We start from the raw sequence: 115,343 nt of genomic DNA on the forward strand, positions 1-115,343 counted from the left end.
TCCTCAATCACAGACCTGAATCCTTACTTTTAGATTTAACGAACCGCGAAGACGCAAAGGGCGCGAAGGAAGAAAGGGAAGAGGAAGAAAGGTAATAATGTATTTATTGGTAAAATGCGAAAGCTAGCAAAAGCAACTATATTTATTGTCTGTTTTTTGATGGCGGCAAGTGTTGCTATTTGGGTAAACCAGTCAGCCAAATCTTTCGCTGTTACGAAAATAGATTTTATCGGCAGAGCAATATTTCCGACAGGTTCTCCGTTTCAGGGAACAGAAATTGGCGGACTTTCGGGCATTACTTATGATGCCGAGAAACAAGTTTATTATGCCATTTCTGATGACCGCAGCAGCAAGGCTCCGGCGCGGTTCTATACTCTCAAAATTAACGTGCAAGCTGGTAAACTGGAAAAAGAGCAAATTACTTTTGCTGGTGTCACTACTTTATTAGATGAAAACGGCAAAGGTTTTCCTGAATTAAGTTTAGATCCTGAAGGGATAGCTTTTACTGGCAATAGCGTGTTTGTTTCTTCTGAGGGAGATGTCGATCGCCAAATAAATCCTTTTATCAAAGAGTTCTCCCTCGATGGTAAACTCCTGAAGACGCTGGCAATTCCTGAACAGTTTTTGCCAGACTACAAAGGCAGTAAAGGCATCCGTAACAATCTCGCTTTTGAAAGTTTAACTTTAACGCCCGATCGCAAATACCTATTTACAGCTACCGAAAATGCCTTGGTTCAAGATGGCGCAGTACCTTCCCTGGAAACCGGGATCCCGTGCCGGATTTTGCGCTACGATGCGGTGAGTGGCAATCCCGAAGCATCGTTTCTCTACATCACCGAACCGCTACCCGCTGGTGCGAATCCTGTGGGAAAATTAACTAGCAACGGTTTAGTGGATTTGTTGGCGATCGACGATAACCGCTTGCTGAGTTTAGAGCGTGCTTTCTCCCTGGAAACCGGCACAACTATCAGAATTTTTGAGATTTCTCTGGAAAAGGGCGATCGTATTGAAGCACTCGAAAGCCTCAAAAGCCGTCTGGGCGAGGTTTCTCCCGCTCAAAAACGCCTGCTGCTGGATTTGGAAACGCTGAAAATTCCCCTAGACAACATTGAGGGGTTGACATTTGGCCCGGTGTTAGGCGATGGTAGCAGAGGTCTGATTTTGGTGAGCGACAACAACTTCAGTCCCCTGCAAGAGACTCAAATTTTGGGCTTCCAAATAAAAGTTCAAAAAACCTCTTGACAAAAGGTGAAGTGATAGGCATAATAGAAATTGTGCCTGAAAAAACGGCAAAACGAGGGACAGTAGTTCAATTGGTTAGAGCACCGCCCTGTCACGGCGGAAGTTGCGGGTTCGAGCCCCGTCTGTCCCGTTCTCTCGGAAGTCCAAAATAAAAAGTTGAAGATTTTTATAGATTAAAAGGGAGGGAAGTATGACCGTTACGCTCATTAACTCCTCCCCAGAAACAACCACACAACGGGTGGTATTATCTAATATCAGTTGGCAGACTTACCAAAGCTTGTTAGCAGAAGCCGGAGACAAGAGAGCCTCGCGGTTTTCCTATTTTCAAGAAGTATTAGAAATTATCATGCCATCAGATTTGCATGAAACTGTTAACTGTTTGTTGAAACAGTTTGTGACTACTTTAAGTGACGAATTAAAATTGAAACGCAAGGGATTTGGTTCGACGACTCTCAACCGTGAAGATTTAAAACAAGGTGCAGAACCAGATTCCTGTTTTTATATCCAAAATGTCGATCGCATTCGTGGCCGAAAAATTAACTTATCAATAGACCCGCCACCAGATTTAATCATCGAAGTCGATCTCACCAGTCCATCTACTAATCGCTTGACTATCTACAAAAACTTAGGAGTTCCTGAAATTTGGAGATATCTCGGAGAGACTGTACAATTTTTTCAACTTGTGAACGGAGAATATGAAAGCTGTGAATACAGTGGCGCTTTTCCGATTGTTTCTTCAGGAATAATCAATCAATTTTTGCAGATGGCCGAGACGGAGGATGATACGACTATAATTGACGCTTTGCGAGTATGGGTCAGGGAACAGTTGCGATCGCCCGAAAATGAGCAATAATATTTAACTTAATTTAACGACTTCCTTTCTTCTACGGACGATCGACTCCAAGCAGCCCTCAAAGGTGCGAGGAAATAAAGGGTCGCGCGATCTGATATGTCAAAACCAGGGCGATGGGCACGAGAATCGGAATCGCAACTAGCAGTCCCCATTTGCCAAACCTAAGTTTTTGACCGTCCGATTTTAACAGGAAAATCACAGCGGCAATTCCCATAAGTATCCAAAGACCACCGAAGCCCATGAAGACTGTATAGCCTGCATCTTGCATTTTTTTTGACCTTTAATAGTAGTCCATCTTTAATGTTAGTTGCAGTCTGTTTCGGGTGACATCTTCTGATAGACCGATCGCACTTACTAAATATGACTCATTTCGAGTTGGGTCGGCAGCGGCCTTGACTTTCGCACTCGATCCGCTGAGTTCGATCGCTCATAATTGTTGCTAAATCCGGCCTTCCCGTCAGCTTCAGCCGCCAGTCTGCCCAAATTCCGTACAGCCAATTGGCGATCGCCCCGATCGCTGGTAACTTAGTCACAGCATAAACCCAGCCCATACCTAAAATCTCGTAGGTGCGGCGAAAAACCTCTACATTTTTAACCGTCGTACCGTCGGGTAACACCGCGTGAATCCGCCCCATCGCCGTTTCGTAGTCGATTCCGCCGTGGGCCTCCGGGTTGTAGCCATCATCCGCGATATCCACAAACAACACTAAACCTCGCCCCGCGTCCTGTTTTTTTAAGAAATTAACCTCCCGCACGCACAGAGGACATTCACCGTCGTACAGCAACTCAATCTGCCAAGCAGGCGCAACAGACTCGGGTGAGGGCGCAACAGATTCGGAAAACTCAGTTTTAGCAGCAGACATAGGGAAATATATTTTAATGTCGTCGATCGCACACAAACATTTTACAAGCATCAATAGTTATCAGGTGCGCCTTGGGTACTCCTAAAGCAGTTATTTGTGCTGTGAAAAATAGTCCCAAAGGTCAATCCAGTCTTGGCCACCCGCAAGCTATTATCATCAAGATGCCCTCTCTTGCCATGCCGGAGACTTTCGCCCGATCACCCGAAAGTCGAATATCAAACAATTGGAGGCAAAGCACCTGCCAAGCACAACTGTTAATTCGGCAACAAAATATAATAAAATTTAAAGTCTTAAACATCAGCTATTCCCCCAACCAGCAAATCGCCCCCAATCTAAAAGCAAAAATCTACATGAATGTCAGAGTCCGTCTAGCCCCCAGTCCCACCGGAAACCTACACATCGGTACCGCCAGAACCGCCGTATTCAACTGGCTGTTTGCCCGCAACCAAGGTGGCAAGTTCATCCTGCGGGTAGAAGACACAGACGTAGAACGTTCTAAAAGCGAATACACCGATAACATCCTCGAAGGCCTCACCTGGCTGGGTATGGAGTGGGACGAAGGCCCGAGTTTTCAGTCACAGCGTCTGGAAATATACCGCCGAGCAGTCCAAACCCTTCTAGACAATGGACTCGCCTACCGCTGCTACACCACGTCGGAAGAACTCGACGAAATGCGGGAAGCACAAAAAGCCAACAAACAAGCCCCCCGCTACGACAACCGACACCGCAACTTGACAAGCCAACAGCGCGCAGCTTTTGAAGGCGAAGGGCGACAAGCTGTGATTCGATTTATCATCGACGACGATCGCACGATCGCTTGGAACGACATGGTGCGCGACACCGTAACCTGGAAAGGTAGCGACCTCGGCGGCGATATGGTGATTGCCCGTGCATCCAGCGGCGGCGTCATCGGCCAACCCCTCTACAACCTCGCAGTAGTTGTCGATGACATCGACATGGGCATCACCCACGTCATCCGCGGCGAAGATCACATCGGTAATACTCCGAAACAAATATTGCTTTACGAAGCTTTGGGCGCGACAATCCCAGAATTTGCCCACACGCCGCTGATTTTAAACTCCCAAGGGCAAAAGCTTTCTAAACGCGACGGCGTAACCTCGATTTCTGACTTCAAAGATATGGGCTACGTCCCCGAAGCTTTAGTTAATTACATGACTTTGCTCGGTTGGACTCCGCCGGATTCAACGCAGGAAATATTTACACTGTCGGAAGCAGCAGAATTATTTACATTCTATCGAGTCAACAAAGCTGGTGCAAAATTTGATTGGGATAAACTCAATTGGCTAAACAGTCAATACCTGCACAAAATGCCAGTGCCGCAATTGACAGATTTGCTGATACCTTATTGGTGGCAGAAAGGCGGTTATGAGTTTGACTTGGAGGCAGACCGCCCCTGGCTCGAACAAATAGCTGCTTTAATCGGCCCGAGTCTCGTTCGCTTAACCGATGCTGTGGATATGTGTAAGGTATTCTTCTCCACCACGGTGGAATACGAAGAAGAAGCACTCGCACAATTGCAGCAAACAGGGGCTGCACAGGCTTTACAAGCAGTTGTAGAAGCGATGGAAAGTCATTCGTCCCTGACATCAGCGGAAGCTCAGAAAATCACTAAAAAGCTCAGTAAAGAGAAAAATCTTAACAAAGGGCTAATTATGCGATCGCTCAGAGCAGCTCTGACAGGTGCAATGCACGGCCCCGACCTGATAGAATCTTGGGTAATCCTTCACCAGCGAGGAACGGCTAAAACCCGTTTGCTTGATGCCATTAGCAACTTGAATGGGCCTGCTGTTGGTGTCGCGGACGAAACTCCTACCCCAGAACAACCACACGCAGAAACAGTCGCCGAAAGTTCTGCTACAGAACAGTCAGCAGTGGAGGTTTCAAAAGTCGAAACACCGACTCTTGAAACAGTCGAAACCCCGGTTGTTGAACCATCAGCAGCAGAGGTTTCAGAAGTGGAAAAACTTGCGATCGAAACAGTCGAAACGCCGACTGTCGAACAAGCAGTGGAAGTTACAGCAGTCGAAATACCGACTTCAGAAACAGGCGAAGTGTCGGCTCTTGAACCAACCGACGGGGAGGTTGCAGCAGTCGAAATACCGGCTCTTGAAACAGTCGCAGCAGCAGTTGAAATACCTGCCGCCAACCAGCAAAAAACTATTGCGAGTGGAGAAATGACTTCATCAAACGAACCAGAAACAACCGTTATCATCACCGAAGTTCCTGCCGGAAATGAAGCAGACAGTTCAAGCGGTACAACAAAAGTCATAATTACCGAAGAACCGCCAAGTCAGACCCAGCAGATCAAAGAACAAATTATCTCAATTTTGTCTGAGTTTCCCGCTTACATTGGCAGCTTTTACGAGCAGTACAAAAGTCCCCTGACTGTTATCGGTGTAATTGTAGCCTCGATTGTCTCTTTGAAAGTGCTTTTGGGCGTAATAGACGAACTCAACGACATCCCCCTGCTAGCACCCACATTCGAGCTAATTGGTATCGGATACACCGGGTGGTTTATCTACCGCTATTTGCTGCGATCGTCCAATCGGCAACAATTAGGTCAAGAAATTCAAGCCTTGAAAGAACAAATTTTCGGCAAAAAATCCTAAACTTTTGCTGTAATTTGTTGAATTTATGCCCGACATTGACAACTTTAAATAAGTTGGTAGTGTCGGGTTTTTAAATGACTAATCACTAAACCCCAGCCGCAGTAAAAGCCGCCCAATAATAAGGATTAGCAAAAGGATAGGGTTTGCGGTTGCGAATTTGCTGCAAAGAAGCCTCCGCAATCAGACGAGAACTTTGAGAAAGCCGATCGAACATTTGCGAAATTTGAGGTTGAAAATCCGCCAGCAACACCTCCAATTCCTCGCTAGTCAAATCCCGCAGCCACCTTTGAGCGTCCCCCAGCGCGATCGCCACATCTCCCACCTGCAACCGAGAAAACCGTCCCAGGTTTTCATAAAACTTGCTCGTCAGCAGCAGCGTAGAAACATCGTTTACCTTCCAAAGACTGCTAACCACACTAGACGTGCCAGCATACAACAAACCCGCCGACAAACCCACAAAATCTCCTCCAGCACCGCTAACTCCGCCAGGGGCAATTTCGCAACCCGATAAAGTAACTAAAAAATATTGCCGAAAATCCAGATTAAAAATTTCCTCCAAACTCAGAGAATCATTCCTCAAAAACACGGCGGATTTCAGTGGCCAAGCCAAATTAAGTAAACTAAAACAAGCAAAGTGAGCGCATTTTTTATGCGGCAACTGCCCTATTTGCTGGCGCAAATTCCCATTATTAGCAGACATTTCTTGGGAAAAAGCCTCTTTAATTGCCGGCTTATGGCGCACAACTTCTGTACTGGCAAAATACTGGGAAATCTTGCCGATTTCAATGTTGCTGTAGAACGCATCTCTGGTGAAAGTTGGAATTGCCAAAAGCTGCTGCAAACCGGGTCTGTACCGACCAAGAGTTGCTCCGTGTGCACTTTGTCTCAACAGCAATAGCTGACAGCTAGGAGCATAGCGAATTCCTCCGGCAAATCGATCGATCAAATAAGCCGCAGGCGCTGCAACGTCGCCAAAAGACGAACTTTGAGAAAAATCGGAAAGGCTGTAGGTTTCTACATCAAAACCGCTGCGATCGCTCCACCCAGACCTAAAAATTCCCCCACCGTCCTCAAACCCGTCTCTCCCCGCCAAAGGCAAAGCGTGGAGTGGCAAAGCGTGCAAAAATCGGTGCGGCACAAAAATCAGCCGATCGCAATTCTCCGGAATCAGCGCCACCACTCGATCGATTTCCAGCATCGTAGCCAAGCGTTTGAGGCGAGCCGGGAGATGATTGATCCAGCGACCTTTTTGTTCAGAATAAGCGGTGAGGTACTCCTGGCCCCAACTTTCGGCAGCCAAAGCATTTTCCGCCGAACACAGGTGAACGGTGGGATATTGTGCACTCTTTACCACCACAAAAGCAACCAGCAACTCCCCCAAACTCGCCCACGCCACAACAGCGCAATTGTCATCAGGCAACAATTGGCGAATTTGCTCGAAAGCGATCGGTTCAACTTTGTGAGCTAGGCTGAAGAAAGGATCGTTTGCCTGCACCTCCCGCGCAATCAACCTATCAAACTGCTTCCACAATTGATTTAAGTGCATGAAGTCCGAGTTCGGCAGCAGAGAACCGCTGTTCAAACCTTGGCTATCGCCCTCAGAAATCAAGGTCGTGTTCGGCTCAGGTTCTCCCTGTTCTTGGTGCCGCTGTTCCCCCGCTATTTCCAGTCGCAGCGACTCCAACTCGCTTCGCACCGCTGCAGGAATTTCGGCTTTCGGAGTCAAGTGGCATTTAACCAGCAGTTGTACCAAATTCCGATTTTTGTGGCGTTCGGCGTATTCCAGAGCCTTAGCGTAATATTCAGGTTGGCTGGGGCCGAGTTCCAAGCAAACTTGCACCAGGCATTTATAGAGTCCAGCCCAGGTGCGGGTTAATTTGACTTTTGCGGTAGTCGTCTGATCGCCAAAATCGACTGTATCAACCCCAACTTCGCAACGCAAAAATTCCACAGTATCGACAGCAGCAGTAAAAACCCCGTAGGCGCGAAGCAAGTCGCCTCGAACTCGGTAAGCTTGACCCAAATAAAATAAAATTTCAGCCCAGCGGTGGGGATAGGTTTCGCGAGTGTAGACTTGACAGGCGCTGTGATAGCAGCCGATCGCGCTTTCCATGTGGGACAAGTCTTCGGCCTCCGTCAGTTGCGAATAAGCCCTGCCCAGATAAATTTGCAGCATTGCCCAGCGGTTGGGATATGCCTGCTTGGTGTAGACTTCGGCCGCATTTTGATAGCAGGCGATCGCGCTTTTTAGGTTGCGGTTTTTTTCCCCTTTCACGTGTTCGCAGAAAGCGCGGCCGAGGTAGGCACACAGCATTGCCCAGCGTTCGGGAGATTTTTGGCGGTTGCAAAACAGCAAAGCATTTTGATAGCAGACGATCGCCATTTCCATATTTTCGGCTTTTTCCCCTTTCACCCGCCGACTGTAGATCCTACCGAGGTAAGTTTGGATCGAAGCCCAGGCTTCGGGAAATTTGATGCGGGTGTAGACTTGTAAAGCATTTTGATAGCAGGCGATCGCCATTTCCAAATTTTCCACCGGATCGCCTTTGATGCGATCGACAAACACCCGGCCCAAATTCCTTTGAGTCGTCGCCCACTGCTGCGGAAAAGCTTCCCGAGTCCGCACCTGCAAAGCTCTCTGATAGCACGTAACCGCGTATTCGAGATTTTCAGCTCGGTTGCCCCGCAGCAACTCGCAGTAAGCATTTGCCAAATTATTTTGAGTTGTAGCCCAACGCCGGGGAAACACCTTGCGGTTGTAGACTTGCAAAGCATTTTGGTAGCAAGCGACTGCCAGTTCGAGATTTTCAGCTCGGTTGCCCCGCAGCCGCCGGCTGTAAGCACGGCCGAGATTGTTTTGAGTGCTCGCCCACTCTTCCCCGAAAGTTTCACGGGTGCGAACTCGCAGCGCGTTTTGATAGCAGGCGATCGCGTGTTCTAGATTGTCTGCCGGATCTCCCCTGAGACGCTCGCTGTAAGCGTTGCCTAGATTGTTTTGCAGCGTCGCCCACTGTTCCGGGTACTGTTCGGGCGTGCGTACTTGTAGGGCATTTTCAAAGCAAGCGATCGCCTGTTCGATATTTTGAGCCTTATCACCTTTGGGACGATCGCTATAAGCGTTGCCCAGATTGTTTTGCATCACCGCCCATTCTTGGGGAAAGTCTTTGCGGGTAAACACCTTAGCAACTGTTTCGTAACCGGCAATTTCGATTTCCAAGTTGTGGGCTTTGCTGCCGAGGGGAAACCGCCCAATTTTGTTGCTCAGATTGCCGATTAACGCTGCAATGCGCCTAGTCTCGGATTCTTTGGCAGTAGAGAACACCAAATTGGCCCAGTGGCGCAGCAGTTCTGCGAAATTCTGGTCGAGTTTGTCTAAATTGTTTCTTAGCAGCGAGTACAGGTGCTGCGAATCAGCGCCACGCGCGACTGCCTGCAATACTTCTGCTAAAAAAGCCAGATAGGCTGCCCCGGTTGAGGGCAATTTATAACTCCCTTTTGCAGATTCTAAGGGTGCGATCGCCCTTTGGAAAAATTTTGCAGCTTTCAGCAAGCTTTCTCGCGTCAGTGCCACTTCTTCCAAATAAAGCGTTTGCACGAACCCAAAGTCGATCGACTTTGGGTTCGTCCTCAAAATCAAATCTATTCCTGAGTCGCCAGGATTTTCCAGCAGCGCTTGGAGCATATTAACATCAGTTTTGCGACGCTGTTCGTCCATCGTGCATTCCGCCAAACTATTAACCATAGGAGCGCTGCTTCCGTGCAACCAAGTGAACTACCCACCGCTAAATCGTAGTACCGAATATAGTAGGGGCTTGTGTACTCATAGGCGAGTGCCTTAGCTTAGACTTTCGTCCAACATTTGGTCTTACCTCGCATCCTAAAGCCGAAATGGCTGAACCTTCTTGCGCCTTTAGTATTTTGATACCTTCTGCTTTCATATTTATCCCTGCTTTCTTCTCGCGAGCGCGATCGGTAGCACAGTGAGGACAAGTCCCTTCCCCCATATCTAATGGCATCTCGGTCATTTTATGGAAACAATTAGAACAAAGTTTGGAACTGGAAACCCCTCTATCAATCTCGACTAAGTTCCCGCCTTTGCGTTCCCACTTGTAGGCTAAGAAGTTGGTAAAACTTTCCCAAACCTCATCCGATCTTGCTTTCGCCAAATTTTGATTGCGAATCCCGTTCCAGAAATGAAAGTTTTCTACTATGAGCGCGAGGCGATCGCTGACCAACTTATAACTAAGTTTATGTAGAAAATATTGCCACAAATTCCTAAACCGCTCGCATAGCTTTGCCACAGCTTTTCTATATTTGTATTCAGAATTACTTTTCTGCTGGTTTGTAAACTTTTGCTGCTGGCGCTTCAAGTTCTTCTCCTGCTTGGCAAAATGCTTGGCATTGTCATATATAGATACTTTTTCATGATCGGGGACAATAGCAAAGTATTTCACTCCTAAATCGCCAGCAATCCTACCTTCTTTTGTTGTCTGGTTCTCAGCCTTCTTGATTTCACTCAGTATAGATGCCAGATATTTACCTGAATATTTATTACGAATAATTGAATTCGGACTTTTACCCTCACTTAATCTATATCTCTTTATTTTTGTTTTAGTTTTTCTTCTATAACTGTAAATTATATTACACACAAAATTGACGTTTTTAGGATGCTGAAATAACAGTTTTTTAGCTGGAGATGGGAACTTATAAAACCCAGCCCCTTCATCAAAAAACTTTTTGTAGGCAGCCGTTAATTTGAGCGTATTAACTTGCCCATATTGGCTGTGATACTGACATAATCCTACACTTTCATCGGATTTTTTGATAACAGGTAAAAGTTTGTTGAGACCGGAGTGGCCAATTTTTTTTCCAGTTTTTTTATATACTTCAATTGATTGATTTTGACCATAATTAGACCACCAACGCGCACCCCCAAAAGTTGAAGCTACTTGTATTTGTTGATTTTGGGTAGGATAGAAACGAACTTGGATAGCCTTGTGTAGCAATCAACATCACCTCCTTGATTCTTCTATTCTCTCACAATATACAGTTGATGAGCAAAGCATTACAAAAAAATTTTGTGACGAGGATTACATATTTTCTCTCTTGAAAGAGCTCCCCAAAATTACTTGAGGATGCAATCGTCGTCGCCCGCCCTTCCCACTATAACGGTACTCAGTTGAGTTGGAAGGGCGCGAAATAGTTAAACCACGATTCACACCCAACAGACACTCACATAGCGAAACTAGCACCTGCAATGGCTAATAGTATAATTTTGCGCGCTGCTCTCTAGTAAAATCGCAGTTCAAAACACCGTCAGTCTTTCAGGGCGGGTTTCACAGAGAGTTCTGAATTTGACAAACCCGCCCTGACAGAGTTGCAGCGGGGCGGGTTTACTTTTACCCCGATCGGACTTAGGCCAAAAAACCGGGCTTCTGGGAAACTATTGGGTTTGGTAACGAGGAATCTCGAAAGAAACCCGGTTTCTGAGGAAGAGTGTGTCCTGGACTAAGTGAGTTATCTAGGATATTGCGCGAGTTGCAGCGCTACAAATAACAAAAATCCACTCCGTAGATTTTACTGTACCGCTTGAGAGCGCAAGGCTGACTCCACTGCCAGCAGAGCTCGATCGACTTCAGCGGCAGTGACAATCAGCGGCGGGACAAATCTCAGCACTTTCGGCCCTGCAGGAACCAACAGAACTCCTGCGGCGATCGCAGATTTGACGATATCAGCGGATGTAAGTTCGACATCAGCTTGCAATTCCATCCCGACAATCAAACCCCAGCCGCGCACTTCGGCAATTAAATGCGGATATTCGGCCGCCAACTTGTTGAGCCCTGCTTTCAACTGTTCCCCGCGCTGCTGCACGTTTTCTAGAAGGTTTTCCCGTTCTAAAGTTTGGCAAACGCACAAAGCTACAGCGCAAGCAAAAGGATTGCCGCCGAAAGTGCTGGCGTGACTTCCCGGTTCAAATACATCGCAGGAAGATTTGCACAGCATAGCGCCGATCGGGATACCGCCGCCCAATCCTTTGGCAGACGTAAAGATATCCGGTTCAATGCCGAGGTTTTCGTAGCCCCAGTATTTGCCGGTGCGTCCCATCCCGACTTGCACTTCGTCGAGAATGAGCAAAATGCCTTTTTCGTCGCAAATTTCCCGAATTCGCTGGAAGTAGGCGATATCTCCGGGGCGAACTCCGCCTTCCCCTTGCAGCGCTTCCAGCATAATTGCTGCTACTTGACGTTCATCTTTGTCGAGTTGCTCGATCGCGCTTTCGATCGCACTAATATCGTTGTACGGCACGTAGTGAAATCCGGGAACCAAAGGACTAAAACCCTTCTGGTATTTAGGCTGTCCCGTTGCCGTAATTGTCGCCAAAGTCCGCCCGTGGAAACTCGCAGCGGCGGTAATGATTGTCGGATTCGAGATATTTAATTTTTCGTGGGCGTACTTGCGGGCGAGTTTAATTGCCGCTTCATTAGCTTCCGCGCCGGAGTTGCAAAAGAAGGCTCTGTCAGCGCAAGAATGGTCTACAAGCCACTTTGCCAGCTCGCCCTGTACGGGGATGTAATAAAGGTTAGAAACGTGGTGTAGGGTCTGAATTTGCTGAGTTACCGCTGCAATCATTGCCGGGTGGGCGTGTCCCAGAGTGCAGGTAGCAATACCGGCCACAAAATCGAGATATTCGCGGCCCTCGGTATCCCAAACGCGGCAGCCCAGGCCCCGTTCTAGGGCGATCGCAAAACGCCCGTAAGTCGTCATTACATAGCTGTCGAAGCTTTCAGAACTGAAGGGACTGGCTTCGGCTTGCACGTTTGGTTCTTTTAGTAAGGTTTCTGGACTCACGAATCGCTCCTTAACACATAATATGCAGACCTCGATTGTACGGTAAAAATCCAGGTTAGCGGTGCAGGCTGTTAGTTTTGTCATAAAATCGTAACAGTAACCTCAATTAATCCCTCACAAATCTACTGATGAGTTATTACATTTCTCCTAACTTTCTCGATAAAGTTGCGGTGCACGTCACTAAGAACTTTTTAAATTTACCCGGGGTAAGAGTTCCCCTAATTTTGGGAATTCACGGCCGCAAAGGAGAAGGCAAAACTTTTCAAACCGAACTGGTTTTTCGGCGAATGGGCTTTGAACCGGTGATGATATCTGGTGGGGAATTAGAAAGCCCGGATGCAGGAGATCCGGCGCGTTTAATTCGCTTGCGCTACCGGGAAGCTGCGGAGCAAATTAGGGTTCGGGGCGAGATGTGCGCCATCTTTATTAACGATTTGGATGCTGGTGCTGGCAGGTTCGATACTACTACTCAATATACTGTCAATACTCAGATGGTGAATGCCACTCTGATGAATATTGCTGACAATCCAACTAACGTGCAGTTACCGGGAAGTTATGACAGTACGCCGCTGCACCGAGTGCCGATTATTGTCACCGGAAATGATTTTTCTACGCTGTACGCGCCGCTGATTCGCGACGGGCGGATGGAAAAGTTTTATTGGGAACCCAGCCGGGATGACAAAATTGGCATTGTTGGGGGAATTTTTGAGTCTGACAAATTGTCAAAAACCGATATTGTGGCGTTAGTGGATAATTTTGCCGATCAGGCGATCGACTTTTTTAGCGCTTTGCGATCGCGCATTTATGACGAACAAATCCGCGAATTCATTCACAAAGTAGGAATCGAGCGAGTTTCCAAGCGTTTGGTAAACACTTTGGAAGCAGCGCCAGATTTCCATAACCCGGATTTCAGCCTCGCTCATTTAGTAGAAATGGGCAGTTTGATGGTGGGTCAACAAAAGCGGATTAAGGAAATGCGCTTAGTAGATGAATACAACCAATCGCGGCTGTTTAACGTTCAAGGAACCCCCAATGCCCCTGCTGCTGCGCCAACGCAAAGTGAATTAAACGACCCGTCATCCAAATATTATAAGGCTTACGTTGAGCCAAGTTCTGAAGGTGGTAACGGTCATGCGGCGCGGCTGAGTTCTGACGTATTGGAACAAGTAAAGCAGTTGTTAGCAAGAGGCTGCAAAATTGGCATGGAATATGCAGACAATCGCCGATTTAAAACTGGTTCTTGGCAAAGTTGCGCGACAATAAAAACTGAACAAGAAAAAGATGTGGTTGCATCTTTAGAAACTTGTTTGGCGGAACACGGCGGCGAATACGTGCGGCTGATTGGTATCGATCCAAAAGTCAAGCGCAGGGTAGTTGAAACAATCATTCAGCGGCCGCAGGGTTAAAGCTAAAGTAGTTAAAGTTATGAAGGACACAACACTGTTGTGTCCCTACAGGCAATATCTTTATCTCCCCGTAGACTACAGGACAGACAGAGATTATGCAAACCAGTGGCGAATTAATTCTACTTGGAAACGGTAGCCCTCACTAACTTCCTCAATCCATTCGCGTTGCAGAAGTAAATTGAGAGCATCAGATTTATTGGGAAAGTGTTGCAAAATAGTTAATCTGCTGACTGTTGCCCCTTCTCCTCGTGCTGCCAAAAACTGCAAAATAGCTAATCCTGCTGCATCTGCTTGATTGCAGGGCTTGCGATCAAATTGCTTTACGTACTTAATTTTGAGTAGTTTCATAAATATAACGATCGCTAGAAAACTATATCAAAGAAAGGATTAAATAAATTATCGAAGGACTGCATCTGTTTTAACCCTTCTTCCTGCCAGTCATCCCCCATTTCCTCATCTTCCAAACTAAATAATCGTTCTCGACAAAGGATTTGCAGCAGCAGAGGCCAGCATTTACTTTGAGTCAAAATCCACTCGACATCCTCAGCCGGAAAAGGCATGGGCGAACTGGCTATCAACTCGCGCGCTTCAGCTTCAGTCATAGCTCCGAGAGTTGTGGTATTATATCGAAAGATATTGAAAAAAGGCAAACTATGTCCGGTGCTACGCGCTAATTCGATCAGCGATACTGGAGTTGCCAAGACAAACCCTAAATTCCCATTGGTTTGGTATGTTCTCAAAGAGTGCAAACTCTCCCAAAACTCATCATCTAATTCGGGACAGCGCTGTAAACCTACACCAATTTCATCAAATAAGATGACTGTAGGCTGAAGTAAATTACTGCTAACCACATCCATAAATCCCTCTAAGTCGCAAGGGCTGGGAACTGACATTTTTAGGCATTCTAAAATGTAGCGCAGCAACCCTTCCCGACTCTGCCGTCGCGGATCTTGAAAATCTACGAAAATCCAGCGATAGTTTTCTGGAGAGGGCAACCAGTCAGATTTTTGACCGGGACGCAACTGTGCTGTTGGGGTGGTGGTAATATTTTTCAAGTATTCCAGCAAAGAAGTCTTGCCACTGCCGCTCTTGCCGATAATGACAGCATTTTGCAGGGGACGGCGTTTCAGTAAGTCGAATAGGCGTTTTAGTTCCTTCTTCCGCCCAAAAAAGTAGCGCGGATGGGTGATGGGAGTGCCAGTTACAAACGAGGAAGTTTCGCTATCTTCTGCATTTTGCAGTTGATTTTTAGGAGCCAAATCACAGTCAACCTCCTCCAGTTTTAGCCGAAGCGCCCTAAAAACAAGTTCAAGAGAGCTTTTTTCGACTCCCTGACCCCGCACTATCTTCCTGACTGTATCAGGATGTAACGTTTCGCCGTTGAGCTCAAGTTGAATTTTTTCATGGATTTTACCGACGGCGTATCTTTCGCTGGTGATACCCAACCGATCTATCTCAGCCTGAAGTTTCTGCTTTCCTGTGGGTGTCAGTATCACACCGCGATCGCGCTGCTGCGTCCGTGAATTCATAAATTGGCGAAGTTTAACGTTCGGGTGACGATATTCCCGAACTTAAGGAAGATAGTAATAGTTTATATGAACTTAAGCCAGTAAACCAAGTTTGCTCGGATCTCAGCCTCCCAAGCTGAAAAGCTAGCTGGAACTGAGATGGCAAAGTTAATTACTCAAAATCTACAAAGTTCCTGCCTATCGTCTTCAGAATCGTCCCAAAGCTGTTTCAGTAGGTGGAAGATAGACAGTGTACAGTTTAAAGAAATGAAATGCTTCTTAATAAGTCCACTTCCAACCCACCATTCCGTTCTGATGATTACCCAGAAATGGAGCGAGATGTCATTCAAGAACGTTTGCGTCAAGCTAAATTTAGTTTTAACGTGACTATTGGGTTAAAAATAGTAAACGCCTTTATGAGTATTTTAGTCATCGTACTGTTGTTTTCTGGAAAAGTCACAGAAGGCTCAGTTGCCACCGCTGGCGGATTAACATCAAAGATTGTGAGCGTTCGGTTACTCAAGTTTACAAAAGAAACGAACGACCGACTCGATCGCCTAGCCAAAGAATTCAAAGACGACGATTAAATAAAAATAGTTGAAGTAGGGTGCGCCTTCCGCACCTGACAAATTACAAATTCCACTAATACGCGGTTTACAAGTCAAAGTAGGGCGCGCATTCCGCACCCTACAAATTCAACTAACGCGCACCTGACAAATTCAAGTTAAATTCTGCAAAAATTTATCAAAGGTTGCCCGATCGGGCATAGCCACTTGAGCACCCGTTTTTGTTGCACACAGAGCGCCCGCTGCTGCGCCCCACCGCACCGCCTCTGACAAGGACAGACCGGCATCTAATGCAGCAGCCAACCCGCCGTTAAAAGCATCGCCAGCAGCCACAGTGTCGATCGCCTCCACAGCAAAAGCCGGTACAAAAAAGGTTTCATCCGCAGTAACAGCAACAGCCCCGCGATCGCCCAATTTGACAATAACATTCTTGACGCCACGCTGCTGCAAGTGTTTGGCAGCTACAATCGCTGTTTCCGTGTCATTCACCCGAAAACCGACTAACTGGCTGGCTTCCACTTCATTCGGCGTGATAATGTCAATTAGCGGATAAAGTTCCACTGGCAAATCCGCCCTAGCCGGTGCTGGATCGAGAATAACTCGCACCCCCGCTAGACGAGCAGCTTTCGCAGCTTTTTGGACAACTTCCAGGGAAATTTCTAACTGTAACAGCACAGATGTAGCTGCTGTTAACAGTTTTTGGAGACGTTCTATATCTGCTTCACCGACATTGTTATTTGCGCCCGGAATCACAATAATATTATTTTGACCTGTCTCGTCTACGGCGATAATTGCCACTCCTGAATGAGTGTTTTGGTCTATTAATACATTGTCTGTACTTAAACCATAAGATTGTAAATTTGTCAATAATTCTTCAGCAAATTTATCGTTGCCGACGCGACCGATGATGTGGGTGGAAGTGCCGAGACGGGCGGCGGCTACGGCTTGATTTGCTCCTTTGCCACCGCCGGCTGTGAAAAAATTGCTACCGATGATAGTTTCCCCTGGTTGCGGCAACCGGGGAGTTTTTGCTGCTAGGTCGATGTTGATACTTCCGAATACGATGATGGTCATAAATTATTCAATTTGGTAATTGGTAAGCTGTAGCGCATTTAATTGGTAAGCTACTTTTTACTTAAACTCTTGTGGGGCGGGCAGGATAGCCAGGGGCGATCGAGTTTCAATTTAAATGCCAAATAGCTTAATTGGTAATTGGTAATTCTCCCATTCTCCCACTTTCCCCCTCTCCCTCTCTCCCCCTCTCCCTCTCTTCCTTAAGACGTGCTAGAACAGTTATGGTCTCCACCGGTCAATTCAATGGCTGCAATTACTCTCGATCGCAATCCCTGTGTCCTGCTAGTTGAAACAGACGAAGTTCTCGCCGGACACTTGAGTCTAGACTTAAAATCCTCCGGCTATGAACCGGTAGTAGCTTCTAACACCGCCACCGGCCAAAATTTAGCCCGTGAATTGCAGCCTGCTTTGATTGTAATTGACCGGATACTTGGCGCTGAGTCGGGGCTATCACTGTGTTCTTACCTCAGAAGTATTGGCAATCGGGTGCCGGTGCTGCTACTTGTCGGTCGTGATACAGTTGACGATCGCGTAGCTTGTCTAGAAGCTGGCGCGGATGATTATTTTCTCAAACCTTACCGCACTGAGGAGTTTTTGCAGTTGGTGCGTTTGTATTTGCAGCCGGATAACACCAGCAACGAACAATTGAGGTTTGGCGATTTAGTTTTGGATTTGGCCTCTAGGCGGGCCCTGCGGAACGGACGGGCGATCGACCTGACGATGAAGGAATTTGAGCTGCTAAAGTATTTGATGGAACATCCCCGCGAGGTTTTGACTCGCGAACAAATTCTGGAAAATGTTTGGGGTTACGACTTTTTGGGCGAGTCGAATGTAATTGAGGTTTACATCCGCTATCTGCGGCTCAAAATTGAAGATGAGGGCGAAAAGCGTTTGATTCAGACGGTGCGCGGTGTTGGCTATGTGATGCGAGAAGCTTGAAGCAGTCAGTTGACAGTTGACAGTTGACTGTTGACAGTTGACTGTTGGCTAGTTCCAATCTCCAATGTCCACTGTCCAATTGCCAATTAGCAATCTAAAATCTAAAATCTAAAATCTAAAATCAATATGAATTATTTAGCTACTTTGCTCGGTATTGGAGTAAGTATATTTTTGCTGGGATGTTCGCCGACTTTACCTGTCGCCAATGCTGGTGCTACTGGTATTTTGGCGGATCGGTCTCCGACGGCGAAAACATCGGGTCAAATGCTGCCTGTTTCTGCTAGAGCTCGGATAGGCGATCGCCCCATCGAACTCGAAGTGGCGAAAACACCGGAACAACAGGCTATGGGTTTAATGTACAGAACTTCTTTGCCGGATGACAGAGGAATGCTGTTTGAGTTTAAACCGGCGCGGGGGGTCAATTTTTGGATGAAAAATTGCAAAATTTCTCTGGATATGATTTTTATCCGGGATGGGGTGGTTGAGGCGATCGAAGTTTCTGCACCTCCTTGTACTGCAGATCCTTGTCCTACCTACGGGCCCGATACAGTTGTCGATCGAGTTATTGAACTCCGGGGCGGGCGTGCTGCTGAACTCGGTGTCAAAACGGGCGATCGTATTGAAATCGAGTTTTTTCAGTAAAACTTCGGACTGTTTCAGTAAAACCTGCAGACAGACAAAATCCTCCGGTGTCCATCGCCCAGAGATCCCCCTGCCTTCGGAATACCGGCGAAAATTTAGAAACTTTACAAAAATTGATTAAATCTATTAGAATATTAATGTAAGATTCAGTACAAACACCGAAAGATTTGCTACGATGTCGATCTCAGCCAGTCAGGACTTGAGCTTGTTTCCGGAAGCTGTAGATTCTTGGTCGCAGGTATGAGACGAGTCAGCGACTCGTTACCAATCCTGAGAGACGATACTCAGCCTCAATGTGTAGCAACACGAAAAGAAATTCTCTGGAAGTTCTGGCGAGCGAGGTAAATCTACTAAACCTATCTAAAGTAATATGCTACGAGCCAAGTTAATTGGCGGTAATTGGCAAACTTAACTTCTGGTAGCAGTTTCGGGTTTGATCGAAATATCTAACTAATTTTGCCGAAGTAGATTTGCGGATTCTGCATTTCGGCAGATGAAGTTAAACTCTGAACCTGGTTTAGTAGTTTTAGGTAGCAGAATAAATTCTGATTCGCGCTGCAAAGATGCCGAGGTATTCAGTTTAAGTTCGATCGCGATCGCAAGTCGATCGGGCCGACATCAGCAAAATTGCAAAACCTTTCACTTTTTGGGAAAGGTTAGCTTGTGCGATCGCACTCAGCATTACGTTTGGCAGTTCAACCGCTAATACTGTTTTAACAGCTATCGACGGTAACAAGACAAATTTAAAACTGGCTTATTACTCATCAAAAACATCAGGTTCAAATCAGAAAATGGTGTCCTATACTTAGAGGTGAAATCACATGGCACCCGCTACATACACTCGATTAATTCGATTTTTACAAGAAGATTTGGCAATTTCTCCCGCGTCAATTGCTGTCGCCGAACGTGTCGGCGGTGACAAACAGCGGCAGCGCGATAAAGACCCTAATTCCTTGCCGATGGTTCTGTGGCAATACGGTTTAGTCACTCTCGACCAGTTGGATAAAATCTTTGATTGGTTATCCCAAGCATATTAAAAGGATTTTAGATTTTAGATATAAATAATCAAAAATCCAAAATCCTTTAATAACTTGGATTAAGATTCAGCCAAAAGTTTCGCAGCAGCGGCAACGCCGGCACCAGGAGTGTAGCCTTCATGACCCAATTCTCGCAACACCACTTCTAAAGAGGAAATTGCTGCTAGAATATCGCGATCGCACACAAAGCCCAAATGACCGATTCGGAAGATTTTACCTTTCAAATGGTCTTGTCCGTCGGCGAGAGCAATGTCAAATCTCTTTCTCATCAAAGTCCGCACTTTTTGAGCATCTACGGATGCTGGCGGCATAACCGAAGTAATTGCAGGGCTGGCGGCTTCGTCAGCAGCAAACAACGGCAAACCTAAAGCTTTTACAGCAGCGCGAGTAGTTTTCATTAAGCGTTGGTGTCGCGCGAAAACATTTTCCAACCCTTCTGTTTTCATCATCTGCAGCGATGCTTGCAGGGCGAAAAACATATTGACAGGGGGAGTAAAAGGAGTGGTATTTTTGGCAGCGTCTTTGCTATATTTACCCAAATCCAAATAATAGCGGGGCAGTTTCGCAGTTTTGTAAGCTTCCCAAGCTTTGGGACTGACTGCCACAAAACCCAAACCTGGAGGAATCATGTAAGCTTTCTGAGAACCCGAAGCAATGACATCGATTCCCCAAGCGTCCATCGGAATATTGACAGCGCCTAAGCTAGTGACAGCATCGACAATAATTAAAGCTTCACCGTGGGCTTTAACGTGGCGGTTGATGGTTTCGAGGTCGTTGAGGACGCCGGTGGAGGTTTCCGAGTGCGTGATAATGACAGCTTTGATTTGCTTCTCTGTATCTGCTTCGAGTTTTTCGCGGAAGTTTTCGGGGTCTAAAGGTTGGCCCCACTCGGCTTTAATAATCTCGGCGTTTAAACCGTAAGCTTCGGCGACTTCGGCCCAACGTTCGCCAAATTTGCCGTTAGTGCCCACTAAAACTCGATCGCCCGCACTCAGGAAATTAATTATCCCAGCTTCCATCGCGCCGGTACCAGAAACCGTTAAACTCAGCACGTCACTTTTAGTTTGGTGCAGCCATTTCAAATTTTCGGTACATTCTGCAAAAATTCCGTCAAATTCCTTGCTGCGGTGGCCCATCGGGTGTTTTGCCATCGCTAACAAGGCCGCTTCAGGTACCGGCGTCGGGCCGGGAATCATCAGCATTAATTTGTTGTCCATGATATTGTCCTAAGTTTTTCTGTGGGAGTTATATAGAATAAATCAAATACGATACGTCACGTCGCTACTCTAACTTTTTTAACTTTTAACTCCCTTGTGGTTAATTTCATTTAGAGACCAGCGGTGTTCTACCGCTATGTTCGATCGCTCGCAGCTTTGTTCTAATTGCTTTTGAATGGCAAGGGCTTTACGCAGTGTAATAATAAGTTGGTGCACTTGTTGCTGCTGCGGCGATTGTGGACTGACAGCAAACATCGTTTTGCGTTCTAACAATTGAAGTAGCAATTCATAATGAATGTACGAAGGAAGGGGGATTGGCTCCATGAAAGCTAATATACCTCAGCGAACCGATACCCCATTGCAATTGCATGAGGCATCACAGGTGAACATTAGATGCCCGATTTTTTATTTGTTTTCTAACCGTACAATAACCCCCTGCTTTGCCGATCGAATATTCGGGGCTGGGTGCGTTGGACACGCTAAATCTTGCGATCGACCCGCTTACAGAATAGATTTAATTGCTTTCTGGCAAAATATTTCTATGCAATATAGCTTTGAGTGCTATTTTTTTTTACAGTAGCGCTTGAGTCGATGCAGGCTAGAAATTCTCATTATTTACCTACTTAATCATTTTTTATCAGAATTAAGGGTGGTTTGTCAAGCGGTCTCGCCTTTCACAGGCTGGGAGGGCGATCGGCAAGGGAGGCTAAAGCTGCACCCGGATCGGGCTGTTTGACTAGGGATTCGCCGATGAGGACGGCTTGGGCGCCGGCACTGGCAACTTGAGTTAAGTCGTCGGGAGTGTGGATTCCTGACTCGCTGACGATGAGGATGCCTTTTGCTTGGATTTCGGTTTGTCGATCGGCTAATAGTTGAGTAGTAGTTTCTAGGCTGACGGAAAAGTCTGCTAGGTTGCGGTTGTTGATACCGATCAGGTTGACGCCTTCTAGGGTTAATACTCGATCGAGTTCTTCGAGAGTGTGAACTTCTATCAAAGCTGTCATGCCCAAAGTCTTGACAATTTTTACAAAGTATTGTAAGTCTTTATCTGACAGAATAGCTGCGATTAACAATACAGCATCCGCGCCGTGAATCCGGGCGAGATAGATTTGGTAGGGATAGATAATAAACTCTTTGCAAAGTAAGGGTAAATCGACTGCGGCGCGGATTTTAGCGAGGTTGTCGAAGCTGCCTTGAAAGAACTTTTCATCGGTGAGTACGGAGATGCAACTGGCGCCGTTTTGTTGGTAAGCTAGGGCGATCGCCACTGGATCGAAATCTTCGCGAATTACGCCTTTGCTGGGGGAAGCTTTTTTAACTTCGGCGATGATAGCGGGTGTGGTTTTGCCGTTTTTAAGGGCGGCAAGAAAGTCGCGGGTTGGCGGTGCAAAGGGGAGTTTTTTGTGAAGATCGGATAACGGGGTGCGATCGCGCTTTTGGGCAACTTCAGCTTCTTTTTGCCAGACGATTTCTTCGAGGATGTGCTGGGGTTCGGCGTCGGGTACGGCGATTTGGTAGCTGAGGTAGAGGACGGAGACGGATGTGCTGGGGGGACGGCGACGGATTTGAAGCATGATAGGGGGATAAAGGGCGATCGTAACAAGTTTCAACGTATTATATAATGGTTTACGATTAATCAAACAGAAACAAACCCGGATTTACATGAAAAAATTTTCCCAAAGCCTCAGCTTGTTTTTTGCTAATTTCTAGCTGACCGTTAACGATTTCAGTTACCGTCTCAACTGTGCCAATAATTTCTACTAAATCTGCTATTTCTAAACTTCTAGCATCCATCAAATGAAGAAGTCTTGAGTGGGGAGTTGAAGCATTCAGTTGATAGTGAATTTCTTCATAATCCTCAATTAGTTTGACTAAAAGTTCTAACAGAGTATCTTCTTCGGGAGTTAGATTTTTCCGAGAAAGCAATTTTTCAACTATTTCTAAAAAAGTCTCGTTTTCATCTTCCTTTTTTATAATTCGAGGTTGATATTGGGATAGCAGGCTGCTATATCTGTCGGAGTCAAAAGTAAGGGTCATTTTTCCAGTTGTCTTTGTCATATTCTGCATGAGTCAAAATGTACTTGATATAAACAATCTGCTTTTGATAGTTAAGACTTATGATTAAGCGATATTTATTTCCTTTGATATTAAAAATTGTAAAATTTCCAACTGCTTCAGCTTGAGGATAAATAGTTTGAACTTCAATAAGTTTAGTCCCGTTGGCTTGACTAGCAATCTTGTACCAATCATCGAGGGCTTCGCAGGAATCAGCATGATTTTGGCAGTAGTCTCTTAATTTTTTGCGACTGACAACGTGCATTGAGCGATCGTTCAGATGTTTGGCAGATACCTAATTCTATCAAATTTAAGTGCGAACGGCTAAAACCCCAATTTTACTAAAAGGGCGATCGGGCTTCTTTTTCTATGTTTGGGCGGGAATAGTTAGTTTTGACATACTCTTTTAGTATCGGTGCAAGAGTGAAAAATGTGCGATCGCCCTGCAGGATTTTTTCAATTAATGAACGCCGTCCCAAGGATTGCATAACTTTCAACAATGTGACCTTCACTACAGTGAGCTTCATCTGCTATTTTTGAGTATTTCTGACCTTGCAAAGTTCCCGACCGTATCACCTATTCCAAATTCTCTAAGTGTTTTTCCGGATAGACAAAAACTAGGTTATCTGTCAGCATTAAGACTTGTTGAACGTCCATTAGTTTAGGCGTCTTCATAGCTTTACCAATTATATGCGACTTTTTCTTGCTTTTTCCGACCTGACGGAATTTGTCCGGCTTTTTCTGCTGTGGTGAATTGGCTAATAATGTACCAGTGTATACTTGAGCGGACTTTATTCGACTGGACAAGACTTAGCTTTTATATTTATAATCATATTTAAGAGGCACTATTATAGCTTTCCCATAGGAAAAAAATGACTGCACAACCATTATCCCTCCCCCAAGCAAACTTAAAAATGGCTCTCTGGCAAGTAGATGCCGATTCAATGAGTAGTAGCGAGTTGTATGTCTGGTTAAATGATAGCGGCTTGCCCCACGAAGTCACTATCAGATTGCACGAGTTAGCTAGCTACACAAAAAAAGCTGGTAACAAAGTTTTGGCAGTAGGGAAAATTGTTCTGATCAAAATTATCGAGTTTGTCAAGGCACATCCTCATTTAGCTACGGGCATTGCTCTAGGAGCTGCTGTGGGGCTATTGGCAAGTTCAGTACCAATTATAGGCCCAGTGTTAGCGCCATTGGCAGCAGTGCTAGGTATAGCTGTTGGTGCGATCGCTGGACATAGACTAGATCAAGGCTACCGTCAAGTAGATGGCATAGTTGGAGTAGCACAAGACTTTATTCAAATCGCCCAATTGTTTTTTCAACTACTGATTGATGTTTTCAATGCAGTTTTTCGCAACGTTATCACTGCTTAAAAAACAAAAGCTGAAAAAATCAAGAGGCTTAATATGTCAGGAAATAAAACCGTAACTAAGGAGCAAATCCTTAAAGCGATCGAGCAACTGGAAAAAAATCCTCATGATAAGCTAGCAATTTTAGCTGATGTTGGGGTTGGTGTGGTAGGTGCTGGTGCTGCTGGCGCGGCTGTTGCGGCTTTCGGGGGTCAAGCCATATTTTTTGGGCTAATAGCGGTTGCACCCCCAGTAGGATTGGTTGTTGGCGGTGCAGCATTAGGTGCAGCAGCTCTCGTTGGAGCAAAAAGGATCTTCTTTGATGGCACTTCCAAGGAAGGGAAACAAGCAGAAATTCTCAAACAGTTAAAAAAACAGCTAAGCGAGGTTGAAGCAAAAGAAAGCGCATCTAAGCTTGAAGACAGTGACAAGACAAAATTTATCGTTTGCTTGAAAGAACCAATTGAGCTTAATCTAATTAGCCCTCAAGATGCTCAGGATTTAATGAGGGCTGTCGAAAGTGGTCAAATACCTATCACAGAGGCAATTAAGATGGTTCACGCTATAGTTGAAGCAGCTAAACCCCAGTAGTCTTTTAAATCCACGACCTGAGAATGCTAAGCATAGGCTATGTTGTTCTGGTATTTCTGATAATTGACTTAGCTGCTAAAAGAGCGATCGCCCTTCTATTCTTGAGGTGCGATCGCTCTTTTTTTGAGTATCACTAATTCTGTTTCTCCAACACCATAGGGAAATTTACCGCTTTGACAACCATTCATAAGACAAACTATAGTGAGTAGGAGAAAATCGGAGTGGGATATTTGGTATAACGAAAGAATCCCGATCGCCCTCCAATCATTTACTACAAATATGATCGTTAACGATAAGCTTAAAAACATACTAACGCAATTACGATCGCACTTCGAGCAACTGTACGGCGATCGCCTCACCCAAATGGTACTCTACGGTTCCCAAGCGCGAGGTGACGCACGCCCAGACTCTGACATTGATATTTTAGTCGTCCTCAAAGGGCAAGTAAACCCAGGCGAAGAAATTAAAAGAACCAGCCACATTCGAGCCGATTTGTCGCTCCAAAATGATGAAGTCATTAGCTGTCTGTTTATGGACGAACAGCGATTTACGCACTATAACGGGCCTTTATTACGGAACATTCGCAAAGAGGGAATGTCATTTCTCAATAAGCCTTTTACGGGCGGGCAAGATGCCCACCCCACAAAAAAACTTACTCTTTGTGGAACAGGCATCTTGCCTGTTCTGGAGAATGCTAAAAGATGCAATTGCGAGCACTTTCCTCACCTTTAACTTGCTCTACTAACGCCCTAAAACAGTATACCGAAATCCCCGACTGATTCAACAAGTCGGGGATATAAAACAAGAAAACAGCCCCTACAAATTAATGACTTGCCGCTCCAGCCGCCCGTTTAAACGCCTCATCCAACACTTCCGAAAGCGTCGGGTGAGTGTGAACTCGGAATGCTAAATTGTTAACAGAATCGCGCTGGGCGATCGCATTTGCCGCCTCCTGAATCAAATCCGAAGCGTGCAAACCGAAAATGTGAACTCCCAACAATTCCCCAGTATCTTTCCGGTAAATCACCTTAGCCATACCGTCAGTTTCACCCTCCGCAATAGCCTTAGAATTTCCCTTAAAATAACTCTTGACAGAACCGACCTCAAACCCTTCAGTTTTTCCTAACTCCTTTGCCGCAGGTTCCGTCATCCCCACATAGCTAATTTCCGGGTGAGTAAACGCCGCCGCCGGGATACTCAAATAGTCAACTTCGCGGGCACGGCCACAAATATTTTCCACCGCAGCAATTCCCTGAGCAGACGCAGAATGCGCTAACATCATCTTGCCATTAACATCGCCGATCGCCCACAAGTTTTGCACCGGTTCTCCCGCCGCCAAAACCTGCATCTTATCGTTCACTGGGATATAACCGCGCATCGTTTCCACGCCAACAGTTTCTAACCCCAAATTCTTACTGACAGGAACTCGGCCAGTTGCTACCAAACAAGCATCTACTTCCAAAACTTCGACAATTTCCTTAGTCTTGAAATCAGCTAATTCAATAATCACCGGCGAACCAGGAGTAATCTTCTTAGCCAAAACACCCACTTTTGTTTCAATATCGCGGGGTGCAATTAACACCCGTTCTGCTAACTTAGCAATATCTGGATCGAAAGTCGGCATCAACTGATCTAGAGCCTCAATCATCGTGATTTCACAGCCCAGTGCGGTGTAAATATCGGAAAACTCCAAACCGATATAACCGCTACCAATAATTGCAATCCATTTCGGCAGCGATTCCAACCTGACAGCATCGTCGCTGGTAAATACAGTTTTGCCGTCAATTTCTATCCCGGGGGGGACGAAAGGAACCGAACCGGGAGCGAGAATAATATCCTTGGCGGTAATAGTTTTCTCGCCTTTATCGGTTTCGACGGTAATTTTTTGAGCACTGGCAATTTTGCCCCAACCTTGGATGACATCCACGTTCAAACGTTTGAGGCTGTTGGTCAAGTCGCCGCGAAGTTTGCTAACAATAGTGTTAGCGTGATTTGCGATCGCCCCGCGATCGAAATCCACATTCCCCAACTGAATTCCCAAAGTCTTCAGGTGGTGGGCATTCCGCAAATCTCGCACTCGCCCCGAAGCCGCCAACAGCGCCTTCGAGGGAATGCAGCCGCGGTTGACGCAAGTCCCCCCCATGTCTCCTGCTTCGATAATTGCCACTTTCAGCCCGCAGCTAACCGCGTGTATGGCCGCGCCGTGTCCGCCCACGCCAGCGCCGATAATTGCTAAATCGTAATCAAATCCCTGAGTCACCTTAAAATCTCCTAATGCCTTTGAAATCTTAGGACTCAAGCAAAAAACACCGTCTCTCCGTTCTTTCGAGGTGGCGCGTTGCCATCGCAACCCTTGAACAGCGGTAATAGTTGCATAAGTCCTGTCTCCTTATTCTCGACTAGACTAGGGTTAATTAGACAACGAAAGAGCCGTAACTGAGATTTTTTCAGGGTCAAGGATTTTGAGCTGGGTCTGCACCAAGTCTCAAATCACTCAGTAGGCGGGTGTAGAGTTAAATATAGTTTGAAGGCTGACAATGCCCGCTGCAGGTTTTATATGGGGCAGCAAGTTCAGCCACAGGCATTCCCATCGCCCGGTTAAATTCTGTCCTCCTGCTTGTTTTAGTCGGTTTTCATGTCTAATCTCTGCACGCGCCGGGGCGGACAGAGTTTGTTGGCAAATTTTAGACCCTATGGAGTGGCTTATGACGGATGACGACGACCAGAAAGATTTACGCCGGGCCTCGGCTCAATCCTTTTTTGAGTCCCTGGATGAATTGTTCGATTCTATAGAATCGAACAGCACTCAAGCGGGACAACCTAAATCTCCACTGCCTCCGGCTAAGCCTTCGAGTCAGTCTTCGAGTCCGCCGAAGAAGACTAGACCTGCGAAAATTAATTTGTCGGATTTTGAAGATGCGATCGCCGATTTGGAACAGTTTATCCAGAGCAAACACCAGAAACGCCCGGAATCCAATCAATAGTGCGATGACACATTTTCAAGTAATGACGGTTGACGGTTGACGGTTGACGGTTGACAAGCGAAAAATTTTAGACCGAAGTTCCAGCTCCCAGATTCATCTGTGGAGTCAATTTTTAAATCTCAAATCTCAAATTTCAAATCTCAAATCGACTGGCTGTTAACGGTGCTTTCGGCTTAAGCTGCTTAGGTTGCACCTACAAAATATTCACATTTGGTTGAGGATTGCTTTACAAGAATCAAGCCACATAAATTATCTCAATTTACTATTAATAGCCTTGTTTTTAGGCTTTGACGGCTGCGGTAATTGCCTCGATCGCACTTCGATCGCGCGATCGCCGATCGCAGTCACAGGGAACTCCAATTCATCAAGATCATTGCGGAACTTGACCGGAATATCAGCACCGTTAATAATCGCTCCCAACAGCCGCGGCCCGGATTTATGCGACTCGTCATCCTCAGATTCCAGCAACTGATCCGCAGCCTCAGACAACATACTAGACAAAGTGTAACCAGGCCGCGCCACCAAAATCATACCGTCCGTGTACGGTTCCAGCGTCAGCGCGTCGTTGCACTCGCTCAATGCTGGAGAATCCACCACGACAAAATCAAAGCGGTTGCGAACATCCTCAAACAATCTCCGCATTTCGCTTGATTCTAGTACGGCGGAGGCTTGTCGCAAAAAGCCGGGACTCGGCACGACATATAGGTTTTCTACCTCTGGAACCAAAAGGACGCACTCGCTAATATTGCCGTAATAGTGCAAAGGTTCCACTGTCGCCAGAGGATCAGCAGCAATTTTCAAAGATTCAACGTTAGAAGGCGATCGCAAATCTGCTTCAATTAGCAAAGTCCGTTTACCCGATCGAGCCGATGCAATTGCCAAATTGTAAGCACTAAAACTTTTCCCCTCCAAAGGCGCCGCCGAAGTCAACAACACCACCTTCACCGGTTTGTCCCCAATCCGGCGCAAATTAGTACGTAACCGCTCGTAAAATTCCAAATAGGGAGAATTTGCCTCCAGGGCCAGAGGCATTTCATCGCCGTAGGAATCAAACACCGTCACTTCAGGCAAAACTCCCAGTATCGGCACCTCTTTTTCCACCAAAGCCGCCCGCACTTCTTCCCAACTGTAAAACTTGCCGTTGAGCATCCCCAACAAAAATATCAACCCCCCGCCCAGCAGCAATCCCACAAATCCTCCCACCGCCAGCATCACGGGCAAACCTCTCTTGTTTGACTCAACGTCATCAGTTTGCGGCAATTGGGCGATTCTCAAACTCCCCGTTGTCTCAGCTACCGCCGCCTCAGCATCTACCAAAGCCGACTGCATCTTGTCGTAGAGAGCTTTTTTGAACGCCACTTGCTGTGCCAAACGGGCTTGTTCTAACTGCTTGTTGGGGATTGTCGCGTGTTCCCGACGCAATAGCTGTTCAGTTTTCTCGATTCCTTGGAGTTGCTGTTGCGCCGCATCCCGCTGCGTTTGCAAAGCAATCAAAGTTTGAGCTAACTGCTGTCTGGCCGGATCTAAAGAAGAGTCTACCCGAATTCGAGCGGCACTTCTGAGGGGAGCCGCCACCCCGTTACCGCCGAGTACCTCAGATTGTCGCTGCTGCAACTGCTGCTCAAAAGCTTGTTTTTGTTTGAGCAATTCTACAATTTTCGGGTGTTCCTCCTGCAAGTCGCTGCGGAGAATTTTGAGCTGAGATTCGATCGAAAACAATTGCACTCGCAGTTGGGCAATAATTGGATCGGCAGAGAGTGCTTGAGCGACGTAAGCTTGCTCCACATTCAATCCCAAGCGCTCCTGCAAACTGTTAATTTGAGCTTCCATGCCTCCCAACTGCACGCGGAGTTGTCGCTGCTGCTGTTGGCTGCTGGTAATCGCTTGCGGCAAAGCACCGCTCTGAGCTGCTAAAATCGAAGTCCCTTCTCGTTTTTCGTAGGCTTCAAGTTTTGCTTCCGTCTCTCTAAGTTCCTGAGTTACTTTCGGCAAACGCTGGTTAATTTGGGTGATCGTTGCTCGCAGTCTAGAAGTATTAATACTTTTGCTGTGTTCCACCATTTCGTACATCAGCGTCTTTACTACCGCTTCTGCTTTTTTGCGATCGCCATTTTTGTACAATACTTGAATCAAAGCGCTGGGGTCATTATTCTTACTTGGCATCTTTATCTGCACATCTTTTCCCAGCTTTTTAGCCAAAGCTTGTATTTTTTCTTTCGCTTCTTCTTTGTTTAATTTTTCTTCGGGTTTGATGAGTTTTTCGGCTGCTGGTTCAACCACTCTTGTATCCAGCAGCATATCTTTAGTTATTTCTTGTCCTTCCTGTTGAATTTTAGTAGTAGTCGATGAAAAAATCACGCTCGGTCTGTCGTAGGCCAGCGTACCTATTGCAACGTAAACTGGCGCAGGCTTTGGCTGCACAGCCACTACTCCCGACACGCCAACAGTCACTGCGAGAGTAGCCAGTCCCACCCACTTGTATTGGTCGAAAGCAATTAAATAACGTTTAACAACGGATAAAGTCATGACGATTTTAGATTTTAGATTTTAACTTTTAGATTTTAGATTGCTAATTGTTAACGATAACTAATGATTGCTGACAAATGATACCCATTTCCAAACAAGCTGCAACTGTAGGTAAGTTGTAAACGCATATCGCATAAGTCATTCCCCATCGACAAATGAAAATTGAAAATTGAAAATAGTATGACTACCTATCATTACGTGACGGGCCGAACAAATCTGTCACCCCATTTCTCAACTGCTCAAAGAACAGAATAAATCCCAAAGTATCCCGGAATGGTCGAGTAAAAGTATTGAGTACATAACCAATGCGCTCTACCAAATTCCTACCAATAACAATCACATCATTATCTTCGAGCATCGGGTTCTGAGAAACATTGCCCTCCAAAGCAGCTTTGGCATCTATCGAACGGTTGATTGCTCTACCTTGCTTTTCGTCGAACCGAATCAGGGCTATTTTCCGCAAGTTAGCAAGATTAACAGGCAAGTTGTTGAGAGCATCCAAAAACCTGCTGCCATTTTCTACGTAGAACGAGGTCAAACCACCACTAGCGTAACTCAAAACTCGAACGTAGATCCTGGGCTTAATTAGAGTAGACCGCGAAACAAGAGCTTTGTCGTAGTCTAGGTTTTTGGTACTAGCGTCCAATTCCGGGATGACAATCACATCTCCCGATGCCAAAGGAAAATCGAACAAATCGTTAGCGTTTGCTAGGGGAGTGTAGAGGTCGATTGGTTCCTCCACCGATGAGCCGTCCGTCAGCGTCCGCCGCACTCGTACCGCCCGCAAATCGGCTTTTCCAGTGACTCCCCCCGCAATCACCAAAGCAGCCGAAATTCGACCAGAACCCGCCGGAAGCGTGTAAAAACCCGGTTTGCCGACTTCTCCGGTGACAGTGATTTGGACGGGGACAGCAGCAGCAGCTAGGCTGTACCTGGATGCTAAATCTTGATCGGATTTGCGATCGGGCGTAACCTGTTTATACGGTACGACGATCGCATCTCCATCTTCCAAACGCAAATCCGGCGGAGCAATACCAGTTTGCAACGGTGTCAAAATATCAACAACTTGCTCTGCGACAGCACCTCCCGGCAGAGTCCGCCGCACCCGCACCGCCCGCAGTTCCGCCGTAGGAGTAGTCCCAGCCGCCGCCGCCAGAGCCGCAGGAAGCTGGGGGGTTTGCAGCGGATAAAAACCCGGTCTTGCCACTTCCCCCGTCACCGTCACCACTACCGGGCGCTGAACCAGCAAAGCAGCCGAGACTTGAGGATTTTTGATAAATTGGCCAAAGCGCTCCCGGAGACGCTGCTGTGATTCTTCGACGGTAAGACCACGCACATTTACTGTTCCGATTAGTGGCAGTACAATTACCCCTTCAGGGCTGATTGCACCCGTAAAACCTAGCTCTGGGAAGCGCTGAACTTGAACAGAAATCTGGTCTCCCGGGCCCAGGCGGTAGGGCCGATTCCGAAAAGCTGGGTTAATATCCCGGTTGAAATTGGCAGGCGGCGGTGGCGGTGGCGGTAAACGCAATGGCGGTGGCGCCACGAGTCGCTCGTCTCTTGGAACAACAGATTGAGCTAAAGCGGTTTCCGAAAAATTTTTGCTATTAAAACCCCAGAATACAGCAGCAAAAGATAGAGTCCAAGCAGTTGAATACAGACCTGCCAAGGAAAAAGCGAGGCGATTTTTAATAGTGGATTTTTCCCGCATTTTCAGAGGATTTAAAAAAGTAATATTTTGAATAATGACCTGATTTGTAAGTTTCATCTAAATAGAGTAGCGCGAAAAAACAATAATATCTTTTCAGGGCGGGTTGAACTCGTATCTTTACTATGAAGCAGTTGATTGTGGCAAAACCCGCCCACTCCCTAGGCCGATTTATTTGCACCTACCTGCTTACTGAAACCGAAAAGTTTCTGTAATTAATTTAGCCTGGATACTTTCGGCAAGAGATTCCAGCAATGGTTGAGCTATCTTAATCTCGCCCTGCGGTTGAATGGGAAGGATGATACTGACAGCAACCCAAGAGGCGCGGCGGTTCGACAGTCTAGCAATACTGTCTTCCCAAAACCAACGGCTGGTTGCTGGAGAACCCCCGTTAGGCCAAGCGTACCATTGCACGACAGCAAAAGTTTGTTGGCGAGTCCAGCTTCGGAAAAACCTGGCTTCGACAGTAGGCGGTGGCTGGTCGGGTATGGGTGCTAATTTAACTGTAAACCTCAAAGTGCGATGAGAATCGGTTTGCCATCGGTGAAATCCATCGATATCTAGCCATTCTACTTGGGGCTGGTTTTTGGGGTAATTTTGAGGCAACAGCAATAAAATGGCAATTGTTTTATCCTTTTTAATTTCTTCAACTAACCATCTGTGAGCGCCAATTTGGACGTTATTCTGAACGCCTATAACCTGCCATCCAGGAATTTTTATCCCGTTTTGGCGCAAACTTCTTAATTGCTTGAGGTTGGCAAGGGTTGGCGGGTTTGTCCAAGGCCACCTTCCCGTCGCGTAGCCGGGAATTGCTACTGCCCCAACTAATACCAGCAAAAACACCAGTACCATAATTTTAGATAATTGATACCGCCGCAGTAGTTTCTGTGCTGAAATCATCTGTTTCATTAATTGCCAGACTGACTTGGGAAATACTTTTCCATCCCGTTGAGGACAAGTACCAATAATCCTAGTATACAAGCAGAATACAAATCTCCGCCCCATCCGGCGTGTAGCCAAGTAAAAAGCGCCTCTCTGTCAGTTCCGTGAAAGTAAGTTAGCAAAGTATTACGAAAAATGTTGGAAGTGATGCTAATAATGGATGTAATCACTAAAAACAAAAGGCTTTTTTTGCGATAGTTCCAAACTCCCGTCCAATCCAGCAGAATTAAGCTGACATAAAGACTGGTAAACAGCATTTTCAAGCCTGCACAGTGCGGAGCAACTTCTACAATGCGCTCGTTTACGTACAGATAAATTTCTTCCACTCTCACATTATTGATACCAATCTTAATTAATATCCAGCCTGATGCTTCAGCAATGAATTGCTGTAAGGGCAAGGCGTAGGGTTCTATGAGGTAAGGAATGTGGTTCGGCGAGGCCAGAAATACGAATAAAAGCGGCATCGCCTGCAATTTCAAGCCGGGAATTCCTTTTAAAGATAAGCAAATGCTGGCCAGCATTACGGGGAGGGATAAATTTACTAAATCGCTCAAGCGACTCAGATAAAAAAGCGTGGCTAGTACCAGCAAAAAGCCTCCCAAAGGATGCGGTGAGTTGGGCAAGCTGCGCCAGGACTTTCGGTTCATCCAAGCAATATAAGCTGCGTAGGGCAAACCAATTAGTCCGTGGCTGAAATATTCGTGTTCGAGGCTGATGCTTTTGTTCAACCAGCCGTCGTACCAGTGTACTAGCAGGGGGGCGTACAGCAGCACTAGGAGCACCGTGATACCTTCCCCCAGGAGGTATCGCTTGAAAACAATGCGAATTCTGCGCTGGATGTGCATGGTTTGAGAAGTTTTAAGATTGCCGCGCTGGATTCGCAACGCTTTCGGGTTTTAAATTATGAGTTAAAGATTTGTTAATTCCCCACCAAAACGCTTTGAGAACCGCACCTTACTGCTTGAAACACCTGCCGCATAAATTTTATGAACAATTAGCAATTCAATGATAGTACGATCGCCCGAACAACTTGCTCGATCTGAGTATTGCTCAATCCGGGATACATTGGCAATGATAAAATCTGTTCGCACAGGGTTTCTGCGTGGGGAAAGTCGCCCCGATTGCCTAAGTTTTGGTAGGCGGGTTGCAGGTGGCAAGGTACGGGATAGTGTATGCCTGTTTGAATGCCGTCTTGGGCGAGTTTTTCCTGAAGCGTGTGGCGGTCGATCGAGCTTTCCTCAGTAATTTTGATAACATAGAGGTGATAAATGTGACCGCTGCTGCTGTGGTTGGCGATCGGTACAATGCCTTTGTGTTTCAATGGTGCTAGTAGAGTATTGTAGTGTTGAGCAGCGTCGGTGCGATCACGATTCCATTTTTCTAAGTAAGGTAATTTAATATTGAGCACGGCCGCTTGCAAATTGTCGAGGCGGCTGTTGCTGCCGATTTCTGTGTGCAAATATTTACTGGGTGCTCCGTAATTGCGGAGAGTTCGCATTTTTTCTGCGAGCTCTGCATCGTTAGTAATTAACATCCCGCCGTCGCCAAAAGAACCGAGGTTTTTGCTGGGATAAAAACTGAACGCTGCTGCTTTACCAATGGAACCCGCGCGGTATCCTTCTCTAGAAGCTAGATGCGCTTGAGCGGCATCTTCAAATATGATTAAATCGTGGCGCTTCGCAAAATCTAAAAGCTGCCGGGGCGATACCATTTGACCGTAAAGGTGTACGGGGATAATTGCTTTAGTTTTCGAGGTAACTGCTGTTTCGGCTGCTGTGAGGTCAATCAGGGCGGTTTCCGGGTCGCAATCTACGAGAATAGGTATAGCTTTGGCTTGGAGGACGGCGATCGCAGTGGCGATAAAAGTGTTAGCGGGTATGATAATTTCGTCGCCCGGATTAATGCCACAAGCTTGGAGTCCCAGAGCGATCGCATCAGTTCCGCAAGCCACTCCTACGCCGTATTTTACTCCAGAAGCTGCTGCAAATGCTGTTTCAAATTCGGCGAGTGCTTGACCTAAAATAAAGTCTCCTTGCTCGATAATTTTTCTAATAGCTTCTGCTATTTGGGATTGGATTGGTTGGTGTTGCAGGGAGAGGTTGACAAATGGAACTTGTGGCGGGCGAATACTCATACATCAGAGGAATACGAATTATTTATATTAACATTTAAGTGCCGATATCTTTTAATTTTTTTAACCGCAGAGGGCGCAGAGAGCGCAGAGGAAAAGAGGAAGAGAGGAGAAAGCATCGCGCACTTTTCTGGAGCTGTCAATTAAATCAAACTTTTTCGGTAATATAGAATCAGATAATTTGCCAGTAATCAAACTCATGGAATACAAAAAACTGGGCGACAGCGACTTATCAGTATCTGAAATCTGTTTGGGTACGATGACTTACGGTCAGCAGAACACCGTTGAGGAAGCGGCCCAACAGCTCGATTTTGCGATCGATAGAGGCATCAACTTTATCGATACGGCAGAAATGTATCCCGTCCCTGGAAAGGCGGAAACTCAGGGAAAAACAGAGGAATATATCGGGGAATGGTTGGCGAAACAGCAGCGGGATAAAGTCATTATAGCGACTAAAGTGGCGGGCAGAAGCACTCGCTTAAAGTGGATTAGGGAAGGGAAAAATCAGCTCGATCGCCCAAATGTCGAAAAAGCCCTGAATGACAGCCTGAAGCGCTTGCAAACTGACTATATCGACCTCTATCAGATCCACTGGCCCGATCGCTACGTGCCCTTATTTGGCGCGCCGGATTATGATATTGCCCAAGAACACGAAACTGTACCGATTTTGGAACAGTTAGAGGTATTTGCTGACTTGATTAAAGCTGGGAAAATCCGCTATTTAGGTTTGAGTAACGAGACGCCTTGGGGAGTTTGCGAGTTTTGCACGTTGGCGGAAAAACACGGTTTGCCGAAAGTTGTTTCGATTCAGAATGCTTTCAGTTTGACCAATCGGACATTTCACCTAAATTTAGCAGAAACTTGCCGTTTTAAGAATGTGGGATTGATGGCTTACAGTCCTTTGGGGTTTGGGCTATTAACGGGTAAATACTTGAAGGGAATTCCCGAAAATTCTAGGTTGGCTTTATTTGCGGGATTTGGTCAGCGTTACGATAAAACTAATCTGAATGATGCGGTGAAAGCGTATGTTGAGATTGCGGGGAAACATGGGATAAGTCCGGCGCAGATGGCTTTGGCGTATGTGCGATCGCGCTGGTTTGTAACTAGCACAATTATCGGTGCAACCAGTCTGGAACAGTTGGAGGAAAATATCGGTAGTTTGGAGGTGAATTTGGATCGGGAGATTATAGCGGAAATCGATGCGGTGCACGCTAAGTATCCGAATCCGACACCGTAAGATATCTCGGCGGTTGAAACCGCTTCTACACACACAAAGTCCGCCTGCGCGGACTAAGAGATAGAGGGGAAATTTAACCCGGATTTGGTATTAGTAGGTTGGGTTGAGGTAACGAACCCTAGGTTTCACTTCGCCCAACTTACCACTGGCTAGGAAAAGCATTTTTAATTTGATCGCACTCAAGTATTAGATGTGCTCAGAGGTTTTCTTCAGGAAGTGATGCAGCTAGCTGTAGATAAGGGTTACATCACGCTGGAAGAGAAGGAGGAATTTATTCGTCCGGCTTTTGCTAGCAGTACGGATGCTGCGGTATTCAGCAAGTAGTTGGTTTGGGTGGTGTTTTGGGCGATCGCACCTAACTCTTAATTTATCCCCTCACATTTACCCCTAATTATTACCCCTAAACTAAGGGTGTTAAGGGCGATCGCGCCTAACTCTTAATTTATCCTACGAATATTTTAACCGCAGATGATGTACGGGCGGGACGCCCGTACTACGGTTTAGCTTGTTTGCATTTTACTCTTCTTCTGAGTCCTCAACTTTAGACTCTTTGGCTTTCTGTCGAATCTGCTTGAGTTCTTCTTTTGGCTTCCAGTTGCTTTTGGGAGTTAGTTTGTACACGTCAGTACGTCCCCTCCGCTGTTCCTTCAGCAATAAACCTGCATCTAAGAGGGTTTTTAGGGCATATTGGGCTTTTCTGACGCTCATATGACAGATTTCTGCTGTTTTCTTCAATTTAGCGAAACACTCACCTGTGAGTTTTCCCCCTGTCCTGCGAACCACATGGGCATAGAGTCTGAACTCGTAGGGGTCTAAGCCGTACTCGTCGAGGTCTGAATGGACGACTGGCAAAGGCGGTAAGTCTTTTTTAGAATTTTTATTTGCAGATTGAGGGGGCTGTTGAGATAAGTCCTTTTCCGAAGAAGTCCACTCATCCGAGTCTTTCCCATCATCTTGGTGATTTTTATTGATCGACATATGTTTTAGGTGCATGAGTAGTGCATCCAGTGCATCTTAGCATATGCACTTAATACTTATCTGATACGCACTTAATGCGTAAGCCTGGTTATATATTTATATTGTAACAAATTATAAGTTATTTTAATAAAATACCTTAAGAAGAAAATACCCTAACCACGCACTTAATTTTTATACTGACTTCGGCACGAAACCTTGCAAATTCAGATCACAGGTGTTAAAGTTCTAAAATAGAAGACAAAACAAAAGCGTCCTCAACACTTCTCAGGTGCAAGGACGCTAAGTCTCAACACTTCTCAGGTGTAAGGACTCTCTAATGTTTTGTATTTTTCGCAATGCCGAATCTTACAGTGGCTGCGCTGGTGTGCATCAGGTCACTTGAAAGATTCTCTTGTTCTTTAGACATTTACAAACATGGTAACACAAAATCCGCTTTCGCTACTAGACAAGCTGTCTAAGCATCCTCGTGGTTTGGAACTAGCTTATCTGGTTTATCAGCTCCATCAAGATAGTCAAAGGCATACACAGCCAGAGCCTCGGCTTGTTGCGATCGCCTTGAACCTAGCCGAGCGTCAAGGTATAAAAGACAGACCATACTTCAAAGGTATGGCTAATGACAAGATTCGCGGGTGGATTGCTCAGCACTCTCCCAACCAGGAAATTAACTGAGAACAAAATAGCTTAGACAGCAGCCAGTCAGCTTACTGGCTGGCTTAGCTGTATCTAATCTACTTGTTGTAATTGTGAGTATCAATCCACCCAACACTTAGTCAAAGAAGCTAATGGCTAACATCCAAATTGCTGAAAACAGACCACTTAGTGAGCTACTTGAAATAGCACTCTCTACTCAAGCAAACTTGAACCGAATTCTGCTTGAAAAAATTGAAGCAAAGGACAAAACTATCGAATTGCTTCAAATTGAGAATGAACAAAAATGCAATGAAAAGCTTGAACTGCAACAAAAGTTAGATGACTCAGAAGATGAAAAGCTTGAACTCCAAGAAAAGTTAGATAACTCAGAAGATGAAAAGCTTGAACTACAACACAAGATAGATTCATTGGAGGATGAGAACCGTGAACTGCGACAACGAGTAGATCCTTTTTCGCCAGATGGTCTTTCGATTGAAGACTCTTTTGAAAAGGAATATTAAATAGGGATGTAGGTAAATTCATCAAAAGTGCGATCGCCCTTCCCATCCAAAAAATAGGATAATGGTAAAGGGCGATCGCACTTCACCTAAATGCTTAATACGATCGCACTTTTTGCTGTTTTTCCTGCAAAAACTCCGCAAAATCGCAGACTTCAGCCACTAACTCGTCAGGTAAATTATTTAAAACCGACAGTAAATGCTCTCGAATCCCCATCATTTCATCGGCAGATTTTACTAATTGCAACTGATGCGGATAAACTGTTTCAACACCAATCGTTTCCATAAATGCGCCCGGTTCATCCTGAGTTGCCGGCACAAAATCCCCGCCAACTTCTGCTTTCACCCATCCCCCAAATAATTCTACTAAATAAGCTTCACCCTTCTTGAAAACCTCAACAATTGTCCCGGCTGTTTGTGGCGGTGCAATCTCGCCATCAGCGAGGGGGACTGCTTCGGTTAAAGTCACTGCGTCCAATAACTGAAATTTGCTCATTGCTGTCTCCCAAAGCGTTGAGGAAATGCGGTAACAAATCTAGCAATATCTTCACCAGATAAAACAATCCAGCCTGTACGTATTTGCCAAGATACCCCCGATCGCCCTGTAACTAAAATAATAGCTTGGTAGCGTTCTCCATAGTCATTCTGTCCGGCTGGCTGTAACAATTCTAGCGAGATTTGGGCTATAATTGCGTCTCGAATCTCCTCCGGTGACTCAAACCCCATCACCTCCCGCCAGAATTTCTGCTTATCTCCGCCTACTCCTGCTTCCGTGGCACTGCTAAAGAGATATTGCGCCTTAGCAATGGGAAACTCTAAACGAGTGGGTGCATTCATAGCATTGAGGTTGAGAGTTGATACTGGAGACTAGCTTTGATATCCTCAGCTTCCAAATAAGGATAAGCTGCCAAAATTTCCTCTACACTCATCCCATTTGCTACTAAACTCACTACCAAAGAAACAGTAATTCGCATTCCTCGAATGCAAGCTCTTCCTCCCATAATTTTTGGATCGAAGGTAATGCGATCGAACATCCTATCCTCCCACTCTTCCTTAATGTCCCAATAGCTTATCCCGCAAATGCTTAATCCGATCGCGCAATTTACCCGCCTCCTCAAACTCCAACTTCTTAGCCGCCGCCTTCATCTGCGCTTCCAACCGCCCGATTAACTGAGGAATCTCATCCAAAGATAACTCGTTCACCTGTTCGTAAACCTCCTCCAACTGCTGAGAATTCAGCTTGCGCGACACGTCCAAAAACGCCAAAATCGCATTACTCGATCGCTTTTTGGCGATCGGCTGCGGCGTAATTCCGTGCATCTTATTGTACGCTAGCTGAATCCCCCGGCGGCGGTCCGTTTCGTCGATCGCCTTAACCATACTATCCGTCAAATTATCCGCGTACAAAATAGCCTGTCCCTGAACGTGCCGCGCCGCCCTTCCAATCGTTTGAATCAACGAACGTCCCGATCGCAAAAACCCCTCTTTATCCGCATCCAAAATTACCACCAGCGAAACTTCCGGCAAATCCAAACCTTCCCGCAGCAAGTTAACACCAATCAATACATCAAACTTACCATCCTGCAAATCTTGGATAATTTCGATGCGTTGAATCGACTGAATTTCCGAGTGCAAATACCGGACTTTAATCGCCCTCTCCTGCAAATATTCGGTTAAATCTTCCGCCATCCGCTTCGTTAAAGTCGTCACCAACACTCGCTCGTCCCGACTTACTCTCTCCTTGATTTCCCCCAACAAATCATCAATTTGTCCTTCCGTCGGGCGCACGAAAATTGTCGGATCTATTACTCCGGTAGGGCGAATTACTTGCTCGGCAACTCTGCCTTCGGATATTTCCATTTCCCAATCCCCAGGCGTAGCAGAAACAAAGATACATTGATTCTCTTTCGCCCAGAATTCCTCGGCTTTTAAAGGGCGGTTATCTGCCGCGCTAGGCAAGCGGAAACCGTGTTCGATCAATACTTTTTTGCGCGCTTGGTCGCCGTTGTACATTCCCCGAATTTGCGGCACGGTGACGTGAGATTCATCTATCACCAACATCCAATCTTTCGGGAAATAATCAATCAAACATTCTGGCGGTTCCCCCGCATTTCTCCCTGCTAAATGCCGCGAATAATTCTCGACTCCGTTGCAGTAACCTACCTCGCGCAGCATTTCCAAATCGTAGCGCGTGCGCTGTTCCAACCGCTGAGCTTCTAACAGTTTCCCCTCTTTTTCAAATTCTGCCAGTCGGTCTTCTAATTCGAGTTCTATCCCTTGGCAAGCTGCCTCTAATTTATCTTCTGCCGTGACAAAGTGGCGCGCTGGATAAATATTTAAAGCCGTTGAACTTTGCAGGATTTTACCTGTTACGGGGTCAACGTAGCGAATGGCATCAATTTCGTCGCCGAAGAATTCAACGCGAATAATTCTATCTTCGTAAGCGGGGCCAATTTCCAAAACATCGCCTTTGACGCGAAATTTCCCTCTGCCTAAATCTATATCGTTGCGGCTGTATTGAACGTTGACTAAATCGCGCAAAACTTGCCGCTGGTTGACTTCCATTCCTACTCGCAAAGGAATAGCCGCTTTCAGGTATTCTGCGGGCATTCCCAAACCGTAGATGCAGCTAATTGAAGCAACTACAATCACGTCACGACGTTCAAAGAGCGATCGCGTGGCTGAGTGTCGCAACATATCGATCTCGTCGTTAATTGCTGCTGTTTTCTCAATGAAAGTATCGGTGACGGCAATGTATGCTTCAGGTTGGTAGTAGTCGTAATAACTGACAAAGTATTCGACTGCATTGTTCGGGAAAAAATTTCGCAGTTCGTTGCACAGTTGAGCTGCCAGGGTTTTGTTGTGTGCTAGGACTAAGGTGGGTCTGCCAACTTTTTCAATCACCGAGGCAATGGAGAAGGTTTTGCCCGTACCTGTAGCGCCGAGTAAGGTTTGAAATCGATCCCCGGCTTCGATGCCTTTGACAAGTTGCTCGATCGCTAGCGGTTGGTCGCCTGTGGGCTGGAAGGGCGCTTGCAATTGAAAAGATGCTGCCGCAGTTACCATAGGAAAATGTAGCTATTACCCATAAATCTTAACAAAAATGCAGAGATTCTGCAATTTCGTTAAAAAAATAGTTAGACTTTGTAATATTATTTTAATCATCGGCCGAAATAGAAAGCAGAAAGCCCACAAAAGCAGTTGTCCGAACCCAGCAATCAACAGCAATAAACGAGGAAAAGAATTATGGATACGAGGAGCACAGGTACAGGCAAAGGCAAAGCGATCGCCCGCCGCGGCAAAGGAGGTTCCAAAAGCCAACCGACAGAACCCACGGATGCCAAAGCAACAGGAATTCAACTTTATCAGCCGCCACACCTGCATGACAACCGCCCCGTGGGGCCAGACGATTTTACCATCAGCGAGATCGTCTCGATATCGGGGGAGCGCCCGATCGGCACTAGCACCCTGCACATCAGCGAAACCTACGGCATTGTAGGCAATCGCCCGGTCGAATCCAGCGACTTTGAAGTGGTTGCTACACTCGGCAATCGCCCGATCGGTTCCAGCGCCATGCAAGTCAGCGAAATGTTCAGTATGTCCGGTGCCCGCCCTATTGGCATCAGCACTCTGCACATTGATGAAGTTTACTCCACAATGGGAGGAAACCGCCCTATTGCCTCAAACGAAATTGACGATAGCTCGGCATTAATGGGCTTCTTAGATTAATTAGTCATTAGTCATTAGTTATTAGTTTTTCGCTGTTAACTAATGACTGATTAAACTTTTTATACAAGTTATTGAGGAACCGGATCGAGCAATTGAATCGTCTCAAGTGATTTATTTAAACCTGCCAATTTTAATAGTCGGCGTTGCGGATTTATGGTATGAACAACTCAATCTGCAAAAAATGAAACAAGCGCTTCAGGGGGCATCTCAAGGAAAGCAGCCAAGCCCAAAATTGGAGTTAGGAGCCAGGAGGAAAGAGTAAGAAGGAAGGAGGAAGAAGGATGGAGCCAGAAGAAGTGTTTTTACAAATAAGAGATGCTCCCGCGCTTCAGAACATTTTCGGAATTTCCCAGTTATCTATTTTCATCCCGTGATTCATCAACGCCCTAGAAGTGATTTTTACCCTAAATGAGAGGGAATATCAAACCGTGTCTATTTGGATTATTCGTCATGGTCAAAGTCAATCCAATGCAGGGTTGGCAACTATTGGACCCCATGAAAACGCCTTAAGTGAATTGGGCGATCGACAATCAAGATGTATTCCAACCGCCGTTAAACAAACTCCCGACTTGATTGTGACTTCACCTTATCTAAGAACACAACTCACTGCTCAACCATTGATTGAAAAATTTCCACATACACCCGTTGAGGTTTGGCAAGTTCAGGAATTTACCTATCTGGGTCTACAGTTCGACCAACCAACCACAATCCTGGATCGCAAACCTCTGAGCAAAGCTTACTGGGATCGCTGCGACCCTGAATATGTCGATGGAACCAACGCCGAATCCTTGGTCCAACTGATGGAACGAGTCCGAACTTTCATAAACCAGTTACAACAACAATCCGGTTTTGTAGTTGTCTTTTCACATGGATTTTTTATCAAAGCAATGCTGTGGCAGATGTTGGCTAACCCAAAGTTAATTGATGCCGTTGCGATGAATCGGCTTTTGGGATTTTCGCGAGGATTTCCAGTACCGAATGCGTCAATTTTGCAGATGGAATTTGATTCAGGTGGGATACCTCATTGGAGTTCCTTCATGACCAATCATCTGCCACCGGAGCTAGAATCGGTAGCACCTGATGCAACTGTGGCCAGTGATGCAGGCGATCAACCCTCGTAACCTACCTTCACTGGAACAATGCCCCAACTAACGCCTGAGTGGCGTTCCTGATTTATGGTATGAACGACTCAATCTGCAAAAAATGAAACAAGCGCGTCAGAACATCTTCGGAATTTCCAACTTATCTATTTTCATACCGTGACTCAGCAACGCCAACAATCTTTTCGCCATTGTTAAATACATCAACTGGGTCATGAAAAGCACGAGCGAAAAAGCGCTACAAATCTCTATTCCTAATGCGGTCACAGGTTAGCCAAAGAACTTGAGTTCGCTGGCAAAGCGAACTACTCAATCCACAAAATCTCACTTTTTAGTTACAACAAGAGTGTCCGATATGTTGGCAGGAGAGCGATTAAATATTAAAATATTTTTGGTAAGTGGTAACAGTTCTAGCAGAAGACCTTCGGCAGAAAACTATCCCAGCAATAATTTCAACAATTAATAACGTCCTCAGCGTCTTCGCGGTTGCTATAACTCTTAATAATTCACAACATTTAACAGTTGATATTTCACATTTGACAGTTCAAGGGCTAATGACTACTGATATCGTTTGCGGTTGCATCGGTATTGTTTAAATGTCTAAACAGTCAGTTGTTCCGAAATCATAATTTTAGTCAACAGTCAACAGTCAACAATATCTTGCTCGTGCAAGCAGAATAGATATGACTAATAACTACTTCCCCAGACCCTGATATTTGCTCAATAAAGCAGCAAAGCGCTTGTAATCCACAGGCTTCCTCACATACTCCGCCGCTCCCAATTCCAAACCCTGATTTTGGTCGTCCAAAAAAGTTATCATAATCACTGGAATATCAACCAAATCTCGATCGGCTTTCAACGCCGACAGCACCGCCCAGCCGTCCATACTTGGCATCATCACGTCCAGAATAATCGCGTCCGGCAGCAAATTCTTAGCCAACATCAGCCCCCCTTGACCGCTAGCCGACGATCGCACCCGAAATCCCTGTTTCGACAAGCAGCGGGTCATCAAATCCCGCGCGTCCGGATCGTCGTCAATCACTAGGACAGTAGCAGCATTGGGCAGCTCCAGCGCTTGCGATCGTACTGCTTTTTGCTTCGCTTCAGTCGATTCTGCACTCGTTTCTAAATCGTCGTCGGAAGACTTCGGCTGCATTTCTGCGGTTTCTCGATCGTCCTGCGCTTCTTTCGGGCTTGTAACCGCAATCGGCAACCGGATCGTAAAACTAGAACCGCAGCCAAACTCGCTATCAACCGTAATGTCGCCGCCCATCATCTGGCAAAACTTCCGGCTAATTGTCAGCCCCAAACCGGTGCCGCCGTATTTGCGGGTAGTAGAATCGTCCGCTTGAGCGAAAGCTGCGAACAGCCTCGACACCTGATCCTCAGTCATGCCGATGCCGGTATCGGTTACTTGAAAGACGATCGCAGGCTGTTGACACCCAGAAAAAGCTGCCGAGAGTTCTTCGGAATTGTCGAGCGGCAAAACCTCCCCTTCTTCTTTCCAAACATTAATCGTAATTTTGCCTTGATCGGTAAACTTAGCAGCATTGGTCACCAAATTCAACAGCGCTTGCCGCAGCTTTGACAAATCGGAGTATATCGTGCCAATATTGCGATCGCAATTGACCATCAAAGTATTGCCATTTTTCCCTAGCTGGGGTTGAACAGTAGTCACAACCTCCTCGATCAAATTCCACACCTCAAAAGTCTCTAAAAAAAGAGTCACCTTTCCTGCTTCAATTTTAGAAATATCCAGGATGTCACTAATAATGGTGAGCAACTGCTTGCCTGCCATATTAATGCTTGCCAAATCCATCACAAACTCTTCTTCGCCGAGTTCCAGAGCCTCTTCTTGCAGCAGCTCGCTGTACCCAATAATCGCATTCAAGGGCGTCCGCAACTCGTGAGTCATATTTGCCAAAAAAGTGCTTTTCGCCCGGTTAGCAGCTTCGGCAGCGTTCTTAGCAACTTCCAATTCGCGCGATCGTTCCTCTAGCTGCCGCTGCCGCACTTCCAAACCGTTAAGCAAACTGCTAATTTGCTGAGCCATTGTATTGAGAGTAGAAGATAGCACCCCGATCGCGTCATTAGAAACCACAGGCGAGCGAGCCGTCAAATCACCGCTCGCCATCTGTTCGGCAGTTTCCCGCAGCAAGCCGAGATTCCGAATAATTGCCGACACCGACACAAAAGCCACTATCCCGGCGATCAAACTCAAACCCAAAGCCCCCATCAGCCAGTGCTGAGTGCGGCTCGCCACCCAGAGAGTTTGCTGCACCAGCACCGCCATGGCTGCCTCGGGAACCCCCGCCGCCGGATCTGAGGCAGCCTCTATTGTCAGCAAATAGTTCTTCATCTCCACAGAACCCATCCACCCGACTCCTACCGCCATCCAAGTTATCAGTACCAAGATGACAAACAGCCCGCTCAAAGACGCCCGAGTTCCCAGAGCAATTCCCCTCGTAGCCAGTGCCGCCGCCCAAGGATAGCCTTTGAGAAAAGGATCTGGCTGCACCGGTGCGCCGGAATTCCAAATTTCCTCAATTTGACCGTCCAACCTCACCTTACCAATCCGTACTGTTTTCCAGGTATGCTGCGTTTGGGCATCTATTTTTACCTTGCCCGATGGCGCTGCAAACTCAATATTTTTAGCAGCAGCCCTGACTTTAACCACATCTGTCGAACCAGCTTTTTCTACTGCTTGCTTCCACAGGTAAACGCCCAAATAAGCCGCTTCGATGGGGTCATCGGTGACTCGATTTTCCCCGTATCGGGCTTTATAAGCCTTGACAAATTTACGATTTTCCGGTGTATCCACCGTTTGAAAATAGTTCCACACCACCAAATGTCCGGCAATATTGGACGGCCCGATCGCCCGCACTTCTTCTTCTGCTACGCTGACCGACATCACTGGCAAATCATCGGGTTTCACGCCAGCTTCCCGCAACTTTTGGAAAAAAGCCACATTGCTGTCCCCGTTGAGAGTGTTGAGAATAGCATCTGGTTTCACTGCTAAGATATGTGCGATCGCCTCGCCCACTTCCCTCGATCCCAGCGGCAGATACACTTCCCCCGCTAACTCTCCCCCCTGTGCAGCCAGTTGAGCTTTCACAATCCGATTTGCCGTGCGGGGAAAGAGATAATCCGAACCCAACAGGAAAATTTTCCGCTTCCCCTGTGCCAGCAAGTAATTCACCCCAGGCACAATCTGTTGGTTTGGGGCAGCACCAGTGTAGACAATATTCGCACACTGTTCTAGCCCTTCATATTGCACCGGATAGAACAGCAACCCTTTGCCCTGGTCGAAAGCCGGCTGTACAGCTTTGCGGCTCGCCGAAGTCCAACAGCCAAATACCACCGCCACCTGAGCTTCTAAGAGCAATTGCTTAGCTTTTTGAGCAAAAGTTTGCAAATCGCTGGCTCCATCTTCTATAACCGCTTCCAAGGGGCGTCCGAGCACCCCTCCTGCCACATTAATTTCCTCAACAGCCAACAGCGTCGCATCTTTAACAGAAATTTCGCTGATGGACATCGTGCCCGTCAGCGAATGCAACACACCTATTTTGATCGGCTCACGAGTCGGGCCGGCTGCTGCGAGGGGTTTACTGCTCCTTGATCCCATAGGGTTTTAGATAATTTTTACCAAAAAATGGGGTTTAAAGCCCCGCACTTAAGTGCGGCTTTTATCTAGGACTTTCCTTAATAAAAAGTGCTGAGGTTTGATATAATCATACCATGATAGTAAGAGAAGCCAAGCTAAAAAATGGAACGAGAGACCAATACTGTGCACTTGATGAAGCCATCCGAACAGGCGAGTTCATTAGAAACAAAGCTGTCAGATTTTGGATGGACAACGCAGATGTTAGTAAGGCCATCTTGTACGTACTCGGCAAAGATATTGCCTGCATAGCGCTTTCGCGAAAAAGCTCTAGTCAGCCGCCCGTCAAGCCAGTGCCGAATGCGCTGGGGCTTCTCTATCTAGCTTCTATAGCCGCTGTAAAAAAGGCGAGAAAAGGAAGGGTTATCCTAAATTCAAAAAGCACTGTCGCTCTGTACAGTACAAGGTGTCAGGCTGGAAACTAAGCTGTTGTACATTTAAAGTGTGATACGATCATTACCCTTGTTTTTGATTTTTCGCTCCCATTGAATTATTAATTGTCCTTATTTTAAGAGGATCTTCCATAAATAATCTAGCTCTTCAATTGATGTAAATAGCCTATGGGCAATACATTCTTTGGTCTAAGGCAATACTAATTCAATTTAGTTATAGTCTCTGCTGTATTTTGGAATAAATTATAAACAAAAATCACGCATTTCTGTTTCATTTTTTTTAGGTAGTCTTCTTTCTTATGAAAACTAGCATTATCAAAAAAACTCACTATTTTTGCTTTGTTTTTAGCCACTTGTGAGGCTGGATTACCTGTTTATACCCATTCATTAAGTAGCTCTTTATGAAAAACTTTTAGCACTTAATAAAAATTATGTGAATTACCTTTAGTGATAAATTCTACCCACCTTTTTTTATCTGAATACCTCACTCCTCTTATTACATTAACTATTCCCTTTCTTCTGTCTCCTCTGACATTTTTTCGGATGCCTTTTTTACACCTGTTCTTTCTTCAGATGACTCTTAAACTAAATCCACTCTCCTACCCCAACCCGACCTGTAATCGTTCTGTAGTTAATTTTTCTATTTTTAAATATTCCGCTATTTTTATTTTAAACGCTTTTATTTCGGGATTTCTATGGGACTCTAGGCTATACTTTCCCCAAATGTAAACATACTTTTTTTTCTTTAATATCCTCCGAACTTATCCTCCACTTAATTTTATTCCTGTGGATTCCTCTAAGTATGTTGCTAGTCTCTGCGAGAGCATCTCCTATTTGTAATAACACTTCTTCTGGCTCCTTCCTTCTTCCTCTTTCCTCGCAGCAAGAGAGCCTCGCAGCAAGAGAGCCTCAAAACTCCAATTTCTAGCTTGGCTGCTTTCATTGAGATGCTCCCGTCTCTGCGCTGTTTATCTGACAAAATCATCTCCTAATTCTTGAGGGTCTCTTTATATGGTTGTTAATAATATTTCTATCAATCCCGGTTTCAACAGTGTCGGTAATTGAAAATACAAATAATTGCCACTACCCGTCGGCATGACAATCATCATATCCCGTTTTTGTAAAGCAGCTTCGACAATTTCCTGCAGCCCCGAGTTCAAAGAGTCATAGCCAAAAAAATTTTTGAGCACTTGTTCCAGGGACAGTGGCACAGAAGATGTTGGCGGATGAGACGCTGACATTTGCAGTAGTTGGTTGTTGGATTCTACAGTCTTTCATGCTTTTGGAGAACAAATACACTGAGTGCGATCGCACAAAATTCGTTAAGCAGAGAAACGGATACTTTTAATCCGGGTTTAGACCCATAGTGATGGGTAGGGATAGTGATGGGTAGGGGCCCTCACAGAAGTCACCCCCAAATGAAAGGCCGTTATCAACAGCAGAATTTTCCACTTTACTTTAATTCGTTACATACCCAGGGTAAGGTCATCTAATTTGGTATAGTATGAACTTGACAAATCAAACAATATCAGCATAAGTGACATGGTATAATATGAACTTGACATCAGAGCAAGATAAGTGTGATAACACCAATACGGCCGTTGAAACACTCAAAAAATTAAGTTTTATGTCGGAAGGATTTGATACTCAATCTGCCGAGACCAAGAAAAGTTTTCTTGCTCAGAAAAAGCCTACAAAAGTAGCATTCATTGGAGCTATTCAACAGAGCTTAGTGGAGTATTTTGGAGAGTTCAAATACCCAATAATAGAGCGGACTAAGAAATATCAACTCACAGACATTATCGCACGAAAATTCGTCAAGTCTGGTCTGCTCCAGTTGCTGCCATTGTAGTTCTTTACCAGCCTCGACTATGGGCAGGACTTCAGAGTGTTGTTATGGTTGTCCGGATGCGTCATCTTTGGAATCAAGCTAGCCGTGAAGTTCAGTTTTATCTGATTTGTTTACACAGTGATGCTCAACTTTTAGGTCGAGCTATCCAAAAAGATTCGGGGATGGAAAACCACGCTCACTGGACAGGTTTATTGTACTTTTGCAGAAGATTCTTGCGGCATTCGCTCTTTCCACAGTCCCCATAATTTTTCTCTCCTCCGGCGCATTGCTCTCAATGCCCTCAATCGCGAATCGGCTTACAAACGTAGTCTCGGACCAAAAATGAAGCGGACGGGTGTGGACAACAATTATATGATTAGAGTTTTCCCTTCTTGTTTCATTGACTCTACATTAGATTCCTCTGAGTCCTTATGTCAAGCAGGATTGAGCTGCTTTTAGCCTGGGTCACATAGCCAGATTAGATGGTAAATTAATTGCTTGAATTGCTGCTACAAACTAACAGCAATCAATATTTCTTTACCACGATCGGGCCCTGGACTTCACAAACAAGCGCCGAAAATTGATGGTTTTTTGCATCCTGAAGGGAAAATTTTACGTAGATATACGTATACCGGGCAGAACATTGACCTCCCCAGCTTCACAGAATCTTCATAATTATGCCGTAATAATACGGTAGATTTATAAAGATTCGGTAAAGATTGCCCTTACAGGTAGCCAAAATCACGATTCTGTAAGTTAAACTGGGAGCCAACCAAAACCACACTTACGTAATCACCACACAATCCTGAAAAAACGCAATTTTATATATCCTAAAGGCGTTGAAGGGATGTCGTAACTAAGGGGTATTCGTCGGACATATCGACAAACAGTTTTTAAGCCAACTAGGTTGCAACTAAACCAATAAAAATTGCTCATAACCGGGTTAGTTGTAATTCAAAAAAAATGTTTCTTTTTTTTAACAGGGTAAGTTATGAAAAAAAAATTAGGGGTTGAAAATCACATTTTTAAAACCAGAGAAGCCTTGGAAAATTTTCCGGCTATTCAGAATTTTTTCGAGGAAGTCGGTGCAGAACCGACATTAGTGACGAAATTAAATACAGCCTGTGAAATTTGTGAGTTTCAGCTCGGAGATGAAATCACTCAATATCAAACATCAGATAGCAACAATTTCATTGAAAAAGAACAGAGCGATCGCAATTTTTATTTAGTTTGCGAGGGAAGAGTCAGGCTACTAGCGGTAGAAGCCTCTCAACAGCAGGAAATTTCGGCGGTGGTACTGGAAGTCGGAGCAATATTTGGGACAGATAACCTATTTCTTGACAGCGGACTGCCTTACAGGGCAATTGCGGCTGGCACTTGCCAAATCGGTCGAATAGCGGTCACCACCTTGCAGGTTATTTTAGAGGAATTCCCGCAACTGCAACAGCACTTGCAGCAAGAATTTCAAGAGCGACAGCGGTTAATATTTTTCAAAACACAAACAGATTTGCGATCGCTCGCTCCCCACCAACAACAGCTTCTGTGGCCGCACTTACTTCCTTACATAGAAGAAAGCCGAATTCCTGCCGGAGTTTCCCTCGCTGAGCATTGCCAAAACTCCAACAATCATTTTTGGCTCCGCAGGGGTCAAATTCAAGGTCAAGCACCCCCAATTCTCGGCAGTAAGTGGGAACATTCAGACGTAAAGAGCGACTGGATAGCGGTAACAGACCTGCTAATTTACCAGCTTAGCAGCGAACAGTGGCAAATCGCCAACGCCACAATTAGTTCCGAAAGCAATTCCCGCCCTAAAATCATCCGCAAACCTCCAATTTTAAGCTTAGTAACGCCGCCCCAAGATGCTAGCTCAACCTCACCAACCGAGCCATCAAAATTAACCGCAGTTGCTCAGCAAAAACCCGCAACCGGAATCATCAGCTTTCCCAAACCCAAGCAGCGGCGCTGGTTGAGCAGCAGACACCCATTCATTCAACAACAGAGCTCAGCAGATTGTGGAGCTACTTGCTTAGCAATGATTAGCGAATATTGGGGTAAAAAATTCAGCCTAAATTACTTGCGGGAATTGGCAGAAATCGGCCGCAGTGGCGCGTCGCTCAAAAGTCTGGCAAAAGCAGCGGAAAGGATGGGATTTCAAACCCGTCCCGTGCGAGCTTCTTTAACTCCGTTGCGGAATCAAAATCCCTGGATCGCTCACTGGCAAGGCAATCACTACGTGGCAGTTTACCGCTTTAAAAATCAACAGGTTTTAGTGGCCGATCCGGCGGCTGGCAAGCGGTGGATGAGCATTAAAAATTTTACCGAAAATTGGACTGGGTACGCCCTAATTTTAGACCCGACAGCGGAACTATACCGCAATCACAGTGCCGAACATCAAGGCATTAAAATTAAAGATTTTGTTGGCATAGTCTGGCCCTACCGCGCTGGAATCGCCCAAATTCTGCTCCTCTCCTTGTTGCTCCAAATATTTGGTTTAGTTACTCCCCTATTTACCCAAGTAATTCTCGACCAAGTGGTTGTCAGTAAAAGCATAGTAACTCTGCACGTTTTTGCGATCGGACTGCTGCTGTTTAGTGTTTGGCGAACGCTGTTGGGTGCAACGAGACAGTATTTGCTGGATTATTTGTCGAACCGCATTGACCTGACTTTAATTAGCGGCTTTATCAGTCACACTCTCAGTTTGCCGATCAAGTTTTTTGAATCTCGTCAGGTGGGCGATATCTTGACGCGGGTTCAGGAAAATCAAAAAATTCAGGCATTTTTGACTCGCCAAGCTATTACGGCTTGGTTGGATGCTTTGATGGCTGTAGTTTACATCGGACTGATGGTTTACTATAACTGGCGTCTGGCGTTGTTGGTGCTGGCTTTGATTCCGCCGATCGTGATTTTGACTTTAGTCGCAACTCCCTTTCTGCGAAAAGTGTCCCGGGAGATTTTTACCGAAAGTGCCAAGCAAAATTCATCTTTGGTGGAAATGATTACTGGGGTGGCGACGGTTAAGGCAACTGCTGCTGAGCGAGAAATGCGCTGGCGCTGGGAAGACCAATTAACCTGCATGATTAATGCTAAATTTCGCGGGCAGAAGTTGGCGAATTCTTTGCAGGTGATTGGGGGTGGGATTAATACTTTGGGGAGTACGGCTTTGCTGTGGTACGGGGCAATGCTGGTGATTCAAGACGAGTTGACAATCGGTCAATTTGTTGCTTTTAATATGATGATTGGGAGCGTGATTTCTCCTGTGCTTTCAGTGGTGGGACTTTGGGATGAGTTTCAAGAAGTGCTCGTTTCGATCGAGCGTTTGGATGATGTATTCTCTGCCCAACCTGAAGAAAGCCCTTACAAGCCAATGCTGGTGCTGCCTCGCCTTCAGGGAAACGTCAAGTTTGACAATGTTTCTTTCCGTTATTCTCAGGATGAGGAACGCAATACGCTGCAAAATCTTTCCTTTGAGGTGCAAGCTGGAGAAACTGTGGCAATTGTCGGCCGCAGCGGTTCCGGTAAGAGCACTTTGGTGAAGCTGTTGCAAGGTTTCTATTATCCAGAAAAGGGGCGGCTGACAATTGACGGCCACGATATTCGGCACATTTCTTTGCAGTCGCTGCGAGTTCAGTTGGGTGTTGTTCCTCAAGATTGTTTCTTGTTTTCGGGAACGATTTTGGAAAATATTACGCTGTATAAAAACGGAAACGATGTGGCTTCTGCAAGCTTGGAACAGGCGATAGAAGTGGCGAAGCTAGCAGAAGCTCATGCTTTTATTCAAGATATGCCACTGGGTTATCAAACTCCTGTGGGGGAAAGGGGAACGAGTTTGTCTGGGGGCCAGCGACAACGAATTGCGATCGCCCGCGCTCTTTTGGGAGATCCCCGGATTTTGGTTTTGGATGAAGCAACTTCTTCGCTGGATACCGAATCTGAGCGCAGGTTTCAGCAAAATCTCGCCCGCATTAGTCGCGATCGCACTGCGTTTATTATCGCTCATCGGTTGTCTACGGTGCGTAATGCCGATCGAATTTTGGTTCTAGACAAAGGCATTTTAGCCGAACAAGGCAACCACGAGGAATTGATGGCTGAACGCGGACTTTACTATCACCTCGCTCAGCAACAACTCGATCTTTAAGTCATTAGTCATTAGTTATTAGTCATTAGTCATTAGTCATTAGTCATTGGTCATTAGTCATTAGCAACCTACACAAGACTAAAGATAATTTTCACTTACTCCTGACTTCGGATTCCTGACTTATAGCTCCTAACAACTGCCAACTGCCAACAGTCAACAGACTAATTTGGAGGAAATACAATGTTTTCACAAGATGAGAAAGAATTAGGCCGCGCTCCTAACGAAATAGGTGAAGTCTATGGAGGCGTAGCTTCTAGGCAAGAAAACGAACCCAGAAAAAAAGACCGATCTTTAGAAGTTGTCGAATCTAAAAATCGCTCTTCTCAAACTCATGACGGTATCAATATTGCCAAATTACAGTTACGGCAGCCTGATGCGAATAATTGGTCTACTTATTTGCACTCGGTACTCGACCAGCCACCAGTATCTTTTCCGCAGCGTTTGATATTAGGAGGAATGGTTTTTTCCGTAGCTTTTGGAGCGTGGGCAACTTTGGGAAAAATTGACGAGGTTGGTCATGCTCAGGGCAAATTAGTTCCCAAAGGCGCTGTTTACAAAATTCACCCGACGGATACGGGAAAAATTATTAACCTCGCTATCAAAGAAGGTCAAAAAATCAAAGCTGGACAATTATTGGCTGAATTAGACCCGGCGAATGCCCAGAGCGAGGTGGAGCGTCTTGAGAAAATTCTGGACGCTTATCGGATTCAATTGATGCAAGAGATGAGTTCGATCGAGAGAACTCGACTGGAAGTTGAAGCGAGCCAAGCTATTGCTGCTGCAGACCAGCGGGGGGCTGAAGCTGCGATCGCCCGTGCTCGCGCTTCAGCGGCCACCACGCAGTCTCAAATCGAGCAATTGCAAGCAGATTTAGTGTCTCAGCAAGCGCGCAAGCAACAGCTCAAACCTCTGGAAAAGAATGTGCAAGACTTGCTCTCGCAACTGAAAACAGATATTAACTCGCAGCAAGGGCGGCGCGATCAGGTGAAACCATTGCAACGCAAGACTCAAGAATTGCTGGTGCAATTGCAAGCAAAAGTAGCGGCTCACAAAGAGCGGATCGCGCGTCTCAAACCTTTGGTAGATGAAGGTGCACTGTCAAAAGACGTATTGTTTCAAGCTGAGGAAGCTCTGCGAGAAAGCGAAAATGCGGTGATTAGAAGCCAGTTGGGGGAGACTACTCAGGCTGACGATCGCGCCTTTGAAGTCGAGCAAACCGTTCGCGATAGGCAAAGTGCTGCGCTCAGGAGTCAACTGTCTGATGCAACTGGGGTTAAGGAAAGGTTGTTTGAAGTCGAGCAAAATTTGCGCGATCGAACTAGCGCCCTTTCTAGAACCCAAGGTGAATTAGCCCAACAACTGGCAGAAGTCGATCGACTGCAAGCCGAAGCCGCCAGCAAACAAGCCGCAGCGCGCCAAACGCAGTTAGAAAAAGAGCAAAAAATTCAGCAGTTGGAAATGCAATTAAATCAAGTCAAATCCAAAATTGCCGAAACCCAAACCCTGCTCGATCAAGCAAAAAATAAGCTCAAACAAAGATTTCTCTACGCACCCGTCAGCGGAGTCATTTCCGCACTCAACATTCACAACACTGGCGAAGTAGTTCAACCGGGCCAAACTATTGCAGAAATGACTCCGAATCAGGCTCCGCTAGTGCTGGAAGTGAATTTGCCGAACCGAGAAGCGGGATTTGTCAAAACCGGAATGCCGGTGCAAGTCAAATTCGATGCTTTTCCTTATCAAAATTACGGCGTCATTCCGGGAAAAGTTTTATCTATTTCGCCCGATGCCAAAACAGACGAGCGATTGGGTGTTTTTTACCGGGTGGAAGTGAGTATCGATCGAGACTCAGTGAAAGCCAAAAATCAAACCTGGAAACTCAAAGCTGGCCAAACAGCTACTGCGGAAATTGTCATTCGCCAGCGCAGCATAGCCGACATTTTGCTTGACCCTCTCAAGCAGCTACAAAAGGGCGGCATGAGTTTGTAGAACTTAGTTAAGTGGTTGTTGTCCTTTGTCACTCTTTATACACAAAACAGGATAAAATAATGACTTCCCAATTCCACCATTCTGCCAATCATTCCCAAGTTGGAATCAAACCCGAACAATTGGATGAGATAATTTCAGCGATTCTGGCAGGAAAGTATTCTTGGGCTTGTTTTTTACTTTTGCGGTGCACGGGTTACAACCCTCTCGACTATATCCCTTACCGTACTTCCAACCGCTTGCTTAAGGAAAACAGTCAAATCAGCAAGTCGAGTAAATCGGAAACTAAGTCTGCATTGGGCAAAATTGCTGATTTAGATCATCTGGAGGTGGTGAGGGAAAAACGAGCCGGAGTTGGAGGGGGTTATGTAACTGAGGCTTTTAGCGAGTTGCACTCAGATACCAGAGGTTTTGGACTTGAAGTCAAGGAAGGGCAATATCTCGCGATGCAGAAGGTTGAGTGTTTGCCAATTCCCAGTCAAGGATTTTTTGCTGGATTTAAGACGCGCTTGTCTAATTGGGCGGGTAAGTAATTTAGTCGATAGACCGACAACCCGATTGCGGGCGTTGGGTGTACCTGTTTTTTGGTTGACTCACCGCGGGCGATCGGGTTTTTGAGTCTCGAAAATCCGCGCTTTCAATAAATCTGCCAAAATGGCAACCTTAGCCAAATTAATTACTTTATACTCAGAAACCCGATTTTAGCTATTGTGGATTTATACTTCTTTGCGATCGATTTTAATACAGTTAGCCCTCTGTTTAGGCAATGCCAGTCTTACTCAATTTGATTGAGTAGCCTCCCTTTTTCGTTTTCAGTGCCTGTCAAAATTAATCTGCCAAAATGGCAACACAGGTCTGATTAGCCTAGCTATATTAAATACAGAACAACTAAAGGTTGCTTCTAGCAAATTAATCACAAACAACAAGGAAAAAAGCCATGATTATTTCCGACCTGAATTACTTGGAAACTGCTGAAACTTCTGCTGTAGTTGGTGGTATCTTTTTCGGCAAACTCAACTCCAATGTTTATGCCAACCTCAATGTTAAGGAACGCTTTGACGTTGACAAGATTTACACACAATATGTTGACGTTAAGGGCAATCTAGCGACAGCTCAATCTGAAGCTTTTGGGAAAAATACCTCCACCCAAATCTTTACTACTGTTGTAGAAGGTAAGTATTCTGCGTCCACTGGATTTTCGGCTGCTAGCTAGCATAGAACTCCAATTCATACAGAACAACCAAAGGTTGCTTCTAGCAAATTAATCACAAACAACAAGGAAAAAAGCCATGATTATTTCTGACCTGAATTACTTGGAAACTGCTGAAACTTCTGCTGTAGTTGGTGGTATCTTTTTCGGCAGACTCAACTCCAATGTTTATGCCAACCTCAATGTTAAGGAACGCTTTGACGTTGACAAGATTTACACACAATATGTTGACGTTAAGGGCAATCTAGCGACAGCTCAATCTGAAGCTTTTGGGAAAAATACCTCCACCCAAATCTTTACTACTGTTGTAGAAGGTAAGTATTCTGCGTCCACTGGATTTTCGGCTGCTAGCTAGCATAGAACTCCAATTCATACAGAACAACCAAAGGTTGCTTCTAGCAAATTAATCACAAACAACAAGGAAAAAAGCCATGATTATTTCTGACCTGAATTACTTGGAAAATGCTGAAAATTCTGCTGTCGTTGGTGGTATCTTTTTCGGCAGACTCAACTCAAATGTCAATGCCAAACTCAATGTTAAGGAACGCTTTGACGTTGACAAGATTTACACGCAATATGTTGACGTTACGGGCAATCTAGCGACAGCTCAATCTGAAGCTTTTGGGAAAAATACCTCCACCCAAATCTTTACTACTGTTGTAGAAGGTAAGTATTCTGCCTCCACTGGATTTTCGGCTGCTAGCTAGCATATAACTCCAATTCATCAAGTCACTTGGTAATTGGAATAAGTAGGTGGGCAGAAACAATTCTAACTATCTGGTTTGTAGTAGGGCTTCAGAGTTCAAGCCCTACTAATAACTTAATACAGAGACTTGAGGTTTTATTACAGAGTCAGGTTGATTCTGACCGCCTTACTTAGATGATTTACGTAGTTGATTAATTGACTTTTAGACAAGTAATTAACTGGCAAAATCTTGTTTTAAATGAAGCCGTAGGTAATTACCATCTACGACTCACAAATTTAGGATTTATCCAATTTTATAATCAACAAAAATCGGTGTTAAACTCATGACTGACTATAAAGTTGTTGTCAAACGCCTAGTCTCACCCGATGGTAAAGTTATTGCTGAGGCGAAAAGCGTAGTCGAAGCATCTGGCGATGATCGAGGTGAAATTAGTCAAAGCGTTTCTGTAAAGGTTTCATCTAATAGCTCCAGCAGTTACGCCAAATCGAGTTCTAGTAGTTCTTCTTCATCTAGTTTTAGCAGCACTTCATCAACATCTAGTTGCTCTAGTATATCTTCAATTTAATAATGAATTTAGTCTGCTAAAAAGTTCTCTTGATACTGCCATGAAATATTGCTTAATTATCTCTGACTTAAGTTATTTAGAACCCATTAACGAAAGCACAGCTATAGTAGGTGGTGGCAATGTTTACGCGGATACATTCGCCACAACAAAAGCAGAGCCTGGATATGCGATCGCTGTTGCAGGTGGATTTGCCATTGGTAATCAAACTTATACAAATACTGTAACCAACACAACGGTTAAAGACTTGGGTAGTCTTGAGTATAGTAAAGCCAATGCAACAGCCACAGCCTATGCAAGGACTGGAAACCAAAGTGCTTCATCTACAATTCGCAGTACTTCTATTTCATTTTTTGGGCGTTAATAGTCTCACCCGATAGGAAGATGATCGATACTGCGATTTTAATGTTGCACAAGATACTTGTTAGACATCCTCTCAGGAGGATTAGAAGAATCTAGTCTTAATCGACAAATATGGGAAGTATAATTGGTGAGGGAAAAAATCATATGCAGATTGAGAAAATTGATAATTTTGAAACATTTAATAAAATTAGAGAAAATTGGAATTCTGTATACGCTGCTGATCATCAGGCTCAGTTCTTCCTATCCTGGATTTGGTTATCTGGATGGTTGCAGATGGTGTATGAGCCGTGGTTCATATTAGCTGCCAAACCAGATACCCATGATTCATCCTATGTGGCTTTTTTTCCTCTAAAAATTTTATTAACCCACCAAGATGGAGGCGGCTTTGAAACTGAAATCTGCATGGCCGGAAATAGCATGGCAGATTACACAGGACTTATTTGTCTGCCTGGTTATGAAGCAGAAGTAATTCCTGCTTTTGCTGCTTACATCCAGCAAAAGTTAGTATGGTCGAGTTTCAATATAAAAAGTATTCTAGAAACCGACACACGGATGTCTCTATTCTTGAGTAATTTCTCTGCCGATAGTTTTGAACTCCGTCAACTCCGCATTCAAAGTGTGAATGAAGAAGAACCCGATATTTATCTTGCTCCTTATGTTTCATTACCAGATGACTGGGAGCAATATCTGCAAAACTACGTCGGTGTCAATACTCGCCAAAAAATAAGACGCTTTTTAAGGCAAGTTGACAGCTCTAACGAGTTTTATATCACCCAAGTTGACGCAGACAATTTGGAATCTCATATTGAGATACTACTCAATTTCTGGGAGTCCAGATGGAAAAAGCAAAAAGGAGATACCTGTGAGGTGATTTTGGGTTACAATCGCCTTATTTTACGTCATTGTTTTGAAAATAACTGTCTGTATCTTTCGGTTCTGTGGAAAGGAGACAGACCTTTAGGGGCGATCGCCAACTTTGTGGATTTTCAGCAAAAATCCATGCTATTTGTGATTACAGGTCGCGATCAAACCTTTAAAAATCCTCCACCTGGGCTTATCCTCCATGCTGATGCGCTCCGATACGCGATTCAAAATGGATTTAAAGTGTACGACTTTTTAACGGGGAATGAGGAATATAAGTATTCTTTTGGAGCTAAAGATCGCCACATTCAGCATATCGTAGCCACATACAAGAATGGTCAGAACAGACAACAGGATGTTAGGGATGTTATTTCTTTAGCACTTCAGATCGCTGTTCGAGATCATCGATTGAACCGACTCACCAAAGCTGAGCAGCGATACCATCAGATTCTGAAAGCTCAATCAAATCACCCAGAGGCACTCTATGGACTGGGGGTGTTGATGAGGCAAAAAGGCGAGTACCAAACTGCAGAAAATTTACTGAAAAACCTGCTTCAGGTGCAGCCAAACTCTATCAAGGCTTTATTTGGTTTGGGAAATTTATATCAAACTCAAGATCGGTTATCCGAGGCGATAGAAACCTATCATCAAGTCTTAGCTCTACAGCCTGATGCGATCGCCGCATACAATAACCTTGGCTATGCTCTACAGCAGCAAGGCAAATGGGAAGATGCGATCGCCTACTATCAAAAAGCACTAGAACTAAAGCCTGATTGCGTTGAAGCTGAGGTTAACTTAGCCAATGCACTTCATGCTCAAGGAAAGCTCTCCTTAGAGAAACAAGCTCATTACGCGGCAATGAACAATGATTTAGGCTCGAAATGTAAACAAGTAGGCGATTTAAAAACAGCGATCGCCTACTATCGCCAGTCCATCTCTATGAAACCAGATTTAGCAGAGGCTCACTATAATTTGGATCTGGTGCTGCAAGAACAAGGTGAATATCAAACTGCAAGTACCTGCGAGCGAAAAACTCCCATACCTGCTTAGTCCACAAATGAGTTTTGATTAGTTTACAAAGGAGGAACCTTATGTTGATATATGATTTGTCCTACATCGAAAATGTTGCAGAAAACAAGTTGATTTTAGGTGGTGCTGCATTGGGATTAGATGCCTTTTCATCAGTAGACAGTGGAAACACTTTGACTACTATAGACATTATTTTTAGAAACCAAGGCAAAGTTACGAAAGCAACGGGTACGGGAACAGCTATAGCGATGGGCACTGACCCTCTAGCTGGTGTTGGTGTTTACTACGCAGGCTTTGATAAAGTGAAAATAAAAATTAATTCAGGAACACGAGCAAACTATGCTTATGAGACGGTTACTGTAAAGGCGATGGACTTGCCACACTAACTGTGATGGCTTGTAGTAAAGGCTTAAGCCCTTTTTAGCTTTTAATGATTGACCACTTCATCAGGGGTACGAGCGGTTTCTGGCCGAGGAAAGAGCCGATCGCCCCAACTCGCTGAATGCCAATTCTAATTACTTCCGCATCATGGCAGGTGCAGGGCGATCGCGATCGCCCTGCACCTGCCATGACTCCGCATCCATTCGATCGCGATCGTATTCAAATCGGCTAAATCCGTCGCCTTCCCGGCTGATGCAAGCCCCTCCAACTGCCGTTCCAAGTCCCCTCCCATCCGCTCAACCACAGTCCTCAAACTGCTGCCAAACCCCGCTCTGTTAATCACAATTCAGGAACGGGAGCAGCGGTGTGTCGATCGGGCCTCAACACCAGCAAGCGTGCGCCCGGATACAAAGAGTGTAAAAATTGAAAACTTGCGTAAGTCTTATAATTTCAAACAAATCTGCCAAATTGGCAACATACCTCTAATTAGTCCAGATATATTGAGGTAAATCGCAATAAAACACGGTTTTTGCTCATCTTTAGCAGTCCGTCCTAATACTTTTTGAGTACGGGCGAGTGCAAGGAAGGTGCAGTTTAAATTTATACAAGCTTTTTGAGAGTGATGGTGATGGCTAAATCAAATGCCATTGGCAATCAGTACCGATCGCCCAGATTGGTATTGGTAACAATTTTTTCCTGTCCTATTTTCTGGATGCACCAAGGTTCATTTATTAAAAACATTTCAGTCTTTAGTCTGAAGTCAAAAGCAATTGTTTCACACTCTTTAAAATCCTACATGGGCATTTATTGAGATTCGCAATGTCGGCGCTCGTGCAAGTGATTTTCGTCTTTACATACAAGTAAAAGGAGATAAATCGCGATGCCTCCATTCGATTCATTAGCTCCTGAGCCCTTAAATAATATTGTTGGAAACAGCAATAGTTTAAACACCTTGAATTCGGTGGCGAATAACCCTGGTGCGGGCAGCAGCAGTAGTTCCAGCACATCTAGTGCCTTTGTAGATAACAGCGGTGCAGGCAGTACCAGCAGCGCGACAGCAACTTCCCCGATGGGAAGCAGTACAAGTAGTGAGACTGCTTACGCTGTGGGGGCTACATCTAGCAGTGGCAGCGCGATAGCGAGTGCTTCTACAGTGGCGCCCCCAACTACTAACGCCACAGCCCCAACACCCACAGCGCCAACACCCACACCGTCAAATAATGACGGTTCAACGTTCACCCCCGTGACTGGTGGCACTTCTAGCAATTCAAGTCCATCTAATTTCTCTCCAGACAGTACGGGTACTGGCGACGAGAGTACGATCGACAGCAACGGCGACGGATATTGGCTGGGCACCAACGACAGCGATGTGATTACTGGCGATAGCGGGAGTGATCGAATTTTTGCAGGAAGCGGCGACGATATTGTCCAAGCTAACAGAGGTGATGATGCGATCGATGGAGGCGATGGAAACGACACTTTGCGGGGAGGGAAAGGTCAAGATTTGCTGATTGGCGGCAACGGCGACGATTTTCTTTGTGGCAACTTCGGCACCGATACATTGATTGGAGGTAGCGGCGCTGATACCTTTGCATTTAGATCGGAAACAGCTAGTGCAGCAGCTAATCCATTGTTAGCAGATCGAGTCGTTGATTTTAATCCTGCTCAAGGCGATCGAATTGGGCTGATAGGGGGACTTTCGGTAACAGACTTGACACTCGTCGCGTTTGATACTGATGGTGACGGTACGACAGACGCGACTGTGCTCAAGTTTAGTTCAAATAATGGCGATCGCATTTTAGCTGTTGTTTTGGGAACAGTTAACGCAGCGGGTGCAACAACTTTGAGCAATGCTGATTTTATTAGTTTGCCCAATGACATCTTGTAGCCAAGCGTTAAATTATTAACGCTAATTACCGGCGGGTAGCGTCGGGGGATGAAGTTAATAAAGTTATATAGGTTGAGAGAGAAAAATGAAGGATTTTTACGGCCCCTTGATTGAAGCAAGTGAAATCATCGAACTACTCAGACAAGAGATGCAATTAAAAACATTTAGTCAAAAGGTTTTGCAGAAAAAAGTTATTGAGAAAGCAGCCGGGGAACGGGGGTTAACTGTGACTCCCGACGAAATTCAAGCTGTGGGCGACCAACTCCGCCGCGAGAAGCGTTTGGAGAAAGCGGCCGACACGATTGCTTGGCTGGTCGATCAGATGATTTCTGTAGAAGATTTAGAGGCAGGGATTCGCGATCGGCTCCTCAGCCAAAAACTAGCAGAACACTTGTTTAGCAAAGAAGTAGAAAAGATTTTTGTTCAAAACAAACTGCAATTCGACCAAATAATTCTTTATCAAATAATTGTTGCCAACCGCCAGCTTGCTCAGGAACTATTTTATCAAATTCAAGAAGGAGAAATCAGCTTTTTTGATGCCGCTCATCTTTACGATATTGACGAAAATCGTCGGCATATATGCGGTTGCGAAGGCAAGGTTTATCGGTGGGGTTTAAAACCAGACATAGCCGTCGCCGTATTTAGCGCTAAACCCGGAGAAGTGATTCGTCCAATTGAAACAGAGCTAGGATATCATTTGTTCATGGTTGAAAAGTTTCTCCCGGCCGAATTAACTCCTGAACGGTATCAAGAAATATTGCATAATCTGTTTAACGAATGGCTGGCTAACGAAGTCAACCATTTATTGTACACTTCTAAAGTGTAGAAAGTTAATTTCTTGCCCTCAAAAACCGATATATAACAATTCTAAATGAGTCGTAATTTTTTGACCCCACCCCAACCCTCCCCTTATCAAGGGGAGGGAGTAAGAATTTCACAAATGATTTAGGATGGCTATAATTTTCCCGCAACCAAATACAATGCTAAAATTTAGGGAACTTCTGGGTGAACAGAGAGACCTAATATCGTATCCAACTGCATCAATATTATTCACTCCTTTGGGCGGGGCGTGAGTGTAAATAGTCTCAGGCGTGTGGATTTAAATATTGCTACCTCTCACGCACTCTACTACTTAGATAAAAAGTGGTTTTACGAGGTACTTATAGCTCAATAAGGTTCAGTTAAAAAGGTAATTTATAGCCCTAGCCACTCACTAAAATTGAGAACAGAAGAAAGTCTCGGCGATTGCTTCCGGGTTTTTTAGTACCCTCGCGACTGCGCGAAGCATAGCAAATAATGAGACGATTAGCTAACCCAAGCTTACTGACTTATAGCGCTCTTAAAATTACTTTTGAAATTTGAGTTTTGCCAACGCCATATATGCCAGGTAGCAAACCCAAATGGAAAAAATATATCGCTTCAAAACGCCCCTCTAATATATTATCCCCACAAGCTACTTTTTTTATTCTCATTTTTCCTTCCTCCCATCAATTATCTGCGTCCATCATCGTTCATCTGCATATATCGGCGGTTAAAAACCTACATAATTTTGCCGCCACCAAGCGCGCACAAACTTAATCTCTTCAAACGTATAACGTTCTTCTAAAAAATCATAAATGGCTCTTAGTTTCTCATCCCCCATAACTTCAATTGCGTACACTATCGCCTGCTGGCGTTCCGGTTCCACCAACAAATTTATATCAACTTCCCTGCCCATTTCCATCAATTCTATCAGATGCCCAGAAATAGTATTAGGGCTCATACCCCGCGCATTAGCTATTCCTTGAACTGTCAAACCTTGTCGGTATAATTCCCAGGTTTGCATCTGCGAATAAGACGCAACGTTAGCAAGATTGGGAAGATTCGCTGCCGCAGAAGATGCAGCGGCAGTTGGCAATCCTTGTTCTTGGCAAAAATTGCGAATGGCTTCCAAAAAAACCTTACCGTACTTATCTCGCTTGTTGCTGCCAACGCCGTAAACTTCCTCGAATTCTCTGAGATTTTGCGGGCGTTTTTCTGCCATGTCTCGCAAGCTTTTATCCGCAAAAACTACGTAAGGTGGCACAAATTGTTCGTCGGCAATTTGCTTGCGTAGCGTCCGCAGTATGGTAAATAAACCTTCTACTTCTACTGCCAAAGAACGAACTTTTCCCTGTACTTCCCGCTGGGGTTCAATGGCGATTTCAACTGTGCGCTGACGTTTCATAATTTCCCAACTTTTTTCATTCAGTTTCAAAATGGGAAACCCGTCGGTTTTTTCGTCTAAAAAACCTTGATTTAACAGCGAACGACTCAGTTTTTTCCATTCATCAGCACTTCTATCTTTGCCAATTCCGTAAGTAGAAAGTTGGTGGTGCTGGTATTGCAATATTTTTTGATTCTTTGAACCGCGCAGCACGTCGATGATGTGATTCATGCCGAATTTTTCTTGGCAGCGGGCGACGCAAGAAAGAAACTTCATTGCCTCAATCGTCCAATCTTCTACGGGTTTTTGGTTGCAACAGTTATCGCAAGTACCGCAGTTTCCGGGGAATGAATCGCCAAAATAACTTAACTGGATTGTACGACGGCAATCGGTTGATTCTGCATAGTTGATTACTCGACGCAACTGTTGGCGGGCAATTCGTTGTTCTTGTGGATCAGGTTTTTGCTCGATGATATAGTCGATCATTTTGACATCGCCGTAGCCGAAAAATAAGCTGCAATGGGCGGGTTCGTTGTCTCTGCCTGCGCGGCCTGATTCTTGATAGTATCCTTCTAGATTCTTGGGCAAGTCGTAGTGAATTACAAACCGCACGTCTGGTTTGTTAATGCCCATACCGAAAGCTATTGTGGCTACCATTACTTGCACGTCGTCGCGAATGAAGCGGGTTTGATTGGTTGCGCGATCGACATCGCTCATCCCAGCGTGGTAGGGTAAGGCTTGGATGCCACTTTGTTGCAATTTATAGGCAACTTCGTCAACTTTTTTGCGGCTGAGGCAATAGATAATTCCCGAACCGCCTTTTTTTTGGATGATTTGCAAAACTTCGGCAAAACTGTGTTTGGTTTTGGGGCGAACTTCGTAGTATAAATTGGGGCGGTTGAAGCTGGCGACGTGGATGTAGGGATTTCGCAGAGTTAGCTGCTGGATAATGTCTTGGCGGACGCGCTCAGTCGCGGTGGCGGTTAGTGCCATAATGGGAATGTCGGGATATCGATCGCGCACTCGTTGCATTTGCCTGTATTCTGGTCGAAAGTCGTGCCCCCATTCCGAAACGCAGTGGGCTTCGTCGATCGCAAATGCCGAAATTCCTAACTTATTTGCTACTATATCTAAAAATGGTAAAAATCTCTCACCCAGCAAGCGTTCGGGTGCAACATAAAGCAATTTAATCTTACCTTCGAGAATCGCAGTTTCGCGCGATCGGGTTTCCTGACTGCTCAAAGTGCTGTTGAGAAAAGTCGCCCCAATTCCATTATCCTGCAAAGCTTCCACCTGGTCTTGCATCAGAGCAATTAACGGCGAAACAACCACCGTCAATCCCGGTTTCAACAGTGCCGGTAATTGAAAACACAAAGACTTGCCACCGCCCGTCGGCATGACAATCATCATATCCCGTTTTTGTAAAGCAGCTTCGACAATTTCCTGCTGCCCCGGGCGGAAAGAGTCATAGCCAAAAAAATGTTTGAGTGCTTGTTCCAGGGGCAGAGGCACAGAAGATATTGGCGGATTAGACGCTGGCATTTGCAGTAGTTGGTTGTTGGCTTCTCAACTATTCTATGCCTTTTGAGCACAAATACAGTTACAATAATTGAGAATCTCAATTTAAGCAGAAAAACTGATGCCGAAAGCAATTTGGAATGGTGCCGTTTTGGCCGAGAGCGACAAGTGCGAAATTGTAGACAACAACTATTATTTCCCCGCCGATGCCATCAACCGTGAGTATTTCAAGGACAGCAGCACTCACACTACTTGCGGTTGGAAAGGTGTTGCTAGTTACTACAATGTCGAAGTCGGCGGACAAGTTAATAAAGATGCTGCGTGGTACTATCCTACTCCCAAAGATGCTGCTAAAAATATTGCCGGATATATTGCTTTTTGGAAAGGAGTTAAGGTAGAGGCTTAAAGCAGTTTATAACTAAAAAAAGGGGGCGGGTTGTGGGCCAATTTAGCGCTTAACCTGCCCCTGAAAATTTTAATCTTTTTCCCAAACGGCGACAGCTTCCGAACCCAAACCACGGCGAACAACAATCGGTTCGCTTTGTGTCAAATCGAGAATGGTAGAAACTTGATATCCCGGATCGGAACCGTCATCGACAATGACATCCACTAGCTTTGAAAAACAGTCAAACAGCTCAGCTTTGCCAAAGCTTTCTGCTTTAGATGCAGGCACTGGTGCTGCACCTTCATCATCCGTTGTAATGTGAGCGGATGTTGAAATAATTGGATTTCCCAAGGCTTCCAACAGTGTAAAACAAAGCCGCTGGTCGGGAACGCGAATTCCAGTGGTTTTCCGTTTTGGGTTCATTACCAACCGTGGCACTAACTTGGTAGCTGGCAGCAGAAATGTATAAGGCCCAGGTATTAACCGCTTGATAATTCTGTATGCTTCATCGCTGACTGTAGCATAGTCGGTGATATTTGAGAGAGAGGAACACAGGAACGTTAAAGGCTTATCATTGGATAGTTGCTTGATCTGCCTGACTCGTTCTACCGCAGACTTGGAGTTGAGATCGCAGCCGATCGCATAAACTGTATCTGTCGGATAAAGCATCACCGCCCCATCTTTTAGAGCTTTTGTAATCTTCTCGATCCGGTCTCTTTGGGGTGCAACTGGATGCACTTCGTAAATAGTTGCCATGTTAAGATATTGCAGGCTAAGTGGGCGATCGAAATATCGAGTGAAACAATCAATGTTGAAAATTAATTGTTAACAATGAATAAAATAGCTTATTTTGACTGTCCAACCGGCATTGCTGGCGATATGTGCATCGGAGCTCTTGTTCACGCTGGCGTTCCTTTAGACTACCTAATCGAAAAACTCAATTTGCTCGGCATTTCGACAGAGTACCAGTTGCGGACGGAATTAGTCCACCGGAATACTCAACAAGCAACTAAATTTTATGTAGATTTAGCTCCGGATTTGTGCTTAAAATCCAAAAATTCCGCTACCGAACTCGATCCCTCGGAAACCGAATCCCCTACTTTTGACGCCCGCCACCACCATCATCACGGGAAAGAACATTCTCACAGTCACGGTGAAGCAGATGCCGAAATTAGCCACACTCATCACCGCAATTTGCCCGAAATTGAGCAAATCATCGTCTCTGCAAAATTGCCTCCGCGCGTGGAATCTTGGAGTTTGGCTGTATTTGGCAAATTAGCAGATGCAGAAGGTGCCGTACACGGTATCCCCCCAAGCGAGGTTCACTTTCACGAGGTGGGGGCGACGGATGCAATTATTGATATTGTCGGTACTTGTTTGGGTTTGGATTGGTTGGATATTGATGAATTTTACTTTTCGGCGATGCCGACTGGTGCAGGTACGGTGAAGGCGGCCCACGGTAAGTTAGCGGTGCCGACGCCGGCGGTGATGCGGTTGTGGGAAACGCACCGAGTGCCGGTTTATAGCAACGGGATCGATCGCGAATTGTGCACTCCTACGGGAACTGCGATCGCCTGTACTCTCGCCTCTGCTTTCGGCCCGCCACCGTCGATGCAAATTCAGGCGATCGGTTTGGGTGCAGGTTCTCGAATGCTGGCAATTCCTAATATTTTGCGCCTCTGGATTGGGGAGAAGTCAGAAGGGGAGAGGGGGAGAGTGGGAGAGTGGGAGAGTGGGAGAAAGACGGCTACTAATTCCCCATTCCCGATGCCCAATGCCCAATGCCCAATTCCCAATTCCCTAGAAACTATTACGGTATTGGAAACGCAAATTGATGATTTGAGTCCGCAGGCGATCGGCTATGTTTTTGATGCTTTGTTTGCCGCCGGAGCTCTGGATGTTTTTACTGCCCCAATTGTGATGAAAAAGTCGCGGCTGGGGGTTTTGTTAACGGCGATTTGTCATCCCGAATTTCAGGATGCTTGTGAAGCAGTTATCTTTCGCGAAACTACTACTCTGGGAATTAGGCGATCGACTCAACAAAGAACGATTTTACACCGAGAAATCCAGACCGTTAAAACAGAATACGGCGAAGTCAAGATAAAAGTTGCGAAGTCTGGAGAAACGATTGTTAATGTACAGCCGGAATACGAAGATTGCGCGGAAATTGCCAGACTTAAAAATATTAGCTGGCGGGAAGTTCACCGCTTGGCGCTGCAAAGTTGGTACGATCGCACTTAATCAATTACAGTGACTTACATGAGGAATTTAGTCCCTGACGGGCTGACAACCCGTCACACCCAGCAGGCTTGAGGAATATCTAAATCAGAGGAATGAAAACCTCTGATATCATGTCCGGTCGATTACCCTAATACGGTAGGGGCGGGTTCACGAAAAATATCTGCCAATAATTGACAATCTCAAAAACCCGCCCTTTTAATCACTTTTTCTTCAAGCTATTCTAGAAACATACTTCATTTTCGATCGCATTATGGTTGCCCTACCCGATCGCCCATCGATGAGTGCAGAAGAATACAGCACTTCCGGATGTTATGAGGTACAATAGAATCGACTAAAAATAATATACCAATGAAAGCATACTCAATAGATTTGTGCTCCTTTCATAGTAGCAGCCCATATCGAGCAGAAGCTGTCGATCAGAAAAACAGCAGCGATATTTTCCGTCAGTAAAAGCTCTGTTCAAAAACTGGTCAAGCAACAAAAAATTGAGGGAAATTTAGAGCCGAAACCCAGGGGTAAACCGAGATACAGTCATTTGAATAATTCCACAGCTTCTTTGAGAGAAATAGTGGCAGCACATCCTGATGCAACCTTACTAGAATTGTGTGAGTTATTTGGCCAGAAGACGGGAAATTGGGTGGGTAGAACAGCCATGTGTAACGCCTTACAAAAGTTGGGATTAAATCGTAAAAAAAACCGTGAGAAGTAGCCAAGCCGGAACAGAAAAAGTCATGAAGTTAAGGTTAGAGTATTGGGGAAAAGTCAAGCAGATCGACCAAAAAGATCTAGTTTTTTTAGATGAGACTGGAGTATTACGCTTGTTTAACCAGAACTCATGCACGTTCTCAACGAGGAACGAGAGCCTATGCGGTTAAACCTTTTTACCGAGGGAAAAAAGTCACAGTAATTGGTGCAATTAGTTTGAAGCGAGTAGTGGCGCTCATGACAATGGATAACTCAATGGATGGCAAAGCATTTGAGGTATTTTTTGAGCAATGTTTAGTGCCACAATTGTGGTCGGGAGCAGTAGTAGTGATGGATAATTTACCCGCTCATAAAGTAGATTCAATTACATCGATGATTGAATCTGTGGGTGCTTCTATTTTATGTTTGTCCCCATACTCACGCCTATTTTAATCCGATTGGATTATGGTGGTCGCAACTTAAATCTTTATTGATCCAGTTTTCGGCAACCACCACTAAAAGGGTTGATACGATAATTGCTCTGGCTCTTGATTTAATTAACCCGAAACATCTCAAGAACTGGTTTACTAATTGTTGCTACTGTACCTCATAACATCCGGAAGTGCTGTAACACTCGCTTGGGACACATCACCAGCGACGCGGCCGGCTTAATCTTGCGACAGGCTTTTAAGCGAGTTGGCATCGAGGGAGCCAGTTCTCACAGCTTCTGCAGGACTGCCCTTACCCAGATGTCGAATGCTGGTATTCCCTTAAGAATCGTGCAGGAAGTGAGCGGACACAGGAATTTAGAGCAGTTGCAAAGGTATCTGGAAGTCAAGCCGGAACAGGTCAGAGGAGCTGTGGCCAGTCTCTCTATGTTGAGTCATGGCAAAATCGAAATATCTCTATTTCCCGATCTAAAGCCAGAGTCGGAAACTTTGGGGGAATTTTTTTCGGTAGCAACGATAGAGTGGGGTACGAGTGGAGGTGATTGAGCGAACATCAAAGGAATTTGAGATTTTGCCTAACGCTCTTCCATCACTTTAGCGATAGTATAATATTCCTGAAGTCCTCAAATAGTTAAAATGTATGGTACTACCCCGCCCACCAGTTTCTACAGTCAGTTTTGTAGACGAATACTGTAAAGCCTATCAACATCTATTTCCCGAGGTAAGAAGTTTTGAAAACTTCAAGTATCTAATTATAGGGATGATTTCGGGAATCAAGCGAAAATCGCTAACAGAAATAGCGAAAGTGGTCGGCTTAAAAAATGAACAATCTCTACATCATTTTTTAACTTTGTCCCCCTGGGATATTAAAGCTTGTCAACAATTAAGATTGTCGTTAATACTAGAGAGAGTCGCTGGGGGAAAAGTCATATTAATAATAGATGAAACCGGAGACAAAAAAAAGGGAAACACTACCGATTATGTGGCGAGACAATATATTGGTAATCTCGGCAAGGTAGAGAATGGAATAGTATCTGTTAATGCCTATGGTGTAGTCGGAAACACGCTATTTCCATTAATGTTTAAAGTTTTCAAACCACAAGCAACTCTCCTACCAGAAGACACATATAAGACTAAACCTCAACTAGCCCTAGAAATTATATCAGAGCTAGAGGGGATGGGATTTAAAATCGAGCAGGTATTAGCTGATAGTCTATATGGGGAAAGCTCTACATTTATACAAGGGCTAAATAAATTGCACCTCAAATATGTAGTGGCAATTCGCTCCAATCACAAAGCTTGGTTGAATAAAGAAGAAGTTACTTACAGTGACTGGCAAACATTTGACCGGGTATTTTCTAATGGCAATGAACAGACAAGATATATTCAAGAAATCATTTGTCCGGGTTCTGGCGAGGTGAGATACTGGAAGATAACCAGTGATTTTTTCCGGGAGCGAAAAAGTAATACTTGGTATTTAATGACTAATATTTCCGGAGATTTATATTCGAGTATTGGGAATCACTATGGTTTGAGGAATTGGATTGAGTACGGATTAAAGCAAGCCAAAAACGAACTAGGCTGGGCCGATTTTCGGGTAACAAGTTATCAGCAAATAGCCAAGTGGTGGGAAATAGTTAGTTGTGCATTTTTGTTAATTAGCTTACAAACAAACCAGAGAAATAATCAAGTGACACGTGAGAGTGTGTCAGAGGAATCCCAGAGCTTAAATTGCGTTGGGCCACAGGGTATATCTCAAGAACCTTTAAAATATAGTCAGCATGAGTGGTGGAATTTTAGTGGAGGATGGAAATCTACGTTAAATAATTTGCGACTGATAATTCAACCCTATGTCTTTTACAATTTCCTCAAGCCTTGGCTCTTGATTTTTGATATTCCTAGCTGAAAAGCCGGATTTCTAGAACTATTAAATATGATGAATAAGTTTCGTGGATATACAACATTAGACTCTGGATAAAGTTGGTATGCCGTTGTTTTATTTTATCCAGAGTGATGAAAAAGCGCTAAGCGCTGGATTGTCGAGCGTACTTTTGGCTGGCTCAATCAGTTTCGACACTTGAGTAAGGACTATGAACTATACACCCAGACCAGTGAAGCGATGATTTACGGGTCGCTCATCCGTTTGATGACCCGCAGGCTGTCTGCTTAATCTTTTGTTTACAAATTAGCTCTAATATAATAAGAACGTGAAAATCAGGTACTTACCCTATCTAGCAGCCTTTTTAACAGCGACGCTCGTTTTAGCGATCGCCGAGCTATTCATTCGTTTAGAAAACGAACATTTCCAGCAGGAAAACCGCGTTGCTGTACTAGACCAACTTAGCACGGTGAGAGCTAAGCTTGAAGGTTCTTTAAACCAGCGATTATTTGTAATGCAAGGTTTGGTAGCTTATATTTCAGTAAGCAATCCAAATATTAGCCAAGCAGAGTTTGAAAATTTGACTAGAGTTATCTTAGCCAAGCAACCCGGCATTCCTAGCGCTGCATTGTTCAAAAATTCAATTGCAACCCATCTTTATCCTTTAGCAGGTCAAGAAGGTGCTTTAGGATTTGCACCCCTGAAAATACCAGAAGAAAAAAAGCCATTTCAAAGAGCAATTGATACTAGAAACACTGTAGTTTCGGGGCCAGTTAAATTAATCGAACAGGGTAATATGGCTTTGATTACTCGTACCCCAATTTTTCTGACTCCTGTCGGCAAACCTCCTGAAAGCGGTCGCTATTGGGGAATGGTAAGCATTGGTATTGATTGGAATATTTTATTAAAAGAAGCGGGACTATTAGACTCATCTGCCAAGCTTAAATATGCGATTCGGGGGAAAGATGGATTAGGCGCTGCGGGAGAAGTATTTTTTGGAGATGCTAAGGTTTTCCAGCGATCGCCTGTTACTTTAGAAGTAACTTTACCTAATGGCTCCTGGCAGTTAGCAGCTATTCCAAAAGATGGCTGGATTGAGAATTCACCTATTTTTAAATGGTTGTGGATAGCTGCTAGTTTCAGTGCTATATTAGCTGGAGGTGCAATATTTGTTTTGGTAAGTACGCCAGCAAAACTAAGAGAAAGAGCTTTACAGTTAGAATCTCTTTTGGAGGAACTACGACGTACTCAAACAATGATGATTCAAGCTGAAAAAATGTCGAGTTTGGGTCAGATGGTAGCAGGTGTCGCGCATGAAATTAATAATCCAGTAAACTTTATCCACGGTAATATTAGTTATTCCAGCGAGTATGTAGCTGATTTAATTCGTTTGTTGGATTTGTATCAAAAATACTATCCCGAACCAGCCAAAGAAATTAAACTAGAAGCTGATAATATAGAGTTAGAATTTTTAGTTAAAGACTTACCAAAAACTATCAATTCGATGAAAGTTGGAACCGAACGCATCCAGCAGATTGTCCTGTCATTACGTAATTTTTCGCGTTTAGATGAGTCAGATCGCAAAAAAGTAAATCTCCATGAAGGCATTGATAGTACGCTATTAATTTTGCAAAATCGCTTAAAAGCTAACTCGCATCACTCGGAAATTAGAATTGTGAAAGAATATGGAGATTTACCAGCGATCGAGTGTTATGCAGGACAATTAAACCAGGCTTTTATGAATTTAATTAACAACGCGATCGATACTTTGGAAGAGAAGCTGTCTTTGCCGAATTCTAAGGATCTATATTTCATTCCGACGATTCAGATTGCTACTAAAATTGAGGGCAAAATGGCCGAAGTTCGGATTTCAGATAATGGATCGGGAATGAAAGAAGAAGTCCGACGGAAAATATTCGATCCATTTTATACTACTAAACAAGTAGGCAAAGGTACGGGAATCGGCTTATCAATAACTTACCAAATTATAGTAGAGAGACACGGCGGAAAAATCGAATGCGTCTCCGAACCAGGAAAGGGAACGGAATTCGCGATCGCTATTCCTTTAACTAAAAAAAATTAGTTGCCAAAATTAGGGTTGGCAATACTTACGATCTTAGATAAAACCGTTTTTAGACGTAGCGGAATCCTACTTAAAATCTGTGAATCTCAGACAAGACTTATAATAGAATAATGTTCCGAATACCACATATTGATGTTGCTGAATTCAGGTATGAATCAGGTGGGAACAGGGACATCCAAGAACTTGAGATAATGAATTACAGCACTTCCGGATGTTTCGGCGCGATAGACCAGGGCAATGGGTTCTCTCCGAGTATGGTTTGGGCGATTCCTTGCAACTTGAATCTGTGAATCTAGAAATTGCGATCGCCGACTTATATCGCCAAGTACAATTTTCTTAAAAATTTCGCGCTCAAGGGATTTGATATTAATTTTCCTAGGGCTTTTTTAAATTATTTGAACGAACGGCGAAGACGAGAAGAGCGCGAATAAAGAACAGTATCTTCTTCTTTCTCTTTCTTCGCGTCCGCGTGCCTCGCGGTTCATTCAATCTTACTCCAGATTCGTAAAAACCAGGTTTCTGGGCCCGGATGCGTAAGTCCTATTTAAACTTAGATGTTGCACCATTCTCAATAAGCTTTTTAGGAACAGGCTTTCGGGCCTGTTCCACAAGAAAATTCACTCTTTGTGCAACAGGCCGGAAAGCCTGTTCTTGAGAATGGTGCAAGATGTGAGATTTAAACAAACTCACCCGTTGAAGTCGATCGCACCCGACGAATTCCAATCACCGATGGCATCGGCGAACGACGCCGATCATTCTCAATATTACTCGGCCACAAACTGCCGCGAGCAACACTACGAGTCTGATTGAAAACAGCACCGTTCAAATCCAACATTTCAATTTGCCGACTCAGTACAGTGCCATCATCGATCGGGCAATCTTCCCCCGGATGCTGCACCGAAAGCAACAGCGTATCTCCCACAAAAGTCGGCCCCGTCATTTCGCACCGATTCGGGCCGTAAGCAAACGGAATTACTGTTCCTGCATTCTGCCCAGAAGTCGGGATATAAAACAGCCAATTGTTGCCGAAAACACCAGTAAAATCTGACACATTTCCAGTCTTGTTGTGGTCGATCGTCGTTTGCTTTCCAGCCGAACCCACATCAAAACCATTGTGCGTGCTCGTAGACATATCAGTCACGCCCCAAACATTGCCTTGAGTGTCAAAAACCAAATTGTCCACATTAGCAAATCCCGCCCCAGCTACCGCACCCGCCTCTCCACCTTGAGCCAAACGCTCCCAGCGGAAGGTCAAACCTTCACCATCAGGACTGTCTTCAATTATCTTATACAGTCCTCCCGACTGCTGAGTGCTGTTGACTGCGCTATCGTATTTAGCAACAGTAAAAATGCGAGAATCTGGATAGCCGTCGCTTCCGGGGGCGGCGTCAGTATAAGCAATGAAAACTTCCTTAGTAGTAGGATTAACTTCCAAATCTTCCGGCCGCGCAGTCGGAGTGCCACCACTCAAATTAGCCGCTAAGAAAGCATCAACTAAAAGCGCACCTTGGCTGCTATAGAAATTAGCAAGAGTTTTATTTGTGTAGGCGGGAAGTGCTGTTGCTTCATTAGTTGTATCTACTACAAAAGAACCGCCGTCTTCGGTTTGCTCGGCAATTCCGGCGCGTTTGGGCAAGCGAGTATTGGCATCTCTTTGAGCCTTGCCCAAACTTGCTAATTCCGCCTCGCCAACTTGAGAAGGACGCACCGGATTTGTGGGACTATTTAGAGTGAGTGGCAACCATTTTCCTGTACCGTTGCTGTGATATTGGGCAACGTACAAAGTGCCGTCTTCAAACAAGCGGCTGTTGTTTTTATCTGCGGGATTGGTGACAGTACCGCTGCTGACAAATTTCCAGGTGTGTCCGCCCCGTCGATCCTCCCCCATGTACACTACTAATCTGCGGCCCGCTGCTGCGCGAATCGCTACGTTTTCGTGGCGGAAACGGCCTAAAGCCGTGTGTTTGCGGGGGCGGAAACTCGGATCTTGAGGATCGACTTCTACCATCCAGCCGTATTTTTCGCCGACTAAGCCGAATTCCTCGCCGGTAGTGCCCTTGGCGTAGCCGGTTTGGCTGCCGTTGGGTTTGACGTTTTCCTGAACTCCGACAAAGAATAGTTCGCTACCTTGGAAATTTTCTTCGCCGGAGAGGATTGTGCCCCAAGGGGTTGTGCCGCCGGAACAGTTGTAGGCTGTACCGATGATGCGGTTTCCAAGTCCGTCGGTGTTTACTTGCGCGAAGACTTGGGTGGCTGCCGGGCCCGTACCTGTAAGATAGTTGTCGTCGCCTTGTCTGGTTCCCCAGGAGGTGACATCTTTGTATTTGTCGGTACGCTGGCTGTTGATGCCGAGGCCGGAAAGTCCGTGGATACGGCGGTTGATGGGATCGCGGGCGATCGCCCCAAAGCGTCCGTTGGCTTGTTTGGTGAGGCGGACGATCGAACCGCCGAGATTGTACAAAAATTCGCCGAGGGTAGCCTGATTTTTTACGGATAAGTCTATACCGAGGACGGCGCGATCGCTCGCCGGGAACGATGCCACATCTGACTGGGTATCGGGTGCCGCTTTCGACATCGGAAAGCATACGTACTCGTGGTTTACCCAGAGATAGCCATCGTGATTGCTGCCGCGAAGGGGCAGGAAGGCCGTGTAGTCGCAGTTGTAGCCGAAATAGTCTGCCGGATCAAGGAAAACTCGATCGCCCCAGCGGAGAATCACGTAGCGTTCGTATTCCGGCGGCACAACCACATCGTCAACAATTCTGTAACTCGTTAATTTAGTATCCTGTGAGGCAGCCATCACGGTTCCCTCTCCGTTTAAGCCCGTCGGCATAAAGCTGGGCATTTCTCGATAAATTGGCAGCGGGTGGGGAAGTCTTAACGGAGTGAAAGATAGCGGAACTACAGCTTCGGCTGAGGTGGAATTGATGCCGAATAGTGTTTTAGTTAGTTGAGGGGCAAGCACAGTGGTAGCTGCACTGCTGCCGAAGAAAATTAGCAGTTGTCGGCGAGTTATTTTAGACATAAATTCCTTATTCAACCCAACATCCCTAATCAAATGATTCTGTATGCAACTTTATCACTATTAAATTAAGCGGAGTTAACCTGAAGGTTAATTAAAATCACATTTTATTTGGGTTAATAATAAGGGTTCTCCCATAGTGGTGGTGATAACGCCAGCTTATAATCTAGCTTTCTCAAGGTTTTCAGCCTTCATTGTCCCCAAAAAATGTATCAGCTACTGCTTTTTACCCCAAACATCCGGTAGAGCCATAATAAGTTATATAAATTGGTTAGTGGTTATTTTTTAGTGGTTATTGGTTGTTTGTTGTTTGTTACCAATTCTCCATGCCCCCTGCCCGATTACCACTATTTCAATCATCTCGAAAACCCGGATCGTTTTTTCGGGATGTCGAGCGACAGGGCGCAGGTAAATTAATCACTTGCGAAGACCCATAATGTGCAGGCGAAATATTGCCGTCTCTGAATCCCAGCAGCAATTGAGCATCGGCAAAATATCTAGTTCAATGTTCGATTCTCGCATCTTTCTGCCTGTCGTGGCTGCGATACTCTCGATCGCAAAACCGGAACTCTTTGCCGGCTGCGATCGGCTGTAATGATGATTGTAACTTCTGTTAATGCCGGATTTTCTTGAAACTCGCGGGCGATCGACTCTTTCGCTAAATCTTCCGCCTGCTGCACTAAACTCGCAAAAGATTGACTGCCGTCTGAATCTAGGGTAATGTAGCGCTCTTTTGTTTCAGCCAAACCTATTGATATACTTGCTGCTAAACTAATAATTGCTAGAATGATAGCCGACAATAAGCGTAGGTACAAATTCATTATTTTTGAAACTAAATACTAACACTTGTCAATCATAGTTAATAAAAATTAACAGTATGTTAATATTTGATTAAAATAAAGTTTTGTGTCACCATATTTTCCTAAAAAAGTGTCCTGTAAAATCAATTTACCACCAAAAATTAGGCTTTTAGGGGCGGGTTTTACTCGAAATATTTGTCGGTAGTAAAGGAGATAGATCAACCCGCCCCCGCGTTACTCTTCTTCCCTCTTCCTTCTTCCTGACATCCGTTACATCCGTTACACAATCCGTTGCCGAACCTTCTTCTTTATGAAATCAACAAAATGTGCGATCGCCCTCGGTAGCAACTTAGGCGACTCCCTCGCCACACTCAAAAGCGCGATCGTAACCCTCAACAACACCCCAGGAATAGCCGTAAAATCTCATTCAAGCTGGTATCAAACCGCCCCCGTAGGGCCGCCGCAACCCGATTACATCAACGCCTGTGCTATCCTCGAAGTGGCACTAGAACCCGAACAATTGCTAGCAACTTTATTAAAAATTGAAATAAAATTTAATCGAATTCGCAGAGAAAAATGGGGGCCAAGAACTCTCGACCTAGATTTGCTGCTGTACGACAATTTAATCCTAGAAACTCCGACACTGACTCTACCTCATCCCCGGATGAGCGAAAGAGCTTTTGTATTAGTACCTTTAGCAGAAATTGCCCCGGATTGGGTGCATCCGGTGACGAAAAGTGCGATCGTCCAACTCCTGCAAACCGCAGACTGTTCCGGAGTGCAAAAATTGCCCTTGTAAAAATTGAGTACAATTCACGGATCGTAGCAGTTTCACAAAAAATGCAACCGTAGGTAAGCTCCAAAATGTGAGAGTTATCCGTCATTCCCAATGTAAAATCTAAAATCTCAAATCTAAAACCGTATGAGATCGCCTATGATGTCTTAAATCGGTGCACTCAAACATTATTCGCTTGTCGCTTATGTCGATCGGTCAAGAACTACCCCAACTCCTCAAACAACGCCTATTTTACCAAGGGCGCAAATTCAACTTTGACGTAGCCACCCTCCGTCTTCCCAACGGTTCCGAAGGCGAGTGGGAATGTATTCGCCACCCGGGCGGAGCACTTGCAGTTCCCGTCACACCCGAAGGTAAACTCGTCTTGGTACGCCAATATCGCTTTGCCACAAAAGGGCGAATTTTAGAATTTCCCGCTGGTACGGTAGAAATCAATGAAAATCCCGCCGAAACTATCAAACGCGAAATCGAAGAAGAAACCGGATATCGCGCCGGAAAATGGCAGAAATTAGGGCAATTTTTTCTCGCCCCCGGTTATTCCGATGAAATCATTTATGCTTTCTTAGCCCAAGATTTGGAAAAACTGGACAAGCCACCAGCACAAGACGATGACGAAGACATGGAGACAGTTTTATTCACCCCGGAAGAATTAGAGAAAGCTATCTTAGCTGGGGAACCCATTGATGCAAAATCTATTTCTAGCTTTTTCTTGGCACGTCCCTTTTTGATGTAAATCCGATATGTGAGTGACAGAGAAAAGGTCGTTGAAATAGCGGTAAGGTGCGCTCTTCGCACCCTACTTAATATATCGTAGTAAGGTCGCCGATACGCACCCTACGGCGAAATGTATAAAGTTAAAATTTAATCAAAAAAATGTCCGATATCTCCAATCTAATTTTATTTTGGCACCGCCGCGACTTGCGTATTTCTGACAACATCGGACTGGCAGCAGCGCGCCAGCAAAGCCCGAAAGTAGTCGGAATTTTTTGTCTCGATCGCAATATCCTAAATCGGGATGACGTAGCGCCAGCTAGAGTCACATACATGATCGGCTGCTTGCAAAAACTCTCCGCGCGTTACAGGGAAGCCGGCAGCCAATTGCTGATAATTCAAGATGACCCGAGTCTAGGAATACCGAGATTAGCAACAGCTATAAATGCTCAAGCAGTATTTTGGAACTGGGATGTTGAACCCTACGCAAAACAGCGCGATCAGTCCGTATCAAACGCCCTCCAACAAGCAGGAATTCAAGTTCAAAATTTCTGGGATCAAGTCCTGCACGCCCCAGATGAAATTCGCAGTGGTACAGGGACTCCCTACACAGTTTATACACCATTTTGGAAAAAATGGAATAGTAAACCCAAAGCCCAACCCGTAGAGACACTGCCGATAACTTATCTGGAATCAATGACCGGATTAACTGCCGAAGAACAAGCAATCGCGAACCAAGCAGGTGCAATGGAAACAGTGCCAACTGCCTCTAGTTTGGGATTTATTTGGGAAAATCCATTAGTAATAGAACCCGGAGAAGACGCAGCGCAACAAAAATTAGAAGAATTTTGCGATCGGGCAATTTACGAATATCAAGAACAGCGCAATTTCCCCGCCATTAACGGCACATCCCAACTCAGTGCAGCCCTCAAATTTGGCGCAATTGGCATCCGCACTGTTTGGCAAGCTACCCAGATAGTAATGGACACTTGCCGCAGCGAAGAAGCGTGTACAAGCATCCGTACTTGGCAACAGGAAATAGCGTGGCGGGAATTTTACCAACACGCCATGTATAACTTCCCAGAATTAGCAGACGGCCCCTACCGTCCAGCATTCAAAGACTTTCCGTGGGATAACGATGAAAAGCTCTTTCAAGCTTGGTGTAAAGGCAAAACTGGCTATCCTATTATTGATGCAGCAATGCGGCAGTTAAATCAGACAGGTTGGATGCACAATCGCTGCCGCATGATAGTCGCCAGTTTCCTCACCAAAGATTTAATTATTAACTGGCAGTGGGGTGAAAAATACTTCATGCAAAAATTGATAGATGCCGACCTTTCTGCTAACAATGGCGGCTGGCAGTGGAGTGCATCGAGCGGCATGGACCCGAAACCTTTGCGAATATTCAATCCTGCGACTCAAGCTCAAAAATTTGACCCGGAGGGCGAATATATTCGGCACTGGGTTCCAGAATTGCGCCGCGTTGATACTAAAGTTTTGCTAACAGGAAATCTTTCACCTTTAGAGCGCCGACTTCTTCATTATCCCTCTCCGATCGTAGATCACAACCAGCAGCAGCGCAAGTTTAAGGAACTTTATAACCAGCAAAAAAACGCAGATTAGACTTCTCGATTTTTGGCGACCGTTACCAGTAAATTAAGTTGAGGCGGCGCCGTGTACCCACTCAAATTAAAAGATTGTATTAGTTATAATAAACTTAAATAAATCGGAGGTTGAAATGGTAGCTCTGCAATTAAAACAAATCAGTGTACCCCCAGGACATAGAGTGCTGTTCCATGATGTCAACTGGCAGGAATTTGAAGCAATTTTAGAAGAGTTGGGAGAACACCGTCCCTCTAGAATAGCTTACAGTCAAGGAACTTTAGAGATTAGGATGCCACTACCAGAACACGAGAAAGCTAAAATCATTATTGGCTATTTAGTGAAAATTTTGTTTGAGGAACTAGAAATAGATTTTGAACCATTTGGTTCGACGACTTTCAAGCGAAAAAGTATGTTACAAGGAATTGAACCTGATGAATGTTTTTACATTCAGAATTACGCTCTAATGATTGGTAAAAAGCGGATAGACTTAACAATCGATCCGCCGCCAGACTTAGCAATTGAAGTCGATTTAACTTCCAAGACTCAACTGGACGCTTACGAAGCTCTGGGAGTACCTGAAATATGGCGCTATGAAAATAAGAAGCTTCTGATTAATGTGCTTCAAGATGGGAAATATGTTGAATCGGAAATTAGTCCTATTTTTCCCAATCTGCCAATTATTGAAGCTATTTCTCAATATTGCGAACAAAGCCAAACAGTGGGGACGAGTCAAACTCTCAGATTGTTTCGGCAATGGGTTAGAGAACAAATCAGGCTTTGATGACTGAAGTCCTCACTACAAACCTGACTGTTTCCCAATGCCCAATTACCGATACAGACAAGTTATCATAAACTTAAATAAATCGGAGATTCAAATGGTAACGCTGCAATTAAGACAAATCATTGTACCACCTGGACATAGAGTGCTGTTAGATGATGTCAAGTGGCAGGAATTTGAAGCAATTTTAGAAGAGTTGGGAGAACACCGTGGCTCTAGAATAGCTTACAGTCAAGGAACTTTGGAGATTAGGATGCCACTACCAGAACATGAATTCAATAAGGAAATCATTGGCGATATGGTGAAAATCTTACTCGAAGAACTTGAAATCGATCGAGAATGTTTTGGTTCGACGACTTTTAAGCGAAAAAGTATGTTACAAGGTATTGAACCTGACAACTGCTTTTACATTCAGAATTATGCTCGAATGATTGGTAAAAAGCGGATAGACTTAACTGTCGATCCGCCGCCAGACTTAGCAATTGAAGTCGATTTAACTTCCAAGACTCAACTGGACGCTTACGAAGCTCTGGGGGTACCTGAAATATGGCGCTATGAAAATAAGAAGCTTCTGATTAATGTGCTTCAAGATGGGAAATATGTTGAATCTGAAATTAGTCCGACTTTTCCCAATCTGCCAATTATTGAAGCTATTTCTCAATATTGCGAACAAAGCCAAACAGTGGGCACGAGTCAAACTCTCAGATTGTTTCGGAAGTGGGTTAAAAACCAAATACAAAATTGATAGGAAATCCCTAGTTAACGCACTTGCTGTTAAAAAGCAGGCTTCTTGACGATCGCAAAAAAGCCATTTTCTAACAGCCAGCCTCCTAATTCCGTTGTATTTTTAATTTCGCTTTTGGGAAATAGAGAGAGAGTAAGGGTGTTGACCTTGAGATCGATCGCCCACAAAAATAACATAAGTCCCCTTGTCCCCATAACCGGAAAATTCTACATTCCCCGCAGCAGCATTCGCCGGCAGCACGCAGAAACGCCCCCTCGGCCCTTGAATCATTAAACTTGGAGCTCCAGCGGTTTGTACTGCAATCCGCCAGTAAGGCAAATCCTGCGTTACTTCGATGACGTGGTTCGGTCCTTGGGAGACAAAACCGCAGTCGCCACTATTGTTCGGGCCGCCGGAAACTCCAGAAACTCCCAGCGGTTCGGGAAATCCCGGAGCAATTTGTAGCGGTTGGCTCCGAAGGGCACCGGCATCCGCTAAAATCATTGCCAAGGCTACGGTCACGATCGGGCTAAACCACAGTTTGCCGCGATCGCCCGGATAATGGATCTTCATGTTTCCTCACACAATGACATTTGGTTCTAGTTCTTTGACGGTAGAGGATAACGGCTGTTCCAAACACATTAATCTAAAATAACTTCGGAATTTTTTTATGAATCCTCAAAATAACTTCAATTGGCAGCAAGCGTTCGGAGAACTAAAAGCTAAAGTAGAACGATCGCCAATCATCACACAAAATTCAGACAGCTATCAAGCCGTCGGAACCTTCTACAATCAATTACTGGACAAGTTTCAAAGACTCCCCAAACCGGGGCAGGTGGCAGCCTTTGCCGTCGGAGCGATAATTGTCCTGACAGTCTTTAATAGCGTCGTACAGCTAATTTCAGCGCTGATGACTCTTGCCGTTCTCGGAGTGCTAATCTACATAGCGTATAAATTGGCAATTTCCCCCCAGTCCTCAAATACTAACGACAAATAATAGGAATTTCTAAATATGGCTAACCCCACCGCGCCCAGCGGCATCAATCAACCCGATCCGTCTTGGCAAACACAATCCAAGCAAATGCCACTGCTGGTTCGCAGGTGCGGCGCTTGGGCAGTGGAAATTTCGTTAATTGCGGCCAGCGCCCTCGTTCCCTTCAGTATCGGGGCATTGGTCAACCAGGAATCTCAAACCGTGCCGCTCAATTCCTCAGTAGCAGCAGCATCCGAAACCGTCGCCCGTACCTTGGGCATACCCGTGCGCGATCGCAGCCCCAGAGTCGCACCCCTAACTAATCTATTATGGTCAGCGGCGCTGCTGGCACCGGCAGTTTTAGCGGGGTGGCAACTGTTTTTGCTTGCCAGAACCGGTCAAACTCTCCCCAAACGCTGGTTCGGCGTCAAAGTTGTCACAGCGTCGGGTACTCCTCCGGGTTTTGGGCCAGTGCTAATTCGCGAAAGTTTGGGGCGCTGGGGAGTGCCTCTGGGCGTCGCTTACGGCATTTGGCGCTTGAGCGGTGCGTTTCCTGATTTGCTGATTTTAGGGGGACTCAGCGGCTTGGCAGTGCTCGCAGACGGCGCTTTTGCATTGCGCTACAAACGCCAATCCGGACACGATCGCCTCGCGAATACTTTGGTGGTCAACGCTCGATCGAATCAACTGTCTGACAATCCTGTCAAGAGTCCAGATTGGACTGAGGAAGACGCGCAGATTGCGGCTTTGGTTGTGACTCCACAAAGCGGGCTGAAAGTAAATCGCAGTTTGTGGAATTGGATGCGCCAACACCCGGGCACCACTTTAGTGATAGTTACTATCGGCAGCGCGGGATTGATTTTAACTTTGTTTGTCGGCACTCTCATCTACACTCAAAGTCAAGCAAATATGCGGGATTCCCGGCAGCGGAACGACGAATTATTTGTAGCTTTAGTCAGCAAATTGTCTCCCACATCGGCTAGCGGGGCATCGGGCAGGCGATCGGCCATTTTGGCTTTGGGGGCGGTGGAAGACTCCCGCGCCGTACCCCTGCTAGCGGATTTGCTAGCTCAAGAAGACAACCGCGCCATGCTGGACGCGATCCAGCAAGCTTTAGTCAGTAGCGGGCCGAAAGCTTTGCCTGAGTTGCAGCGGTTGAATCAAGCCCTCAGCAACGACCTCGATTCCCTGCGCTTTGGCGGCAAGGCCCCGGAACGCGAGTTAGCGGCCGCCCGCCTGCGAACAGTACAAAGGGCGATCGGCAAAATTCTCACAGTGTATAGCAGCCAGCTCAACGGTGTCGATCTCAGTCGCACGGATTTAGCTCAAAGTCCTGCCGGCCCGTCTCAGTTTACTTTAGTTTTAAACAAAGTTGACTTGTCGGGAATTAAGTTGAGAAATGCCAATTTAACCAATGCCAGCTTGCAGGGATCTCGCTTTTACGGCACCGGCGAAGACAGGCGTCCGGCTACCTTTGACGATTGGATTTCTGACTTGAGCGGCGCTAATTTGGAAGGAGTAAATTTGACCGGGGCGTCTTTAAACAGTGCTGTAATGAACCGGACTACTTTTGTGCGCGCTGTCATGAACAAAGCTAATTTGTCAAACGGCAATTTGAATGCAGCTAATTTCAGCAGTGCTATTTTAATTGGAGCCAATTTGCAGGAAGCACTGTTAAAAAATGCAAGTTTTACCGGGGCAGATATAGGAAGCGCGAATTTGTCAGGAGCAGATTTGTCAGGCGCGCGTTTGGCAAAAGTGAAGGCTCAAGGCGCTCAGTTGTCCTTGACAAATTTGTCTAAATCGGAATGGCAAGGTGCTGATTTGTCCGGTGCTGATTTGAGCGGCGCAAACTTACAAAATGCCGATTTGAGTTCGACTAAACTCGCCAACGTGAATTTAAAAGATGCTCGGTTGCAAGATGCTAATTTGCGGAATGCGGAGGTGAGTTCGGTTGATTTTAGGGGCGCAAATTTAGCGGGCGCGAATTTTAAAGGCGCTGTGTTTCTGGGGAAAACAGCTTCGGATCAATTTATTCAAAGTCCGACTGGTAGTAAATCCGGTCGATTCCTAGGAGTTGATTTTGCGGAGGCTAAGAATTTAGATAAAAGTCAAATTGCTTACATTTGTTTGCAGGGGGGGATTCATCCGAAGTGCCCGCAGAAGAAGTAAGGATTGGTTGTTAGCGAGTAGGGTAATACACTCGATCAAAGAACAGGTAGGGTAATTATGAGCGTTAAGCGAATCATTTATCTCATCCTAGCAATTCTGGGACTTGTGCTGCCTGGGTACTATAACTTACAGTTTTTTAGCAATGCTGGCTTGCTCGACTTTGTAAACGAGAGTTCGGCTAATCTTGCTGCAAAATCGGTAAGTTTAGATTTGTTTATCGCAACTGTAGCAGGAAGCACTTGGATGTACGCTGAGTCAAAACGATTGGATATAAGTTTTGTAGGGCTGTACATACTTCTGGGTGTGCTTGTTTCGTTTTCATGTGCTTTCCCGCTTTTCTTGTTTGTGCGGGAAACCAAGCTGGAAAAATCAAGCCAAGTCTCAAGTTGAAAAGTTGTTCACCGGTTAAGGGCGCGCAGCACAATAATTCGGTGCAGGCGATCGAGGTATTATATAATTTCCGGTAAAATCACCGTTATAGGTTTGTAGTGAAGACGGAAGTGCTCAGAATTTTATGAAGATGAAAGTCCTCACTACAAACCAACGTGATGGTTGTCATTCGAGGTAGCATAATACTAATAGCAATTTCACTCATTTTTTGCTAAATTTTTTTGGCTTGATTTTCGTTCCACCTGCCCAATTTACTACTGCATTGTTTATTGAAATTGCTATTATATCGTTTCCGGTTGTATCGGTATTTTTCAAAGGTTCAAACAGTCCGTTGTCCCGAAAGCATAATTTTAGTCAACAGTCAACAGTCAACAGTCAACAGCCAACAGTCATGAGGAGTGCAACCGGAATTTATATTACGCAATAGCATCCGAACTGGCAAGAGTCTCGAATTGCGCCAATAGCATTGCCTCACCATTATTTGGAGTTCCAAAAATTTTAGGTAACTGACCTGTTTCAGCGAGAACTTGTCTCACTTCTCGGTTAGATACATCGGCTAGATTTTTGTTATTTAGAATGGCATTAACCGCAGCGATACCCACACCTTGACCAACTGCAGCGTTGAATTCCACAATTCTGCCGACAGAACAGGCAAACCCTTCAAATCCCGAACAAGGACTGACCACTGCCAGGTTAGGAACGTTTTTAATTAATGCGTGGCGGATGCCTATATTAAAGATAGGGTGTTTAAAACTCAGACTTTTAAACCATCCTAGACGAGTTGCTTTATCGCGAATACCCTGGATACCTCCCCGTACATCAAAATGATAGCTAAATGTTGCCAGGGCTTCATTAGCAGGTACGCCACCTAACAGCATTTGTGCGCCAGTTAAAGGTTCTACAACTCCCGTCACATTGCCAGCGTGTCTGATATAAAGTTCTGACGCAGAAGTAACAGAAGTAGCCCCCAAACTCTTCAGCCAAGTGGTAATAAATAAGATCTCTCTTTGCATATTAGCCGTGGGTTTGCTCCCGCTTCTGGCTAAGGCTTCCGCTTCGCTGGCGGTGACGGCGAATAAAAGCGCATTCCACGAAAGTCTGTCATTTGGAAGTATGGCTATATTTCCCTCATCTAAAATTACGCCAGTTTCAGAAAAAGATAGTTTTCTTCCTCTAAAAGAGTGGTAAGCTACAGACAGAGCCGGCGAGCGAACATCGATGTAATCGTTGCCCGCCCACAGAGTTTTGAGATTGCCTTTAGTGTCCTTCATTTCCCGCCGGAGTTCTTCTGCTAGTAGGGCATCTTTGTCGGCAGCGTACAGCACAAATTTTTGACTCTCTGAATCGGCCAGGTTGGTGAAGCGTTTTAGATAAATATAATCGAATTCTTTTAGGGTTCTTGCACTGAGTCCTTGGGTTTCAAAAACGAGGGTGACTGGAAGTTCTGAGTTAGGCAGACCCAATGTTTCAAATCCATTCAGCTTTTTCACACCTGCAGCTTGAGCTAATTCGCCATTGACAGTGGCATCAATAAATTGCTTGCCGGCATAAACTACCCCTTGAGAGGTGGTTATACTGGCAATTTTTTGGCCTGCTTTAGTGACTGATTTAATTTCTACTTTGCTGAGGAGATCAGCCCCAGCTTGCACTAGCATTTCTTTCAGCGCTGCACTGGCTTTGCGGGGGTCAAGTGCAATTGCCTTAACACCGGATTTTTGCAGGAACTCTTTATAGATTGTCGCCGGTGAACCAAAGGTATCTAACTTTAAAGATTGTTGAAGTTGTTCACTAATCTGACTTCTATCTAAATAAGCAAGGCCACCTCTTACCAAATGCCCGCCAATTCCTTCTTGCAAGCTTCCTTTAGACATCAGCAGAATTCGCGGATAACGCTTTGTGCGGCGAAGATATTCTCTGGAGGCAGAGACAACAGCTAGAACTCCTGGAACTTCATCACCAAAACAGATGACATCGTAAGAACGCAGATCCATGACCATTATTTAATAACCTCTGCTGATTTTCATTTTTTCGAGCTGCATCTCAATGTTTCCCGTCAAACTCTCTGTTTTTCCCAAATCTAGCTCGATATTTCCTGATTTTTGCGATAAATATTCACACTTTTCTGGACGCAGAAACCGGGTTTTTTCCTGAAAATCTTTCGTTGAGGACGATCGATCTCGGTTGAAAAACCCGGTTTCTGAGCGTCTAGAGTCGGTCAGTCTGGTACTCTTGATTGCCATCAGCCCAAATTATCAGGATCTATCCCCAACTCTCGCAATCGCTGAGCTAGTCGATCGGAACGTTCAGCCAGTCGATCGGCGCGCTGGGCTTCCTGTTGGGCGCGCTGCGATTCCTGTTGGGCGCGCTGGGCTTCTTGTTGGGCGCGCTGCGTGGATTCTTTCACCTGTTCTTCAGGAGTCAGATAACGTTTTCCATCGGCATCATACCAATACAACCACTCCCTTGTCACCCCCGAATAACTTCCCCTTTCACAACCAATCCCCAAACCAATTTCTGGCATCCAAACTGGATTTCCTGGCTGTAATTCATACTTTCCATTGACTAACTTGTGTACTTCTAAACGAGGTTTACGACGGCGGCGGGAAGAATAAATGACGTAATAAAGTACACCTAAAGCTTGATATTCCTCCAACTTTGTGCTGTATTCCTTGCGATAAGTTGGGGAAACTACTTCCAGCACAAAACTCGGCAGAACATTTTCATCCCACAGCACGTAACTGGGGCGCAATTCTTCATCATAAAACCTTTCTACACCTAAACTCAAGAAAGCATCCGGCACAATGGCAGGTTTGTCGGGGTGATAGTAGATACCCATATCTATGCCAAAAAACCAGTCCATGCGTTCTGCCCAAAGTATGAGCAATATTGCTTTTAGCAATCCTGGTATTAGTTCTTGCAGTTCGTTATCCACAGGCGTTTCATCAGAGTCTGGTAGTTCATCGGCGGAGGGCCAGTGCCTAGGGAATTTGTAATCTAACATGGCGGCTTTCCTCAAAACTCACTAATATTATACCGTTGATTTGTTGAGGGATAGTATTTATTGAACGAACCGCGAAGAAGCGAAGGAAGAGAAGAGAAGATGATAGGTAATTTTGGCTGAGTTAATTTGAAGTAATTTTTGTAAAAGATTTGCTGAGACTTACACGATCGACTAAACTATGTCTAACCAGTCGGTTCTAATGGGGAGCAGCCGTTAGAGGAAACGGGGAAAGTTCGGTGCAAGTCCGGCGCTGTCCCGCAACTGTAATGAGAGTCATGTCGCTTTCTGAGTCAGGATGCCCGCCGATGTGTTAGTTTACATAGTCTCATCTGCGAGGTTCAGCGTGAAGACCAGAAATCGGAAATTGGTCAGCTTGGGATTGATGGCTGGCTTGAGTTGTTATATTGTCCTGGGTTCGGCAACGCCCGCCGCAGCTATGCACATTTCGGAAGGTTTTTTGCCGGTGCAATGGGCTGCATTTTGGTGGATGGTGGCGTTGCCTTTTTTTGCCTTTGGGTTGCGATCGATTACTCGCATTACAAAAGAACACCCGGAACTTAAACTATTGCTTGCTTTGGCGGGTGCGTTTACTTTTGTGCTTTCTGCTTTAAAAATTCCCTCGGTAACGGGCAGTTGTTCTCACCCGACGGGTACGGGTTTGGGCGCAATTTTGTTCGGCCCTTCGGTGATGGCTGTACTGGGGGCTTTAGTCCTGTTGTTTCAAACGTTACTGTTAGCGCATGGTGGGTTGACAACCCTGGGAGCGAATATGTTTTCGATGGCAATTGTCGGCCCTTTCGCTGCGTATTTTATCTATCAATTGCTGTTGCAAACTGGCAGCCAGCGGGCGGCAATTTTTTGTGCGGTAGCTTTGGCAGATTTACTGACTTATGTGGCGACTTCGATTCAATTAGCGTTAGCTTTTCCGGCAGCAAGTGGCGGTTTTATCGCTTCGTTTCTCAAGTTTGCTGGCATCTTTGCTATTACTCAAGTACCCCTGGCTATCAGTGAGGGATTGCTGACTCTATTGGTCTGGAATTGGCTGCATTCTTACGGGAAGCCGGAGTTGGAAACTTTGAAATTATTGAGACAGGAGTCATAAGCCGTGAATCATAAACCTACAAAAAATTACCAATCTACTTCGCGGCAAAATTGGCTTTTGGCTGGTGCTGTGATTGTTCTGGCAGCGTTTCCTCTCATTTTTGTGCGGGGTGAATATGGCGGTTCCGATGACCAAGCTAAGAAAGCAATTACCGAAATTCAACCGGGTTATAAGCCTTGGTTTAATCACTTGTTTGAGCCGGCTAGTGGAGAAATTTCAAGTCTATTGTTTGCGTCTCAAGCGGCGATGGGGGCTGGCGTAGTTGGATACGTCATTGGGTTGTATAAAGGCCGATCGCAATCTCGGCAGCAGTCTGATAATAAATCGTCGGAATGAACCATCAGATTGATAGTCTGGCTTATACAAATCGCTTGCGGGGGTTGCCGCCATCTCACAAGTTATCCTTTGCGATCGCCCTTTTAATTCTGTCTCTAGTTTCTGGGGCGATCGTCCAATTGTCGATCGGCCTTTGGTTGGCTGTCTGGATCGTCGTCTATGCGGGTATTCCGGGGAAACTGTATTTGCGGTTGCTGTCGCTACCGTTGATGTTTTTGCTGACAAGTTTGCCTGCTTTGGCGATGGGTGCGGTTGCGGGCGATCGTATCCCCGCGATTCAGTGGGATATTTGGCAAGGTTGGGGCATTAGCATCGGCACTTTTTATCTGTATGTGAGCCGCACCGGCATATACCAAGTGAGCTTGCTATTTGCCCGCGCCTTCGCATCGACAAGCTGTATGTATTTCATTCTCTTGACGGTGCCATTTACCGAAGTCTTGCAGATTCTCAGACAATTACGCTGTCCAGAGTTAGTCACAGAACTGCTATTACTAATGTATCGGTTTATTTTTAGCTTATTGGCGATCGCCGATGAACTTTGGATCGCCCAAAACTCGCGCTGTGGCTATCGCACTTGGAAGCGGGGAATGCACAGTTTAAGCATTTTAATCGGGCAATTGCTTCAGCGAACTTTGGAAAACTACCGTCAAGTTTCGCTGAGTTTAGCGTCACGGGGCTTTAATGGAGAACTGCGCGTGTGGAATTCTTACCCTTACAAACCTTCGCGAAGATATGCATTTGAAGCCGTGTTTGGTTGCACGGTTTTAAGTTTGTTAAGTGTCGTATTTCAACGCTAAATTTATTAGGAATATTGATATAACCCACAGTTAGCACACGGCACTGCCGTGTCCCTACAATTAATCGGGCGATGGTTACATCTTTCGCGGGGATGAGCGATGATTTTGAGGTAGGGAAACGGCACTGCCGTGTCCTCCGACAATTAATCGGGTGATGGTTAGATGCGAGGGGAGCGATCGATTATTTTGGGGTAGGGAAATGGCACTGCCGCGTCCTCCGTTACTATTTAGGGGTACGGGTTTCAACCCCTGCAGGACTAAAAAAATGACTTTTATGAACTAAAAAAATGACTTTTATGAACTAAAGTAATGACTTTTATGAATTGACCTTACAAGAAATCTATTGAATGATTGTAATCAATAGATTTCTTGTAGGAATTATATTATGAAAAAAGGACAGTTTAAAAAAATACTTTGTTTCTTAATGACCTCCTTGACCGTCTTTCTGGTCACAGTCACTCAGGCACGGGCCCAACAACTACCGTTTTACTGGGATAACATCAACGTCACAATCGACGTTCAGACCAACGGAGATATGTTAGTTACGGAAAATCAAAAATATGTGTTCACAGCCGACTACAACACTGAACGATATCGCTATATTCCTTTAGGTAAGGTAGATGAAATTAAAGATGTCACCGTTCAAGAAAATAATCAAATAATTCCGAGTAGCACGGGGATTGAAAACAATGAACTTTGGATTCGTTGGCAACATCAATTAAAAGCGCCAGAATCACATACTTTTGTCATCAAATATCGCGTCGTAGGCGGATTGCAGGTAGATGGTGAGAATACTCTAGTTTATTGGAAAGCCATTGCAGCGGGTCGCAAAGCTCCGATTAAGACGGGAAAAGTTACGGTGCAATTACCAGAAGCTTTGTCAGGGAAAGTTCTCTCGTTTACGAATTTTGGTACAGCCGCAGTTCCGCGTCAAGTAGATCCTAAAACATTTGAGTTTGTGGCAACTCAGCCTATTCAACCCCAACAAGAATTAGAAGTGCAAATTGCATTTTCCCAGCAAATTCTGAATATACCTCAACCTGGTTGGCAACAAACTGGAAACCCTCAAACTTCTGCTGGAGAAGAAGGCTTTTTTATAGACCCCTGGACCCTTTTTTTTCTAATGTTGTTCGGACTTTTTCCAGCTTTAGCAATTATCACATCCATTGCAAATCGACGCTGCCCTGAGTGTACAAAGTTCAATCTCAAACGAACTTATAAAGTTTTGATTCCTGCAACTACTAGCCGTTCAGGAAAGCAGCAAGTTACCCATCACTGCGGAAGCTGCTCTTACCATCGCGAGTACGAAGAAGTAATTCCAGTCATTAGCCATAACAGTGGCGGTGGTGGCGGTGGCGGTGGCGGTGGCGGTGGCGGCGGTGGCGGCGGTGGCGGTGGCGGTGGTGGCGGTGGCGGTGGTTAATATCAACGGGAGTTACGCATCACAACCAAAGAAATTGGGTTTTTACCGAATCTGTGGGCTGTAAAGAAGTATTGTCGCAAAAAACCCGGTTTCTGAGCACCCGTTGATATATTGATCTTACCCAAATTCAGGACACGGCAGTGCCGTTTCCCTACAAATAATCGGGCAGTGGTTACATTTTTTATGAAGTGCTCATGATTATTTTAGGGTAGGAAAACGGCATTGCCGTGTCCTCTTTTCAATATTTGGTAAAACTTTGATTCCCTCATTTTGGGGTACAACCGATCGCACTTCATGCACAATCATATTCCAAATATGACTTTTATGAATATAATTAATGACTTTAATGAATTGACTTCAACCGAAATTTATTGAATACTGATTGTAGTTAACAACTTTTCAGTACATTTGAGCTTAAAACAGGTTAAAAACTATGACTAAATCACGTTGGCTTCGCAAACTTTTACCATTAACAGTATCTTTCGCAACCGCGATCGCAGCAGCAGGCGGTTTTGCCCCGCCAACTTCCGCTCAAAACAATCCGCCGCCGCAAGCCCAGGAAGTTCAACCAGCCCAAGCAGAAGGATTTAGCATTCCGATTTGGATCTATCCCGTAGGAGCAATGTTCCTAGTTTTCATCTTTATACCCAAGATTGGCTGGACTTTGGGATTAATTGCGATCGGCGAACGAGAAGTGGGAATTGTTGTCAAGAAATTTTCCCGCAAAAATTTGCCATCCAGTAGATTGATTGCTCTCGATGGCGAAGGAGGTTTGCAAGCAGATACCCTTCCTCCCGGCTGGCATTTTGGTTATTTCCCCTGGCAATATAGCATTCGCAAAGAACCAGTTGTGGTTGTCCCTCAAGATGAAATCGGTTTAATTATTGCCAATGACGGAGCCACCATTCCTCCCGATCGCATTTTAGGCAAAGTCGTCGATTGCGACAATTTTCAAAATGCTCGAAAGTTTCTCACTGACGGTGGAGAAAAAGGACGGCAACTAGCCATCATCACCACTGGTACTTATCGGATTAATACGGCTGTCTTTGAAGTCATTACTTCAGCTAATGCCACTGCAAAGGGTATGCAGCCGTCGGAATTTCAACTATACAAACTTGCTCCAGATCGCGTGGGAATTGCGAACGTGCTAGACGGGATTCCGATTGATGAAGGTGAAATTGCCGGGCCGATAATTCCCGGTCACGACAATTTCCAAAAAGCGCAATCTTTCATCAAGGGTGGCGGGCGCAGGGGCTTGCAAGAACAGGTGATTTTATCCGGTTCTTGGAACCTCAATCCCTGGTTTGTGCAAGTAGAACAGGTAAAAATGACGGAAGTGCCGATCGGCTATGTAGGGGTAGTAATTTCCTATGTGGGAAAATCGCACCAAGATGTAAGCGGCGCCGCTTTTACCCACGGCAATCTCGTCAACAAAGGCGATAAAGGTGTGTGGGTAGAACCGCTTTACCCAGGCAAACATCCCATCAATACAAAAGTGATGAAAGTAGAACTTGTTCCCACTACCGATGTTGTTTTAAACTTCACATCGCGGTTCAGCGGAGAACACGGCTACGACTCCAAGTTAAGTGCTTTGAAATTGCTTTCTTTTGACGGATTCACCTTTGAGTTAGAAGTTTTTCAGATCATTCATGTCGGTACTTTGGATGCACCGAGAGTCATTTCGCGCCAAGGTTCGATGCAAAATCTAATCGACCAAGTGCTGCGTCCAATTGTGGGCAATTATTTTCGCAATTCTTCTCAAGAATATACAATACTCGATTTTCTAATTGCCCGCAGCGAACGCCAAGCAGAGGCGGCAGAACACGTTCGTCAAGCCCTGCGGGCCTATGATGTGCAGGCTGTTGACACGCTGATCGGTTTGATTTCGCCGCCAGGAGAGTTAATGCAAACATTGACCGATCGCAAAATTGCTCAGGAACAAGAAAAAACTTACGAAGTGCAGCGCATTTCAGAGTCGCAACGTCAAGAATTGGTGCGTGCAACTGCGATCGCAAACATTCAAAATCAGGTGGTGGCGGCAGAACAAGGGGTGAAAATTGCCCAACTGAGTGCAACTGCTGCGATCGAACACGCTAGTGGTGAAGCAGAAGGGATTCGGCTGATGGGACAAGCAAAAGCGGATGCTTATCAAGTTGGTGTCAACGCTTTGGGTACGCAGAGTTACACGCTGTTGCAACTGATGCAAGCGGTTTCGGATGGTAGCGTTCGCGTTGTTCCCGATGTCACAGTGAATGGTAACGGCGGTAGTGGGGGTTTGCTGGACGGTTTGATGGCAATGTTGCTGCGGAATGAAACCAGTAAGAATGGAGAAAATGGACTACATTCACCTGTAATTAATGTCAAAAAATCTAAGTCTGTTGTTGTGGAACCTGTGGCTGAATCACCAGTAGTAAATGGGTATTCGGTGAAGTCGCCGGAGTCTCCTAATCATTCACCAGTTGCTCAATCTGTGGCTGTTGCGGAGATTGATATTGATTCGGCATTTGGTGAATTGTTAGATATTTGAGTTGATGTGTGCAGTTTGTAGAGAGGACGGTTGTCCTCTCTTACAGCTTTTCTTCTAAAACTTTACTGTTCAGAGAATTAGAGGTGCAAGATTATGAAGTTTATGGTTATACAGAAAGACGTGAATTTGTCAACCTTGATGGTGGTAGCTGCTTTTAGTGCGATCGGTCTAGGATCATGTGGAAATGGACTTTCGGTTTTAGCAGCAGAAACGCAAAGCGCAAACAAAACATTTGGTGATTGGTGTCGCGAAAAAGCTTCTCTGAGTCCTGAAGCTAAGCATACTGTTGAAGTGTTGTTGCGGAAATCTAAGACTACTGAGTGCAATGCAGCCGAGCGGAAACTTTCGAGTCTCACGCAACTCTACCTCGACAACAATGAAATCAGTGATATCAAACCATTGCAATCTTTGACTCAACTGACTGAACTACACCTCAGCAGAAATGAAATAAGCGATATAAAACCGCTAGAATCATTGACTCAACTGTAAGGATTCAGGTCTAAAAACTTGCGGCTCCAACGCTTGTCTGGCAAGGGTTTTAGGGCAAAATAAGGGTTTTTGTCTTTCGTGGTTAATTGTCAATAAACGAGGAGAAGTGACAGTTTTTCGTGGTTTATTGAGAATATAGATTGATTTAGTATCAAGCTCCATATCTAAAGTCTTTGCCCAGCAAGGAGTTCAGTGACCTGAATCCTTACACTCAACTATCTTTGCTTGAACTCGATAACAATCAAATCAGCGACATCAAACCGCTAGCATCCTTGACTCAATTGATTTTTCTCGGACTCAGCGACAATAAAATCAGCGACATCAAACCATTGCAATCTTTGCGTGAACTGGATTATCTCAGTCTTGACAACAATCAAATCAGCAACATCAAACCATTACAATCTTTGACTAACCTGAATTATCTATCCCTGAGTGGAAACGTAATTACTCCCAAAATTTGCCCGATGACCAAGCCAGAGTCTATCTGTAGTTGGTAACTCATAAATTAAATGCTCAAACCTTACTACTCTGAAAATGACAGGCACAAGATTATGACATTTATCTAGCAATCATAAATGAGTCGTAAAGGTTTGACCCCACCCCAACCCTCCCCTTATCAAGGGGAGGGAGTAAAAACTTCACAAATGATTTAGGATGGCTATAGTTGGACAGAAACACATGAATTTACCCAAGTCGATCGCAATTACTTGTAGTGCGCTCATCGCCCTAGCATTATCTGGAAATGCGCTGTGTACGATCGCACCATAAACGCGCTCAAAAAACAGTCAATTCTGCTGAAACCCTTGTGGAGCAAGCATCCTGCTTGCCTAAAAAAACAAATATGACTTTTATGAACATAATTAGTGAATTTAATGAATTGACTTTAACAGAACTCTCTTGAATACTGATTGTAGTTAACAGCTTTTCTGTAGAAGCTGTATAAATTATATAAGGAGAAAACATGATGTCCCAACATAACAATAACAGCAAAAGTCCGAGACCTACATTTTTTATTATTACTTTCGGATTAATTGCGTTTGGTGCGTACAAGTTCCTTCCCAGTTTATTCGCATCCAAAAGTTCACATATATCTACTTCTATTTCTACTTCTACACCTACATCGCGTGCGAGTCCATCAGGTGCGAGTCCGTCGGGTCCGATCGCAAATCGCATCAGTTTAGGAAATCAAATATTGGTAGCCTCCCAAACAACAGCAGCAAAACAAGCAGGAGTTCAAGCTTTTGCTGAGGCAAATTACCAAGCTGCCGCCGAATCTTTTGAGAAATCGCTGCAACAAAATCGCAACGACCCGGAAACCATTATTTATTTGAATAATTCCAAAGCAAGCAATGGTTCTTACTTGAAAATTGCTGTCAGCGTCCCCATTGGTAGCAACCCCAATGTCGCCCAAGAAATCCTTCGAGGTGTCGCCCAAGCTCAGGATGAAATCAATAGTAGCGGTGGCATCAACGGCGCTAAACTGCAAGTAGAAATTGTCAACGATGACAACAGTCCAGAAGTGGTCAGAGAAGTTGCAAAGACCTTAGCACAAGATCAGAATATACTAGCAGTAATTGGACACAATGCTAGCAACGCATCTCTCGAAGCGGCTCCGATATATCAGCAAGAAAAACTGGTAATGGTGACACCGACGAGCTTTGCCAATAATCTCTCAGGATTTGGCAGCTACATCTTTCGGACAGTACCCAATATTAGCGTAATGGCAGCTCCCTTAGCAGAATATGTAGTTAAAACAGAACGCCAAACTAATATTGCAGTTTGTTATGACTCGCAAGCACCCGATAACATATCATTTAAAGATGAATTTGTTGCCTCTCTTACTGCTGCTGGTGGCAAATTAGTTCCCACTGTTTGCGACTTTTCACTCCCTTCTTTTAATGCGGAAAATGCCCTCGCCGATGCTGTCAGCAAAGGTGCACAAGGATTGATGGTAGCACCTCACGTCGATCGCATTGACCGTGCGATTTCTCTGGCTCGCATCAATCGAGGCAAATTGCCACTCTACGGCAGCACTACGCTCTACACCTTTCAAACTTTAAAAGATGGGCAAAAAGACGTTGACGGGCTTGTTTTGCCCGTTCCCTGGCATCCTGAAACTAATCCCGGTCGTCGTTTCCCAGAAAATGCCCGCCAGCGTTGGGGAGGCATTGTAAATTGGCGAACAGCAACGAGTTTTGACGCGACTCAAGCTGTCATCGCTGGCTTGCGGCAAAGCAATACCCGGGAAGGGTTGCCACAAGCACTCAGAAATCCGAATTTCTCGGCAGCAGGATCGAGCGAGGATGTGAAGTTTTTGCCCACGGGCGATCGCGCGGGGAAGCCGATTTTAGTACAAGTTAAGCAAGGAGGAAGCACTGGCTATAACTTTGTCCCGCTGCGGTAATTTTGTTAAGTGCGATCGGGCTCACATCTTGCACATTCTCAATCAGCCTTTCAGGGGCGGGCAGAATGCCCACCCCACAATAAAATTCCCTCTTTGTGGAACAGGCATCTTGCCTGTTTCTTAGCATGATTAAAATCTATTTTTCTGTTGAATTAGCCAAATTTTTAAGATAAAATGAAATGAGTAGATTAAAGGAGAGCGTTGTGTATGATCGCGCCCGTTGAAACCAAAACCTACACCGCTGAGGAATATCTAGAATTAGAAATCAATTCTCAGGATCGGCATGAATTTATCAATGGGGAGATTGTTCTGATGGCTGGCGGCACACCGGATCACAATGAAATTACCACTAATTTAGTTGTTGCGCTGAAACTGGCGTTAAAAGGGAAACCATATCGGACTTTCAGTTCGGATCAGCGGCTGTGGATTCCCCAGCTTAATAATTATACTTACCCGGATGTGATGGTGGTTGCGAAACCGATCGAGCTGCAATCTGGACGGACGGATACAATTACTAATCCTGTGTTCATTGCTGAGGTGCTATCTAAAGGTACTAAAGCTTATGACCGCGATGAAAAGTTTGCTGCCTATCGGAGTATTCCTAGCTTTCAGGAATATTTATTAATCGACCAATATCGACTACGGGTGGAGCAATATTCTAAAACAGATGCGAATAAGTGGATTTTTTCGGAATATAGCTGTATGGGCGATCGGCTGAGTTTAACATCTGTTGCTGTGGAAATTTCGCTGGCAGATTTGTATGAAAATATTGAGTTTGGTGAATAGGCGGACGCTTTTTTGTCAAATATCGCAAATAGTGGTAATATCCCCGTATATCGATCGGCTCTGATGGAGAAAACCCATCAGACGTAAGGGGGAAAGTTCGGTGCGAATCCGGCGCTGTCCCGCAACTGTAATGAGATCGTTGGAGCTCTGAGTCAGGATGCCCGCCGATTTGTTTACCTGTTGTTTTTCATCTGCGAGGTATGGATGATGGTGAGTTTATTATTTTTTTTATTATTGGATTGGGTTTTTTTAACCGCAGATATCAGCAGATAAACACAGATGAACGCTGATGTAATTTGATCTGGGTTCTGAAGCGTATTTTATTTTAATGGAAATGAAAACAAATGCGAATCGAAGATAGTGTTTGGCAGGGTAGTTTTGGCTACTGGCAAAACTTGTTTATTCATCAGAATATTTTGTCGATCGGACATACTGCTTGGAATGGCTTTTTGCATCGAGGACGAGGCTTGGTTGCTTGCAAAATCAATACTCCCATTAACGGCTCGGTGAATTGGAGCGTAGATACTATCAAGTACGATCTGCAATTTATTTCCGACTTGGAGGCAACCGTTTATTTGCAACAACTAGAAATAGAGGAAAACACTGTTTCAAATTTGCTCCAAATCATTGCTGGCTACGAACCCAAGGAAGTCATTATATTTTTGTCGATCGCCAACGGTCAGATTGATATCAATTTGTTGCAAAACTTGGCAATTTCTCCTGTTGAGTGCTATGAACAAGTATGCAAGCGCTGGGAAGAATTTCAACTCTGCCCGAAATCCTAAAACTTACTAAATTTTCCGAATGTCGCAGCCAAAATCCATCGAAATTTCCAAAGTAACTCGCTACCAAAATGCAGCGCTTAATTACTATTTGGGCCTGACAGATTCGCCCTACCTTCACTACGGCTATTGGGAAACCCTACCTGTGCCCGCTGACGAACTAACGATCGCACGATTGCGCCTGGCTCAGCAAGCTTATACTGTAAAACTGTTGGATGCGATCCCCAAAGGCACTCATACGATACTCGATGTGGGCTGCGGGATTGGCGGAAATGCGGCTTATTTGCTCGATCGAGGTTTTGCAGTGGAAGGGCTCGCACCCGATCCGTTTCAACAGCAGCGCTTTCTTAAGTGTACGGGCGATCGGGCAATCTTCCACCTCACGAGGTTTGAAGACTTCAAAGCAACCCATTTCTACGATCTTATTCTCTTTAGCGAAAGTAGCCAGTATATGTCGGCTGTTGATATTGCTAACGGTGCCGCCAAAATCCTCAATCAGGGCGGTTACGTTTTGCTGGCTGATATGCTGCGCTCTGATGCTAATTATAAAGAGGGAATGTTCTCTAATTGTCATGTTGTTACGGAACTTCATGCAGCATTAAAGCAGGCTGGATTCACTTTAGTAAAAAGTGAGGATATTTCCGCCCATATTTTGCCGACTATCGATTTGTATGTCGATACTTTCCGCCGATATGGACTGAATACGATGATCTATGTTGCAGATTTAATTGCGATAACAGTTCCGCCCGTCCACAAATTCCTGCGCTGGATATTTCGCCGCTGGTTCAAGAAGTTGGTGGTTGAAGGATTGGAAGCGGGCAAACTTTTTGAGCAACATCTTTGTTATGAAATGCAACTTTGGCAGTTGTCAAAATCAGATCGAGGCTGACACAAATATAGCAATCCTAAATCATTTGTGAATTTCTTACTCCCTCCCCTTGATAAGGGGAGGGTTGGGGTGGGGTAAAAAGTTTACGACTCCTGCAACGATTGCTATACAATGGAAATCGGTAATCGGTAATTGGTAATCATTCATCGGGAATCGGTAATTGGAGGCATAGCCTCCGGGTATTTGTTCCCAGGCAGAGCCGGGGAACAAGGCTATAAAAAATAAAAAATAACGAATATGTCTGAATGGATTCTCGAATTGGCTGGCACTTCCTACTCCTATCCCTGCGGTTCGCGAGTGGCAATTCAGGGTTTAAATCTCAAAGTCCCCGCTGGGAAACGGTGCGGGCTGATCGGTCAAAATGGCTGTGGCAAAACTACCTTTTTTCTGTTAGCAAATGGCTTATACCAACCGCAACAGGGAATCATTAGCTGGCAAGGTGAACCCTTTCGCTACGATCGCAAATCTTTGATGCAACTGCGCCAACAAATCGGACTCGTCTTTCAAAATCCCGAACATCAATTAGTAGCTTCGACGGTAGAAGAAGATATTTCCTATGGATTGTACAATTTAGGCTTGACAGAATCCGAAATTGCTCAACAGGTACAGCAGGCGATCGAGCAATTCGATCTAAGCGAACTCGCCCGCGAACCAATTCACAATCTCAGTTTGGGCCAGAAAAAACGGGTTTCCATCGCCGATATCATGGTTCTCAAGCCCAAACTGCTGCTGTTAGATGAACCTACCGCTTATCTCGACCCGCGTCACACCCGACAACTGATCGGTTTACTTCAACAAATTCACAGCGCCGGAACCACCATCCTTTTAGCAAGTCACGACCTCGATTTCATCTACCGCTGGGCTGATTGGGTGTTTGTAATGGATCGGGGAAAACTGATTTTAGAAGGAACACCGGAAAGCGTTTTTGCTCAGCGGGATGTCTTGGAACAATTGCAGCTTGGCGTACCGCTGGCGATCGAGCTTATGGAGCAAATCAGGGCGATGTTTCCAACAGACGATCGCTCAAAAATCCCTGCTTTCGAGCAATGGCAACAACAAATTTTACAAGCACGTCGGCTGCTTTAACGAGACTTAGACAATTGATAATTGGCGTTGCTGATTGACGGGATGAATCACCTGTGATGGGAAGTTACAAAACTCACCCGACTTCGTTTATAGCAATTGCGAAATCTTGAATTCATACCTGTATCCAGCAACGCCCCCCGTGGGATGAAGTTCAGATTACACATTACCAATTATCAAAAATTGATTTAGGAAAAAGGCGATCGCCCCACTGCCGATGGGCACGGTCAGATTGTCAATTCCCAGCTTGGAAACCGACTCCAAAGTAGCAGCAGCCAAAGCTACAACAGCAGACACAGCCCAAGTTTGCCAAATATTGCCTTGAACCGCCAGCAAAATCAAACTGGTAACAGCAAAACTCACCAAATACATAGTTGCAGAACCTTCCCAACTCTTCTGGATTCCCCAAACTCGATAAATATGTTTGCCGTATTTCTGGCCGATGACAGCAGCCAATCCGTCGCCCCAAGCCATGACTAAAATGCCCAAAGCAGCGTACTCCTGATGCTGTAGCGGCCAAAACCAAGCCACGAGAACGCTGATACTAACAGCATAGAAAAAAGTCCCCCAACTCTTGCGGTTGATACTGTTAAGACTGGGCAAAATCGGAACTTGGTAAGAAATTAGGGCGATCGCACCTGCTAAAACCCCCGCCGAAATCCCCACCCAACCGGGTATTTCCAGCCACCAAGCCAGCAAAATCACGTTCCCAGTACCGATGTGAACCACCTTCCGCGATACCTCAGCATCGACAGAAGTAAAGCGATTTAACCCTTCAGCTACCAGTAAAATCAAACCCAACCAGACTCCCACGAGGGAAATTTGCAACCACACAGTCGGAATTTCAGAAAATATAGACACGATATTTAGAAAAAACTTATTTACATCAGGCACTCTTTACTACTTTAAACGTAAAGCGCGATCGCTCTGTTCGGTGTTGGGAAGATTTTCAACCGTCGCTACGGTATAATTTACTCGCTCTCCTGTGGTCGGTTTTGGAGACAAGGTGAGTTAGTCTAATAAAATTATTCGTTTGAAGTTTTGAGAGGTTCAGAGAATCTGATTACTATGCAGTATGTCTTAATTATTCATGAAGTAGAAAATTATGAAGCTTGGAAACAGGTATTCGATCGTGCTGAAAGCATCCGAAAAGAAGCTGGCGAGCGCTCCTATCAGGTCTTGAAGTATGACAACGATCCGAACAAAATTGTTCATTTCTCCGCGTGGACATCAATCGCAGATGCTAGGGCGTTTTTTGAGTCGCCTAGACTGGTTAAAATTAGAGAAGAAGCCGGAGTTAAAGCTCCTGAGTTTATTTATCTAGACCAATTAGAGTCAGGAGTATTGTGAAAGACCTATTTGTATAATGTAAGTTGTTGAAACTATGTGATTATGTTTTGATGATGTACGACGGTAGCTACTACCAGCTAATGGCTGAGTACAATTGCTGGATGAATCAAAATCTATATTCGGTCTGCTCGGCAATTCCTGATGAACAGCGCAAACAGGATATGGGTGCCTTTTTTAAGTCGATTCATGGCACTTTGAATCACTTACTGTATGGTGACAAAGCATGGATGGGTCGTTTCACTCTTCACCCATTTTCTGGTACCGTTATCGGTCAAGAACTGTATGCTGACTTTGAGGTTTTGAGAGCAGAACGGGAGACAACGGATCGGCAAATTATAGAATGGTCTAGACACCTTAATTCTGACTGGTTGAGTCAACCGTTTGAGTACACAAGCAATGTAGATGGTAAATGTCGCGTGCTACCGACTTGGGTTCTGGTGACACATATGTTCAATCATCAAACTCACCATAGAGGGCAAATTACCACACTGCTCAAACAACTTGGCTACGACCCAGGCGTTACAGATATTCCGTGGCTACCCGCTATATCAATCGGATAATTTCTAATTGTATAGCTACACGCCTGAAGACTGGGCGGTTAAAACCTCGTCTACACTTGCTTCTCGTCCGCCTGCGCTGACAGAAGAAAATCAAGAATTCAAACCTGTGTCGGTGGGTTTTGTCTGTATAAAGGTGATTTTAACCCCGGAATCTTCAACCCTTGCCTTGACGGTTTTGTGTGTATAGACGCGGTTTCAAGCGCCCGGTATGCTGTCGAAATCCTCCGCCTTCACAACTCCCGTTTCATCAACTCTCGCACAAACTCAAACGCCCTTGGACGCAACTCCACTGGCAGCAACGACAATCCCAAACCCGCCCACATTTTCGCCGCAGAAATAGACTTTCCAGCTCGCACCATCAGGCGCCCTTTTGCAGTTTCACCCACCTCAATCAGCCGCAAACCTAGCGCTAATTGAGTTTCTGCAATCCTTGTGAGTCTGACTGTTTCCAACTTCTCCGACTCAAACTCGTAGCCGGTCAAATAGCGCAATTTATCGCTTAAATACGGAATTGCCCGATCGACTCCTTGCTGTCCTGCATGAACTCGATACTCCATCAACAGCTCCGGCAAGTAATAGCACTTTTTGCCCGCAATTGCAAGTCTCACAAACAAATCGTTATCTTCGCAATTTTGCAAATTCGGCCGCAGAAACCCTACTTCTTCCAGGGCGCGGCGGCGAAACAAAGTTGCCCCTATTTGCAAACTCTGTCTCAGAAAAACTGTGGAGAGCAAATCTTCAATAATTCCAGCCGACAACTCGGTGCGGCCCCACCGCTGCGAATTGAGTTTCGTCTGGTTTTCGTCAATATAATTGTTAATGTCAATCACCCAGTGATCTGTACTGACAAAATCGATACTGGGGTCTTTATCTAAAATAGCAGATGTCCGCTCTAGAAATTGCGCGCTCAGGCGATCGTCATCGTCAAACTTAATAAAATACTCACCCCTTGCTGCCGCAAAGCCCGATCGCATATTATTACTCTTGCCGATATTCTGCGGGTGGCGAATGTAGCGAATCCCGCGATCGACAAATTCCGACATCAACAGAGGAGTGCTGTCAGTAGAACCGTCATCACAGATAATTAATTCAAAATCTGTATAAATTTGATCTAGCACGCTGGCGATCGCACAAGCCAGTAGATGCACTCGATTGCAAGTAGGAATGCAAACGCTAATTTTCGGCACAAATTTATACTATTTTAGATTTGAAATCGTCGAAAAATTTTGCAATTCACTCCAGAGAAAAGAACCGCCAATGCCCTATGCCCTATGCCCTATGCCCTATGTATTTTAACTCAAACGAGCCGTACATTCTAGAATTAACTTTTGATTCACCAAAGCAAACGGTTGAATTTCCAAAGCGCGACGAAAAGCTTGAATAGCATTTATGTATTCTCCCAACGCAGCGTAGCACAAACCCAGACCGTGCAACGCCCCAAAATGCACCGGGTTCAGTTTGAGGACGATTTCGCAGTCGTCGATCGACTTTTTATAATTTCCTTGGGTATAGTGAAGTACGGCGCGTCGGTTCCAAGCTTCAGCAAAATCCGGCGCTTCCGCAATCAGTTTCGTCAGCAAATCCAAAGCGTGGTGAACATCCCCTGCATCTAACGAAACTTGCGATCGCCTGAGAATTTGCATCCCATAGTCACCCTTCTGGTTAAACCAAGTGCGCCAGAGTTCAGTAGTTGCCCGATCCCGCACGATTTCGTCGGACTTTTTCAAGTCTTCGAGCAGCGCCTTAACAGATAATTCGTCCATAGGTGCGAGGATTGTTAAAAAGGTTTTATCAATCAATTTTATCGCGCAAGCGGCAACTTTTTTTATCCCACATCCCATGAAGATTTTGATGCTTTCCTCGACTTTTCCCTATCCGCCAAGCCGCGGAGGAACTCAGGTAAGGACGTTTAATTTATTACAATACTTGAGCCAGCGGCATGAGGTAATTCTCGGCACTGTACGATCGCCCGATGTCACCGATGCACAAATCGACACATTGCGCCAGCAAGTTGCAGAACTGGCAGTTTTTCCCCATCCGCAGACACCCCCCCAACCCCCCCTTGTCAAGGGGGGGCTAACTCTGCACCAGGGGCTTGAGGAGGGCTTCTTGCCTCCCCCCCTTAATAAGGGGGGGACTGAGGGGGGGTTCTCTAAAATAATAGGAAAATTCCACAGATTTGGTCGATTTTTGCAGTCGGGCACACCTCCGAACGTACTCTCAAGCTACTCCCAAGCAATGCAGAATTGGGCAGACGAATTGGTAACAACAGGCAAATGCGATGCTGTCACCTCCGAACACAGCGTTAATGAGATTTACGTGCGTCCAGAATGGCGGCAAAAACTGCTGACAGTGGCAAACATTCACAGTTCCCTTTGGGGAACTTGCAGGGAAATGTTAGCCACCGGCACCTCGGAAAAACCCCTGCGCGATCGACTAAATTTACCGCTACTCGCCCGCTACGAAAAACGCTACTGTTCCAAATTCTCCCGCATTGTTGCGACCACATCCACAGACAGAGAGCAACTCCTAGAATTACTGTTGCCTCCGGTTCAGGTGCGAGGAAAACAAGATTTTTTTGTACCTTCCATAGATGTAATTCCTAACGGCGTAGATCTAACCCAATTTCCGTACCGGTCGATCGATCCGGGAGGACACACCTTAATTTTTGCAGGCGCAATGAACAATTTGCCCAATATTGACGCGGCGCGGTTTCTGAGTTTGCAAATACTGCCGCCTTTGCAGCAGCGGTATCCTGATGTCACCCTCACCCTAGTCGGGGCTTCGCCAGTCCCGGAAGTGCTCGCCTTGGGGAAACTCCCCGGAATTCAAGTAGTAGGTCGGGTGCAAAGGGTGGCAGAATATTTGCATCAAGCTGCTGTTTGTGTGGTGCCGATGCGGATAGGTTTTGGGATTAAAAATAAAACTTTGGAGGCGATGGCTGCGGGAACCCCCGTCGTTGCCAGCGATCGAGGTTTGGAGGGTTTAGCCGTCGATGGCGGCCCACAACCGAGAACGGCCTTGCGGGCGAACAAAGTTCAGGAGTATGTTGAGGCGATTACCAATTTGTTTGAAAATCAGCAGCTAAGACAGGATCTCTCTGTCAGCGCGCGATCGCTCGTTGAAAGCCAATACACTTGGGATATCATAGGTCGGCAGTACGATCGGCTATTGCAATTTTAAACTCTAAATTCTAAAATCTAAATTCTAAAATGGCATGATGGAACACAAAATTAACCCCTCAAAAAATCGAGCCAAACCCCCAGAAAATCGCCAAGTTGCTCCTCCTCCGACAAGACGCCGGCGCCAAACCCGACGCCCTAAAAATCTTCAAGAGTCCCAGCTTCCAATACCTACTCCCCGAACTCGCGCCAGATATCCCTGGAAAAGACTGGTAGCTAATTTGACAGCCCTCAGCGTCTTGGCTGGCTGTGCAGCTTTGATGGGAGGCGGCGCTTGGCTGAGTTATCAGCTAATTGTCGATCCCAATGGCAACAGGTTGATCTCTCAGTTTGTGCCGGAATGGTCGCGCCTGCCTACAGGTAGCAGAGATTCGATCCAAACTCTCGATCAAATCAAAGCCAGCATCCGCAAATTGGGATTCGTAACCGGAGAACCCCTGCCGCTTCCCGTCGATCGATCCCGCGATAATTCTATTTCCGATTTGCTATTGCCGGTGATGGTAGAAAGAAGTGTTAAGGCTTCTACGGTTTGCAAAAATCCTTGCCGTCAAATTGTCGAACTTCGGGTGTACAAGCGGGTGCAGCTTCCCGATCGCAGTTCCGATAAAGAGCAGTATTTTCAGTTAGCAAGTTCTGTGAACGTAGAAGGCCCGGCGGAATCTTTTGTCATTACTTCTTTAGCTGACTCTACATCTGACAATCAAGCCTCGAATCAGTCCCTACCCCTAACAGAACTGCGCCGCTTTGACGGAAAGCCCCCCGCCTCTGGCATTTGGTTTAATGTCAGCGGTCAACTAAAGCGGGGCGACAGGAAAATTCCCTACGGACAAGTCGTTCGCTACAACCCCAGCCAAAATCATTTAATGCCGCTGTTGGAGTGGGCGAGTGCGGCCGGACAACCGCCGAATTGGCAGCAAATTGTTAAGGGGGAAAATCCACAATTGGCGATCGACCAAACAGTGGGTTTAGAGCCGCAATTTACGCTTTATCAAATTGGCCCGCGCAAATTTTTGCCGAACCCCGTTCAGTTAACTGCGATTTCTTTAGAAGAAATTGCTTTCAATGACGAGACTTACCAAAATGGGCTGCGACTGGCGAAAAGCGGGCTGTGGTCTCCAGCATTAAATGTCATGCGTGTGGCGAAGGGGAAAGCGGGCAAAAATTGGCCTGCCGTCGCGCAAGCTCAGCTAGAAACGATCGAATTTCACGCTAAAATTACTCGGGCTCAGGCGATCGCATCTTGGGCCAGTCCCGGTCAACAAGTTCTCGCAGAATTGATCGACGGCCGCTGGAGCGAAGCTTTGCAAGTATTTGAAGCCGATCCGAGCAACAGTAACGAAATAGCCACAACCCTCAAAAATGACAGCGGGCGGATCTGGAACCGCATAGACGCCGCCTTGAGAGTGAATGCCGCTGACGCCGATGTCAAGGCTTGGGGCGCCCTGATTGTAGCTTCTCAAGACGGAACTCGCGAGGCGATGAATTGGCTCGACCAGCAATCAGATACTGACAGCGAAACCAGAAGTCGAATTCGGAATTTGGTCAACAAACTTCAGGAAGCAGTTTCTCAAGCTGAAAGTTTAGAAGCCCACAAGAGTCAAATTATGGGTTCTGCTACTTTAATTAACAGTGTCAATCCCGCTGAGTGGCTGGAACCCGAACCGAACAACGAGTTAAAATTGGCGGGAGAACAAGTTTGGTATCAGGTGCAAGTAGCGAGTTTTTACGACGGTAGCCGCTGGGTTAATTCGCCCTTTTCAGACGTAGAAGTGCGCTCTTTTCCTGCTACTCAAGTTAAGTGGCTCTGGGGGCGGCTGGGATTACTGGCTGACCCCAAGATTAAGATTGAGGTAGCGATGGCTAACGGTCAACAAAGAGTTGCTGTGGGAACGGTGAAAGCAGTGCAGGTTCAAGACGGAAGTCTGCGCTTGCTGGCGGCGGTTGACAAGCGATCGTAATCTGCCAGAAAGCATTCGGCAGACAGAACAGTCCCGGAGGCACTCTTGACACGAAGAAACCGGGGTTTTTTACCATTTCTGCCGATTGCAACAGAAGTATTTTCGTAAAAAAACCCGGTTTCCTTCCACCCGTGCGTCCAAAACTAGGAATAAGGAAAATGCTTTCTTCTTCCTCTTGGGCAACTCATCGAGAGGCGCAATCTCAAAACTCTTCCCCTCCCCACTTATCGCTCTTGAACAACAATGCAGACAAAAATTTTGTTAATTTAATTAACACAAGTTGCACGCGAAAAACCCAGAGCTCTCAAATCGCGCCCTTTTTAGAGAGTGCTGCAATCATCTGGCGTTTCACTGCTTTAGCCCAAAGCTCAAACTCCAAACTGTTGATATTATGAATTTTCACTTCCTCAACAGGCTGAGTTGGGGCTTCTTTCTGTGCTGTAGTCTCCATTGTTTTTTCCCTCGTCAAAAAATGTTAGTAGTCGATCGCAAACGGTTAGCATCATACATCTATTTTATGAACTAATTCTTGCGATTAATTACACTAAAGGCAGAGATTTTACCCATAAGATGCAGTAAATACATTGAGATAATGCAATTTATGAATTAAACCTAAGAAAATCCTACAACCCTTGCTATATATAGGCTTTCCCTGACATTAAAATCTTACAATTTACATTGTCTGCCACTATCAAACCACTACTTATGTTATAAAACTTACTGTTAAATGAATGTATTGGCATATACAGCAGAAAATAATTTTATTGAATTCACATAGTGCCGTAAAGCCGATCGCCCGCATCTCCCAGTCCGGGTACAATATAGCCGTGTTCGTCCAAACACTCATCAACTGCCGCCGTATAAATCTGCACGTCAGGGTGTTGTTCGTGAAAGTGCTTAAGTCCCTCCGGCGCCGCCAGCAAGCACAAGAACTTAATAGACTTCGGATTAACTTCTTTAAGCCTATCCACTGCCGCCACTGCTGAATTACCAGTAGCCAGCATCGGATCGACAATTAAAACATCTCGCTGTTCGATATCCTGGGGAACTTTAAAATAATATTCGATCGCCATCCGAGTTGTCGGATCGCGGTACAAACCAATATGTCCTACCCTCGCAGACGGAATCAGTTCTAAAATACTATCTAACAGTCCCTGACCGGCACGCATAATCGAAATAATAACAATTTTCTTTTCTGCAGCCAGCACCGGTGCATTCATTTTGGCGATCGGCGTTTCTATTTGTTCGTATTTTAGCGGCAAATCTCGCGTCACTTCATAGGCTAGCAGCATTCCAATCTCTTTCAGCAATTGGCGAAATTTCGCCGTGCTCGTTTGAGTTTGCCGCATGAGAGTTAACTTGTGCTGTATCAAAGGATGGTCAATGACAGTAACTTTAGCACTCATTTTTTTGAATAATTACTTTGCTTTATTCTAACTTATCAGCCATCGAGGCATTCTTGACGCAAAAAAAGCAGGTTTCTGCCGCCCTTGCGTCCTGGACTACTTATCTCAAACCCCTATTGAAAACACAAATACCGCGCGAATAAAATTACTTCTACACTTGCCTTTCATCCGCCCAGCGCGACACTAAGTATGCGAGGTTTGAAAATACACAAATATGTCATTCTCTCATTTCCTCTCCTTCCCGCACTCTTCCTAAGAACGCAGATCCGGGCCCAAAAGCCTCCCCACTGGTTTCGCTGTCTCGCGCTCCATCCAAGCCGATTAACACTGATCCGGAGTTTCGCCCCGAAATCTTCCGGAACTTTTACCAACAGATATGAATCTTAAGAAGTATCAACAAAAAACCTATTTTTTCGATTAATTCACTAATCGAAAAAACCTGAATAGGAACTGCACATGAGGTCATAAGGTTGGCTTGACTGGCTTTTCATCTTTCATCATGAAGGCGGTTATATCCAACTTTAAAACGCATTACCGAAATTCAGTTCCATTTTTTTAGGGTGCTCCTAACACACAACTGAACTTATTAAGGAGAACATCCATGAAGTTTGTAAAACTATTGCTAGCTACGGCATTAATGACTGCTTCTATCAGCCCCGCCTTGGCTAATCCGCTGGTTCAAATTTTAGGTGCAAGCTACGGCGGTAGCGGTTGCCCCGATCGCTCCGCCAGCGTCAGCGTCAGCCCCGATGGTCAAGAACTGACCATCCTATTTGACAAGTTTGCAGCCCTGGGAAATGTCTCAACAGAAAGCCGGAAAAGCTGCAATCTGAGCATTCCCATCAAAGTACCCCAAGGCTACCAAATTTCTATCTACGATGCTGATTATCGCGGCTACGTGGCTCCCAAAACCACAGGCAACCTGCGAGCAGAATACTTTTTCGCTGGAGCCCGCGGCCCCATTTTTAATCGGAATCTCAGCGGCGAAACTAACTACAATGTTCGAGATAGCTTAGCCACTGTAGCTAATGTTTGGTCTCGCTGCGGCGACAGTGTAAATATGAGAGTAAATGCTGCAATGACAGCCCGCGGTGCCGGCATGGCCACCGTTGACTCCTTCGATTTGGCTCATCGCGGTTTAGTTTATCACGTCAAATATCGCACTTGCCGGTAAGCAGCTTGTTGGGAGTGTAGTGTGAGGTATAGTTTTCAGGTTTGAATTTTGAATTTTGAGTTTTAAGTTGGAAGAGGGGATAATTTTCCCTCTTCCTTCTTGCTTCTTCCCTCTTCCCTTTTCCTTCTTCCCTTTTCCTTCTTCCAGACATCCGTTACATCCGTTACATCCGTTATAGAATCCGTTGCCGAACTTCCTTCTTCCCCCTAAAACACAGTGCCGTCACTTTTAATCTGAATTGGCGGCCCTCCACCAGCCCTCAATTCGCCCGCAATTTTCCGCCCGGCCGCCCAAGTTCCTCCTTGCAAAATCTTCACCAGCGGCAAGTCTGTCGCACTCAAATGCAGCTTTTCTCGAATAGCTGTGGCAATTTTATCTAAAAGATTCACAGTCAGCGATCGCCATTCTACTATAACTTCAGAACCAGGCAAGTAACTCTGCTCAAAAATAGCCGAATCTTTTGCCTGCAGCAGCCCGATATCCAAACACAAACCGCCGTTGCGGTACTCCGGCAATCCCGTTAACTTATCCAATCCGGCGACTTCTAAACCAAGTTCTTGCAGCGGTTCCAACAGCGAATAAGTCAACCACTGCGACAGTTTGTGAAACGGCACGAATTCATCTACCAAATTTTCTCCTGTTAAAGCCGGATGCCGCCAAACATCGCCTAAATTAACGCCACCAATTGCATATCTTCCCGGCCAAATTTCCCCAAAACCTGTCAAAACAGCGCTCAACACTTCAGCAGCCTTCACAGTTTTGGCTCCAGAAACCCGACTGTCGAGCAAGTATTTTGCCAAATTGCCCGGACGCGGGTTGGCGCTACCAAATAATAATGGATGTTGGCAAATCGCCTTCCCCAAACGCTGCAATAATTCTAACCGGCCTGTTAAACCAACTAGCGGATTGTCTCGACTTACCTGAAATCCTGCAGCTAAGGTTTCGAGTTTTAATAGAGAAAGTCCGCGAGAATCCGCTTGCCAAGGAAAATCGGGATTGCTGGAAAAAACACCTTGACAAAACATCCGCAAGCTGGCTATTGCTAACCCTTCAGAACGGCGGTAAACCTGTCCGGTTTCAGGTTCGCAATACTGCCAATCGGCACCAGCACCGGCATCGATCAAAACGCTGACAATTGCTAAATCAAATTTGATCTTAGCTTTTTCAACCGGTGAAAATTCTGCTAAAGCTGCATCCAATTCGGCGAGTCGCGGCAGGTTGCCAGCTTCAAAATGTCGCCAGCGACTGTGAAAGGGAATGTTAAAATCGGGATACTGTTGGCCGGTTGTGGCAATTACATAATTTGCTGCGTTGTCGAGTTGGGATAAATCGACGCGGAAGTAGCGGAGTTTGTCTAGGCGGGCTAAATCAAAAAGCCGATCGCACTTTTGGCGAATAGCAGCCGGCGTTCTCAGATATTCTACAGTCTCAAGTTCAATATTGTGCAACTTCATACAACCAAACAGCGGTAAACATCGTTTTCTTGAAAAAAGTCAAACTGACTGTAATCTAAAAGATTATCTAAAATCGCATTTTTATCGATTTTTATCAGCTTATATTCCCACTTCGACCCGCTGACTTCGCGTTTTATTTGATCGGAAACTATCACCGAGTTTTTTTCTTTCCCCGGAGATACTATTTTACTTAAATCTTCCAGCCTGTCGGCTATGTGAATATCTTTTCCGTAAGTGCAAGACCTAAATATATATAGATTTCCCTTCGCAACTCCCACCGACAAGCCACAAGGTATTTGATTGGCGTCAATAAAAAGTTTCCAATTCTCGCACAGACTTTCCATTGCCGCTAAGGCTGAGTGAGCTTCCGGGAAAGTCAACAAATGCGAATCACCAACAATACTCCGAATTGTGCCGCCGTATTCTTCGCAAATTGTTTTTTCAAAAGTATCAAAGTTCGTGAGCAAATATTCCACATCTTTGATAGAATTAGATTCTTGATAAGCTATAAAACCCCTCAAATCAGCTTTAATTATGGCTTGATTCTTGATGATTCGCGTTTTGTAACTTTGGTCAACTTTGTATACTTTTTCAGGTTCGCTCATCCCTTTCAAAGAAAACTCGTTGACAAAAGACGTTTGCACTTCTGCTTTGTTGAGCGCGAGCCATGCTGCTTGGGACAAATATATTTCATCCGGCGGAGTTACTGATTCTATGCGCGCTGTTAAATTCACAGTATCGCCAAAGATATCTTTATCTTGATGCAAGACATCTCCTAATGTAATCGACACGCGAATAGCCAATCGTTCGTCGTTCGCCTTGCTAGATTGTTGCGCTCTCAATTCTTGCTGCATTTCTATGGCTGCTACTGCCGCTGCTGTGACGCTGGGGAAAATTATCCAAAATGAATCACCTTCCCCTTTAATTACGCTGCCTTCATTTCTGGCGCTAATATCTGAAACAAAATTTTTATGCTCGTTTAACAAACTACTCAAGTCCGACTGAGATAATTTTTTGACTCTGGCGGTATATCCGCAAATATCTGTTTTTACGATCACACTAGAACGCAAATTAGCCATAACCTACCCTGACTGATCAAAAACCAGCAATAAATTTTATTTAGCAAAGACGCGATTGTTCGCATCTCATCGGTCGCGTCTTTGCCATCTTAATCTCCTAAATCGCGTCCGATCGCTTCTGCAAGAATTGTAGCATCTGGCACCGGGTCTGGCGTGTAGTAGCCGGCGGCTTTTTTGGCGACAATTTCGACTTGTGCGTCTGCAGGAATCCAATCTTCAGGAATGGGAATGCGATCGATTACCTGAATGCCAGAATTGATAATCGCATTGTATTTCATATCGCTCATAGAAACTAAACTGTCAATTCGAGAGATCCCCAACCAGTGCAGCACGTCTGGCATTAGTTCTTGAAACCGCATATCTTGAACTCCCGCAACACATTCAGTGCGCGTAAAATAGGCATCAGCGCGATCGCCGCCTTCCTGCCGTTTTCTGGCATTGTACACCAAAAACTTAGTCACTTCCCCCAAAGCTCTCCCTTCCTTGCGGAAGTAAACTATTACCCCAGAACCGCCTGATTGTGCCGTTTGGATGCAAATTTCCATCCCGTGTACCAAATAAGGGCGACAAGTGCAGATATCGGAACTGAAGACATCTGAACCGTTGCATTCATCATGTACACGTACCGCCAACTGCTTATCCGGGTCAGAAATATTCGCGACATCGCCAATAATATAAACCGTAGTTCCGCCAATTGGCGGCAAGAAAACGTGTAAGTCTGGCCGCGTCACTAAATCCGAGAACATTCCGCCTGTTTGCTCGAACAGGACACGGCGGAGAACGCTTTCTTGAGCCCCAATCCGCCGAGCAATTCCCGGCAAATACCAAACCGGGTCGATCGCAATTTTAGTTACTGCTAAATTCCCACCTGCTTTGACTATTTTGCCATCAATTTGCACTCGCCCCTTAGCGATGGCATCTTGCAATTCCGGCATATTAATGTGAGCTTTAGTGACAGCAATTGTCGGTCGAATATCATATCCTTGCTGGAGAAATGAAGTATAAACTTCGCTGACTAAACCCCCAAAGGGATCGAGAGAAACAATCAAATTGCGATCGCCCCAACTCGGGTGCGGCCCGATGTGTGCGGCCGGAGAGGTGTTGGTAAAATCGGGGCGGTGATCTGCTTGCAATGCCCCGGAAGCCACTGCTAGCGCGCGATAAACAGAGTAGGAACCCGAATGAGTGCCGATCGCATTCCGGTGAGACGATTTGGTGAGGCTACCAATCACAGGCCCCCGTTTCAGCGGATCGATTTCTCCCCAGTAAATTGGATGAGGTTTTGTGCCAGATCTGTCGGGATGGGATGTTAAAACTATATGCTTGGGTTTTGACACAGTTGTTTTTGGCTCTTGCTATGGATGCTGCTGTTAGTTGAAAGTGAAACTGCAATTTGAAGCAGTAATTTATGATAGCAAAAGGATTCAGGCTCTGGAAGTATCCGGCATAGCAAAACTCGTGACGCTGATTTTCGCGCTGTCCTGAAAATATAAAAATTTTGCATAAGTGCTTCAGTGATGAGGGCGGGAGTACCAACAGCAAAGCTACCTATTTAATCGAAGTTTCTCTAACATTTATATTTTTTTGCTGCATGATATTTGTTTAACTAAACGCAGAGGGCGCAGAGGGCGGAGAGAATCTAGAAAAGAGAGAAAAAGGAAAAGAGAGATGTTCACAATTCCTGCAAGGGTTGTTATAGTTACAACTGGTAGCCAGTAATTATCAACAAAATACTAACTCACAAAATTAATGTTGCCAAGTACATCTAATTATTTGCTCAAAAATGGTCGCGTACCCGCGTCTCTTCTAGAGATGAAATCGATCGCGCCCTCAGCTTCTACTGTGGCGACAAC

General features: G+C 45.3%; 112 protein-coding genes, 1 tRNA gene, 3 pseudogenes and 2 riboswitches (1 of these 118 running past the window's edge). Of the genes and pseudogenes, 69 read left to right on the forward strand and 47 right to left on the reverse strand.

Annotated features, from left to right (window positions below; translation table 11 throughout):
* Positions 1-114: 114 nt before the first annotated feature.
* The 3 genes from QUA77_RS02210 (at position 115) to QUA77_RS02220 (ending at position 2,095) form a co-directional block, all read left to right on the forward strand.
* Positions 115-1,242: an esterase-like activity of phytase family protein gene (locus QUA77_RS02210; RefSeq protein ID WP_333449116.1), complete on the forward strand. Its 1,128-nt coding sequence runs from the start codon at positions 115-117 to the stop codon at positions 1,240-1,242.
* A 56-nt stretch (positions 1,243-1,298) separates the two neighbouring features.
* A tRNA-Asp gene (locus QUA77_RS02215) sits at positions 1,299-1,372 on the forward strand.
* Positions 1,373-1,432: 60 nt separating this feature from the next.
* Complete coding sequence (locus QUA77_RS02220) at positions 1,433-2,095, forward strand: Uma2 family endonuclease (protein WP_333449117.1); 663 nt, start codon at positions 1,433-1,435, stop codon at positions 2,093-2,095.
* A 58-nt stretch (positions 2,096-2,153) separates the two neighbouring features.
* Here the strand turns inward: QUA77_RS02220 and QUA77_RS02225 are convergent, their stop codons facing one another.
* Both QUA77_RS02225 and QUA77_RS02230 read right to left on the reverse strand, forming a co-directional pair.
* Entirely contained in the window at positions 2,154-2,363 is a 210-nt protein-coding gene (locus tag QUA77_RS02225; RefSeq protein WP_333267459.1) for a hypothetical protein, read from the reverse strand.
* 97 nt (positions 2,364-2,460) lie between these two features.
* Positions 2,461-2,958, reverse strand: a complete 498-nt coding sequence (locus QUA77_RS02230; protein ID WP_333449118.1) for a DUF393 domain-containing protein — start codon at positions 2,956-2,958, stop codon at positions 2,461-2,463.
* A gap of 350 nt (positions 2,959-3,308) precedes the next feature.
* Here QUA77_RS02230 and gltX point away from each other — a divergent pair.
* Positions 3,309-4,751 (forward strand): annotated as a pseudogene (gene gltX, locus QUA77_RS02235) (glutamate--tRNA ligase); the annotation flags it as partial.
* Between the two features lie 402 nt (positions 4,752-5,153).
* Complete coding sequence (locus QUA77_RS02240) at positions 5,154-5,588, forward strand: CAAD domain-containing protein (protein WP_333038016.1); 435 nt, start codon at positions 5,154-5,156, stop codon at positions 5,586-5,588.
* An 85-nt stretch (positions 5,589-5,673) separates the two neighbouring features.
* On the opposite strand, the gene QUA77_RS02245 is transcribed toward QUA77_RS02240, so the two are convergent.
* The 3 genes from QUA77_RS02245 to QUA77_RS02255 all read right to left on the reverse strand — a co-directional run bounded on the left by QUA77_RS02245 (position 5,674) and on the right by QUA77_RS02255 (position 12,437).
* Positions 5,674-9,330 carry a CHAT domain-containing tetratricopeptide repeat protein gene (locus QUA77_RS02245; RefSeq protein ID WP_333449119.1) on the reverse strand — a complete coding sequence of 1,219 codons (3,657 nt, stop codon included), beginning with the start codon at positions 9,328-9,330 and terminating at the stop codon, positions 5,674-5,676.
* Positions 9,331-9,370: 40 nt separating this feature from the next.
* On the reverse strand, positions 9,371-10,594 hold the full coding sequence (locus QUA77_RS02250; RefSeq protein ID WP_333449120.1) for a transposase: 1,224 nt from the start codon (positions 10,592-10,594) through the stop codon (positions 9,371-9,373).
* 571 nt (positions 10,595-11,165) lie between these two features.
* Positions 11,166-12,437 (reverse strand): aspartate aminotransferase family protein, encoded by a 1,272-nt coding sequence (locus QUA77_RS02255; RefSeq protein WP_333449121.1) that lies wholly within the window; start codon positions 12,435-12,437, stop codon positions 11,166-11,168.
* Positions 12,438-12,565: 128 nt separating this feature from the next.
* On the opposite strand from QUA77_RS02255, the gene QUA77_RS02260 reads away from it, so the two are divergent.
* Positions 12,566-13,843: a ribulose bisphosphate carboxylase small subunit gene (locus tag QUA77_RS02260; protein ID WP_333449122.1), complete on the forward strand. Its 1,278-nt coding sequence runs from the start codon at positions 12,566-12,568 to the stop codon at positions 13,841-13,843.
* A 93-nt stretch (positions 13,844-13,936) separates the two neighbouring features.
* On the opposite strand, the gene QUA77_RS02265 is transcribed toward QUA77_RS02260, so the two are convergent.
* Both QUA77_RS02265 and QUA77_RS02270 read right to left on the reverse strand, forming a co-directional pair.
* Positions 13,937-14,191, reverse strand: a complete 255-nt coding sequence (locus QUA77_RS02265; RefSeq protein ID WP_333095276.1) for a hypothetical protein — start codon at positions 14,189-14,191, stop codon at positions 13,937-13,939.
* 14 nt (positions 14,192-14,205) lie between these two features.
* A complete protein-coding gene (locus QUA77_RS02270; RefSeq protein ID WP_333449123.1) occupies positions 14,206-15,372 on the reverse strand; it encodes an nSTAND1 domain-containing NTPase in 1,167 nt (388 codons plus the stop codon).
* Between the two features lie 251 nt (positions 15,373-15,623).
* Between QUA77_RS02270 and QUA77_RS02275 the strand changes: the two genes are divergently transcribed.
* On the forward strand, positions 15,624-15,938 hold the full coding sequence (locus QUA77_RS02275) for a TRADD-N-associated membrane domain-containing protein (RefSeq protein ID WP_333449124.1): 315 nt from the start codon (positions 15,624-15,626) through the stop codon (positions 15,936-15,938).
* A 132-nt stretch (positions 15,939-16,070) separates the two neighbouring features.
* On the opposite strand, the gene rbsK is transcribed toward QUA77_RS02275, so the two are convergent.
* The gene (gene rbsK, locus QUA77_RS02280; RefSeq protein ID WP_333449125.1) at positions 16,071-16,991 is read right to left on the reverse strand and encodes a ribokinase; all 921 of its coding nucleotides are present in this window, start codon (positions 16,989-16,991) and stop codon (positions 16,071-16,073) included.
* Between the two features lie 243 nt (positions 16,992-17,234).
* On the opposite strand from rbsK, the gene nblR reads away from it, so the two are divergent.
* From nblR to QUA77_RS02300, 4 genes are all read left to right on the forward strand, one after another.
* Positions 17,235-17,930: a response regulator transcription factor NblR gene (gene nblR / locus QUA77_RS02285; protein WP_333449126.1), complete on the forward strand. Its 696-nt coding sequence runs from the start codon at positions 17,235-17,237 to the stop codon at positions 17,928-17,930.
* Positions 17,931-18,056: 126 nt separating this feature from the next.
* Positions 18,057-18,572 (forward strand): DUF192 domain-containing protein, encoded by a 516-nt coding sequence (locus QUA77_RS02290; RefSeq protein ID WP_333449127.1) that lies wholly within the window; start codon positions 18,057-18,059, stop codon positions 18,570-18,572.
* Positions 18,573-19,065: 493 nt separating this feature from the next.
* Complete coding sequence (locus QUA77_RS02295; RefSeq protein WP_333449128.1) at positions 19,066-19,278, forward strand: hypothetical protein; 213 nt, start codon at positions 19,066-19,068, stop codon at positions 19,276-19,278.
* A 115-nt stretch (positions 19,279-19,393) separates the two neighbouring features.
* The gene (locus tag QUA77_RS02300) at positions 19,394-19,609 is read left to right on the forward strand and encodes a DUF2949 domain-containing protein (RefSeq protein ID WP_190662748.1); all 216 of its coding nucleotides are present in this window, start codon (positions 19,394-19,396) and stop codon (positions 19,607-19,609) included.
* Positions 19,610-19,668: 59 nt separating this feature from the next.
* On the opposite strand, the gene QUA77_RS02305 is transcribed toward QUA77_RS02300, so the two are convergent.
* From QUA77_RS02305 to QUA77_RS02330, 6 genes are all read right to left on the reverse strand, one after another.
* Positions 19,669-20,826 carry an alanine--glyoxylate aminotransferase family protein gene (locus tag QUA77_RS02305; protein ID WP_333449129.1) on the reverse strand — a complete coding sequence of 386 codons (1,158 nt, stop codon included), beginning with the start codon at positions 20,824-20,826 and terminating at the stop codon, positions 19,669-19,671.
* Between the two features lie 78 nt (positions 20,827-20,904).
* Complete coding sequence (locus QUA77_RS02310; RefSeq protein WP_333037960.1) at positions 20,905-21,150, reverse strand: DUF5340 domain-containing protein; 246 nt, start codon at positions 21,148-21,150, stop codon at positions 20,905-20,907.
* 350 nt (positions 21,151-21,500) lie between these two features.
* Positions 21,501-22,400, reverse strand: a complete 900-nt coding sequence (trpC, locus tag QUA77_RS02315) for an indole-3-glycerol phosphate synthase TrpC (protein ID WP_333185413.1) — start codon at positions 22,398-22,400, stop codon at positions 21,501-21,503.
* A gap of 58 nt (positions 22,401-22,458) precedes the next feature.
* Positions 22,459-22,863 carry a transcriptional regulator gene (locus tag QUA77_RS02320; protein WP_333449130.1) on the reverse strand — a complete coding sequence of 135 codons (405 nt, stop codon included), beginning with the start codon at positions 22,861-22,863 and terminating at the stop codon, positions 22,459-22,461.
* Positions 22,847-23,146, reverse strand: coding sequence for a type II toxin-antitoxin system HigB family toxin (locus QUA77_RS02325; protein WP_333449131.1), 300 nt, complete (start codon positions 23,144-23,146; stop codon positions 22,847-22,849). The genes QUA77_RS02320 and QUA77_RS02325 overlap by 17 nt, the downstream gene beginning before the upstream one ends.
* A gap of 76 nt (positions 23,147-23,222) precedes the next feature.
* On the reverse strand, positions 23,223-23,408 hold the full coding sequence (locus tag QUA77_RS02330) for a hypothetical protein (protein WP_333449132.1): 186 nt from the start codon (positions 23,406-23,408) through the stop codon (positions 23,223-23,225).
* A gap of 345 nt (positions 23,409-23,753) precedes the next feature.
* On the opposite strand from QUA77_RS02330, the gene QUA77_RS02335 reads away from it, so the two are divergent.
* The 3 genes from QUA77_RS02335 to QUA77_RS02345 all read left to right on the forward strand — a co-directional run bounded on the left by QUA77_RS02335 (position 23,754) and on the right by QUA77_RS02345 (position 25,556).
* A complete protein-coding gene (locus tag QUA77_RS02335; protein ID WP_333449133.1) occupies positions 23,754-24,257 on the forward strand; it encodes a hypothetical protein in 504 nt (167 codons plus the stop codon).
* A gap of 33 nt (positions 24,258-24,290) precedes the next feature.
* A complete protein-coding gene (locus QUA77_RS02340; RefSeq protein ID WP_333126534.1) occupies positions 24,291-24,824 on the forward strand; it encodes a hypothetical protein in 534 nt (177 codons plus the stop codon).
* 279 nt (positions 24,825-25,103) lie between these two features.
* Positions 25,104-25,556, forward strand: coding sequence for a nucleotidyltransferase domain-containing protein (locus QUA77_RS02345; RefSeq protein ID WP_333449134.1), 453 nt, complete (start codon positions 25,104-25,106; stop codon positions 25,554-25,556).
* A gap of 91 nt (positions 25,557-25,647) precedes the next feature.
* Here the strand turns inward: QUA77_RS02345 and lpdA are convergent, their stop codons facing one another.
* Positions 25,648-27,084, reverse strand: coding sequence for a dihydrolipoyl dehydrogenase (gene lpdA / locus QUA77_RS02350; RefSeq protein ID WP_333449135.1), 1,437 nt, complete (start codon positions 27,082-27,084; stop codon positions 25,648-25,650).
* Positions 27,085-27,529: 445 nt separating this feature from the next.
* Here lpdA and QUA77_RS02355 point away from each other — a divergent pair, with 445 nt between their 5' ends.
* Positions 27,530-27,808, forward strand: coding sequence for a hypothetical protein (locus QUA77_RS02355; RefSeq protein ID WP_333185397.1), 279 nt, complete (start codon positions 27,530-27,532; stop codon positions 27,806-27,808).
* A 249-nt stretch (positions 27,809-28,057) separates the two neighbouring features.
* Here QUA77_RS02355 and QUA77_RS02360 read toward each other — a convergent pair whose 3' ends face one another.
* The 5 genes from QUA77_RS02360 to QUA77_RS02380 form a co-directional block, all read right to left on the reverse strand.
* Positions 28,058-30,334, reverse strand: a complete 2,277-nt coding sequence (locus QUA77_RS02360; RefSeq protein WP_333060604.1) for a lipopolysaccharide biosynthesis — start codon at positions 30,332-30,334, stop codon at positions 28,058-28,060.
* 184 nt (positions 30,335-30,518) lie between these two features.
* Positions 30,519-32,102: a polysaccharide biosynthesis/export family protein gene (locus QUA77_RS02365; protein ID WP_333449136.1), complete on the reverse strand. Its 1,584-nt coding sequence runs from the start codon at positions 32,100-32,102 to the stop codon at positions 30,519-30,521.
* 129 nt (positions 32,103-32,231) lie between these two features.
* On the reverse strand, positions 32,232-32,951 hold the full coding sequence (locus QUA77_RS02370; protein WP_333037933.1) for a cyanoexosortase B system-associated protein: 720 nt from the start codon (positions 32,949-32,951) through the stop codon (positions 32,232-32,234).
* Entirely contained in the window at positions 32,951-33,829 is an 879-nt protein-coding gene (crtB, locus tag QUA77_RS02375) for a cyanoexosortase B (protein ID WP_333449196.1), read from the reverse strand. Before crtB ends, QUA77_RS02370 begins: the two co-directional genes overlap by 1 nt.
* A gap of 149 nt (positions 33,830-33,978) precedes the next feature.
* Positions 33,979-35,118, reverse strand: coding sequence for a DegT/DnrJ/EryC1/StrS family aminotransferase (locus QUA77_RS02380; protein ID WP_333449137.1), 1,140 nt, complete (start codon positions 35,116-35,118; stop codon positions 33,979-33,981).
* 196 nt (positions 35,119-35,314) lie between these two features.
* Here QUA77_RS02380 and QUA77_RS02385 point away from each other — a divergent pair, with 196 nt between their 5' ends.
* Together QUA77_RS02385 and QUA77_RS02390 are read left to right on the forward strand one after the other, a co-directional pair.
* Positions 35,315-36,352 (forward strand): NADP(H)-dependent aldo-keto reductase, encoded by a 1,038-nt coding sequence (locus QUA77_RS02385; RefSeq protein WP_333449138.1) that lies wholly within the window; start codon positions 35,315-35,317, stop codon positions 36,350-36,352.
* Between the two features lie 192 nt (positions 36,353-36,544).
* Positions 36,545-36,676 carry a hypothetical protein gene (locus QUA77_RS02390; protein WP_333449139.1) on the forward strand — a complete coding sequence of 44 codons (132 nt, stop codon included), beginning with the start codon at positions 36,545-36,547 and terminating at the stop codon, positions 36,674-36,676.
* A 192-nt stretch (positions 36,677-36,868) separates the two neighbouring features.
* Here QUA77_RS02390 and QUA77_RS02395 read toward each other — a convergent pair whose 3' ends face one another.
* Complete coding sequence (locus tag QUA77_RS02395) at positions 36,869-37,330, reverse strand: helix-turn-helix domain-containing protein (RefSeq protein WP_333449140.1); 462 nt, start codon at positions 37,328-37,330, stop codon at positions 36,869-36,871.
* 414 nt (positions 37,331-37,744) lie between these two features.
* On the opposite strand from QUA77_RS02395, the gene QUA77_RS02400 reads away from it, so the two are divergent.
* Together QUA77_RS02400 and QUA77_RS02405 are read left to right on the forward strand one after the other, a co-directional pair.
* A complete protein-coding gene (locus tag QUA77_RS02400; RefSeq protein ID WP_333449141.1) occupies positions 37,745-37,999 on the forward strand; it encodes a hypothetical protein in 255 nt (84 codons plus the stop codon).
* A gap of 113 nt (positions 38,000-38,112) precedes the next feature.
* On the forward strand, positions 38,113-38,481 hold the full coding sequence (locus QUA77_RS02405) for a hypothetical protein (RefSeq protein ID WP_333449142.1): 369 nt from the start codon (positions 38,113-38,115) through the stop codon (positions 38,479-38,481).
* 94 nt (positions 38,482-38,575) lie between these two features.
* On the opposite strand, the gene QUA77_RS02410 is transcribed toward QUA77_RS02405, so the two are convergent.
* The 4 genes from QUA77_RS02410 to uvrB are packed head-to-tail and all read right to left on the reverse strand — an operon-like array spanning position 38,576 to position 41,544.
* Positions 38,576-38,974, reverse strand: a complete 399-nt coding sequence (locus QUA77_RS02410; protein ID WP_333449143.1) for a DUF2281 domain-containing protein — start codon at positions 38,972-38,974, stop codon at positions 38,576-38,578.
* Positions 38,971-39,315: a DUF6883 domain-containing protein gene (locus QUA77_RS02415; RefSeq protein ID WP_333449144.1), complete on the reverse strand. Its 345-nt coding sequence runs from the start codon at positions 39,313-39,315 to the stop codon at positions 38,971-38,973. The genes QUA77_RS02410 and QUA77_RS02415 overlap by 4 nt, the downstream gene beginning before the upstream one ends.
* Positions 39,312-39,512 carry a DUF433 domain-containing protein gene (locus QUA77_RS02420; RefSeq protein ID WP_333449145.1) on the reverse strand — a complete coding sequence of 67 codons (201 nt, stop codon included), beginning with the start codon at positions 39,510-39,512 and terminating at the stop codon, positions 39,312-39,314. Before QUA77_RS02420 ends, QUA77_RS02415 begins: the two co-directional genes overlap by 4 nt.
* Positions 39,513-39,531: 19 nt before the next feature.
* Positions 39,532-41,544 carry an excinuclease ABC subunit UvrB gene (gene uvrB / locus QUA77_RS02425; protein WP_333391429.1) on the reverse strand — a complete coding sequence of 671 codons (2,013 nt, stop codon included), beginning with the start codon at positions 41,542-41,544 and terminating at the stop codon, positions 39,532-39,534.
* Between the two features lie 180 nt (positions 41,545-41,724).
* On the opposite strand from uvrB, the gene QUA77_RS02430 reads away from it, so the two are divergent.
* Together QUA77_RS02430 and QUA77_RS02435 are read left to right on the forward strand one after the other, a co-directional pair.
* Positions 41,725-42,207: a hypothetical protein gene (locus QUA77_RS02430; RefSeq protein ID WP_333037907.1), complete on the forward strand. Its 483-nt coding sequence runs from the start codon at positions 41,725-41,727 to the stop codon at positions 42,205-42,207.
* 428 nt (positions 42,208-42,635) lie between these two features.
* Positions 42,636-43,328, forward strand: a complete 693-nt coding sequence (locus tag QUA77_RS02435) for a histidine phosphatase family protein (RefSeq protein WP_333037903.1) — start codon at positions 42,636-42,638, stop codon at positions 43,326-43,328.
* A 673-nt stretch (positions 43,329-44,001) separates the two neighbouring features.
* Here the strand turns inward: QUA77_RS02435 and urtA are convergent.
* Both urtA and QUA77_RS02445 read right to left on the reverse strand, forming a co-directional pair.
* Positions 44,002-46,932: an urea ABC transporter substrate-binding protein gene (gene urtA, locus QUA77_RS02440; RefSeq protein WP_333449146.1), complete on the reverse strand. Its 2,931-nt coding sequence runs from the start codon at positions 46,930-46,932 to the stop codon at positions 44,002-44,004.
* A 1,435-nt stretch (positions 46,933-48,367) separates the two neighbouring features.
* The gene (locus tag QUA77_RS02445) at positions 48,368-48,601 is read right to left on the reverse strand and encodes a hypothetical protein (RefSeq protein ID WP_333037901.1); all 234 of its coding nucleotides are present in this window, start codon (positions 48,599-48,601) and stop codon (positions 48,368-48,370) included.
* Positions 48,602-48,912: 311 nt separating this feature from the next.
* Here QUA77_RS02445 and QUA77_RS02450 point away from each other — a divergent pair, with 311 nt between their 5' ends.
* From QUA77_RS02450 to QUA77_RS02500, 11 genes are all read left to right on the forward strand, one after another.
* Positions 48,913-49,212, forward strand: coding sequence for a hypothetical protein (locus QUA77_RS02450; protein WP_333037898.1), 300 nt, complete (start codon positions 48,913-48,915; stop codon positions 49,210-49,212).
* A 970-nt stretch (positions 49,213-50,182) separates the two neighbouring features.
* On the forward strand, positions 50,183-53,326 hold the full coding sequence (locus QUA77_RS02455) for a peptidase domain-containing ABC transporter (protein ID WP_333449147.1): 3,144 nt from the start codon (positions 50,183-50,185) through the stop codon (positions 53,324-53,326).
* Between the two features lie 180 nt (positions 53,327-53,506).
* Positions 53,507-55,315, forward strand: a complete 1,809-nt coding sequence (locus QUA77_RS02460) for an HlyD family efflux transporter periplasmic adaptor subunit (protein ID WP_333449148.1) — start codon at positions 53,507-53,509, stop codon at positions 55,313-55,315.
* Between the two features lie 59 nt (positions 55,316-55,374).
* The gene (locus QUA77_RS02465; protein ID WP_333064312.1) at positions 55,375-55,845 is read left to right on the forward strand and encodes a HetP family heterocyst commitment protein; all 471 of its coding nucleotides are present in this window, start codon (positions 55,375-55,377) and stop codon (positions 55,843-55,845) included.
* A gap of 404 nt (positions 55,846-56,249) precedes the next feature.
* Positions 56,250-56,525: a hypothetical protein gene (locus QUA77_RS02470; RefSeq protein WP_333037892.1), complete on the forward strand. Its 276-nt coding sequence runs from the start codon at positions 56,250-56,252 to the stop codon at positions 56,523-56,525.
* A 76-nt stretch (positions 56,526-56,601) separates the two neighbouring features.
* Entirely contained in the window at positions 56,602-56,877 is a 276-nt protein-coding gene (locus QUA77_RS02475) for a hypothetical protein (RefSeq protein WP_333449149.1), read from the forward strand.
* 76 nt (positions 56,878-56,953) lie between these two features.
* A complete protein-coding gene (locus tag QUA77_RS02480) occupies positions 56,954-57,229 on the forward strand; it encodes a hypothetical protein (protein ID WP_333449150.1) in 276 nt (91 codons plus the stop codon).
* 322 nt (positions 57,230-57,551) lie between these two features.
* On the forward strand, positions 57,552-57,794 hold the full coding sequence (locus QUA77_RS02485; protein WP_333037883.1) for a hypothetical protein: 243 nt from the start codon (positions 57,552-57,554) through the stop codon (positions 57,792-57,794).
* A 40-nt stretch (positions 57,795-57,834) separates the two neighbouring features.
* Positions 57,835-58,155 (forward strand): TonB-dependent receptor, encoded by a 321-nt coding sequence (locus QUA77_RS02490; RefSeq protein ID WP_333449151.1) that lies wholly within the window; start codon positions 57,835-57,837, stop codon positions 58,153-58,155.
* Positions 58,156-58,298: 143 nt separating this feature from the next.
* Positions 58,299-60,065: a GNAT family N-acetyltransferase gene (locus tag QUA77_RS02495; RefSeq protein WP_333449152.1), complete on the forward strand. Its 1,767-nt coding sequence runs from the start codon at positions 58,299-58,301 to the stop codon at positions 60,063-60,065.
* A 41-nt stretch (positions 60,066-60,106) separates the two neighbouring features.
* Positions 60,107-60,430 (forward strand): hypothetical protein, encoded by a 324-nt coding sequence (locus QUA77_RS02500; protein ID WP_333449153.1) that lies wholly within the window; start codon positions 60,107-60,109, stop codon positions 60,428-60,430.
* Positions 60,431-60,464: 34 nt separating this feature from the next.
* Here QUA77_RS02500 and QUA77_RS02505 read toward each other — a convergent pair whose 3' ends face one another.
* Positions 60,465-60,614, reverse strand: coding sequence for a hypothetical protein (locus QUA77_RS02505; RefSeq protein WP_333449154.1), 150 nt, complete (start codon positions 60,612-60,614; stop codon positions 60,465-60,467).
* Positions 60,571-60,768: a hypothetical protein gene (locus QUA77_RS02510; protein ID WP_333082310.1), complete on the reverse strand. Its 198-nt coding sequence runs from the start codon at positions 60,766-60,768 to the stop codon at positions 60,571-60,573. Before QUA77_RS02510 ends, QUA77_RS02505 begins: the two co-directional genes overlap by 44 nt.
* A gap of 537 nt (positions 60,769-61,305) precedes the next feature.
* Between QUA77_RS02510 and QUA77_RS02515 the strand changes: the two genes are divergently transcribed.
* Both QUA77_RS02515 and QUA77_RS02520 read left to right on the forward strand, forming a co-directional pair.
* Positions 61,306-62,313, forward strand: a complete 1,008-nt coding sequence (locus QUA77_RS02515) for a hypothetical protein (protein ID WP_333449155.1) — start codon at positions 61,306-61,308, stop codon at positions 62,311-62,313.
* An 85-nt stretch (positions 62,314-62,398) separates the two neighbouring features.
* Positions 62,399-63,139, forward strand: a complete 741-nt coding sequence (locus QUA77_RS02520) for a peptidylprolyl isomerase (protein WP_333449156.1) — start codon at positions 62,399-62,401, stop codon at positions 63,137-63,139.
* A 502-nt stretch (positions 63,140-63,641) separates the two neighbouring features.
* Here the strand turns inward: QUA77_RS02520 and QUA77_RS02525 are convergent.
* Both QUA77_RS02525 and recQ read right to left on the reverse strand, forming a co-directional pair.
* Complete coding sequence (locus QUA77_RS02525) at positions 63,642-63,785, reverse strand: hypothetical protein (protein WP_333449157.1); 144 nt, start codon at positions 63,783-63,785, stop codon at positions 63,642-63,644.
* Between the two features lie 59 nt (positions 63,786-63,844).
* The gene (gene recQ, locus QUA77_RS02530; RefSeq protein ID WP_333449158.1) at positions 63,845-66,040 is read right to left on the reverse strand and encodes a DNA helicase RecQ; all 2,196 of its coding nucleotides are present in this window, start codon (positions 66,038-66,040) and stop codon (positions 63,845-63,847) included.
* A gap of 97 nt (positions 66,041-66,137) precedes the next feature.
* On the opposite strand from recQ, the gene QUA77_RS02535 reads away from it, so the two are divergent.
* A complete protein-coding gene (locus QUA77_RS02535) occupies positions 66,138-66,422 on the forward strand; it encodes a DUF427 domain-containing protein (protein ID WP_333037862.1) in 285 nt (94 codons plus the stop codon).
* Positions 66,423-66,491: 69 nt separating this feature from the next.
* Here QUA77_RS02535 and QUA77_RS02540 read toward each other — a convergent pair whose 3' ends face one another.
* The gene (locus QUA77_RS02540; RefSeq protein ID WP_333037860.1) at positions 66,492-67,157 is read right to left on the reverse strand and encodes an L-threonylcarbamoyladenylate synthase; all 666 of its coding nucleotides are present in this window, start codon (positions 67,155-67,157) and stop codon (positions 66,492-66,494) included.
* A gap of 75 nt (positions 67,158-67,232) precedes the next feature.
* On the opposite strand from QUA77_RS02540, the gene larC reads away from it, so the two are divergent.
* The 8 genes and pseudogenes from larC (at position 67,233) to QUA77_RS02575 (ending at position 74,077) form a co-directional block, all read left to right on the forward strand.
* Positions 67,233-68,642 (forward strand): nickel pincer cofactor biosynthesis protein LarC, encoded by a 1,410-nt coding sequence (gene larC, locus QUA77_RS02545; protein WP_333449159.1) that lies wholly within the window; start codon positions 67,233-67,235, stop codon positions 68,640-68,642.
* Positions 68,643-69,039: 397 nt separating this feature from the next.
* Positions 69,040-69,351, forward strand: coding sequence for a helix-turn-helix domain-containing protein (locus QUA77_RS29255; RefSeq protein WP_445302051.1), 312 nt, complete (start codon positions 69,040-69,042; stop codon positions 69,349-69,351).
* 89 nt (positions 69,352-69,440) lie between these two features.
* Positions 69,441-69,779, forward strand: coding sequence for a transposase (locus QUA77_RS02550; protein ID WP_333449160.1), 339 nt, complete (start codon positions 69,441-69,443; stop codon positions 69,777-69,779).
* A 185-nt stretch (positions 69,780-69,964) separates the two neighbouring features.
* Complete coding sequence (locus tag QUA77_RS02555; protein WP_333182186.1) at positions 69,965-70,321, forward strand: tyrosine-type recombinase/integrase; 357 nt, start codon at positions 69,965-69,967, stop codon at positions 70,319-70,321.
* A 94-nt stretch (positions 70,322-70,415) separates the two neighbouring features.
* Positions 70,416-71,678, forward strand: a pseudogene (locus tag QUA77_RS02560) (IS701 family transposase); the annotation flags it as partial.
* 123 nt (positions 71,679-71,801) lie between these two features.
* Positions 71,802-71,945 (forward strand): annotated as a pseudogene (locus tag QUA77_RS02565) (transposase); the annotation flags it as partial.
* Positions 71,946-71,982: 37 nt separating this feature from the next.
* Positions 71,983-73,737: an ATP-binding protein gene (locus QUA77_RS02570; RefSeq protein ID WP_333449161.1), complete on the forward strand. Its 1,755-nt coding sequence runs from the start codon at positions 71,983-71,985 to the stop codon at positions 73,735-73,737.
* 211 nt (positions 73,738-73,948) lie between these two features.
* Positions 73,949-74,077, forward strand: coding sequence for a hypothetical protein (locus QUA77_RS02575; protein ID WP_333449162.1), 129 nt, complete (start codon positions 73,949-73,951; stop codon positions 74,075-74,077).
* Positions 74,078-74,413: 336 nt separating this feature from the next.
* Here the strand turns inward: QUA77_RS02575 and QUA77_RS02580 are convergent, their stop codons facing one another.
* Positions 74,414-76,762, reverse strand: a complete 2,349-nt coding sequence (locus QUA77_RS02580; protein ID WP_333449163.1) for a PhoX family phosphatase — start codon at positions 76,760-76,762, stop codon at positions 74,414-74,416.
* Between the two features lie 494 nt (positions 76,763-77,256).
* Positions 77,257-77,580, reverse strand: coding sequence for a hypothetical protein (locus QUA77_RS02585; protein ID WP_333449164.1), 324 nt, complete (start codon positions 77,578-77,580; stop codon positions 77,257-77,259).
* Positions 77,581-77,869: 289 nt separating this feature from the next.
* Between QUA77_RS02585 and folK the strand changes: the two genes are divergently transcribed.
* From folK to QUA77_RS02610, 5 genes are all read left to right on the forward strand, one after another.
* Positions 77,870-78,358, forward strand: coding sequence for a 2-amino-4-hydroxy-6-hydroxymethyldihydropteridine diphosphokinase (gene folK / locus QUA77_RS02590; protein WP_333449165.1), 489 nt, complete (start codon positions 77,870-77,872; stop codon positions 78,356-78,358).
* A gap of 181 nt (positions 78,359-78,539) precedes the next feature.
* Positions 78,540-79,088 (forward strand): NUDIX hydrolase, encoded by a 549-nt coding sequence (locus tag QUA77_RS02595; RefSeq protein WP_333038012.1) that lies wholly within the window; start codon positions 78,540-78,542, stop codon positions 79,086-79,088.
* A gap of 149 nt (positions 79,089-79,237) precedes the next feature.
* A complete protein-coding gene (locus QUA77_RS02600) occupies positions 79,238-80,689 on the forward strand; it encodes an FAD-binding domain-containing protein (RefSeq protein WP_333038011.1) in 1,452 nt (483 codons plus the stop codon).
* 115 nt (positions 80,690-80,804) lie between these two features.
* On the forward strand, positions 80,805-81,452 hold the full coding sequence (locus QUA77_RS02605; RefSeq protein ID WP_333037849.1) for a Uma2 family endonuclease: 648 nt from the start codon (positions 80,805-80,807) through the stop codon (positions 81,450-81,452).
* 94 nt (positions 81,453-81,546) lie between these two features.
* On the forward strand, positions 81,547-82,194 hold the full coding sequence (locus QUA77_RS02610; RefSeq protein ID WP_333037847.1) for a Uma2 family endonuclease: 648 nt from the start codon (positions 81,547-81,549) through the stop codon (positions 82,192-82,194).
* Positions 82,195-82,296: 102 nt separating this feature from the next.
* Here QUA77_RS02610 and QUA77_RS02615 read toward each other — a convergent pair whose 3' ends face one another.
* A complete protein-coding gene (locus QUA77_RS02615; RefSeq protein ID WP_333037845.1) occupies positions 82,297-82,746 on the reverse strand; it encodes a hypothetical protein in 450 nt (149 codons plus the stop codon).
* Between the two features lie 97 nt (positions 82,747-82,843).
* Between QUA77_RS02615 and QUA77_RS02620 the strand changes: the two genes are divergently transcribed.
* The 3 genes from QUA77_RS02620 to QUA77_RS02630 are packed head-to-tail and all read left to right on the forward strand — an operon-like array spanning position 82,844 to position 85,708.
* Positions 82,844-83,170, forward strand: coding sequence for a hypothetical protein (locus tag QUA77_RS02620; protein ID WP_333037842.1), 327 nt, complete (start codon positions 82,844-82,846; stop codon positions 83,168-83,170).
* 15 nt (positions 83,171-83,185) lie between these two features.
* Positions 83,186-85,318 (forward strand): pentapeptide repeat-containing protein, encoded by a 2,133-nt coding sequence (locus QUA77_RS02625; protein WP_333449166.1) that lies wholly within the window; start codon positions 83,186-83,188, stop codon positions 85,316-85,318.
* Between the two features lie 57 nt (positions 85,319-85,375).
* The gene (locus tag QUA77_RS02630; RefSeq protein WP_333037836.1) at positions 85,376-85,708 is read left to right on the forward strand and encodes a DUF2834 domain-containing protein; all 333 of its coding nucleotides are present in this window, start codon (positions 85,376-85,378) and stop codon (positions 85,706-85,708) included.
* Positions 85,709-86,124: 416 nt separating this feature from the next.
* Here the strand turns inward: QUA77_RS02630 and QUA77_RS02635 are convergent, their stop codons facing one another.
* Genes QUA77_RS02635 through QUA77_RS02645 form a run of 3 tightly spaced genes read right to left on the reverse strand, consistent with a single transcriptional unit; the run spans position 86,125 to position 88,709 of the window.
* Entirely contained in the window at positions 86,125-87,705 is a 1,581-nt protein-coding gene (locus tag QUA77_RS02635; protein WP_333449167.1) for an FAD-dependent oxidoreductase, read from the reverse strand.
* A gap of 3 nt (positions 87,706-87,708) precedes the next feature.
* A complete protein-coding gene (locus QUA77_RS02640) occupies positions 87,709-87,948 on the reverse strand; it encodes a hypothetical protein (protein WP_333449168.1) in 240 nt (79 codons plus the stop codon).
* Positions 87,948-88,709 (reverse strand): Uma2 family endonuclease, encoded by a 762-nt coding sequence (locus QUA77_RS02645; RefSeq protein ID WP_333449169.1) that lies wholly within the window; start codon positions 88,707-88,709, stop codon positions 87,948-87,950. Before QUA77_RS02645 ends, QUA77_RS02640 begins: the two co-directional genes overlap by 1 nt.
* 174 nt (positions 88,710-88,883) lie before the next feature.
* Positions 88,884-89,030: riboswitch (cobalamin riboswitch) on the forward strand.
* Between the two features lie 61 nt (positions 89,031-89,091).
* Between QUA77_RS02645 and QUA77_RS02650 the strand changes: the two genes are divergently transcribed.
* The 7 genes from QUA77_RS02650 to QUA77_RS02680 all read left to right on the forward strand — a co-directional run bounded on the left by QUA77_RS02650 (position 89,092) and on the right by QUA77_RS02680 (position 95,880).
* A complete protein-coding gene (locus QUA77_RS02650; RefSeq protein WP_333449197.1) occupies positions 89,092-89,811 on the forward strand; it encodes an energy-coupling factor ABC transporter permease in 720 nt (239 codons plus the stop codon).
* Between the two features lie 3 nt (positions 89,812-89,814).
* A complete protein-coding gene (locus tag QUA77_RS02655; protein WP_333449170.1) occupies positions 89,815-90,147 on the forward strand; it encodes an energy-coupling factor ABC transporter substrate-binding protein in 333 nt (110 codons plus the stop codon).
* Positions 90,144-90,944 (forward strand): cobalt ECF transporter T component CbiQ, encoded by an 801-nt coding sequence (gene cbiQ, locus QUA77_RS02660; protein ID WP_333449171.1) that lies wholly within the window; start codon positions 90,144-90,146, stop codon positions 90,942-90,944. Before QUA77_RS02655 ends, cbiQ begins: the two co-directional genes overlap by 4 nt.
* Positions 90,945-91,329: 385 nt before the next feature.
* Positions 91,330-92,367: a DUF2207 domain-containing protein gene (locus QUA77_RS02665; protein ID WP_333449172.1), complete on the forward strand. Its 1,038-nt coding sequence runs from the start codon at positions 91,330-91,332 to the stop codon at positions 92,365-92,367.
* Between the two features lie 433 nt (positions 92,368-92,800).
* Entirely contained in the window at positions 92,801-94,894 is a 2,094-nt protein-coding gene (locus QUA77_RS02670; RefSeq protein WP_333449173.1) for an SPFH domain-containing protein, read from the forward strand.
* 93 nt (positions 94,895-94,987) lie between these two features.
* Positions 94,988-95,383, forward strand: a complete 396-nt coding sequence (locus QUA77_RS02675; RefSeq protein WP_333449174.1) for a leucine-rich repeat domain-containing protein — start codon at positions 94,988-94,990, stop codon at positions 95,381-95,383.
* 221 nt (positions 95,384-95,604) lie between these two features.
* Positions 95,605-95,880 carry a leucine-rich repeat domain-containing protein gene (locus tag QUA77_RS02680; RefSeq protein WP_333449175.1) on the forward strand — a complete coding sequence of 92 codons (276 nt, stop codon included), beginning with the start codon at positions 95,605-95,607 and terminating at the stop codon, positions 95,878-95,880.
* A gap of 277 nt (positions 95,881-96,157) precedes the next feature.
* Here QUA77_RS02680 and QUA77_RS02685 read toward each other — a convergent pair whose 3' ends face one another.
* Positions 96,158-96,556, reverse strand: coding sequence for a hypothetical protein (locus QUA77_RS02685; RefSeq protein ID WP_333449177.1), 399 nt, complete (start codon positions 96,554-96,556; stop codon positions 96,158-96,160).
* Between the two features lie 19 nt (positions 96,557-96,575).
* Between QUA77_RS02685 and QUA77_RS02690 the strand changes: the two genes are divergently transcribed.
* From QUA77_RS02690 to QUA77_RS02710, 5 genes are all read left to right on the forward strand, one after another.
* Positions 96,576-97,787, forward strand: a complete 1,212-nt coding sequence (locus QUA77_RS02690) for an ABC transporter substrate-binding protein (RefSeq protein WP_333449178.1) — start codon at positions 96,576-96,578, stop codon at positions 97,785-97,787.
* Between the two features lie 207 nt (positions 97,788-97,994).
* Positions 97,995-98,573, forward strand: coding sequence for a Uma2 family endonuclease (locus QUA77_RS02695; RefSeq protein ID WP_333449179.1), 579 nt, complete (start codon positions 97,995-97,997; stop codon positions 98,571-98,573).
* 38 nt (positions 98,574-98,611) lie between these two features.
* A riboswitch (cobalamin riboswitch) is annotated at positions 98,612-98,756 on the forward strand.
* 161 nt (positions 98,757-98,917) lie between these two features.
* Positions 98,918-99,358, forward strand: a complete 441-nt coding sequence (locus QUA77_RS02700; RefSeq protein ID WP_333449180.1) for a hypothetical protein — start codon at positions 98,918-98,920, stop codon at positions 99,356-99,358.
* Between the two features lie 19 nt (positions 99,359-99,377).
* The gene (locus QUA77_RS02705; protein ID WP_333041170.1) at positions 99,378-100,244 is read left to right on the forward strand and encodes a methyltransferase domain-containing protein; all 867 of its coding nucleotides are present in this window, start codon (positions 99,378-99,380) and stop codon (positions 100,242-100,244) included.
* A 237-nt stretch (positions 100,245-100,481) separates the two neighbouring features.
* Positions 100,482-101,330: an ABC transporter ATP-binding protein gene (locus QUA77_RS02710; protein WP_333449181.1), complete on the forward strand. Its 849-nt coding sequence runs from the start codon at positions 100,482-100,484 to the stop codon at positions 101,328-101,330.
* A gap of 156 nt (positions 101,331-101,486) precedes the next feature.
* On the opposite strand, the gene QUA77_RS02715 is transcribed toward QUA77_RS02710, so the two are convergent.
* Positions 101,487-102,188: a diacylglycerol/polyprenol kinase family protein gene (locus QUA77_RS02715; RefSeq protein WP_333449182.1), complete on the reverse strand. Its 702-nt coding sequence runs from the start codon at positions 102,186-102,188 to the stop codon at positions 101,487-101,489.
* A 207-nt stretch (positions 102,189-102,395) separates the two neighbouring features.
* Here QUA77_RS02715 and QUA77_RS02720 point away from each other — a divergent pair, with 207 nt between their 5' ends.
* Both QUA77_RS02720 and QUA77_RS02725 read left to right on the forward strand, forming a co-directional pair.
* A complete protein-coding gene (locus QUA77_RS02720; RefSeq protein WP_333084020.1) occupies positions 102,396-102,677 on the forward strand; it encodes an antibiotic biosynthesis monooxygenase in 282 nt (93 codons plus the stop codon).
* Between the two features lie 23 nt (positions 102,678-102,700).
* Positions 102,701-103,237: a DinB family protein gene (locus tag QUA77_RS02725; protein ID WP_333449183.1), complete on the forward strand. Its 537-nt coding sequence runs from the start codon at positions 102,701-102,703 to the stop codon at positions 103,235-103,237.
* A 230-nt stretch (positions 103,238-103,467) separates the two neighbouring features.
* Here QUA77_RS02725 and QUA77_RS02730 read toward each other — a convergent pair whose 3' ends face one another.
* Both QUA77_RS02730 and QUA77_RS02735 read right to left on the reverse strand, forming a co-directional pair.
* Positions 103,468-104,424 carry a glycosyltransferase gene (locus tag QUA77_RS02730; RefSeq protein ID WP_333449184.1) on the reverse strand — a complete coding sequence of 319 codons (957 nt, stop codon included), beginning with the start codon at positions 104,422-104,424 and terminating at the stop codon, positions 103,468-103,470.
* Between the two features lie 105 nt (positions 104,425-104,529).
* A complete protein-coding gene (locus QUA77_RS02735; RefSeq protein WP_333449185.1) occupies positions 104,530-105,000 on the reverse strand; it encodes a tetratricopeptide repeat protein in 471 nt (156 codons plus the stop codon).
* A 76-nt stretch (positions 105,001-105,076) separates the two neighbouring features.
* Between QUA77_RS02735 and QUA77_RS02740 the strand changes: the two genes are divergently transcribed.
* Together QUA77_RS02740 and QUA77_RS02745 are read left to right on the forward strand one after the other, a co-directional pair.
* Entirely contained in the window at positions 105,077-106,420 is a 1,344-nt protein-coding gene (locus QUA77_RS02740) for a glycosyltransferase family 4 protein (RefSeq protein WP_333449186.1), read from the forward strand.
* A 34-nt stretch (positions 106,421-106,454) separates the two neighbouring features.
* Positions 106,455-108,377 carry a hypothetical protein gene (locus QUA77_RS02745; RefSeq protein ID WP_333449187.1) on the forward strand — a complete coding sequence of 641 codons (1,923 nt, stop codon included), beginning with the start codon at positions 106,455-106,457 and terminating at the stop codon, positions 108,375-108,377.
* A 304-nt stretch (positions 108,378-108,681) separates the two neighbouring features.
* Here the strand turns inward: QUA77_RS02745 and QUA77_RS02750 are convergent, their stop codons facing one another.
* On the reverse strand, positions 108,682-108,828 hold the full coding sequence (locus QUA77_RS02750; RefSeq protein WP_333247283.1) for a hypothetical protein: 147 nt from the start codon (positions 108,826-108,828) through the stop codon (positions 108,682-108,684).
* 319 nt (positions 108,829-109,147) lie between these two features.
* Positions 109,148-109,783: a uracil phosphoribosyltransferase gene (upp, locus tag QUA77_RS02755; protein ID WP_333041182.1), complete on the reverse strand. Its 636-nt coding sequence runs from the start codon at positions 109,781-109,783 to the stop codon at positions 109,148-109,150.
* A gap of 601 nt (positions 109,784-110,384) precedes the next feature.
* On the opposite strand from upp, the gene QUA77_RS02760 reads away from it, so the two are divergent.
* On the forward strand, positions 110,385-110,957 hold the full coding sequence (locus QUA77_RS02760; protein ID WP_333449188.1) for a DUF4360 domain-containing protein: 573 nt from the start codon (positions 110,385-110,387) through the stop codon (positions 110,955-110,957).
* Between the two features lie 206 nt (positions 110,958-111,163).
* On the opposite strand, the gene QUA77_RS02765 is transcribed toward QUA77_RS02760, so the two are convergent.
* The 3 genes from QUA77_RS02765 to QUA77_RS02775 form a co-directional block, all read right to left on the reverse strand.
* Positions 111,164-112,411, reverse strand: coding sequence for a URC4/urg3 family protein (locus QUA77_RS02765; RefSeq protein ID WP_333449189.1), 1,248 nt, complete (start codon positions 112,409-112,411; stop codon positions 111,164-111,166).
* Positions 112,408-113,490: an adenylate/guanylate cyclase domain-containing protein gene (locus QUA77_RS02770; protein WP_333041185.1), complete on the reverse strand. Its 1,083-nt coding sequence runs from the start codon at positions 113,488-113,490 to the stop codon at positions 112,408-112,410. Before QUA77_RS02770 ends, QUA77_RS02765 begins: the two co-directional genes overlap by 4 nt.
* 89 nt (positions 113,491-113,579) lie before the next feature.
* Positions 113,580-114,827: a GTP cyclohydrolase II gene (locus QUA77_RS02775; RefSeq protein WP_333041186.1), complete on the reverse strand. Its 1,248-nt coding sequence runs from the start codon at positions 114,825-114,827 to the stop codon at positions 113,580-113,582.
* A 412-nt stretch (positions 114,828-115,239) separates the two neighbouring features.
* Between QUA77_RS02775 and QUA77_RS02780 the strand changes: the two genes are divergently transcribed.
* Positions 115,240-115,343, forward strand: partial view of a cytosine deaminase gene (locus tag QUA77_RS02780; protein ID WP_333449190.1) — the 5' portion only. It continues 1,231 nt past the right edge of the window; only the first 104 of its 1,335 coding nucleotides appear in the window; the start codon lies at positions 115,240-115,242; its stop codon lies off the right edge, out of view.

It is taken from the genome of Microcoleus sp. K5-D4 (genome assembly GCF_036704575.1).
In the GTDB taxonomy this organism is placed as follows: Bacteria; Cyanobacteriota; Cyanobacteriia; order Cyanobacteriales; family Microcoleaceae; genus Microcoleus.

Bases quoted from the DNA above. Each gene is read 5' to 3' on its own strand.
- QUA77_RS02210 (WP_333449116.1), top strand. From the start codon at position 115: ATGCGAAAGCTAGCAAAAGCAACTATATTTATTGTCTGTTTTTTGATG.
- QUA77_RS02220 (WP_333449117.1), top strand. From the start codon at position 1,433: ATGACCGTTACGCTCATTAACTCCTCCCCAGAAACAACCACACAACGG.
- QUA77_RS02225 (WP_333267459.1), bottom strand. From the start codon at position 2,363: ATGCAAGATGCAGGCTATACAGTCTTCATGGGCTTCGGTGGTCTTTGG.
- QUA77_RS02230 (WP_333449118.1), bottom strand. From the start codon at position 2,958: ATGTCTGCTGCTAAAACTGAGTTTTCCGAATCTGTTGCGCCCTCACCC.
- QUA77_RS02240 (WP_333038016.1), top strand. From the start codon at position 5,154: ATGACTTCATCAAACGAACCAGAAACAACCGTTATCATCACCGAAGTT.
- QUA77_RS02245 (WP_333449119.1), bottom strand. From the start codon at position 9,330: ATGGTTAATAGTTTGGCGGAATGCACGATGGACGAACAGCGTCGCAAA.
- QUA77_RS02260 (WP_333449122.1), top strand. From the start codon at position 12,566: ATGAGTTATTACATTTCTCCTAACTTTCTCGATAAAGTTGCGGTGCAC.
- QUA77_RS02265 (WP_333095276.1), bottom strand. From the start codon at position 14,191: ATGAAACTACTCAAAATTAAGTACGTAAAGCAATTTGATCGCAAGCCC.
- QUA77_RS02270 (WP_333449123.1), bottom strand. From the start codon at position 15,372: ATGAATTCACGGACGCAGCAGCGCGATCGCGGTGTGATACTGACACCC.
- QUA77_RS02275 (WP_333449124.1), top strand. From the start codon at position 15,624: ATGCTTCTTAATAAGTCCACTTCCAACCCACCATTCCGTTCTGATGAT.
- rbsK (WP_333449125.1), bottom strand. From the start codon at position 16,991: ATGACCATCATCGTATTCGGAAGTATCAACATCGACCTAGCAGCAAAA.
- nblR (WP_333449126.1), top strand. From the start codon at position 17,235: ATGGCTGCAATTACTCTCGATCGCAATCCCTGTGTCCTGCTAGTTGAA.
- QUA77_RS02290 (WP_333449127.1), top strand. From the start codon at position 18,057: ATGAATTATTTAGCTACTTTGCTCGGTATTGGAGTAAGTATATTTTTG.
- QUA77_RS02295 (WP_333449128.1), top strand. From the start codon at position 19,066: ATGAAGTTAAACTCTGAACCTGGTTTAGTAGTTTTAGGTAGCAGAATA.
- QUA77_RS02300 (WP_190662748.1), top strand. From the start codon at position 19,394: ATGGCACCCGCTACATACACTCGATTAATTCGATTTTTACAAGAAGAT.
- QUA77_RS02305 (WP_333449129.1), bottom strand. From the start codon at position 20,826: ATGGACAACAAATTAATGCTGATGATTCCCGGCCCGACGCCGGTACCT.
- QUA77_RS02310 (WP_333037960.1), bottom strand. From the start codon at position 21,150: ATGGAGCCAATCCCCCTTCCTTCGTACATTCATTATGAATTGCTACTT.
- trpC (WP_333185413.1), bottom strand. From the start codon at position 22,400: ATGCTTCAAATCCGTCGCCGTCCCCCCAGCACATCCGTCTCCGTCCTC.
- QUA77_RS02320 (WP_333449130.1), bottom strand. From the start codon at position 22,863: ATGACCCTTACTTTTGACTCCGACAGATATAGCAGCCTGCTATCCCAA.
- QUA77_RS02325 (WP_333449131.1), bottom strand. From the start codon at position 23,146: ATGCACGTTGTCAGTCGCAAAAAATTAAGAGACTACTGCCAAAATCAT.
- QUA77_RS02330 (WP_333449132.1), bottom strand. From the start codon at position 23,408: ATGAAGCTCACTGTAGTGAAGGTCACATTGTTGAAAGTTATGCAATCC.
- QUA77_RS02335 (WP_333449133.1), top strand. From the start codon at position 23,754: ATGACTGCACAACCATTATCCCTCCCCCAAGCAAACTTAAAAATGGCT.
- QUA77_RS02340 (WP_333126534.1), top strand. From the start codon at position 24,291: ATGTCAGGAAATAAAACCGTAACTAAGGAGCAAATCCTTAAAGCGATC.
- QUA77_RS02345 (WP_333449134.1), top strand. From the start codon at position 25,104: ATGATCGTTAACGATAAGCTTAAAAACATACTAACGCAATTACGATCG.
- QUA77_RS02355 (WP_333185397.1), top strand. From the start codon at position 27,530: ATGACGGATGACGACGACCAGAAAGATTTACGCCGGGCCTCGGCTCAA.
- QUA77_RS02360 (WP_333060604.1), bottom strand. From the start codon at position 30,334: ATGACTTTATCCGTTGTTAAACGTTATTTAATTGCTTTCGACCAATAC.
- QUA77_RS02365 (WP_333449136.1), bottom strand. From the start codon at position 32,102: ATGAAACTTACAAATCAGGTCATTATTCAAAATATTACTTTTTTAAAT.
- QUA77_RS02370 (WP_333037933.1), bottom strand. From the start codon at position 32,951: ATGAAACAGATGATTTCAGCACAGAAACTACTGCGGCGGTATCAATTA.
- crtB (WP_333449196.1), bottom strand. From the start codon at position 33,829: ATGCACATCCAGCGCAGAATTCGCATTGTTTTCAAGCGATACCTCCTG.
- QUA77_RS02380 (WP_333449137.1), bottom strand. From the start codon at position 35,118: ATGAGTATTCGCCCGCCACAAGTTCCATTTGTCAACCTCTCCCTGCAA.
- QUA77_RS02385 (WP_333449138.1), top strand. From the start codon at position 35,315: ATGGAATACAAAAAACTGGGCGACAGCGACTTATCAGTATCTGAAATC.
- QUA77_RS02395 (WP_333449140.1), bottom strand. From the start codon at position 37,330: ATGTCGATCAATAAAAATCACCAAGATGATGGGAAAGACTCGGATGAG.
- QUA77_RS02400 (WP_333449141.1), top strand. From the start codon at position 37,745: ATGGTAACACAAAATCCGCTTTCGCTACTAGACAAGCTGTCTAAGCAT.
- QUA77_RS02405 (WP_333449142.1), top strand. From the start codon at position 38,113: ATGGCTAACATCCAAATTGCTGAAAACAGACCACTTAGTGAGCTACTT.
- QUA77_RS02410 (WP_333449143.1), bottom strand. From the start codon at position 38,974: ATGAGCAAATTTCAGTTATTGGACGCAGTGACTTTAACCGAAGCAGTC.
- QUA77_RS02415 (WP_333449144.1), bottom strand. From the start codon at position 39,315: ATGAATGCACCCACTCGTTTAGAGTTTCCCATTGCTAAGGCGCAATAT.
- QUA77_RS02420 (WP_333449145.1), bottom strand. From the start codon at position 39,512: ATGTTCGATCGCATTACCTTCGATCCAAAAATTATGGGAGGAAGAGCT.
- uvrB (WP_333391429.1), bottom strand. From the start codon at position 41,544: ATGGTAACTGCGGCAGCATCTTTTCAATTGCAAGCGCCCTTCCAGCCC.
- QUA77_RS02430 (WP_333037907.1), top strand. From the start codon at position 41,725: ATGGATACGAGGAGCACAGGTACAGGCAAAGGCAAAGCGATCGCCCGC.
- urtA (WP_333449146.1), bottom strand. From the start codon at position 46,932: ATGGGATCAAGGAGCAGTAAACCCCTCGCAGCAGCCGGCCCGACTCGT.
- QUA77_RS02445 (WP_333037901.1), bottom strand. From the start codon at position 48,601: ATGTCAGCGTCTCATCCGCCAACATCTTCTGTGCCACTGTCCCTGGAA.
- QUA77_RS02450 (WP_333037898.1), top strand. From the start codon at position 48,913: ATGAACTTGACATCAGAGCAAGATAAGTGTGATAACACCAATACGGCC.
- QUA77_RS02455 (WP_333449147.1), top strand. From the start codon at position 50,183: ATGAAAAAAAAATTAGGGGTTGAAAATCACATTTTTAAAACCAGAGAA.
- QUA77_RS02460 (WP_333449148.1), top strand. From the start codon at position 53,507: ATGTTTTCACAAGATGAGAAAGAATTAGGCCGCGCTCCTAACGAAATA.
- QUA77_RS02465 (WP_333064312.1), top strand. From the start codon at position 55,375: ATGACTTCCCAATTCCACCATTCTGCCAATCATTCCCAAGTTGGAATC.
- QUA77_RS02470 (WP_333037892.1), top strand. From the start codon at position 56,250: ATGATTATTTCCGACCTGAATTACTTGGAAACTGCTGAAACTTCTGCT.
- QUA77_RS02475 (WP_333449149.1), top strand. From the start codon at position 56,602: ATGATTATTTCTGACCTGAATTACTTGGAAACTGCTGAAACTTCTGCT.
- QUA77_RS02480 (WP_333449150.1), top strand. From the start codon at position 56,954: ATGATTATTTCTGACCTGAATTACTTGGAAAATGCTGAAAATTCTGCT.
- QUA77_RS02485 (WP_333037883.1), top strand. From the start codon at position 57,552: ATGACTGACTATAAAGTTGTTGTCAAACGCCTAGTCTCACCCGATGGT.
- QUA77_RS02490 (WP_333449151.1), top strand. From the start codon at position 57,835: ATGAAATATTGCTTAATTATCTCTGACTTAAGTTATTTAGAACCCATT.
- QUA77_RS02495 (WP_333449152.1), top strand. From the start codon at position 58,299: ATGCAGATTGAGAAAATTGATAATTTTGAAACATTTAATAAAATTAGA.
- QUA77_RS02500 (WP_333449153.1), top strand. From the start codon at position 60,107: ATGTTGATATATGATTTGTCCTACATCGAAAATGTTGCAGAAAACAAG.
- QUA77_RS02505 (WP_333449154.1), bottom strand. From the start codon at position 60,614: ATGGCAGGTGCAGGGCGATCGCGATCGCCCTGCACCTGCCATGATGCG.
- QUA77_RS02515 (WP_333449155.1), top strand. From the start codon at position 61,306: ATGCCTCCATTCGATTCATTAGCTCCTGAGCCCTTAAATAATATTGTT.
- QUA77_RS02520 (WP_333449156.1), top strand. From the start codon at position 62,399: ATGAAGGATTTTTACGGCCCCTTGATTGAAGCAAGTGAAATCATCGAA.
- QUA77_RS02525 (WP_333449157.1), bottom strand. From the start codon at position 63,785: ATGAGAATAAAAAAAGTAGCTTGTGGGGATAATATATTAGAGGGGCGT.
- recQ (WP_333449158.1), bottom strand. From the start codon at position 66,040: ATGCCAGCGTCTAATCCGCCAATATCTTCTGTGCCTCTGCCCCTGGAA.
- QUA77_RS02535 (WP_333037862.1), top strand. From the start codon at position 66,138: ATGCCGAAAGCAATTTGGAATGGTGCCGTTTTGGCCGAGAGCGACAAG.
- QUA77_RS02540 (WP_333037860.1), bottom strand. From the start codon at position 67,157: ATGGCAACTATTTACGAAGTGCATCCAGTTGCACCCCAAAGAGACCGG.
- larC (WP_333449159.1), top strand. From the start codon at position 67,233: ATGAATAAAATAGCTTATTTTGACTGTCCAACCGGCATTGCTGGCGAT.
- QUA77_RS02550 (WP_333449160.1), top strand. From the start codon at position 69,441: ATGAGACTGGAGTATTACGCTTGTTTAACCAGAACTCATGCACGTTCT.
- QUA77_RS02575 (WP_333449162.1), top strand. From the start codon at position 73,949: ATGTTTCGGCGCGATAGACCAGGGCAATGGGTTCTCTCCGAGTATGGT.
- QUA77_RS02580 (WP_333449163.1), bottom strand. From the start codon at position 76,762: ATGTCTAAAATAACTCGCCGACAACTGCTAATTTTCTTCGGCAGCAGT.
- QUA77_RS02585 (WP_333449164.1), bottom strand. From the start codon at position 77,580: ATGAATTTGTACCTACGCTTATTGTCGGCTATCATTCTAGCAATTATT.
- folK (WP_333449165.1), top strand. From the start codon at position 77,870: ATGAAATCAACAAAATGTGCGATCGCCCTCGGTAGCAACTTAGGCGAC.
- QUA77_RS02595 (WP_333038012.1), top strand. From the start codon at position 78,540: ATGTCGATCGGTCAAGAACTACCCCAACTCCTCAAACAACGCCTATTT.
- QUA77_RS02605 (WP_333037849.1), top strand. From the start codon at position 80,805: ATGGTAGCTCTGCAATTAAAACAAATCAGTGTACCCCCAGGACATAGA.
- QUA77_RS02610 (WP_333037847.1), top strand. From the start codon at position 81,547: ATGGTAACGCTGCAATTAAGACAAATCATTGTACCACCTGGACATAGA.
- QUA77_RS02615 (WP_333037845.1), bottom strand. From the start codon at position 82,746: ATGAAGATCCATTATCCGGGCGATCGCGGCAAACTGTGGTTTAGCCCG.
- QUA77_RS02620 (WP_333037842.1), top strand. From the start codon at position 82,844: ATGAATCCTCAAAATAACTTCAATTGGCAGCAAGCGTTCGGAGAACTA.
- QUA77_RS02625 (WP_333449166.1), top strand. From the start codon at position 83,186: ATGGCTAACCCCACCGCGCCCAGCGGCATCAATCAACCCGATCCGTCT.
- QUA77_RS02630 (WP_333037836.1), top strand. From the start codon at position 85,376: ATGAGCGTTAAGCGAATCATTTATCTCATCCTAGCAATTCTGGGACTT.
- QUA77_RS02635 (WP_333449167.1), bottom strand. From the start codon at position 87,705: ATGGTCATGGATCTGCGTTCTTACGATGTCATCTGTTTTGGTGATGAA.
- QUA77_RS02640 (WP_333449168.1), bottom strand. From the start codon at position 87,948: ATGGCAATCAAGAGTACCAGACTGACCGACTCTAGACGCTCAGAAACC.
- QUA77_RS02645 (WP_333449169.1), bottom strand. From the start codon at position 88,709: ATGTTAGATTACAAATTCCCTAGGCACTGGCCCTCCGCCGATGAACTA.
- QUA77_RS02650 (WP_333449197.1), top strand. From the start codon at position 89,092: ATGGCTGGCTTGAGTTGTTATATTGTCCTGGGTTCGGCAACGCCCGCC.
- cbiQ (WP_333449171.1), top strand. From the start codon at position 90,144: ATGAACCATCAGATTGATAGTCTGGCTTATACAAATCGCTTGCGGGGG.
- QUA77_RS02665 (WP_333449172.1), top strand. From the start codon at position 91,330: ATGAAAAAAGGACAGTTTAAAAAAATACTTTGTTTCTTAATGACCTCC.
- QUA77_RS02670 (WP_333449173.1), top strand. From the start codon at position 92,801: ATGACTAAATCACGTTGGCTTCGCAAACTTTTACCATTAACAGTATCT.
- QUA77_RS02675 (WP_333449174.1), top strand. From the start codon at position 94,988: ATGAAGTTTATGGTTATACAGAAAGACGTGAATTTGTCAACCTTGATG.
- QUA77_RS02685 (WP_333449177.1), bottom strand. From the start codon at position 96,556: ATGCGATTTGCGATCGGACCCGACGGACTCGCACCTGATGGACTCGCA.
- QUA77_RS02695 (WP_333449179.1), top strand. From the start codon at position 97,995: ATGATCGCGCCCGTTGAAACCAAAACCTACACCGCTGAGGAATATCTA.
- QUA77_RS02700 (WP_333449180.1), top strand. From the start codon at position 98,918: ATGCGAATCGAAGATAGTGTTTGGCAGGGTAGTTTTGGCTACTGGCAA.
- QUA77_RS02705 (WP_333041170.1), top strand. From the start codon at position 99,378: ATGTCGCAGCCAAAATCCATCGAAATTTCCAAAGTAACTCGCTACCAA.
- QUA77_RS02710 (WP_333449181.1), top strand. From the start codon at position 100,482: ATGTCTGAATGGATTCTCGAATTGGCTGGCACTTCCTACTCCTATCCC.
- QUA77_RS02720 (WP_333084020.1), top strand. From the start codon at position 102,396: ATGCAGTATGTCTTAATTATTCATGAAGTAGAAAATTATGAAGCTTGG.
- QUA77_RS02735 (WP_333449185.1), bottom strand. From the start codon at position 105,000: ATGGACGAATTATCTGTTAAGGCGCTGCTCGAAGACTTGAAAAAGTCC.
- QUA77_RS02740 (WP_333449186.1), top strand. From the start codon at position 105,077: ATGAAGATTTTGATGCTTTCCTCGACTTTTCCCTATCCGCCAAGCCGC.
- QUA77_RS02745 (WP_333449187.1), top strand. From the start codon at position 106,455: ATGATGGAACACAAAATTAACCCCTCAAAAAATCGAGCCAAACCCCCA.
- QUA77_RS02750 (WP_333247283.1), bottom strand. From the start codon at position 108,828: ATGGAGACTACAGCACAGAAAGAAGCCCCAACTCAGCCTGTTGAGGAA.
- upp (WP_333041182.1), bottom strand. From the start codon at position 109,783: ATGAGTGCTAAAGTTACTGTCATTGACCATCCTTTGATACAGCACAAG.
- QUA77_RS02760 (WP_333449188.1), top strand. From the start codon at position 110,385: ATGAAGTTTGTAAAACTATTGCTAGCTACGGCATTAATGACTGCTTCT.
- QUA77_RS02765 (WP_333449189.1), bottom strand. From the start codon at position 112,411: ATGAAGTTGCACAATATTGAACTTGAGACTGTAGAATATCTGAGAACG.
- QUA77_RS02770 (WP_333041185.1), bottom strand. From the start codon at position 113,490: ATGGCTAATTTGCGTTCTAGTGTGATCGTAAAAACAGATATTTGCGGA.